This is a genomic window from Ferdinandcohnia sp. QZ13, assembly GCF_031324165.1.
Classification (GTDB): Bacteria; Bacillota; Bacilli; order Bacillales; family Bacillaceae_L; genus Ferdinandcohnia.
Genome location: NZ_JAVIVW010000015.1, coordinates 459,949 through 575,291, shown reverse-complemented (window position 1 = coordinate 575,291; position 115,343 = coordinate 459,949). Strand labels below are relative to the sequence as shown.

The following is a 115,343-nucleotide window of genomic DNA, read 5'->3' as shown; positions in this document are numbered from 1 at the left end:
GACTGAAAGGAGGAGTAGTTGATGTCATCTGAAAACTTACGATTTTCAGTAGAGGAATCAGTCTGGTTTCAAAAGGGACAGGAAGTCTCTGAGCTCATCTCAATATCACTTGACCCTGATATTGTCATTCAAGAGCATGACCAATATGTGTCCATTCGCGGTGCACTACAGCTAACAGGTGAATATCGAATAGATGAAAACAATGCGGAAGAGGGAGAACGTGACTTTGCCTCAGTTCGACTGGTAAACGAGGTTATTACTCGTGAGGATGGGATTAGTGAACTAAACCATCGCTTCCCTGTCGACATTACCATTCCACAAGACCGTGTTCAAAGCTTAGATGATGTGTATGTTTTAATTGAGACATTTGACTATGAAATTCCAAAGCGTGGTTGTTTACAGATCGTTGCTGATTTAGCCATAAGTGGTATCCAAGGGGTTACTCAAGCATCTAAAGAGGAAGCTTCCCTCGAGGCGATCATCCACGAAGAACAAACTCCTGTTGCGGTTGAACAACCCGCTGAAGAAGAGTTAGAGTTTGTTAGAAGTAGTTTATTTGATGATGAAGAAGAAACTCAAGTCGTTGCAGAAATAAACGACGAGGACGAAGAAGTTCATGTGGCTGCTAAGGTAACAAATGAAGCGCAGGAAGAGGTAGTGCTACAAAACGAAAAGGAAGTAGTGCTACATAGTGAGGTAGAGGAACAGGATGTTATTGTTACAAGGGAACAGCAGGAAGATGAAGCGGAAGCTGACCTTTTTGTTCCTTTTGAGGTAGAAGCCAGAAAAGAAGTTTATCAGGAACAACACGAGGAACTTGATGTTGTTGAAGCAATCGAAGAAGAAGAGATTCAAGCCGTATTAACACCTACAATCGAAGTGAAAGCTAGACATGATAATCAATTAAGCTTTGGTTCTGATCAACCGAATAAGAAAAGCTCCACAGCCGTCCAGGAAAAAGAAGTAGTTCAAGAGCATAGAGAGGGCAAAACAGAAGAAAATGTAAAACGAAGTGAAAATGATTTATTATTAACCAAAATATTTGGTAGAGATGAAGTGGATGACCATACGACGATGAAAATCTGTATTGTTCAGCATGGAGATTCATTGGAAAAAATTGCTCAGCGTTATGAAATAAGTGTGCAACAATTAGTCCGGGTGAATTCACTAAATACTGATTCCGTTTCTGAAGGACAGTTATTATATATCCCTGTCCAGGCGAATACGTAAAGATGATAGGGTGGGGAGAAAAACCTCGCCCTGTTTTCTTGATATGTGGACTTTATAATATTGCTAGGAAAGAGAGTGGTTGGCCCAATGAATAAAAACGATATAAGTAGTATCGGGCCCATCGTAAATAAATATAATTTAAAGCCCTTATCCCTTGAACAATTCGGGAAAGTCACAAGAGTCGTTACAGACAAGGGCATTTATGCTCTTAAATCTATTTCACACAAAATCAATCCAACCTTCCCCACTTTCCTTCAACAATTATTTCAACAGGGTTACACAAGGGCTGTCCCCATTTACCCTACCGTCGAAGGAAAATACCTTGTATATCATAACCAAAAATTCCATTACCTGATGCCATGGTTGAAAAGCCAAACACTCGAGCACCGTGATGATCATTACCTTGCCTTTTTTAAAGAAATTGCAAGGATTCATCTAACAACGGTAAGTAAACAACCAATTAATGATGAAAATGAGATTACAGGACACTATGAAACAATCATCAAAAAGTGGGAAGAGCGAAACCAATTTCTTGAAAGGTTTGTTGTAGAAGCAGAGGCAAAATGGTACATGTCCCCCTTTGAACTACAATTCTGTACGTATTTTTATGAAACAAGTCTTGCTTCATCATTTGCAAGGACCCAACTCGGAAAATGGCAGGAATTAATGAAAGAGAGGAAGTCATTTCGTAACGCGTTAACGCTAAATAATCTTTCAGAATCCCATTTTTTATATGATGATAGCGGAAAAGGGTATCTATCAAATTTTGAAAAGGCTGGCTATGCTAGTCCAACAAATGATTTAGTGTGTCTCTATTACCGCATCTTAAAAACATATCCAATATTATGTACGGATTGTCTAGAGTGGTTTGAAGCCTATCAAAGCCGGTTTCCTTTACGGGAAGAGGAATTTTATCTTTTTTTAAGTCATTTAACATATCCAGAACCGATTTATCGATGTGTGCGCAATTATACGGATCATAAACAAAAGAGATCCGAGCGGGAGCATGTCCAAGTTTTACAAAGAGCTTATTGGCTCACGAAAAACATTGAATTCGTTTCCGTGAAACTTCTTGAGGCAGAACAAAAAAGAAAAGAGCAGGGAGAAGAAGAATCCCATACGGAATAATGTATGGGATTTTCTAAACCCAATCTAACTGAATGCATACTACAAGGAAAATTAAGATGGCTAAAAAAAATACATCTATCGTGGTTGGAATAAAAATCGTCCGAACAGCTTGAACAACTGTAATCGGAATTATAAATTGTGCACAAAAATCCCTAGTTTGACGCAACCAATGAGGATACGAATATTTTCTAAAACGACGTCCTTTCATGCTGATCTCTCCCTTCAAATATCCTATAATTAAACTATGCTTGGATAAACAGAATAGTTCCAATCAGACAAATTTGTAACAAAAAGCAACAAAGTGAATAAAGTATAAAAATCTTGGCTACCCTTATTGACAATACCTATTGAAATTCACGAATATTAGTAGTAGAATCTTAAGGTAACTAAAATAAAAGTTTTAAAGTCGACGAATCAGAAACGAGAAGGTCAAGGAAGGATAGTCTTGAGGACCGGAGCGTATGTATTTAATACGCGAGGACCGGAGAGACCGAGTGACGCAGAGATTCGAAGTTTATCATTTGGCGACTTTTAAACATCATTATTGCTTACATACGATGAGAGGGAAGAGTACATCGGATACCCCTTCAGAGAGAGAAATCAGTAGCTGTGAGATTTCTTAGGAACGTTACGATGGAAGGTCGCCCTTAAGTAGCTTTTATGAAATATGAGTAGTAAAAGCCGGTGAAAAGCCGTTATCTTTTCTTGAGAGCATAGATACGTTGCCTTTATACAAAGAATAAAGGCAAAGCCTCCGGCGGATGCCTTGATTTTCTAAAGGAAACTTTTCGAGCAAGCTCGAAAAAAATCGGGCACAAATATGCCAAGGCGCATTTGATAGTATCTATGAAAAAAGGTGGTACCGCGAATACACTCCATTCGTCCTTTTATGAGGATGAGTGGAGTTTTTTATTTATTCAGCTAAAGCTGAATAAATAAGCCTCCGGCGGATGCCACAGATTTTTAAATGAAACTTTTCGAGCAAGCTCGAAAAAATCTGGGCGGCAAATACGCCAAGGCGCATTTGATTGAATTTGTAAATTGTTTAAGGAGGAACTTCTTATGGAAGGTAATGAAAAAACATTGTCAACAAAGTATGACCCGCAATCAATTGAAGCGGGACGCTATCAATATTGGTTGGATGGTAAATTTTTTGAAGCAAAAGATGATGCTTCGAAAAAACCATATACAATTGTCATTCCACCACCGAACGTTACAGGGAAGTTACACCTGGGGCATGCGTGGGATACAACCCTACAGGATATACTTACACGCATAAAAAGAATGCAAGGCTATGATGTTTTATGGCTACCTGGAATGGACCATGCAGGTATCGCGACTCAAGCTAAAGTGGAAGCCAAGCTACGTGAGGAAGGGAAAACTCGCTATGATTTAGGGCGAGAAAAATTCGTAGAGGAAACGTGGAAGTGGAAGGAAGAATATGCGAGTCATATACGTGAACAATGGTCTAAGCTAGGACTTGGTTTAGACTACTCAAGAGAACGATTTACCCTTGATGAAGGACTATCAAAAGCAGTTCGTGAAGTGTTCGTTACCTTGTATAAAAAAGGTCTTATTTATCGTGGTGAATACATTATCAACTGGGACCCTGCAACAAAAACGGCCCTATCTGATATCGAGGTTATTTATAAAGATGTTCAAGGTGCATTTTACCACATGCGCTATCCTTTAGCAGATGGTAGCGGATCGATTGAAATTGCAACAACACGCCCTGAAACCATGCTTGGCGATACTGCCATTGCGGTTCATCCAGAGGATGAGCGCTTTAAACATCTGATCGGCAAAACTGTTATTCTTCCAATCGTAGGAAGGGAAATTCCGATTGTTGGTGATGATTATGTTGATATGGAATTTGGCTCTGGTGCGGTAAAAATCACACCTGCCCATGACCCAAATGACTTCGAAGTTGGCAATCGTCACAATCTCGAACGCGTTCTTGTCATGAATGAAGACGGAACGATGAATGCGAATGCTGGTAAATACCAAGGTATGGACCGCTTTGAATGCAGAAAGCAAATTGTGAAGGACCTTCAAGAAGAAGGGGTACTCTTCAAAATTGAAGACCATCTTCATTCAGTAGGACATAGTGAGCGAAGTGGGGCAGTGGTTGAACCGTATTTGTCCACACAATGGTTTGTAAAAATGCAGCCATTAGCGGATGAAGCGATAAAGCTTCAAAGTCAGGAAGATAAGGTCCACTTTGTTCCAGAACGTTTTGAAAAGACGTATCTCCACTGGATGGAGAATATTCGTGATTGGTGTATTTCGCGTCAATTATGGTGGGGGCATAGAATCCCTGCTTGGTACCATAAAGAAACAGGTGAAGTATATGTTGATCATGAACCGCCAGCAGATATCGACAACTGGGAACAGGACAAAGACGTATTAGACACATGGTTTAGTTCTGCATTATGGCCATTTTCAACAATGGGCTGGCCAGATGAGGATGCAGCAGATTTTAAACGTTACTACCCAACTGCTGCTCTTGTAACGGGATACGATATCATATTCTTCTGGGTATCAAGAATGATATTCCAAGGTCTTGAGTTTACAGGAAAACGTCCATTTAAGGATGTTCTGATTCACGGTCTAGTACGTGATGCAGAAGGTCGAAAAATGAGTAAGTCACTAGGAAATGGTGTTGACCCAATGGATGTCATTGCTAAATACGGTGCCGATTCATTACGATATTTCTTATCAACTGGAAGTTCACCGGGGCAAGACTTACGCTTTAGCATGGAAAAAGTTGAAGCCACTTGGAACTTTGCGAATAAGATTTGGAATGCATCACGTTTTGCATTAATGAACATGGGTGATTTAAAGTTTGAAGACATCGACTTTAGCGGTGAAAAATCAGTTGCCGATAAGTGGATTTTAACTCGCCTAAACGAAACAATCGCATCCGTAACAAATCTTGCTGATAAATACGAATTCGGTGAAGTAGGAAGAGTGTTATACAACTTCATTTGGGATGACTTCTGTGATTGGTATATTGAAATGGCAAAGCTTCCTTTATACGGTGAAGATGAGCAATCAAAGAAGACAACAAGATCAATTCTTGCATACGTATTAGACAATACAATGAGATTGCTACATCCATTCATGCCGTTTATTACCGAGGAAATATGGCAGAATCTGCCGCATAATGGCGAATCCATTACTGTTTCAAAATGGCCAGAAGTTAACGAGCAACTATCAGATGATCAAGCAGCGCAGGAAATGCGACTATTAGTAGATATTATCCGCTCTGTTCGTAACATCCGTGCAGAGGTGAATACACCAATGAGCAAGCAGATCAAGTTACACATTAAAGCAAAGGATGAAACTGTTCTATCTCAACTAGAAAAGAATCGTTCATATCTAGAGAGATTCTGTAATCCTAGTGAACTTGTACTTGCAACCGACATTACTTCACCTGAAAAGTCAATGACGTCTGTTGTCACTGGTGCGGAATTATTCCTTCCACTTGAAGGACTTATCAACATCGATGAAGAAATAAAGCGACTAGAGAAAGAACTAGATAAGCTTGATAAAGAGGTTGAACGCGTTCAGAAAAAACTCGGCAATGAAGGTTTTGTAAAGAAAGCACCTCAAAAAGTAATCGATGAAGAACGAGCAAAAGAAAAAGACTATCTCGAAAAACGCGAAACAGTTCGTGAGCGCATTGCAGAATTAAGAGGCTAAATGAATAAAAGGCGAATCTGTCATAGATTCGTCTTTCCTTCATTTTAACTATATTTGGAGGAACGTATATGATACAGACATATGACGAAGCCCTATCTTGGATTCACGGGAGATTAAGACTCGGCATGAAGCCTGGCCTATCCAGAATGGAATGGATGATGGAACGACTTGGTCATCCGCAAGAAAAAATCAAGGCCATTCATGTAGCGGGAACGAACGGGAAGGGATCCACAGTTAGCTACATCCGAAACATGTTACAAGAAGCAGGATATAAAATTGGAACCTTCACTTCTCCTTATATTGAGACCTTTAATGAACGAATCAGTGTAAATGGACAACCTATTTCAGATGATGAAATTGTCTCTCTATTACAGGTGATAAAACCATTAGCGGAAGAGTTGGAGGAGACAGAACTTGGTGGTCCTACTGAATTTGAAGTGATCACGGCAATGGCTCTTTATTATTTTGGGGAAGCTTCCAATATCGACTTTGTGATTATGGAGGTTGGATTAGGAGGGAGACTTGATTCAACAAATGTCATTCATCCTCTAATATCGATTATCACAAGTATCGGCTTTGATCACATGAACATTCTGGGAGACACAATTGAAGAAATTGCAGGCGAAAAAGCGGGAATCATTAAACAACATGTACCTGTTATAACGGCTATTGAACAACCGGAAGCGATTGAAGTAATAAATATTAAAGCAAAAGAAAAAAATAGCCCATTTTATCAACTTGGTCATGATTTCTTTATCCTAGGTCACCAATCAAACGATGGCGAATCTTTTACTGTAAAAACACAGAATAAAACCTTTCAAAATCTGCATATTTCGATGAAAGGTGCTCACCAGGTGAGAAATGCAAGCTTAGCTGTATTGGCAGTTCATATGTTACAAGATAGTGGTGTTGTACAAATAGAAGATCGTCAACTTGTGGCAGGCTTAGAAAAAACGAAATGGATTGGTCGATTTGAAGAAATATCAAAGAATCCACTTGTAATTCTAGATGGTGCCCATAATCCAGAAGGCGTTAACAGTCTTGTTGATACGGTAGAAGCTCATTTGAAAGGGAAAGACATCCACATTATATTTAGTGCTTTAAGCGATAAAAAATTAGACACGATGATTAGGCAACTTGAAAGAATCGCAAAATCCTTAACTTTTACAAGCTTTGACTACCCAAGAGCTGCAACCACAGGAGAACTATTTGAAAATTCATCAGCAGGAGAATCAATAAATACTGTGGATAATTGGCGGGAGGCAGTGGAAGCAGGAGTAGAGCGAGTATCATCGGTAGAAAATGCAGCCCTAATTATTACAGGTTCCCTATATTTTATTTCAGAGGTTAGGGGATATTTATTAAACTGAATAGAGACAAGGCCTATGTGAAATAGATAAGAAGGACTTTCTTATCTATTTTTTTATGAAAAAGACAACATATGACATGGATTTATGTTTTTTTCTTTTCTAAATTATGTATTCAGCCTATAATGGTGCTAAAGAACTATTCGAGAAGGGGGAGTGGAGGATGAAGATAAAGAATCAAAGTGGAATCACCTTAATAGAAGTTCTTGCCTCCATTGTCATACTTTCTTTAATCATTGTTTCAATTGTACCGATGTTCATTCAATCATCTAAAGCAAACAATCTTTCTAAGAGTATTACTGAATCCACGTATCTTGCCGAATCAGAGTTGGAAGAAATAATTCAATTAAATACGAAGTCTGCTTCACCATCCCTAAATGAATTATCAAATCAAATGATAAATAAAGGATACAGCAACGATCCTTCATGTAGCCATTGTTATGGAATGATGAAAGATGAGCGCTATGTATTTGTACAAATAAAGGATAGTTCAACTGACCTAGGGAAGGTTGTTTTAAAAGTATATAGAAATTCGAGTAAACAAAAGCTCGAGTCCCAGATGGAAACAATCTTAACTTGGGAAAAGAGTAGGTGATTTAGATGGAAAAATGTGAGAAGGGTGTAACATTAGTTGAACTTTTAGCTGCCATATCACTTCTGTCAATTATTCTTCTGCTTGCGAGTTCTGTTCACTTATTTGGGCAAAAACAGATGAATACCCAAAAGAATGAAGTACAAATCCAATCACAAGAAAGACTCGCTTCAAGTCTAATTACAAAAGAAATAAGAAAAGCAGCGACGGTTGAAATCAACAACCCCAATGAATTAACCATTAATGGCACGGATGTATACAAACATGAGGGAACTATAATTACGAAAAATAATGAGGAGATTATAACGAATATAAATGGTTTTAAAGTTTCTATGAACGGGAATCAAGTGATTTTAAAAATAGGTGAACTGCCAGAAACCACTATTTATATCCGAGAATAGGCGTGATACTGTGAAAAAACAAACTTCATTTATCCAAAATGAAAAAGGTATTGCTCTTGTCATGGTACTCTTAATTCTAACAGTCATGACAATTTTAGGACTAGCCTTAATGGGACTCACATTAAACAATATGAAAATGAGCTCGGGTGAAAGAACCTACCAATCTACCTATTATATAGCTGAATCTGGCATAACCTATACATTGGATATAGTAAATGACAGTATTGTAAATATCTATAATGGCTCTACCACTAAAGGCGCTTTTTTTGCAGAAATTGATAATATGATTACGGACATAAATAATGAACTACCCTACCGTGATTTTGAAGAAGCTTTTGGCCATATACCAGAGGCGAAAGTAACGATTGAAAAGATTGGGATTAACAATGTGAATGACAGCCATCGAGATTATAAAATTACTTCGATTGGAACAATCGATAATCGGTCCCGGACAGTGGAGAAACAAATCCGCATCTCTTGGGTAGATAAATCAAATATTGAAATTCCAGATACGGCAGTGTTTGTGAAGGAGAAGATTAATTTGTCTGGTGGAGCAAACATTACGGGAGATGTCGGAACCAATTCATCTGCCCCAAGGTCAGTCGTTCTTGAAGGGGGATCCAGTATTTCAGGAACAGTGTATGTTGGTCCAAGTGCTAGAAATGATGTGATAGATACAAATAATAAGGATGTAAATATTCAAGTAGTAAAACTACCCTATGTTAAAATATTCGATTTACCTCAATTTCCTGCTTTTCCGAGCAATTCAATACCAAATAATGTAAGAATTAATAAAGATAACAATAGCCATGATGTCATTTATAACGGATCATTACGCATTAATAGTTGGATTGCCAATAACTATACACTAAAGATGAATAAGGATTTACAATTCAATGAGATTTATCTTACTTCAAATAATACGTTAAATATTGATTTAGGAAGTGCTGATCGAAACATCGTTGTAAATCATTTAAATGTTCCAAATGGAAAAATAAATATAATCGGCACAGGAAAGCTTACCCTTTATGTTACGAATCAGATAACAATGGGGGCTGGTAGTGTTATTAATACAACAAATGATATTGAAAATAATAAAGTGAATGAAGAAGCAAAGCCGGAACTTCTCAAGGGACAAATAAATCAGCTTGATATTTTTTATAAAGGAACTAGTTTAGATATGTCCGGAAACCAAAGAATTTACGGTTCTTTATACGCGCAAAATGCAAATATCACAATGACTGGAGGTTCTGGTTTTCAAGGACATATTATTACGGGTGGTGGAAAAATAGATATTAGTGGAGGAGCTAATGCTATAACACAAGTATTTTATGCGCCAAATTCAAATGTGAATATTACTGGTGGTGGAACTATTAAAGGGAATATCATTTCAAAGACACTTACTATTTCAGGGGGAGGTTCGGTAACTTATATGAACGTTTCAGGTGAGGATGTACCACCCATTTTCGGTGGTGCAACAGAAACCATTTCACCAAAGGATCTTCTTTCGGCGGAACCTACTCGTGAAAAATAAGTTGATGAAATGCATAGAGGGGCGAATCGCTCCTTTTTTTCTGCCAAAAAAAGTGATTTGAGTAAAAAAGTGACGAATTCTAACAAAATAATTGTTTTTATTACAAATTGGCCGTTAATTATCTTTAGTATTTTCCTATTTTCATATAAAATGATAGGAAAAGAATAGGTATATTTTACTATCGAATTTTGAGTGTTTATAAGGTCTTTTTTAAAATCATGTAATTGAATCTAGGAGACAATACAAACGAATCACTTTTAAATAAGGCTCATTTCTAAAAAATTGTTGTTATTAAAACATAGGTGATTTCAGCTCCTGGTACTCGCTTTCCGCGGGCGATCCGCAAGCCTCCTCGTTTCACTGCGGGGTCTCGCTTGGCTCGCTATTCCCGCAGGACGTTGAGTTTGCTTCCTTGAATCTACACCGCACGAAGAAAATGCCTGCATTTTCGAGGATCTCGTACCTTCCGCTGAAATCACAGGGCGCCAATAATTACTATTCCCTTCGCAAGATCATATACAATAACAACAAAATTTACGAAAACAGCCTTAGATAGAGAAGTCAAAAAGAGTTGAAAGGAGCACAACGATGCAGAAATTACATACAGTTAAAATTTTCAGCTTGCTTTTACTTTGTGTTTTACTCCTATCCCTTTTTTCGACTTTTGGAACGAAAACATACCATGCCTTCTTTTCCGGCGATTCATTCAAAGAAGGAACAATGATTGGACCAGTTGATGTATCGGGTCTTAGTGAAGAGAATGCAAGAGCAGCCTTACTATCAGAGATTGAGACCTGGTATGGAATGGGAGACATAACGCTAGTTTCGGGTGATATGAAAAATGCAGTAAATAAACGAGAAATGTTTAGTTTCGATATCCTTGAAAGTGTAAATACAGCAGTTCATGGTACTCAAAACCCTTTGTTAACAGGGGTAAAGGATGAAACGTTAGAAAAAGTTCTTAACGAATTTAGCTCAAAAGATATTAACACAGTTGAGCTTGAAAATGAGATGCTCCTTCTTGCTTCAACTTTACATCCCGGTGCAATTGAGATTAATCTTGTGCAATTTGGCAAAGTTGATGAAAAAAATGTCGTATCTCAAACCGTGATTCGCAATCTTAACGATGAAAGTGAAATCGTAAAATGGGTGAAAGAATTTGGTGTTATACATTTGCCTGCTAACAAGCCATTTTCTTTGCTCTCATTTTTATCGGAAAGCGGAACAACATCTACCTTTTCAAATGAAGCATTAAGTGTGATTGCTACTGGAATATATTCATCTGTTTTATCAACCAATTTTGAAATTGTTGAAAGACATATTAGTGCTCAATTGCCTTATTATGCAACATTCGGTAATGAAGCGATGATTGAAAAAGAAATAAAGGATTTAATGATTTATAATGTTAATCCTTTCGAATATAGACTACTGTTTTCATTAAAAGATCGTGAATTCACGGTGCAGCTTATTGGTCCAGAAATGCAGTCTTCGATACATGTGAAAATCGAAGATGAAGAATCCCTCGAACCTAAGATTATTAAGCAGTATGATAGTACTCTTCCAAAAGGCGAAATGGTCGTCAAACAAAAAGGGACTGCAGGTCAATTTGGTAAAATCTATCGCATCATTCAAAAAGTTGGTGAGGTTGATGAAAAGGTGAAGGTAGCTGAAGACTATTATCCACCTGTTCACACAATCGAAGTCCATAGTATTTTATTTCCGGAACCCCCTCAACCTGAAAAAGATGTAACGGATTTAGACGGAAATCCTGAAACAAACAATGGTTCAAACCGAGAAGAAAATAATCAGGGATCTGGAAATGAAACGGATGAAGATATCGAAAAGGAAAAGATAGATTTATGGGAGGATCCTGATCCATTGCATTTACAAAAATCTTAGGGAGGGGAAAATCTATGCTCAGAGGTCGTAAGCGATTAGGTGATTTGCTTATTGAGGCAGGTCTTTTAACAGAGCAACAATTAAAACAAGCCCTTGAAGATCAATCAGAATCACAAAAACTGGGGGATATTCTTCTTCAAAAAGGGTTTATTACGGAGCAACAATTAATCGAGGTTCTTGAGTTCCAATTAGGTATCCCACATGTGAGTCTATTTCGATACCCAATCGACACATCGTTAACAACACTGATACCAAAAGAAATGGCGAGAAGACACCATTTAATTGCCCTCCGCAAAGATGGGGACAAGCTATTTGTCGCGATGGCAGACCCAATGGATTATTACGCAATTGAAGATTTACGCCTAACGACTGGGTTTCAGATCGAACCCGTCATAGCTTCTAAGGATGAGATATTACGGGCAATCAATAAGTTTTATGATTTAGATGAAGGCGTAAAGGAGCTTTTTGCAGAAGCCCCAACGGAGATTGAAGAAGAAAGAATTACCAATGAGGATTCCCCAGTTGTTAAGTTAGTAAATCAGATCCTACAAAATGCTGTTCAACAGCGTGCCAGTGATATTCATGTCGACCCGCATGAAACAAAGGTTTTACTTCGTTATCGAGTGGACGGTGTGCTCCGTACGGAACGGTCATTACCAAAGAGTATGCAAGGTGTCCTAACAGCACGAATTAAAATTATGGCCAATCTAGATATTACCGAAAGCCGCATCCCGCAGGATGGCCGAATAAAAATAAATCTTGAAGCACATCATATTGACTTACGTGTTTCCACCTTACCGACTGTATTTGGTGAAAAAATTGTAATGAGGGTTCTAGATTTAGGGAGTGCATTAAATAATCTTTCACAATTAGGATTTAATAATGTGAACCTGAAACGATTTAAAAAACTGATACATAACCCAACTGGCATTGTATTAATTACTGGTCCTACCGGATCGGGAAAATCTTCAACTCTTTATGCCGCACTAAATCAGCTTAATTCTGAAGATGTAAATATCATTACAATTGAGGATCCTGTTGAATACCAGTTAGAAGGTATCAATCAAATACAAGTAAATCCAAATGTCGGAATGACATTTGCCAAAGGGCTTCGGGCCATTTTACGACAAGATCCTAATATCATCATGGTTGGAGAGATTCGTGACCAGGAAACAGCAGATGTAGCCGTTCGAGCATCATTAACAGGTCATCTAGTCTTAAGTACTCTCCATACGAACGATTCACTTGGTACAATCACACGCTTAATTGATATGGGCGTTGAACCATTCCTTGTTGCCTCATCGCTTTCAGGCGTGGTTTCACAGCGATTGGTTCGTCGTGTATGTCGAGATTGTGGTCGTTTGCAGGAACCGACTGTTCGTGAGCTTGAAATTTTCGCCAAACGTGGAATTACCATTGAAAAGGTGAACCGAGGTAAAGGCTGCGGAACCTGTAATATGACAGGGTATAAAGGTAGAGTTGCTATCCATGAGTTATTGGTGATTAATGATGACATGAAACGGGCAATTATGAATCGAGAGTCTTACACAACTCTCCGTGAACTAGCTATTAAAAACGGAACCATCTTTTTAATAGACGATGGACTATTAAAAGTCAAACAAGGATTAACAACTACAGAGGAAATATTAAGAGTAACAACTGCTGAATAGGTGGGACGCGTAAATGAAGGATAAAATTAATCAAATATTACATTCAGCACATGAGCATAAAGCTTCTGATATTCATATTACAGCTGGTGTTCCTCCAATCTTTCGTATAAATGGGGATATAAAAAGATACGGAAAAGACATCTTAAAACCACCAGTCATCGAGGAAATAGCGAAAGCGATAGTGCCAGAAGAAATGTGGGACCGTTTTAAACAAAAAGGAGAGTTCGATTTTTCGTATGGCATATCAGGTGTGTCACGATTTCGTGTCAATATCTATATGCAAAGGGGATGTCCGGCTATTGCATTTCGAGTGATACCTACTTCTATTCCGACAATTGAGGATCTTGCACTACCAGAGGTGTTAAAAAAGATTAGTCAAAAGCCACAGGGCTTAATCCTTGTAACAGGTCCAACGGGTAGCGGGAAGTCTACAACTCTTGCTGCGATGATTCAGTACATTAATCAAACGATGAGCAAGCATGTTGTGACATTAGAGGATCCAATCGAATATCTGCATAAGCATGGGATGAGTATTATTGAGCAACGAGAGGTTGGGAGTGATACACAAAATTTTGCAAATGGACTAAGAGCAGCCTTACGACAAGACCCGGACGTCATCCTTGTCGGAGAAATGCGGGACTTAGAAACGACGCAAACGGCTATCACAGCAGCGGAAACCGGTCACCTTGTATTAGGAACCTTACATACAGTGAATGCACCTTCTACCATTGACCGTATCATTGATATGTTTCCATATGCTCAGCAGCCACAAATCAGAATCCAGCTTGCAAATGTGCTAGTAAGTGTCATTTCCCAGAGGTTATTCCCAACTGTCGATAAAAAAGGACGTAAAGCTGCCACTGAGATTTTACTCAATAATTCGGCAGTCGCGAACTTAATTCGAAATGAAAAAAATCACCAGATAAAGAATGTGATGCAAACAAGCCGTTCAGAAGGAATGCATACATTGGAAACTAATCTTTTAGACTTAGTTCGTGCCGGAGTGATTTCAAGAGAAATTGCACAACCTTTTTTACAGGAGTTAAATACAAATGCCTAGATTCAAATACGAAGGTAGAGATAAATTTGGTAAGAAATCCGGTACGATTTCAGGGACCTCTAAGCAAGACGCAGTTAGATCCCTTCACGAAAAAGGAATTCGGGTTATTACGATTAATGAAGTACCAGAAACCTTTTTGACAAAGGATATATCGATTGGACAGCCGGTTAAGCTAAGGGAGTTTGTCATTTTTTTACGACAATTTGCAACTCTCATTAAAGCAGGTGTAACAATTGTAGATTCGATAAATATCTTGGCGCATCAAACGAGCAGTAAGCCACTTCAGAAAGCTCTACTAGAGGTAGGAATAGATTTAAGAGCGGGGATCCCTTTATCTGCTGCAACAGCCAAGCATAAGAGGATTTTCACAACACTTTTTACGAATATGATTCGCGTAGGCGAAGTTGGTGGAAATCTTGATGATACCTTAGAAAATCTTGCCGTTTATTATGAAAAACAGAATAAAACTAGACAAAAGGTGAAGTCAGCAATGGCGTATCCAGCAGTTGTTGGAATTATTGCTGTCGTGGTGGTCATTTTTCTATTAGTTTCAGTTGTTCCAACTTTTGTAGACATGTTTGCGGATTTTGGTGCGGAACTACCCGGTATTACTAAATTTGTTTTAAATTCAAGTGTGTTTATGCAAAAGTTTTGGTGGCTTGTCATCCTTATTGCCCTGTTTATTTATTTGTTTTTTGTCTTCCTTAAGCAAAAACAAGAAACAAGATTATATCTTGATTATGCACTATTAAAAATGCCGATTTTTGGGAAGCTAATACAAAAGGCTGTTCTTGCTCGAATGACAAGAACATTAAGCTCGATGTTGAATAGTTCAGTTCCTATCTTACAAGCTTTAGCAGTAGTTGAAACAATTGTGGAAAATGAAGTGATTGCAAAAGTGGTAAAACAATCTAGGCAGGCTCTTGAACAAGGGAAGTCAATGACGGAGCCGATGAAAAAACATTGGGCATTTCCACCGCTAATTACCCATATGATTGCAATTGGAGAAAGCACAGGCTCATTAGATGAAATGCTTGGTAAGGTGGCTAATTTTTATGAAGACGAAGTAGATAATGCAACAGATCAGTTGAAATCATTGATCGAACCATTAATGATTGTTTTCTTAAGTGGTATTGTTGGGACTATAGTTACAGCTATTTTAGTGCCAATGTTCGATATCTTCAACCAAATTCAATAAAAAGTAAAATAATCCATCATTTTGTAAAGAATTGTTTAAAACTATGTCATTTCAAACAAAATTCTAGTGTTTTCAACAGCATTTGCTATTATAATAAGTAGTATAAATGGACTAGTTCCTATGAAGGAGAGGAAATGAATGCTGAAAAAGTATTTGAAGAATCAAAAAGGATTAACATTAGTTGAATTATTAGCGGTAATTGTTATTTTAGGGATTATTGCAGCGATTGCGGTGCCGACGATAGGGAATGTAATTGAGAAAACTAGATTTGATGCAGTAAGAGCTGATGCTATGCAAGTATTAGATGCTGCTAAACTTAAAGCAGCTAGTGAAGGTGTAAGTGATGCACCTTTTAATAGTACAGAATTAAATACTTATATTAAGGATGTATCAAATTTAACAACATATGAGGTACAGGTTGTATCTGATGCCAGTTATACAATTTCATTTACAACTAAGGAAATTGGTGGAGTAATATATAAAACAAAGAAAAATTTAACTATCAGTGAATTAGATAGTAATGATATATTTCCAAAGGATAAAAAAACAGCTACTAATGCAATAGAGGTTGTAACTAAATAAAAATGCATTATTTTAAGTGTAGCCTAATTTTAGGCTACACTTAATAAAAGGATTGATTAACCTTGAAATACATATTATATCCATATTTGATCATTATAGGATCTACTCTTGGCTCTTTCTTCAACGTCGTAGGCCTTCGCATCCCAGCTGGCGAATCAATCGTTCGTCCTCGTTCAGCATGTCCGACTTGTAAGCACCAGCTTACGGCGATTGAGCTAATTCCTGTATTTTCTTATCTTATTCAAGGGGGAAAGTGCAGAAATTGTAAAACACGCATATCACCGATTTATGCTTCAATTGAGCTTGCCACTGCAATTCTTTTCACGATTTCACCAATGCTGGTGGGATGGTCAAAAGAATTGATCATCGCATGGACCTTGATATCTTTATTAGTCATTATATTTGTTTCCGATCTTACCTACATGATCATCCCAGACAAGGTTTTACTATTCTTTGCTCCAGTATTTCTTGTTGAACGCATTTTCGTTCCACTCAACCCATGGTGGGATATGGTTGTTGGAAGTATCGTTGGATTCCTCCTTCTTTATCTGATTGCGATCGTTAGCAAAGGTGGAATGGGCGGAGGAGATATCAAGCTATATGCTGTACTAGGGATTGCATTAGGTTGGAAGCTAGTGCTTCTTTCATTTTTCCTTGCCACTCTCATTGGGACAGTCCTAGGATTAATTGGGATTGTCATTGGAAAAGTAAAAAAAGGAAAACCAATGCCATTTGGTCCTTCCATTGTCATTGGTACGCTTATCGCTTATTTTTTCGGCCATGAGCTTATCACTTTGTATATCGATTTAATTGGATAGGGGATACATAATGGTTTTGACTCTATTTTCACCAAGTAAAATTGCAAATATTATAATAAAAGATCACGTTATTCGATATGTGGGTGTGAAATGGTCTAACCCTATTACTGTACAAAAGTTTCGTGAAAAGTATTTACCTCCGGGTATTATTCAAGATGGGAGAATTCTTGAAAGAGACACATTGCACTTAATACTAGAAGAATGTGTAACTGAATGGGGGATAAAAAACGCACAAGTTCAGTTCGTTATTCCAGATCCGTTTGTTGTGATCCGAAAAATTTCTATTCCAAATGAAGTAAAGGATGATGAGATTTTAGGATATATTTATTTGGAAATGGGGACAACCATACATCTCCCATTTGATGAGCCTGTGCTCGATTTCAAAGTACTTTCAGAAGATGAAAAGGTAAAAGAGGTTCTTATCTTTGCGGCTCCTGAGGAGGTTGCATTAGAATATTCGTCCATACTGGAAGATGCTTCTTTAAAACCGATCGCAGCCGATATTACACCACTTTGTTTGTATCGACTCTTTCATTTTTGTCAAAAAACAAATGAAGAGGCGCATTTTTTATTACTACAATTTGATTTACAATCTGCCAACTTGAGCATTTTTCATCAGCATATTCCTTTGTTCATGAGACATCTTAATCTGGATACATCGATGGAGGATTGGGACATCAAAGAAAATTCCTCTCATACTCTAGCGGATATAAAATGGAATAGTCATCGTAGTAAATTAGAGGTTCTCATTGATGAAATCATGAAAGAGATTGAACATGTCATGAATTTTTACAGCTTTAATATGACACAGGGGAAAGAACGAATTACAAACATTCTTGTTAGCGGGGATCATCCAAATCTTCCGGACATCTCGTCTACACTTATTGAAAGATATGAAATTCCGGTACATAAAATTGATACATTTGATAAACTGCCTAGACAATATTTTCTACCATTAGGATTAGCTCTTAAAGAGGTGTAAGTATGCTTGTAAATATTAATTTACTTCCAAGAAAAGAATTTATAAACCGAGCAAAATTATTACTCCTCATCATGATGATTAGTGTAGTTTTAATTGGCTGTTTATTATTATTGATTCAGTACAAGAGAGCAACCACACTCGAAGAACAGCTAACAAAGCAAATTAATACTTTACAAGAAACTCGAGAAGCTGAAGAGCAAAAAATTGATTCAGCCAATCAGTCTAATAATTTGATTAACTTAGAAAAAATAGTTGAATGGGCAGACAGTTATTTTGTTGAGACAGTACCGATTTTAAATCATCTAACAACATTGTTACCTGAGCGAGGCTTTGTTCAAAACTTTTCATATACGGAGGATGGAATTGTTACTTTAGAGGTTCAATTTGATACTAATACTGAGAATGCCCATTATTTAGCGTTACTTACTGATTCTCCACTGATCAAATCAGCTCAACTGTTAACCGTTTCGACTACCCCAATCACCGACACTGATGAAGGGACAGATACTTCTACTGAGGTAACTGAGACAAACAATAATGCTAAAGAAAATGAGGCTACAACCGATAATAAAATAGAAACCGAGCAAAATAATAACATATTACCAAGGTACTATGCTCAATATGAAATTATTTTTGACAAGAGTGCCATAAAGTCAATGCAGGAGGGGAAATAGACATGACTCTCCATTTTTCACGTAAACAAATCACTTATTTAGTGCTAGCTATTGTCTTTATAGTAGGAGTTTTTTATTTGACTTATCTCCTTCTAGTAAAACCCGTAAAGCTAAACATTTCGCAATTAGAGAATAGTCTCGAAACAGAACAAAGATTATTAGATGTCATTTCCAATAAACGGCCAAATGAAGTACCAGTAATCAGTTCCACTGAAATTCAAAAGAGAATACCAGTAATTCCGTTAGTGGAACAAATTGTTATGGATGTGCAACGTGCTGAAACATTATCAGAAAGCCGAGTGCTCAGAATGTCCTATAGTGAGAGTGAGTTTACGTTAATCGATGAAACACAACCTGAAGGGCAACAAGAGGCAGCGAATCCTGACAATTCGACGGAAACCAAACAAGAAACAAATGATAATGGTACAGATAAACAGACTGAGGAACGGGAAACAATAGATCCAGAGTTAATTGATGGACTCAACCAAATAACAGTCACGTTACATGTTCAATCACCAAATTTTGAAGAATTGGAAAAATTCCTATCAGCTCTCGAACATCAAACACGCATAACTAGTGTGAATTCATTACGTTTTACAGGTACTCCAGAGCTTGTGTCAGTGGATCAAGTAGTTGAACAGCTTGTGTACGATGTAACCATTTCAACATTTTATATGCCCAAATATACGGAACTTGCTAAAGAGGCACCAAAACTAACCGTTCCACCTCCTAGCAATAAAAAGAATCCATTAGCTCCAGGACTGGAAAAGAAAGACGAGAATAATCAGTAATACAATAGAAAGAGGTGAGAACAGCTTGGAATCCTTTGTAATTGCACTTATATCTCTTTTACTTGTTCTACCTATTATTTATTTTTTACCACTGGGTTTTACTCGGAAGGGAAAATTACTTATTCTTTTTTGTGCATTTATCGTTTTTGTCATTGGAATCATAGGGAAGACGGTGATGAACGTATGGCAAATAGGGTTAGTGTTAATACTGCTAGCAATAGGGTTTTCATATTTAATCGGTAAAAGATTTGGACCACAATTGTTTCTTCATCCAGAAAATGCATCAGGAATAGAAGAAAAGGTCATCAAATTTGAAATTGAAGATGAAGTTGAAGAAGAACTACGTAGTCAAATAAAGATTGAAGAAAACAAGGGTTCAGTAGCTGAGCACAAAGAGGATTCTCCTCCAATGCAAAAGGTTGAGGAGGAAATAGTTGAGGATATTGAAACAACGGACCATCAAAATGAAGATGATGATGATCTTGCATTAGAAAATGTATACGTAGAAACTGAAGAACTTGAAAATACATATGAGATCGATAAAAATGATGAACATCCCGAATCTGCTTTTGATTATTTACTTAAAGAAATCGAAATGGAATTAAATGATAAAAACAGTGAAATTCAAGATCATGCTGAAATGGTTGAGGCTACAGAGGAAACGGAAGAAATACAGCCGATGGAACTAGCTGAACTGGAAGATGAAGACGTAAATATAGCCCCACCAACACTTGAAGATAATCAATTTGATAGTTTACAAGTAACGAATGATGAGGAATCTGATGAGGAACCGAATGAACAAAGTGAAATAGAAGAAATTCCAATGATTACATCAATCGATTATGAAGTAGAAGAGATTGAGGTTGACTCAACGGAAGAAGATGACTTTACGAATGAACAACAAATACATAAAGAACTCGAAAATCAAATAGAAGGCATTACCGAATTAGAAGAGATAGAGGACAGTGAGTCAGACACATCAGAGAACGAACAAAACAACGATTTAGATATTGAAGATGTAAGTACTAATGGTGATGTAAGTACTAATGTAGTGGTTGAAGAGACCGATATTCTAGAAGAACGTGACAATCCAAACGATTTAAGGCAACAGCTTTTTACAACCATGATTTCTCAGATCAAACTATCTAGGAACAAACTAACAACTACTCAATATGAAAAATTGATAGTGGGCCACCTTCATCCGAAATTATCTGATCATGATTATTATACTTTTGTAAGCTTATTAATTGACCATTATATAAAGACTGAGCAATATGACGAATTGTTTACATTAATTTCTCAAAATAAGAGCAGATTTAAGAAATACCCGGTTATTTTACAGGAAATTAACTTTTTATTAGAAGAATATTGCAAAATATGACGAAAAATAGCGGAAAGCATGGTAAAATGAATGGAAAAAGCCGTTGTTTTAAAAATAAATAGGTGTGGTGAATGATTTATGAAAAAAAGTGTTGAGATAGTTGGTTTACCAATCATTAGTATTATAGATGGAATAGAAGTTGGAAAAGTAAAATCATTAGTTATTAACCCTGAAAAGGGCTCAGTTGATTTTCTTACAATTGAACATGAAGATTGGCAGGTAAGTGTTAAAGCGATTCCTTTTAAAAGGGTAGTCGGAATCGGAGAGTACGCTGTTACCATTGAAAGTGAAAGCTCAGTCATTGACCTTAATGAAATTCCAATTGCAAATTCACTAGTAAATAAAAAAATTAAAATAACAAATACAAAAGTAATGACTCGAAAAGGTCAGTTATTAGGAGAAGTCCTTGAATATTATGTTGATGACGAAACAGGAAATTTATTAGGAACATTATTAAATGTTTCTGGTAAAGAAGTTGTCTTAGCATCAGAATTTGTTCTTACATATGGAAAAGACATTATCATTGTTGGAGAGGATGCTTCTTCTAAATTCCTTGATTCAGTAGAGTCGTTAGAAAATCCACAAATAGAGTCTACTGAACACCAACATGATGTCGACATTGAAGAATTACTACCTGAATCAACAGAAACACAAAGTCCATTTGATGAAATTAATGCTTCCATTGATCAACATGAAGAATCTGAAGCAAAGGCATTGCGCTTAAAACAAGTTGATCTTCTTTATGGTAAAGTTGTCACGAAAGATATCCTGGATAGTGAAGGAAATGTAATCATTCCAGCAGGAACTCATTTATCTGTTGACGACATTATTAAAGCTCAAGAAGAAGGTCCAAGTGTATTCGTAGAATTATCCATGAATGTTGAAGAATAGAACCCACAATTAAGTGGGTTTTTTCTTTTGGCTCTATTCTAATAGATTGTTGATTTCAGATATAAAGTGCAAACCTAGTTGATTGGAGCGTAAGGTGGCGACTCCTCGAAAATGCACTCGCATTTTCTTCGTGCGTGGGTTATTTCAAGAAAGAAATTCAAAGTCCTGCGGGAAAAGCGTGAGACTTGAGACCCGCAGAAGCGACAAGTAGAACGAAGCCTAAAAGCGCCACGTCCTGTGGCAACGGCTTCGTGACCTACATCGTGTAGGCCTGAGGAGGCTCAAGCCACGCCCGCGGAAAGCGTCCACCTGAAGCGTAAATCAATGATTAAAACAACAAAGTTTACGAAAACAGCCTTTCTGTTTTATAGAAGTTCCAAAGACACCCTATGTTTTTTATTGTAAGAATTTGACGATAACCTTTAGCAACAAGACGACAAATGTCTTGTTCTTTTTTTTTCTAGGTATGATAGGATTGACAAAAAAGTAGAGCGTTTCAATCAAATACGCTTTGGCGTATTTGCGGCCAGATTTTTTCGAGTATGCTCGAAAATTTCCTTTGAAAATCTGTGGCATCCGCCGGAGGCTTTAACATTATTCAGTCAAAGTTTAATTCGACTGAATTGTTAACCTTTGGCATTCATTCCCCACTTATTTAAAAAGGGGACTACTGCTGAATAATGTTAATAGGTGGTGAAAATATGGACAAGCATAATCGGATTTCGATTAAAATTAATGGTAAGGAGTCAACGATTCAAAAAGAAGAGAAAGAAACAACTGATTTTGTCGAATCTGAAAAACCTCTAATTATCGTAGAAAATGATGAGGTTGCAGCGGCACAAGAGAAAGAGGAGGATGATTTTAGCTGGGTTCTACCTGATGAAAATTTGAAAAATCATTCCTCAAAGGAAAAAGAGATTCCAGTCATTCCAATTGAAGATTTACGACACGGAAAAGGTCCTAGCAAAATGGAGTATATACCGAAAAAGAAAAAAGGGTTTCAGTTATTTTCACTTAAGCAATTCTCCATTTCTATTGTTTTGGCAATTGTCCTTGGCGTCGGATTTGGAATCATGATTTTAAAAATAGTGGAAGATGTCAATGCGGGACCTGTACAAAGTGAGTCCCCATCTCAGCCAACTAATGAAACTCCTCCAACTTCGGGGAAACAGGAGGATACTCCGGATACGCCTGCGAGTAAGCCAGTTGCAATTGATTTAGAGAAGCTATCTATGGGTATCATTCAAGGTGGGAAATTTTCAACTGCTGACTCTGCGAAGACAACTGTGAATGAAATTAAGGACAAGGGCTTTGCGGCGATTGCTGTTGAAATGGAAGGTGCGTATTATGTTATTGCCGGTATTGGAGCTGAACAAAGTTCTGTAAGTGGGATGAAGACGGTATACAAAGAAGCATTTCCTGAATTTTTCCCAAAGACTTATGAAGTCCCTGGTGGGTCCTATGCAAATGCAGGAAAAGTAGACTCTGAGGCAATCAAAGTAGACCTGCCCGTGTTTAAGGAATTAGCATCTCTATCCTCCCAGGCTTTCGGAACGGTAGCAATAGATAATGGACAATGGGAAAATCTTGAGAAACAAATCGTGGGGTTAAAAGAAATCAAGACGGACAACCTACATGAACAACTTCAAAAATTTCATTCAGACATACAGTCTGCCTTTACACAACTGCAGGAATATAAAAATGGTGGCGACCAAAAATCATTATGGCAAACACAGCAATCATTACTAAATGCTTATCAAGCTTATACCGTTTGGATTTCTGAGTTAAGCTAGACAAAATTCAATTTTTTAGTGAAAATGGAAAGGGGATATCTTCTCCTTTTCTTTTTTATGGCTTGATAATTAAAGTTTTTACATAAAAAGGAAGGTTTTCTCAAACAATAGACCATCTGGAAAATTCAATTTTACATAATTGTAGACGGCTGATTTGTTTGTTACGATAAACAGGTATCTTCCATTCTGAAAAAAATAAAAAAGGGTGAAATCAACATGCAACACCTCGTTTTAGCCTCAGGTTCTCCACGACGAAAAGAACTTCTTAGAAATGTGAAACTTTCCTTCGATGTTTCCGTCAGTAATATTGATGAATCCATTGACGAAACTCTCACTCCTGAAGAAAAGGTCATGACGATTGCCTCTAAAAAAGCAAAGGCAATTGCCAAACAATTTCCGGATTCCTATATTCTTGCAGCAGATACAGCTGTTGTGTTTCAAAACCAATTTTTAGGTAAACCTAAAAACGAACAGGAATCTATACATGTTTTAAAAACTTTATCAAATCAAACACATGAAGTCGTAACAGGAGTTGCGATTCTTTTTAAGGACACTCAAAAATTGTTCTTTGAAAGAACAGAAGTGACGTTCTGGGATCTTACAGATGAGGAAATTCAAGCATATGTTGCTTCAGGCGAACCAAAGGATAAAGCAGGTTCATATGGAATTCAAGGACTAGGATCTGCACTCGTAAAACATATTAAAGGTGACTATTTTTCTGTAGTGGGATTGCCTGTATCACGAACCCTTCGTGAACTTAGAGATCTAGGGTTCCATGGCTAAAAATTATCAATACATGAAGTAACAATGCAACTCTTTCACTGTGCTAAAAAGTAGGCTAAATACCATAGTAATTAGTGACTTTACAACCGAGTGGGATCCGAGTATCTAGTACAATGGATAGGAGGAACCTATTTGAAATCATCAGCACTCATGATTCGAGATTATCCACAAGACGAAAGACCGCGAGAACGATTGGTATCTGACGGTGCAGATAGCCTTTCCAACCATGAGCTCTTAGCGATTCTTCTTCGAACAGGTTCAAAGGAAGAATCGGTTATTCAATTATCAAACCGCTTACTGCATCATTTTGAAGGACTTCGATTATTAAAGGATGCATCTGTTGAAGAAATAACCTCCATTAAAGGAATCGGAAAAGCAAAAGCTGTACAAATCATGGCGGCAATAGAACTTGGCCGAAGAATTGGCAAACTTCAATACGAAGATCGGTATGTGATTCGATCTCCGGAGGATGGTGCTAAATATGTGATGGAGGATATGCGATTTTTAACTCAAGAACATTTTGTTTGTCTTTATCTGAATACGAAAAATCAGGTAATTCATCGTCAAACCATTTTTATCGGAAGTTTGAATGCCTCAATTGTGCATCCTAGGGAGGTCTATAAAGAGGCATTTCGAAGATCAGCAGCATCCATCATCTGCATTCATAATCACCCTTCAGGTGACCCGGCGCCAAGTCGGGAAGATATCGAAGTTACAAAGCGGCTTGTTGAATGTGGTAGGATAATCGGCATAGAACTATTGGACCATTTAATCATAGGTGAACACAAATACGTCAGTCTCAAAGAAAAAGGTTATGTGTGACTATTAATTTTTAATTTTGTACGATATAATATTGGTTATGAGTTTTTCGCATGCTAACCCATTTTATTCGCGTATCAGAAAGGAAGATACATATTATGTTTGGAATAGGTACAAGAGACCTTGGTATAGATTTAGGTACAGCAAATACACTTGTTTTTATTAAAGGAAAAGGCATTGCAGTAAGAGAGCCTTCTGTTGTTGCGATGCAAACAGATACAAAACAGATAGTTGCAGTAGGGAATGACGCAAAAAACATGATCGGGCGTACACCAGGTAATGTTGTTGCACTTCGTCCGATGAAAGACGGTGTCATTGCGGACTACGAAACAACTGCGACAATGATGAAATATTACATTAATCAAGCAGTTAAAACGAAGAGCTTCTTCTCAAGAAAACCATATATTATGGTGTGTGTACCATCTGGTATAACAGCTGTAGAACAGCGTGCAGTAATTGATGCTACTAGGCAGGCTGGTGCAAGAGATGCTTATCCTATTGAAGAACCATTTGCAGCTGCTATTGGAGCAAATCTTCCTGTTTGGGAACCAACGGGCAGTATGATTGTTGATATCGGTGGTGGAACAACAGAAGTCGCAATCATCTCTTTAGGTGGTATTGTAACAAGCCAGTCCATACGCATTGCTGGAGATGAAATGGATGATGCCATTATTCAATATATTCGTAAAACCTATAACCTCATGATCGGTGATCGTACAGCTGAAGCAATCAAGGTAGAGATTGGCTCTGCCGGTGCTCCTGAGGGTGTAGAAAACATGGAAATTCGCGGAAGAGATTTATTAACGGGATTACCAAAAACCATTGAAATTACGGCCGAAGAAATCTCTCGTGCCCTTCATGACACTGTGTATGCGATTGTTGATGCAGTGAAAAATACTCTTGAAAAGACACCACCTGAGCTAGCGGCAGATATTATGGATCGCGGGATTGTTTTAGCAGGTGGAGGAGCCCTATTACGAAATTTGGATAAAGTGATAAGTGAAGAGACGAGCATGCCAGTTCTTATTGCTGAGAATCCATTAGATTGTGTAGCGATTGGTACAGGTAAGGCCCTTGACCATATTCATTTATTTAAAGGAAAACAAAGGATTTAAGATAAGAATCTAATATAGTGGGGAATTTTCGTTTCCCTACTATATGTGTTGAAATTTAAAGTTTAGTTAGAGGGTGTAACACATGCCACAATTTTTACTGAATAAGCGATTAATTATTTTACTAGTTTGTATCATCGTTCTAGTGGCATTGATTGGATTTTCCTTAAAAGAGCGTGAAAAATTATCGTGGCCGGAACAGTTTTTAAAAGATTCGGTTGGATGGGTACAAAGTATCTTTCATCAACCTTCTCAGGCTATTGCTGGATTATTTGATAATGTCAATCATATTCAAAACACATTTGAAGAGAACAAACTCTTAAAGGAAAAGCTAGATTCCTATGGGAAATTAGAAGCAACAGTACAAGAATTAGAAAAAGAAAATGAAAAATTGCGCGATGTTTTGAAAAAAACGGAATCACTCGATCAATTTAATAAAATACAGGCAACGGTTATTGGACGTAACCCTGATCAGTGGCATGAAATTATCACGGTTAACAGAGGAACCAGGCATGGGGTTAAAGTTGACATGGCTGTAATCACCTCAAAAGGCTTAATTGGAAAAGTTAAACATGCAAATTCATTTACATCCACCATCCAGTTATTAAGCTCCCCAAATCGCATCAATCGGATTTCAGCATATATTCAAGGGGATAACAAGATTATGGGACTAATCGAAGGGTATGACCAAGAAAAAGAAGCTCTTTTATTTAAAATCAATACACCAGACTCGAAAATCGAAAAGGACCAAAAAGTACTTACTTCCGGACTTGGTGGGATTTTCCCAAGTGAGCTTTACATTGGGGAGGTCATGGACGTTGTCCCTGATGATTACGGATTAACAAAAACAGCATATATTAAGCCTGCAGCTGATTTTTATGAAATTGATCATGTTATAATTGTTGAAAGAACGATGATTGTTCCAAATGAAGAGGAGGAAGAATCGTGAAGCGTTTCGTTCTTCCTTTTATTTTGTCCTTCGTTTTTTTATTTGAAAGCAGCTTTGTAGATTTAGTACCGGCAGACATATTTCATAAAGATAATGTGTATGTACCTCGGTTTTTGTTTGTCTTGATTGCTTTTATAACCGTTTATTTTAATAAACCGATGGGGCTTGTTTATGGTGCCATTTTTGGTCTTCTATACGATATTGTATACACTGAAATACTAGGGGTTTATTTATTTCTATACACACTTATTGCCTATCTTATTTCCTGGGCAAGTCGAATTCTTCAGACAAATATTATAGTTATCTCACTTTTAAGTCTGATTGGGATAATAGCTTTGGAATTTTGTGTGTTTGGAGTAAACAAGGCAATCGGAACAGCTTCTCTTTCAATAGAACAATTTCTTCAAATCCGAATTGTACCAACACTTCTTTTAAATAGTATATTTTTACTAGTATTTGCTTACCCATTTAAGAAATTACTAGCAAAGTTACATATAGAAGAGTAAATAAAGTTAAAAATTTTTAAGAATTAACAGGAAAAAAGGAGTCTTTTGTTGAAGTATATTATCGTTGAGGTGAACGGCGTGAAAGGACAAAAACAACAGTATGTTACTATAAAAGGGACAAAAGACGGACTAACGTTACATCTCGATGATTCTTGTTCATTTAAAGAACTGATCTCTGACTTAGAGATTAAGCTTTCGTTGAATCAGAAACGGAATGATGATGTTCCGTTTGTTCCTGTTAAAGTGAAAATTGGTAATCGTTTTTTAACTCAAGATCAAGAAGAAGAAATACGCTCTATCATTCGAAATAAAAAACATTTAGTTGTAGATGTAATTGACAGTAATGTGATTACAAAGCAAGAAGCCGAAGAGATGAAAAAAAAGCATGAGATCGTCTCTGTTACAAAGGTAGTTCGTTCTGGACAAGTCCTAAAAGTAGATGGTGACCTTTTGCTTGTCGGAGATGTAAATCCTGGAGCAACTGTTATTGCAGGTGGTAATATTTTTGTTTTAGGTTCGTTACGTGGAATTGCACATGCTGGTTTCTATGGTAGAAAGGATGCCATCATTGCGGCGTCAGTAATGAAACCTACACAACTACGAATTGGTGATATAATGAATAGAGCACCAGACTCTATTCAAACAGAAACAAATATAATGGAATGTGCATATGTGGACGATAATGAGACAATTGTAGTAGATAGATTGCAACAGTTAACTCATTTAAGACCTAACTTAACAAGGTTAGAAGGGGGAATCTAGCTGTGGGAGAGGCTATAGTTATTACATCAGGAAAAGGTGGAGTCGGTAAGACGACTACGTCTGCTAATGTAGGCACTTCCTTGGCTGTGCTAGGGAAACGTGTGTGTTTAATAGATACAGATATTGGCCTTCGAAATCTAGATGTAGTCATGGGATTAGAGAATCGTATCATCTATGATTTAGTTGACGTTGTACAAGGTCGTTGTAAGCTGAAACAAGCTTTAGTAAAGGATAAACGATTCGATGACCATCTCTATTTACTGCCGGCTGCCCAAACTAGTGATAAAACTGCAGTAGAGCCTAGCCAAATGAAGACATTGGTCGAAGAGTTAAAACAAGATTTTGATTATATTATTATCGATTGTCCTGCAGGTATAGAACAAGGTTTTCAAAATGCTGTAGCTGGAGCAGACAAAGCGCTTGTTGTAACAACGCCTGAAATATCAGCAGTTCGTGATGCTGACCGAATTATTGGTTTACTAGAAAAAGAGGAAGTGGAGCCACCACGCCTCATCGTAAATCGTATACGAAATCATATGATGAAAACTGGCGAAATGCTTGATCTTGATGAAATTGTTACACATCTTTCAATTGATTTAATTGGGATTGTGGCAGATGATGATGAAGTCATTAAAGCTTCCAATAGCGGTGAACCCATCGCATTAAATTCAAACAGTAAAACAGCAATTTCATATCGAAATATCGCACGAAGAATTTTAGGTGAATCAATTCCACTACAGTCTCTTGAAAACGACCAAAAGGGTATGTTTACAAAGATTAAGAAATTCTTTGGCGTCCGTTAAACCACCATTATCATTGGTGGTTTTTCTTATGTAGTCGAGAATAAAAAAACAAGATTTTAGAAAACCACTTACTATTTATAAGGATTAGGTCCTGTTTATTCTCTAAATGAGTTTTTTGCTAGGTGGCATTGCCTATTATGAAAACAAAAAAAGAGAGAATAAGTTACCAACTAATGTCTATTCTGCTTATTCGTAAAATTAAAGTAAGGAAAATATAATCATTTTTTAATCATAAAACATCCCTCTGTAACAAATATGTCATTCTACCTATCATGTTAGTTATGAGTAAAGTAATTGTAAATATATTGTAAAAACACATTTTATTGGTAATACCCCTATAAAAACACATTTTTTTCGAATATATATTTCTTCGTTCAAAACTCCTAATTTGTCTATGACAAAATAAGCAAAAAATACCAATTTCTCAATATTCAAAATATTATATCACCATTCGACACTTTTTCCCATAAAAACAGGCTACAGTTAACGTATACCTGTACTTCTACATAATGCGGTTTCTACTGAAAATCGCGTTTCCAACTAGAGAGAAATGGGGAGATTCCCAAAGCATTTGGAGTACAGGAATTCAAAAGAAGGAGGTTAATTAGTCAATCTCTAAAAAAATTAAAAGGGAGGAAGTTTTATGAGGAGGAACGGAAAACGTAGGTTAACGAAGGTTGCAACTGCATTCATGTGTGCGCTTTTACTTGTTCCAGGTGTAACGTCACAGGCATCTGCACAAACAAAAGATTCTTCAATTTCCTATTTAGAAAGTAAAAAAGAAGTAACTTCAAGTAAAATTTCGAAGAGCTTACAAGACCAATTTGCGAACGACAAAATGGTTACATTTTTAATCAAGTTCAAGGATCAGGTTGATTCTAAGAAAATAGCAAACGAGGCTACTAAAAAGGCAAGTTTACAAAAAGCCACTGTCGCACAAACAAAGTCCATAAAGCGAAATGCTGTTGTATCAGAACTTCGAACAACTGCAATTGAATCACAAGGCAATGTAAAGGAGTTTTTGAAAAAAGAAGAAGCTGCTGGTAACGCAAAGGATATTAAATCCTTCTTCATTGTAAATGGAATGGGATTAACTGCTACTAAGGAAGTTATGGAAAAAATCGCATCATTCCCTGAGGTTGAGAAGGTGTTACCAAATGAAATACGCCAATTGCATACTCCAGCTAAAGTGGAGACATCGGTTGCAGTTGAATCAAAAGCAAGCCCTCAAAACATTGAGTGGAATATTGATCGTGTAGGTGCTCCGCAAGTTTGGGAAATGGGAATTGATGGATCAGGTACAGTTGTGGCTAGTATTGATACGGGTGTTCAATGGAATCATCCGGCACTAATGGAAAAGTACCGTGGATATAATCCAGCCAATCCAAACAATCCGAATCATCAATACAGCTGGTTTGATGCAACCGCTGGTCGGTCTGCTCCATATGATGACATCGGTCACGGAACACACGTTACAGGTACAATGGTTGGAGCTGAGCCAAATGGTGCAAATCAAATTGGGGTTGCTCCAGGTGCAAAGTGGATTGCTGTAAAGGCATTTACATCTGCTGGTGGATCAGATTTTGACCTATTAGAAGCTGGGGACTGGATTATTGCTCCAGGTGGCAATCCGGATATGGCTCCAGATGTAGTAAATAACTCGTGGGGTGGAGGACGAGGATTAGATGAATGGTATCGTCCAATGGTTCAAAACTGGAGAGCAGCGGAAATTTTCCCAGAGTTCTCTGCAGGTAATACAACATTATCGAACCCGGGTGGCCCTGGATCGATTGCAAATCCAGCAAACTACCCTGAATCATTTGCGACAGGAGCTACAGATATCAATAATCGTTTAGCTAGCTTCTCGTTACAAGGTCCATCACCATATCCAGGAGATATGAAACCTGATATTTCAGCTCCAGGAGTGAACATTCGCTCTTCGGTACCAGGGAGTGGTTATGAGGGTGGATGGAATGGAACATCAATGGCTGGACCACATATTTCTGCTGTAGTAGCCTTATTAAAACAAGCAAATGCGTCATTAACGGTTGAACAAATCGAAGAAATTATCACAACAACTGCAACTCCTTTAACTGACGGTACTTTCCCAAGCTCTCCAAACTTTGGTTACGGCTATGGATTAGTTAATGCATATTTAGCTGTATCCTCCGTTGCTACTGGGCTAGGGAAAATTAAAGGTCAGGTTGCAAAAGACGGTGTAGATGAAGTAGCTCCAACTTTTGAGCATACAGCGCCGAGCGAAATGTATGCTGGTATGGATTTACCACTTTCTATTTCTGTTCAAGACAATGTAAGCATCTCATCTGTTGTTCTTCAATATGAAAATCAAGCTGGTGAATGGGTGAGTGTAGCAGCTACTCAAACATCAGGTACTTACAAAGAAGGAACATACGAGGCAGTTATTCCAGGGGAAGAAATTGCAGTGCCATCTGTTTCATATCGTTGGCAGGTTGTTGATTTTGGCCAAAATGATGTAACAACAGACGTTTATGAAGTATCAGTAAAACCAGGAATTTCAGTCGGATATTTCCAAGACTTTGAATCTAATCCTGTAGGCTGGTTCTCATATGGAGCTGAAAATTCTTGGCAATGGGGTACTCCTACGAGTGGACCAAATAGTGCTTATTCAGGTGAGAAGGTTTATGCTACAAATCTATCTGGAACGTATGCTAGTCGTGCTAATATGACTCTTGTAATGCCTCCAATAGACTTGCCAGCAGAAGGTCCTACGTACCTACAATACATGAACTGGTACAATCTTGAACGTAACTGGGATTTCGGTCATGTATTTGTCTCAACTGATATGGAAAACTGGACACAACTAAGACGTATCACAGATATTTCTTCAGGCTGGCAGTCTGCAGAAGTTGATTTATCTGCGTATGCAGGTCAAAGAATATATATTGGCTTTAACGTAACAACCGATGGAAGTGTAGTTCGAGATGGATGGTACATTGATGATGTGCGTCTATCGAATGAGCAACTTACAGCAGGAAATACAACTCAATTAGGAGTTATGCCTACTAAAGGTGAAAGCTCTGTTGACTCTAAAGAAGGGGAAAAAGTCAATCCTGCAAAAATTAAGCCAGAAGGTTCCCACATTGACATGAAGGAAGTTGATGTTGATAAAGTTAACCCACAGGCATTACCAATATATGCTCAAGTGAGTATTGTGGAATCAGGGAGATCCGTTACAACTAACCCTGCAACTGGAGCATATGAATTAATTCACGGAACAGGAGATTTTACAGTAGTTGCTGAAAGCTATGGATATCATCCAGCACAACAAACTGTTACTGTTGAGGCTGATGGAGAGGCAGTAGCTAACTTTGTGTTAGAAGAAAAAGCAAAAGGAACAGTTTCCGGTACAGTTACAAATTCGGCAACTGGTGAACCAGTTTCAGGTGCCACTTTATTACTTGTAGAAGATGCAAATGTAACTCCTGTTGAGACAAATGAAAATGGTCAATATTCACTTACAGCTTATGAAGGTACGTATACTGTTCGGGTAATGGCTCCTTCTTATTACAGTGATTCATTTGAAGTTGTCCTTGAAGGAGATGGAGCGTTAGAACAAAACGTTGAGTTAAGACCATTCATCGGATTTCCTGGGGAAATTGGTTATGATGATGGTACTGCGGAAAATGCTCGTGCTTTCTATGATGCAGGAAATGGCTGGGCTGTGAAAATGTCCTTAGAAGAGGGTCATGATACTGCTCTTGTAATAGGAGGACTATTCCGTTTCTGGGATACCTCATGGCCAACTCCAGGAGGTACTGATTTCAAAGTAGAAGTTTGGGATGCAAGCGGAACAGATGGATCTCCAGGTAAAAAACTAGCTGGACCAATAGATGCTACAGCGCTTCGGACCGGTGGGTGGACAAATGTTGACCTAGCTGATGAAGGTATCATTGTAGAAGGAGACTTCTATATGGTGTACATCCAGACAAAACCCAATCCTAATGCTCCTGGACTTGCAACTGACGAAGACGGTGAATATTCAGGCCGTAGCTGGCAATTTGTTGGTGGTGGTTGGTCATTATCACCAGAAGCAGAAGGTAACTATATGATTCGTGCTACAGTTAATTATGAAGTAACAGCACCAACTATTACTTCACCAGTAACAGGATCATTTACAAATAATCCGAACGTAACAGTTGAAGGTAAGGCTGCTCCGACAACAACGGTTCATGTATTTAATAATGGTGAAGAGGTTGCGACAACGGATACAACCGCGGAAGGTACGTTCTCTGTAGATGTTGATTTACAAGTTGGTGAGAATTCTTTAACAGCTAAGGCATCAACTGATACTGGTATTACGGACCCATCAGAAGCTGTTGTGGTAGTACTTGATCAAACAGCGCCTGAACTAGCCATCACTAGTCCAGAAGATGGCTTAAAGACAAATAAAGAAGCTGTAACGGTTACAGGTACTGTTCAAGATGAGAATATCGATACTGTCACAGTGAATGGTGAGAGTGCGACGATTAAAGATGGAAGCTTTTCAAAGCGTATCCTAGTAGATAATGGTGAAAATAAAATTGAAGTAGTTGCAACTGACAAAGCGGGTAATTCAACTAATAATCAAGTGACTGTATTTGCCAAATTTGGTGAATTAACAATAGCAGATCTGAAACCTACAGAGGATGTACAGTTACAATCTGGTGAGAGTGTGAAGATTGAATTCACTAGTGAGCCAGGACTTACTGCCTCCTACGCTATTCGTTTACCGTTAACAAATACAGCAGGTCTTAGCGACGTTACGGAACTACCTCTCCAAGAAGTCTCACCTGGTGTCTATGAAGGATACTGGACAGCAGTTTCTAGTGTAGTTGCTGAAGGTGCTGAAATTGAGGTAATTGTTAGAGATGAGTTTGGTAACGAAGCTCGACAATTAGCAACAGGTAAATTAATTATCAATGTTCAAGAAGATGATGGAAAACCTGGAAAAGGTAAACCGGGAAAACCAGGCAAACCGGGAAAACCAGGTAAACCGGATAAGCCAGGAAAGAAATAAATTTGAAGCATTAGTAGAAAGAAGGATGTGGAGAAAAACCACACCCTTCTTTTTTTATGGCTGTTTTCGCAAATTTTGTTGTTTTTGATATAGCCATTAATAAGTATTATTAGACACATAAGTGCACCCTCTAGTGATTGGAGCGTATGGCGCGAGATCCTCGAAAATGCAGGCATTTTCTTCGTGCGGTGTAGTTTCAAGGAAGCAAGGTCAACGTCCTGCGGGAATAGCGAGCCAAGCGAGACCCCGCAGTGAGGCATTAATGTTCGAAGCCTAAGAGCGCCACGTCCTGTGGCAACGGCTTCGTGACCTACATCGTGTAGGCCTGAGGAGGCTTGCGGATCGCCCGCGGAAAGCGAGTGCCAGAAGCGGAAATCACCCTAGTTCCACCAATAAACTTTATGTTAATAACAACAATCCTTTAGAATAGAGCCTTTTTTATAGATAGTTTTTCGGTTGTTACTAATATCAAGTTTGTCTTTCTTAGTTATCAATCATCAAATTTAATCGATAAAAAACTTCATGCTGTCATATCTAAAGCCCTTCAGTCATAGACTTGTACAAATAATATGGACAAGGAATGATGTGGAAATATGAGTAATCGAGCGAACGAAATTAGAAGGCGGATTGAAAAAAGAAAGCGTGCGAGATACTCCACCTCTGTTACTCCCCAAAAAGCAGCTCCTCCCTTTTTGGCAAGTGATGAGGAGCGATATGGAGGCAGTACATACTCATCTTTCGATGGTGGACCAGGAGAAAGCGGGCATCCACTGTTTCGTAAGGAAGTTTTTCTTTTTAAAGTATTACTTTCAGCAATCCTTGTATTATCGATCGGCATTATATTTAAAAACCAGTCTCCAACATTTGAGAATGTTAGGCATTTTGTAACAAGTACAATGGAGACTGAATTTCAATTTGCAGCTGTTACTGAATGGTATAAAGATACTTTTGGTAGTCCACTTGCATTGATCCCAATCAATCAAAATAAAGAAGAAAGTAACACCGCTACTCCAGGTAAATACGCGATTCCTGCAGCAGGAAAAGTGACTGAATCCTTTGAAGCGAATGGCCAAGGCGTTATTGTTGAAACAGATAGCAAAGTTGTTGAATCTATGAACTCAGGTTATGTAAAAGAGGTTTCTGTTAAGGGAGAACTAGGAAAAACAGTGGTCATCAAGCATAGTGATGGATCTGAAACGTGGTATGGAAATTTAGGTTCGGTTGATGTGAAACTTTATGATTATGTGGAAAAAGGGCAGGAAGTTGGTAAGGTTAAAGAACCAGAGAGTGATAGCAAAGGAACCTATTATTTCGCAATTAAGCAAGGTGAAACATTTATTGATCCGATACAGGTGATAAAATTTGAATAAATATGTAAAGCTCCTCAGAAAAATTGAAATACATCCATTGCTTTGGCTCATCGTTGGAGTGGCAGTCATTACTGCACATTTCAGGGAGCTATTGATGTTATTTTTTATCATATTGGTCCATGAAATGGGACATGCTGCATGTGCCCATTTTTTTTCATGGAGAATTAAAAAGATACAGCTCCTTCCATTTGGTGGTGTGGCGGAGATGGATGAGCACGGTAATCGTCCCCTGAAAGAGGAGCTTCTTGTTATAGTAGCAGGACCTCTTCAGCATATATGGATGGTGGCACTTGCTTATTTTTTAACAGTTGGGTCTGTTATTTCCGAAAAGACTTTTGACCTCTTTTTTTATCATAATGTGGTTATCTTTTTCTTTAATCTCCTTCCAATATGGCCATTAGATGGAGGGAAACTTTTATATTTATTTTTCTCATATAGACATTCTTTTTTTGAAGCGCATAAACGAATGCTTTTTGTATCAAGCATGGTTGCGGTAATCATTTTACTGGGGATGGTCGTCTATAGTCCTACTAATCTTAATCTCTGGGTCATCCTATCCTTCCTTTTCTTTTCGATTGTAATGGAGTGGCGGAAACGGCACTACGTGTTTATGAGATTCTTGCTGGAGCGTTATTATGGAAAGCAGGACACCTTTACGAAATTAAAGCCATTGGTCGTAGATGAATCAGAGATGGTATATACCGTTCTATCTATGTTTCAACGGGGATGCAAGCATCCGATTGTGATCCAAAAGGATGGAGAAAATCAACAGCCTCTTGATGAAAATGAGCTTTTACATGCCTATTTTAATGATAAAAAGATTACCCAACCGGTTGGTGAGCTTCTCTACTTGTATTGACGTTACTAGTTAGGGTACATTAAAAAAGAAAGTGTAACGTTAAAGCGAGGATTAAAGGTTTGAAAACAATTATCATTAATGTAAAAACAAGTGAAAAACGTGTCGCAGTGCTAGAGGAAAATAAAGTTTTAGAAATAAATATCCAACAGCCCAAACATAAAGAAATCGTCGGAAATGTTTATAAGGGGCGTGTAATTGATGTTCTTCCGGGAATGCAGGCTGCTTTTGTTGATATTGGCTTAGGCCGAAACGGTTATATTGGTCGAGAGCAGCTTGTGTCTTATCATCTAGCACCCCCTAATGAAAAAGAAAAAAGTATATCCCAATTTGTTAGACAAGGTGAGGAAATTATTGTCCAGATAACGAAAGAAGGGGCAGATAGGAAAGGCCCTAAATTAACTGGTCTTATTGAATTTCCTAGTACTTCCCTTGTCTATTTGCCGTTTGGAAATTATGTAGCTGTCTCTAGGAAAATGAAAGAGGAAGAAGAAAGGGATAGATGGCGCAGATTTGGAAAAGCCTATCTTCAAAACGAAGAGGGGCTAATTGTTCGAACAGCATGTGAAAATCAAGATGAAGTGAAAATTTTGAAGGAGCTCGAATTTGGACGAAGTCGTTACCAATCTTTGCAAAAACAACAAAAACAATTGAAAGCGCCAAGTCTATTATTTGATGCGAATAATCTTGTAGATAAAATTTTACTCGAGCATCGGCTCGAAACGATTAAAGAAATTGTGATAGATGATGCGCAAATGTATCGACAATTAAAGGAACAGCTAGGTGAAGAAAAAGTCTCTTATTATCGTGGGAAAGAAAATATTTTTTCTTTCTATGGGATCGAGAAAGAAATTGAACGAGGTCTCAAATCGATTGTGTGGCTTGACAATGGTGCCTATTTGTTAATTGAGCAAACGGAAGCATTAACAATTATTGACGTAAACACCGGTAAATTTCAAGGGAAAGAAAATTTACGAGACACCGTGTTTAGAGTGAATTTAGCTGCAGCAAAAGAAATAGCATATCAGCTAATGCTACGTGATATTAGTGGAATCATCTTAATTGATTTTATTGATATGAAGATAAATGATGAACGTCAAAAAGTAATTCAAGCTATACGCTCTGTATCACAGAAAGACCGAAATCGGGTGACAATTCATGGCTTTACTTCACTTGGTATTTTAGAAATCACTCGTAAAAAAACAAGAAATGATCTTTCCGCTATTTTACAGACGAACTGTCCAACTTGTTCTGGTACTGGTCGGATTGATTCTCCTGAAACTGTTGTTTTTAAGCTTGAGAGAGAACTATGGGAGCAACAAGGAATGGACCATGAAGCTATCTGGATTGAAGCAACTGAAGAAGTGAAACATGTTTTTCTTGGAGAGCATAATGAACATAAGAAACGATTAGAAGAAGCATTGTCTATTAATATTTACATAACAGAACTTGTTTCATCACGACATGATTATAATATTAGACAAATAGGTAGTAATGACGAAATAAGGGCAAGACTACATCCCTTATCCTGATTCAACATTGATATTTAATATTGACTCCACCTTGGCTTTGTGATAATATTTTCATGTTATTGTTTGTAGCACCCATTGCTACAACCGCACATTCCAGGTATTTAAGTTTCCTTAAATGGAGCGCCTGTGTAGTGGCGAGTCTTAGTCCAAACTATTAGGAGGTGCAAGTATGTACGCAATTATTGAAACTGGCGGTAAGCAAATTAAAGTTCAAGAAGGCCAAGAAATCTATGTTGAGAAGCTTGACGTAGAACAAGGTGGAACAGTTACATTTGACAAGGTTTTATTCGTAGGTGGCGAAAACGTGAAAGTTGGTAGCCCAACTGTTGAAGGTGCAACTGTTACAGCTAAAGTTGAAAAGCAAGGTCGCGCTAAGAAGATCATTGTTTTCAAATATAAGGCTAAAAAGAACTACCGTAAAAAACAAGGTCATCGTCAACCTTACACTAAAGTTGTAATCGAAAAAATCAACGCATAAGGCTTTCTATCATGATAAAGGTAACTATTAATCGTAATAGTACTGGTAGAATAGATTCATTCACAATGAGTGGACATGCCGAATATGATGTTCCTGGTAAGGATATCGTTTGTGCAGGTGCCTCAGCGGTTGCTTTCGGTACCATTAATTCCATATATGCTTTATGTAAAGTAGAGCCGATATTGGAGCAAGAAAAAAATGGTTTCCTCCGCTGTCAGATTCCTTCTCTTAAGGATGAGACAATTGAGGAAAAAGTACAACTTCTTCTAGAAGGAATGCTTGTATCCCTACAAACGATTGAACTTGATTATGGACAATATATGAAAATTCAATCATAAAAACTTCATTTACAGGAGGTGGAACAAATGTTCGTAAGATTAGACCTTCAATTCTTCGCTTCTAAAAAAGGGGTAGGTAGTACAAAGAACGGTCGTGATTCAATCGCGAAACGTCTTGGTGCAAAACGTGCTGATGGTCAATTCGTTACTGGTGGATCTATTTTATACCGTCAACGCGGTACTAAAATTTACCCAGGAGTAAACGTTGGCCGTGGTGGTGACGACACTCTATTCGCAAAAGTTGACGGAGTTGTTAAATTTGAGCGTTTAGGCCGTGACCGCAAACAAGTAAGTGTATACCCAGCTGCGCAAGAAGCGTAATCGTTGCACATAAAACTCTAACCACATGGTTAGAGTTTTTATTTTTATGAACAATTGTACGTTTAGAATGTAGTGTTATTTTTCAAGGTTTGATATAATTTTTAGACAAGATTCGAAATCAAAAATGTTGTTTTTAACGACATTTGACTTTTAGGGGAAATGACATGAATAAAAATTGGAGTACGATTGATGTTTTAAAACATACACGTCACGATTGGTTAAATAAAATACAATTGATTAAAGGAAATATCTCACTAAATAAACTTGAACGGGTTAAAACGATTATTGAAGAGATTGTAATCGATGCTCAAAATGAAACGCATCTAACAAATTTACAAATTCCATCCTTTGCTGCACTTATCATGACCTTTAATTGGGAACCACATAAATATCAATTAGACTATGATCTAGTCGGTGACATTCGAAACCTATCAAACCACGATAAGAATTTAGCTGAATGGTCCACACAATTTTTTACCATACTTGAAGAAGCAGTAGACGATCGGGGAGAAAATCATTTATCGCTCACGATAGACTGTTCGACTGAGGAAACTCGATTCTTTTTCGATTTTAGTGGAATACTAAAAAATAAGGAAAATCTAACAAATTGGCTAACAACAATGAGCCAATCAGAAAAATTCCCGAAACTAACGGAATACAAAGTACATAATGAAGAAGTAAGTCTAACAATACATATTGCATAAAGTTTAAAGTGCATAAATAAGCGGAGGTAAGACATGTTTGTAGATCAAGTCAAAGTGTATGTAAAAGGTGGTGACGGTGGCAACGGAATGGTTGCATATCGTCGTGAAAAGTATGTTCCAATGGGTGGACCAGCAGGTGGAGATGGCGGAAAAGGTGCTGACGTCATATTTGAGGTAGAGGAAGGACTTAGAACCTTGATGGATTTCCGTTACCAACGGCATTTTAAGGCAAAGCGTGGAGAACACGGAATGTCTAAAAATCAGCATGGTAAAAATGCGGAGCCGATGGTTGTAAAAGTACCACCTGGAACCGTCGTAACAGATGATGATACAGGTGTAGTCATTGCGGATTTAACTCAGCATGGTCAAAGAGCAGTGATTGCGAAAGGTGGTCGTGGTGGAAGAGGTAACTCTCGATTTGCGACACCTGCCAATCCAGCTCCGGAAATCGCTGAAAATGGTGAACCTGGGCAGGAGCGATATGTAAGACTTGAACTAAAAGTGTTGGCTGATGTTGGTCTTGTTGGATTTCCAAGTGTTGGAAAATCGACCCTATTATCCGTTGTGTCAGCAGCCAAACCAAAAATTGCTGAATACCATTTTACTACGATTGTTCCAAACCTTGGAGTTGTGGAAACCGAAGATGGACGTAGCTTTGTGATGGCCGATCTTCCAGGTCTAATTGAAGGTGCACATCAAGGTGTGGGCCTTGGACATCAATTTTTACGGCATATTGAGCGAACAAGAGTGATTGTTCATGTCATTGATATGTCTGCGATGGAAGGTCGAGATCCTTACGAAGACTATTGCACAATCAATCAGGAATTAAAGGAATACAATCTTCGCTTAACTGAACGTCCGCAAATTATTGTGGCAAATAAAATGGATATTCCTGAGGCGGAAGAGAATTTAAAAGTATTTAAAGAAAAACTTCAGGATGATGTGAAAATTTTTCCGATTTCAGCAATTACGAGAAAAGGTCTTCGTGATCTTCTATTTACCATTGCTGACTTACTTGAAAACACTCCAGAATTTCCGCTTGAGGTGGAGGAAGATACAAGTACTCATCGCGTAATGTACCGTCACGAAAAAGAAGAAGTTGATTTTGTGATCACACGTGAAAGCGATGGCTCATTTGTGATTACTGGGGAACGAATTGAAAAACTCTTTAAAATGACTGATTTTACAAGGGATGAGTCAGTAAAACGATTTGCCCGCCAATTAAGGGGAATGGGAATCGACGACGCCCTTCGTGAAAAAGGTGCAAAACACGGGGATATCGTAAAATTACTCGACTATGAATTTGAATTTATAGAATAAAATAACGCGTGTTCAAAAAGGGGGATGAATAGGACTCTTTCGGCATTTAGTCGAAGTTCCTATATCACTTTTACCGCATTTTTGAACTTCATTAAAAAAGAAGGTAGTAGGGGGAGTAGCTTACATGGATGGCAAATTCTATCTGGTTCGTGAAGATGTTCTTCCAGAAGCGGTTCGAAAAACCCTGGATGCAAAGGAACTATTAGACAGTGGGCAAGCACAGTCAATTGCTGAAGCTACACAAAAAGTAGACTTGAGTAGAAGTGCCTATTATAAATACAAAGACACTGTCTTTCCTTTTCACACAACGGTTAAAGAAAAAATTATTTCTTTGTTTTTTCATTTGGAAGATCGATCTGGTACACTTTCACAATTACTAAGAACAGTAGCAGACACCGGTTGTAATGTATTAACAATCCACCAAACAATTCCGCTAAGAGGAAAGGCGAATGTAACACTCTCGTTAAATACATCAGGCATGCATGGTGAAGTAACTGACCTCCTTGCTAAACTTCGCAAGCTCGAATTCGTTGATAAAGTTGAAATTCTTGGAACAGGGGCATAGGGGGAGACACACGATGACAATAACGAACGTGGGATTTTTAGGTCCCAACGCTACATTTACAGCACAAGCGGTTTCTGCATTATTTCCTGGTAAGAATAACAAACCATACCGTACAATTCCTGCATGTATTGATGCAGTAGAAAATGGGGAAGTCGATGTAGCTGTTGTTCCGATTGAAAATACGATTGAAGGAACTGTTAATTTAACAATTGACTACTTGATTCACGAAAAACAATTGAAAATTGTGGGTGAAGTGATCATCCCAATAAAGCAACATTTAATGGTGCACCCGGAGAATACAAACGATTGGGAAAGAGTCGAGGGCATATATTCACATCCACATGCAATCGCACAATGTCATAAATTTTTATACAATAGCTTTCCGAATATACAGCCGATTGAAGCAAGTTCAACAGGTGCAGCAGCAAAGTTTGTCAGTGAACATCCAGACCAAAAACTAGCTGCAATTGCAAACTCATTTGCAGCCAAGGAATATGGTTTAACGATTGTTAGACATGATATCCATGATTTTAATAACAATCATACGCGGTTTGTTGTCCTACATAAAGAGATGCTAGACTTAGATATTAAAAGAGACGGTACAGGAAATAAAACCACGTTAATGGTTACATTGCCATCAGACCAAGCTGGAGCATTGCATCAAGTATTATCTGTATTTGCATGGAGAAAATTAAATTTATCAAAAATTGAATCAAGACCTATGAAAACAGGGCTTGGTAATTACTTCTTTTTAATTGATATTGAACAAAAGATGGATGAAATTCTAATCCCTAGCGCGATTGCTGAATTAGAGGCTTTGGGAAGTGGTGTCACCGTATTAGGAAGCTATCCATATTATCGAATGTAAGACTTGACCATTGGTTAAGTCTTTATTTTTTTACGCATGGCCATCATGTTTGCTGTACATAATTTGTGAAGCCTACGCATAAGTTGTGATGAGAAATAGTGGCAATTTGCCTAATTTGTCATAGTATGTATTGACTTATGTATAGGAGGGGAAAATCGCGTGAAGATCCATATCGTTCAAAAAGGCGACACCTTATGGGAAATTGCGAAAAAATATGGTGTCGACTTTCAAGAACTAAAAGCTGTAAATACCCAGTTAAGCAATCCGGATATGATTATGCCAGGTATGAAAATTAAAGTGCCTACCGGAACTGTACATGTAAAAAAAGAAGCACAAATTGGTGGAGTTAAACAAAAGGAAGCTCAAATTCATGTAGCACCAAAAAAGGAAGCACAAATTCAGCATCCGTTTGCTATTATTGCTCCACAGCCATTTCCAGTGATGGAAATAGAGGAAGAAGAAGAGGAGGTAAAAGGAGTGGAAACTGGACCGTATATTCCTCAGATGCCACAGATGCCGGTAATGCCACAAATGCCAGCAGCGCCGCCACAAATGCCTGTTATGCCACAGATGCCGCAATATCAGCCACTAGAAATTGATATCAATAATTATAATGTGATGCAACAACAAATGTTGCCAACACCACCACAGAATGTTTTACCAGGGATGTTCGCACCTGAAGAAGAGGAACTAGAGGAAGATTTTGAATCACAAATGCCTATAATGCCACAGATGCCGTTACAACATCCTGCAATGTTTAATAATTGCGTGCCTATGACACCGGTAATGCCTGGTTATGGTTTTAATTACGTTCCAGGATATCAGGGAGGATTTCCTCCACAGGGGCCTTTTAACCCAATGGGTGGATTCGGTGGATTCCCACGAACTGAAGGGGTAAAAGAGGAAGTTAAAGAAATGGCACCAATACAAATGCCACCTGTTCAAATGCCGCAACCGCATCCATTCGAAATTGATATTAACAATTTCAATGTCATGCAGACGCAAATGCAAATGCCACAAATGGTGGCAGGTGTAGAGGGAGAAATGGAAGAAATACCAGAAATGCCAATGGTGGCTCCGATGCAAGCTCCACCAATGCCGATGGGACCTTGTGTACCAATTTCGCCAGTAATGCCAGGTTCTGGCTTTAATTTTGTACCGGGGTTTCAGGGAGGATTTCCGTCACAGGTTCCATTTAGTCCAATGGGGGGATTTCCACGAACAGAAGGTGTAAAAGAACAAATGGTACCTATTCAAATGCCACAGCAACATCCATTCGAAATTGATATTAACAATTTAAATGTGATGCAGACGCAAATGCAAATGCCACAAATGGTGGCAGGTGTAGAGGAGGAAATGGGCGAAGTACCTGTAATGCCACAAATGGGTCCGATGCAAGCACCACCAATGCCGATGGGCCCATGTGCACCTATTTCACCGGTAATGCCAGGTTCTGGCTTTAATCCAGGATTTCCGGGACCGGGACCAATGCCATATGGATCCGGTTGGCCTATGCAAGCTACACCACAAGCTGTAGGTCCAGCAATGGGTTATAATCCATTTGGAACTCAAGCACCAGGTTTTGCGGGACCAATGAATCCTCAAATGATGCCAGCACAATTCTATAATCAAAGAGATTGTGGATGTGGCGGTCCAAAGCAAATATTAGCTGGGCAATTACCACAACAAGGATTCCCAGGATATCAAGGTGCACCATTTGGCATGAATCCAAATCAACAAATGGCATTTAACCCAATGTTTAACATGCCTGATGTCGATGATGACTTAGACGATTAAAAATATAAATAACTTTGCAAGGGCGAATAAAAAGTTCGTCCTTTTATTTTTTGTCATTATCATCAAAAAATGTTTGAGAATAAATAGAAATACATCAAAAATTTTTGCCCAAAATCTTTATATCCTGCAAATAAGTAACAGAAATAATCCCCCTTTGATAAGCCAAGCTAAAAGATGAACATAAAATTATGTTCAAAAGGTCAAAGGGGGTTATTGTATTGAGGAAAATACTCTATTCAGTTTCAACTGCAGCATTATTGCTTGGGGGCCTAACGGCTTGTAATACTAACCAAGGGGCTGCACCGAATAAGGATTATAATGATAACGCAAGACCAATTGGGTATTACTCAAACGAAAATGATCGTGACCGGAATGGAAATGGCCGTATACGCGACAACGATGGTCCATTAACAGAGATTATGGATCGTAATGGCAACAATTTCAACGGTAACAATCGTACTGGGGTAATGAACAACAGAAATTACAGAAATAACAAAACCGGAACCATGAACAACCGAACAGGCGGTAATAACGGAATGGGTGTTTTAAACAACGACAAAACGATGAAAAACCGTCCTGGAATTATGAACTATCGCGATGAACAGCGCCGAAACGGCATCATGAATCATCGTGATGGACGTACAATAAACCCTTTTAATGACGGCAACCCAAATACAATTGGTTATAATAAACATGGATATGCTGACCGCAACTATAGCAGCCATCTTAATGACAATAACCATAAAGTACAAACTTATGGATATTACAATGACAAAGGAAATTTAGTCCGTAAGATTTCCGACCGTGCTGCTAAGGTTAAAAATGTCAAAGATGCTCGTGTAATCGTGACAGACGATAATGTATTGGTTGCAGTTAATACAAATGATAATAACAACCGCAATAATGTCCAAAATGCGGTGGAAAAAGCTGTTGCACCACTTGCTGGTAATCGAAATGTTAATGTTGTAACAGATGAAGGTACTTTTACTCGAGTTCGTGATATCGATAATGATATTCGAAATGGAAACAGACGCGAAACAATCGATGCTGACATAAAAGACCTTTTTAACAACATTGGCAATACCATTAAAGCACCATTCACAAATGATAATAGGGGTTAAGCTTAGTGTGGTATATGGGGTGTCCTTTTGGGCATCCTTTTTTAATGAATAAGAAAAGGTGAAAATTTATTGGATAAACCTGTTAATTTTGGTCACACTAATGGGTGTAGGGCAGTCATTGCATTTCTAAATGGTAAAGTTGTTGGCAACTAATTGTAAGAGGTGATGCCAAAATGAGAACGATAGCAAAAGTGATCGTTTGTCTAGCGGTTGTATTCATATTGCCAAGCTTTTCAGGGAACGGAGCCGAATTAAACGAGGAAAATAATGATCCAGTTCAAGAGGTGGATGGTCCGTTAGAAGTCACGGTTATTCTTGAACGCGTTTATTTGGATGGAGAGGTAAGCGAAGAAATATTGAAAGAAACAATCCTATCAATGGAAGATTTTTGGGCTCAATACGAGGATTGGAGTTTAGTTCATCAGGATGAGGATCAAGTTGTTTTCCAACAGCGTATAGATGATATTTCGCCATTACTTAAAACAAATGGCTATTTTGGTTTAACAGAAGATGGGATTTTATCTATTTTTAATGGGAAACCTGATGAATCTGATAAAGTCATTCAATCATTCTTTCAAATCGATGTTGAAAAGCTTGAAAGTTACCAACATGATTTACTAAAAAAAGGCATTAAAATTGGTACAAAGGATGAATATATTAATGTAATTGAAACGTATAAAACATATACATCCTCCCCTTAATAATAAAACATTTGAGAGACTAGGAAAGCTGCTAGTCTCTCTTTTATTTTATTTTGAGTTCAAAGAGGAGGATGAAAAGGACCACGCCGGCTAAAAACGCCACGTCCTGTGGCGTCGCCGGCACTAGCACATCCTGTGCGTCGAAAGTTCGATGCGGCGCAGTTTTGAGTAGCGGAGCGTATGTATTTGATACATGAGCAACGGAAAAACAAGCCAACGAGCTTCCACAGGATGTGGTGACTTCGACGTTCGACACAGGACGTGTCGGTAGTTAGTCGAAGTTCCTCTACTGAAGTGTCATTTTCACCGGACTTTTTGAACATCCTTTTTAGTCTTTTTTTGATGAATATGATAAAATGATGTACAGCAAAGTAGGGGAGAGAAGACGTTTGATTGAATTTATTAAAGGGACGGTTGATTCTATCAATCCTGAATACATTGTAGTTGAAAACAACGGAGTTGGATATCTCATTTATACACCTAATCCATTTGTTTTTAAAAGGGAGAGTCAGGAAACCGTTTATACATATCAGCACGTTAGAGAGGATATTTTGGCTCTCTATGGCTTTAAGACACGTGAAGAACGTGCTTTATTTTTGAAATTGTTAAATGTTACAGGGATTGGTCCAAAAGGTGGGCTAGCGATTCTTGCCTCTGGTGAACCGGAACAGGTTATTAGAGCAATTGAAAATGAGGATGAAAAATATCTAGTAAAATTCCCGGGGGTCGGGAAAAAGACAGCTCGCCAAATTATTTTAGATTTAAAAGGAAAACTTCATGACTTGATGCCTTCATTACATCCAGATCTATTTTCAGAAGATCATGAACTTGAGGCAGATATGAGCCATACAGAACTTGATGAAGCTGTGGAAGCTTTGAAAGTATTAGGATATGCTGAAAGAGAAATCAATAAAGTATTGCCAGAATTAAGAAAAGAAAAACTTTCAACAGATTTATATATTAAAAAGGCTTTACAAAAGCTATTAAAATAAGGGGGTTGCTTGAATGGAGGACAGAATCGTTTCAGGTAGTACTAATTACGAAGAGTCAGCAATCGAGCAAAGCCTTAGACCACAAACATTATCCCAATACATTGGACAAGAAAAGGTAAAATCGAATTTATCGATTTTTATTGAAGCTGCAAAAATGAGGCAGGAAACATTGGACCATGTATTATTATATGGACCCCCAGGGCTAGGGAAAACAACGCTTGCTACCATTATTGCAAATGAAATGGGCGTAAATATTCGTACAACCTCAGGACCAGCGATTGAAAGACCTGGAGATTTAGCAGCCATTTTAACAGCCCTTGAACCAGGTGATGTTCTATTTATTGATGAAATTCATCGCCTACAACGCTCAATCGAGGAAGTATTATATCCAGCAATGGAGGATTTTTGTTTGGATATTGTGATCGGAAAGGGAGCAGGGGCACGTTCGGTCCGGCTTGATTTGCCACCATTTACACTAGTTGGAGCAACAACAAGAGCTGGTTCTTTATCTGCACCACTTCGGGATCGATTCGGTGTCCTTAGTCGACTTGAATATTACAATGAAAATCAACTTGCTGATATCGTAACAAGGACAGCGGAACTATTAGAGGTTGAAATCGAAGACCAGGCATCACATGAAATTGCCAGGAGGTCAAGAGGAACACCTCGTATAGCCAATCGATTGCTAAGGCGGGTTAGAGATTTTGCACAGGTACGTGGAGACGGTACAATTACAACTAAAATGGCAAGTAAAGCATTAGAATTACTTCAGGTTGACCGTTTAGGACTTGACCATATTGACCATAAATTACTTAAAGGAATCATTGAAAAGTTTCGCGGTGGTCCAGTTGGGTTGGAGACGATTTCAGCGACGATTGGAGAAGAGCCTCATACGATAGAAGATGTTTATGAGCCTTACCTTCTTCAAATTGGCTTCTTGCAGAGAACCCCACGTGGTCGTGTCGTAACAGAGCTTGTTTATCGACATTTTCAAATTGAGGTTCCAAAGGAGTAAATGAAACATGGGCAAAATGCTAATGATAATGGGGATTATACTATTGGCTGTTGGGTTTTTTATGCACTTTATTGGGAAGATGCCAGGGGATATTGTTGTGAAAAAAGGAAACACAACCTTTTACTTTCCAATTGTTACATCTATTGTAATTAGCATTATATTATCATTGATTTTTTACGTGTTTGGTCGATTTCGTTAGAAAGCTATTAGGAATAAGGTGAAAACATGAAAGTAGATTTATTTGATTTTGATTTACCAGAGGAATTAATTGCACAAACCCCACTTGAAAATCGTGAGGCATCAAGGCTAATGGTAGTCGACAAGGAGACGGGTGAAATTACTCATAGTCATTTTCGCTCTATCCTTTCATACCTCAATAAAGGGGATTGCTTGGTCTTAAACGATACACGTGTGCTTCCAGCAAGACTTTACGGCGTAAAAGAGGATACAGGCGCTAAAGTGGAGGTGCTGCTATTAAAACAAAGAGATGGCGACACATGGGAAACTCTAGTTAAGCCTGCAAAACGGGTGAAGGAAGGAACCGTGTTAACCTTTGGTGATGGCCGATTAACAGCAACTTGCACAGACATCGGTGATCATGGAGGTAGAATGCTTGAATTCCACTATGAAGGCATCTTTTACGAGGTTTTGGATGCATTAGGTGAAATGCCGCTGCCACCATATATACATGAACAATTAGATGATAAAGAAAGATATCAAACTGTGTATGCGAAGCATCGTGGTTCTGCTGCTGCACCCACTGCTGGACTTCATTTTACAGAAGAACTACTTCAGGAAATACGTGACAAGGGTGTGCACACAGCATTTATAACCTTACATGTTGGTTTAGGAACCTTCCGTCCGGTAAGTTCGGATACAATTGAAGATCATGATATGCATTCGGAATTTTATCAAATGAATGAAGAAACCGCTAAACTATTAAATGATGTGAAGACAAATGGTGGAAAAATTATTTCTGTGGGAACTACCTCTACAAGAACACTTGAAACCATTGTGAAAAATCATGGGAAATTTGTAGAATCAAGTGGTTGGACAAGTATATTCATTTATCCTGGATATCAATATGAGGCAATTGATGGACTTATCACAAATTTCCATCTTCCAAAGTCCACACTCATCATGCTCGTTAGCGCGTTAGCAGGGCGCGAGAATATCCTTCATGCCTATAACGAAGCAGTAAAAGAACGCTACCGATTCTTTAGTTTCGGAGACGCAATGCTTATTAAGTAATTTAGAATTTCGGGTGGTGACATACCACTACCTTTGATAAAGGAGACAGTTATCAGTGACAGCAATAAGATACGAACATATTAAGACTTGTAAGCAAACGGGTGCAAGGCTTGGAATAGTGCATACACCACATGGTTCTTTTGAAACACCTGCCTTTATGCCAGTTGGAACTCTTGCAACGGTAAAAACAATGTCACCTGAAGACCTAAAAGAGATGGGCTCTGGAATTATTTTAAGTAATACCTATCATTTATGGTTAAGACCAGGCCATGACATTATTAAGGAAGCTGGTGGCTTACATAAATTCATGAATTGGGATAGAGCGATCCTTACTGATTCCGGTGGTTTCCAAGTCTTTAGTTTAAGTGAATTTCGTGAAATTAAGGAAGAAGGCGTTCATTTTCGAAATCACTTAAATGGTGATAAGTTATTTTTATCTCCTGAAAAAGCGATGGAAATTCAAAATGCACTAGGATCCGATATTATGATGGCATTTGATGAATGTCCTCCATATCCAGCTACCTTCGAATACATGAAAAAATCTGTTGAGCGGACAAGCCGTTGGGCTGAAAGATGTTTAAAAGCTCATAGTCGCCCTCATGACCAAGGACTTTTTGGAATTGTTCAGGGGGGAGAATATGAAGAACTTCGTAAGCAAAGTGCAAGAGATTTAGTATCCTTAGATTTTCCTGGCTATGCAGTCGGTGGTTTATCTGTTGGTGAGCCTAAAGACGTGATGAATAGAGTTCTTGAATTTACAACACCACATTTACCGTCTGATAAACCGAGATATTTAATGGGTGTAGGTTCACCGGATTCTCTTATTGATGGAGCTATCCGTGGAATTGATATGTTTGACTGTGTTCTTCCGACGAGAATTGCTCGTAATGGAACTCTTATGACAAGTGAAGGTCGATTAGTTGTAAAGAATGCAGAATATGCCCGTGATTTTAGGCCACTTGATGAAAATTGTGATTGCTATACTTGTAAAAATTACAGTCGTGCCTACATTCGACATTTAATAAAGACAAGTGAAACATTTGGAATTCGACTTACTACTTATCATAATCTTCATTTTCTGTTAAAATTAATGGAGCAAGTCAGACAAGCGATTCGAGAAGATCGTCTTGGAGACTTCCGTGAAGAATTTTTTGAGCGATATGGTTTCAACAAACCAAACGCGAAAAACTTCTAATAAAATACAATGAAAAAAAGAAATACATGGGAGGTGAAATAAATGGAAGGTATTTTAGGAACAGTTGGTCCTTTAATTCTAATGTTTGCGATTTTCTATTTCTTGTTAATTCGTCCACAACAAAAGCGTCAAAAGGCTACAGTTCAAATGCAGTCTAACCTTGCGAAGGGCGATAAAGTAGTTACTGTTGGTGGTTTACATGGAATTATTGATTCAATTGATGAAAATAAGGTAGTCATTAAATCAGGTAATGCGAATCTTACATACGACAAGCAAGCAGTTCGTGATGTGATTAGGGACTAATTGAAATCAAAAAAAGAGCGTCTTTGGCGCTCTTTTTTTAGTTCCACCTATTAAGCCTCTCTTCTTGATGGGGTAGTCATGTTTACCCCGAAGATGCCACCGATGACAGCTGCCGCTAAAAAGCCAACATGGTACATCGTTTGCTCTGCTGTAAAAGTAGTATCATAGCCTAAGAATTGAACAATAAACACAATGATGGAATATAAAATCCCTGTTCCCCCACCTATTAGCCAACCTTTTTCCTTCCCTTTTCCTCCTGATACAAAACCTCCAGCAAAAAGTGCAAGGAAGGAAGCACCTAAAATCACCCAAGACATAGATGATTCTTGAAGTGAAGTAAATCGCAGTAATAGTGAAATAAGTAAACTAGATAGGATAACAATTACAAAAATTGCCACTACTCCATAAACCATTGCAACACCCATTTTTCTCATTCCGTTTCTCTCCCCCTCTTTTTCATACAGAATTCCCTTAGTACGAGCATATTCATGTCCATTATGAATTAGAATAAAAAGTACAAACTTTTCTTGTCCACTAAAGCGGACTGGAAAAACTTATGAAAAAACTTTTTCTTCAATTTGTGCAAACTAAAATGTACTATGTTTTCTAATCATTTCTCATAGGAGAGGAGGGTTTCACTTGGAGGAATACCTCGTCATTATGGGGAGGACTGTTTTACTTTATGTCATTATTCTTTTGATTTTTCGATTGATGGGTAAGCGTGAAATTGGTGAACTTAGTCTTTTGGATTTAATTGTATCTATGATGATTGCCGAAATGGCTGTTATCGCAATAGAATCTCCAAAAGATCCAATTTTGCATTCCGTCATACCGATGGGATTACTAATGGTGATCCAATACTCTCTTGCCCTCCTTTCATTAAAAAGTAAGAGAGTAAGGGAAATCATTGATGGTAAACCAACCGTAATTATTAATAGAGGAAAAATCGATGAAGATGCCATGAGAAAGCAACGATATAATCTTGATGATCTCCTGATGCAGCTAAGAGAAAAAGATGTGAAAAACTTAGCAGATGTAGAGTTTGCCATATTAGAATCTTCAGGTGACTTATCTGTTTTAACAAAGAATCAAAACCAAGCATCTCAATCAACTGATTATTCAATTGATTTACCACTCATCCTTGATGGTCAAATCCAGGATGAACATTTAAATCAAATCAATAAAACAGAATTTTGGCTGCGTTCTGAAATGAAGAAGTTGGGGCATACCGATATTAAAAAAATATCCTATTGTAGCTATCATCATGGGAAACTTCATGTAGATATCAAGGACGAAAAAAGGTAACCAATTCGGCTACCTTTTCGTCATTTATAGAAGCATTGCAAGTTTTGGCCCAATGAACGGTATTCGTTTCACTTCTTCTTTTGTTAACAGCTTAAAAACAAACAGGAATACAATATAAATGAATGATGTTACGGTGATTGCTACAAGCGTTCGGGTGGCAAGGGAACTATCTGGAAGAAATAGTTGATAAAAGTAGTGACCACCAACTCCAGCCAAAACCATTGTGATACCACTCTTAAGATAATCTCGAATATAGAAGCTATAAGAGATCACTTTCACAATCGTTGAAAAATGAAGTAAGGTTACAAGCATCATTCCGATGACAATGGCAAGTGCAGCGCCCATAATCCCAAGGGAAGGTCTTGTTGCAAGAACAAAGATAGCAGCAGTTTTGATGATATTACCGATAAAACTATTAATCATCGCAGCCTTTGCTAAATCAAGCGCCTGCAGTGTTGCTTGAAGAGGTCCTTGAAAATAATAAAAGATAAAAAATGGTGCCATTACCTTAATATAAATCGCCGAATTACTATTCCCATACATAAGCTCCATAACAGGGGAGGCAAACACATATAATACAACGATGGCCAACCCACCTGACACTAGTGATAAACGTAATGCCTGTTTTAGACGATATTCAATTAATAATGTTTGTTTTTTTGCTGCAGCTTCGCTAATTGAAGGAACAAGTGCTGTTGACAAGGAAGTTGTGATAAAAGATGGAAGCATGAGCAGTGGTAACGCAAATCCTGTTAACTCTCCATATTGCCTTGTTGCGAGGTGAGTAACCACACCAGCTATCGCTAAACTTTGTGCCACAACAATCGGTTCAAAAAACCACGAGATGGACCCAATTAATCTGCTTCCCAATGTGGGGACTGCGATTCGTGTTAAATCATGAAAGGTTTCTTTCCCGTGTTTAGCCGATTTGAAAAAGTTCTTTCGGATTCGAATTCGTTTTTTTAATTTAAACATAAAGAATAAATAGATTAATGACATTAATTCTCCAATAACAGCCGAAAGCATTGCACCTGCTGCGGCGTATTCAATTCCCATCGGTAAAAATGCTTTCGTGAATACATACACTAACGTAATCCTTACGACTTGTTCGATGACTTGTGAATAGGCAGGAGGCTTCATATTTTGACGACCTTGGAAATAGCCACGGAGAACAGACGAAATTGCCACAATTGGAACAATTGGTGAAATAGCTAATAAAGGATAATAGGTCCTTTGATCTGTAAGTAAAGTCTCGGATAAAAGCGGTGCAAGAAAAATCATCAATGGTGTAAAGATAATACTTAGAGTACCTGTTATTAAAAGAGAGACCACTAGGATTTTCTTAATTTTTCTCTTATCACCCTGTGCCTCGGCTTCCGCTACTAACTTCGAAATGGCTACTGGAAGTCCCATCTGGGTTAAGGTAATGGTGAGTACAAATGTGGGGATTGCCATCATATAAAGCCCCACACCTTCTTCACCAATTAATCGAGCGACAACAATTCTATTTACAAATCCTAATATTCTTGTAATGAGTCCTGCGATAATTAAAATTAATGTTCCTTTAAGGAATGTTTGCTTTGACAATTCATTTTCCCTACCTTCTCAAAAAAGGTGATATCATTTACAATTAACTATATGCACGGTATGTGGCCAAGCATGACAAGTATTCGTTAACTTTATTTAGTAGAAGCTCTCACTTCTACTAAATAAAGTTGAGCCTCCGGCGGATGCCTCAGATTTTTAATGGAAACTTTTCGAGAGTAAGTTCAAAGACTAAGAATGCCACTTCCTGTGGCAACGTCTTTGTGACCCACCTCGTGTGGGCCTAAAAAATCTGGGCGCAAATACGCCGAGGTGTATTTGATTATTGGGAGAGATGACGAGTGAATCAAGCTGAGACTCACATGTATGACAAGTTTCGAGAAACGGTTCGTCCAGTTTTAAAAAGTAAATTGGAGGAATTTGAACTGTACGGATATGACAGTGTCAAAGAGGACGAACTTTGGGAGTTCTTGAAAAATAAAACATGGAGAAAAGAGAAAGAAGAGAAGCTTTTATATCAAATTGTGAACGATATTTTATCTGTTAAAGTTGGAGATTATATGAATTATGCAACCGTAGAGGCTTTTAAAGCGCCAAATTGGTTTGAAGGTGAAGGAAGAGACGTACTAGAAAAGTTACTTTAATCTGTTATATCAAAAAAATATTTTTAGTGTGGCGGGGTATTTACAGAAAGCTGTAATTGACATGAAAAAAGCATTGTTTCATAATTGTGATGGAGGGCTTAAAGGACAGGCTCTAAATGTCTAGGCTAAAATGATAAAATTTCGTACGTAGTTTTAGATGTCTAGCTCCAGGCGCCATCGGCTCGAGGTCATAAGCCAATCGTTTCTCAAGGCAAATAATGCCTTCTTTCAGCGATCTTCTTATGCTTGTCGACGATAGACGGTCGCCTTGCGCTTTTCTAATTAAAGGAGGATTTACATACATATGGTTAAAAAAGGCCGCATCGTGGTGTTTTTCGTATTAGTGCTTCTCTTTGGTGCCTTAATCGGCGTAACTGGTATAGATACCGCAAAAAACATTAAATTGGGACTCGATCTTCAAGGTGGTTTTGAAATCCTTTATGAGGTATTGCCTGCTAAGGAAGGCGATGTCATTGATAAGGAAGCTCTAGTAAGTACGGTAAACGCCTTAAATAACCGTGTTGACGTGCTAGGGGTAAACGAGCCAAATATTCAAATTGAAGGTAAAGACCGTGTCCGTGTGCAATTAGCGGGTGTTGAAAATCAGGATAAAATTCGTGAAATTCTATCAACCCAAGCGAAGCTTACCTTTAGGGATGTACATGATAATGTATTACTTGATGGTTCTCAATTAGCTCAAAATGGTGCTAAACAATCATTTGATGAAATGGGCAGACCATCTGTTGCCTTAACAGTTAAAAATTCTGACGATCTGAAAAATGCAACCCAAAAGGTTCTGGATTATGGTCCACCCAATAACCTTATGGTGATTTGGTTAGACTTTGAAGAAGGTGTAGATTCCTTTGAGGCTGAAAGTAATAAACCAAATCCAAAGTATCTTTCTGCCGCATCAGTTGGTGAAGTATTTAACACAAAAACAGTTTCAATCACGGGTGGGAATTTTACTGTTGAATCTGCAAATGAACTTGCTTCATTGCTAAACGCTGGGGCACTACCTGTTGATCTGAAAGAAATCTATTCAACATCAGTAGGTGCTAAATTTGGTGAGCAAGCATTAAATAAAACGGTTTTTGCAGGGGCAATTGGAATTTTCTTAGTGCTATTATTTATGCTTGTATTTTACCGTTTCCCTGGTTTAATTGCTGCCGTAACTTTAAGTATTTTTGTTTATTTAAACCTACTTGTTTTTGACTGGATGAATGCAGTACTTACACTTCCAGGTATTGCAGCCTTAATCCTCGGGGTAGGTATGGCGGTCGATGCCAATATTATTACCTACGAGAGAATTAAGGAAGAGATAAGGTCTGGGAAATCAATCTTATCTGCGTACCGTACAGGTAATAAAAACTCATTCTTAACCATCTTTGATGCAAATATAACAACTATTTTGGCTGGTGTCGTATTATTTATTTTTGGTACAAGTGCTGTAAAAGGTTTTGCAACGATGTTAATCGTTAGTATTTTATTAAGCTTTTTAACCGCAGTATATGGAAGTAGACTTTTACTCGGACTTTGGGTAAATAGTAAATTCTTAAATAAGAGACCTAGCTGGTTTGGTGTAAAACAAAGTCAGATTCGAAATCTAGCTGATGCAGATGAAGAAGGAAATTACCCAACTAAATTTGATCGCTTTGATTTTGCAAAGCATAAGAATAAATTCTTTGTTGCATCGGGTCTAATGGTTGTAGTGGGGATTATAGTATTAATCATTTTTAGACTTAATCTTGGAATTGATTTTGTTGCTGGTACCCGTATGGATGTACTTGCTGATCATTCGATTTCCCAAGAGGAACTTACGGATGAGCTTAGTAAGCTAAATCTAGAAGCTAAGGAAATCATTATTTCCGGGGATAATAATGAAATTGGAGTAGCTAGATTCGCTGACGAGCTATCAAAAGATGAAGTGGCTCAAGTGAAGGCACATTTCCATGATCTTTATGGGGCTGATCCTAACGTAAGTACAGTTTCTCCAACTGTCGGAAAAGAATTAGCACGTAACGCATTTTATGCTAGCATAATTGCGATGCTTGGTATTATTATCTATGTTGCATTCCGTTTTGAATGGCTAATGGGATTGGCAGCCATTGTCGCACTTGTCCATGATGCATTCTTTATGATTGTTCTTTTTAGTGTTACTCGTCTTGAGGTGGATGTTACATTTATCGCGGCCGTTTTAACGATTATTGGTTACTCAATCAATGATACAATTGTAACCTTTGATAGAATTCGTGAACTATTGAAGAAGAAAAAGCGTGTTAAAACCTATGAAGATCTTGCAAGCGTCGTAAATAGTGGATTAAGACAAACATTAGGACGCTCGGTTAATACCGCAATCACGGTAATCTTTACAAGTGTTGCGTTATTACTTTTAGGTGGACAAGCAATCACAAACTTCTCATTTGCTTTAACAATTGGTTTAGTTGCTGGAATGTATTCATCTATCTTCATTGCAGCACAGCTTTGGTTAGTTTGGAAAGCAAAGCAAATCACAAAAAATCGTCCTGTGAAAACAGAGACAGATCCACAAGTCTAAACAGTAAAAGCCGTGAATTTTTCACGGCTTTTTATTTTCTATTTTAGACTTGATGAGTTAATCAGCTTTTGGTTACACTAAAAAGCATGTGTCGTATTCTCAAACTTATATGGGGAGGATGAGGATTTTTGAAAGAGAATGATCGCTTTAAACAAGCAGAAAAAGCCATCATTATTGGTGTTGTGGGGAATATCATCCTAGCTATCATTAAATGGGTTATTGGGGTTCAATCCAATAGCCGGGCGCTTATTGCTGATGCTGTTCACTCAGCATCAGATGTAGCAGGTTCAGTGGCTGTATTCATCGGGGTGAGAGCTGCTAAAAGACCTCCAGACGAAGATCATCCATATGGACATGGGAAAGCTGAGTCAGTTTCTGCTATTATTGTTGCGGTACTGCTTGCACTCGTTGGTTTTGAAATCGGGAAAGGCTCCATTGGGGCATTTTTTAAGCCTATTGAGGTCCCTAAGACAATGGCTATTTATGCCGTCCTTTTTTCAATCATTATTAAAGAAATCATGTTTCGGTATAAATACAATCTTGGAAAAAAGATTAAGAGTGATGCGCTTATTATCAATGCATATGATGATCGTTCCGATGTATTTGCATCAATTGCAACCCTAATAGGGATTGTGGGGGCCATTCTAGGTGGCTATTTAGGGATAGATTGGCTTGTTTATGCCGACCCTGTTGCAGGACTTGTTGTCGCTGTTCTCATTATCAAAATGGCATGGGAATTTGGAACGGAAGCCATACATAATACGTTAGATCATGTATTACATGATGAAGATACTACGGAATTTAGAAAGCTGGTTATGTCTGTTCCAGAGGTAATGAAAATTACCGAACTTCATGCACGTGAACATGGGCATTACGTGATTGTTGATTTAAAAATTTCTGTTGACCCTTATATGACGGTGGAAGAAGGTCATAAAGTCGGTAAAAAAGTAAAAGAAAAGCTAATGGAATATGCACAAGTACAAAATGTGTTTGTCCATATTAATCCATACTCAGACGATGATTAACGCAACTTATGGAAAATGTCAATCATTGTAACGCACCTTAACCTCCTGTATAATAGTGTGGTTAAGGGGTGAAGCTTTTGTTACAATCTAAAACTCGTTGGAAGGTAAATGAATACAACCAGATATATACAAATCTACTAGTTAAAGAACTACAGGTTACACCTCTAGTAGCATCCCTACTTGTGAATAGAGGGCTTACAACCGTCGAATCAGCACGTGAATTTTTAGAACCAGAACATCTTGAGTTCCATGACCCATTTTTACTTGATCAAATGGATATTGCGATCGAGAGGATTATGAAAGCCATTGAAAATGACGAACGAATTTTGGTGTTTGGTGATTATGATGCCGATGGTGTTAGCAGTACGACCGTTATGGTTACTGCCTTAAAAGAAAAAGGTGCACATGTTGATTTTTATATTCCAAATCGATTCACAGAAGGCTATGGACCGAATGAAACAGCTTTTCGATGGGCAAAATCAGAAGGATTTTCGCTAATTATTACTGTAGATACAGGAATTTCAGCTCTGCATGAAGCGGAGGTTGCAAAAGAATTAGGAATTGATTTAATTATTACAGATCACCATGAAGTTGGTCCTGAACTACCAGTTGCAATGGCAATTATTCACCCGAAAAAACCTAATAGTCAGTATCCGTTTAAAGAATTGGCAGGGGTTGGGGTTGCTTTTAAAGTTGCACATGCTTTACGTGGTGAAGTCCCTACTGATTTATTAGATGTGGCTGTAATTGGGACAATTGCAGACTTAGTTCCTTTACATGGAGAAAATCGTCTCCTAGCCAAAAAGGGAATAAGAGCCTTACAAAATACTGGTCGACCAGGGTTAAAGGCATTATTAAAAAAAGCAAAAATCGAAAACAATGATATTTCTGAGGAAACAGTTGGATTTGCAATTGGACCAAGGATTAATGCAGTTGGTCGTCTGCAATCAGCTGATCCCGCAGTTGATTTATTAATGACAACTGATCCCGAGGAAGCCTCATATATTGCCGATGAAATTGATGAACTAAATAAAGAAAGACAGCAATTGGTTAATCAAATGACACAAGAAGCCATTCAAGAGGTTGAAGAAAATTTTCCACCTTCTTCAAATTCCGTGTTGGTCATAGCAAAAGAAGGTTGGAACTCCGGTGTTATTGGAATTGTTGCTTCAAGATTAGTTGATCGTTTCTATCGGCCTACGATTGTCTTAAGCATTGATTCTGAAAAAGGATTGGCAAAGGGCTCTGCAAGAAGTATTGCAGGCTTTAACCTTTATGAGAGTCTATCGACATGTCGTGATATTTTACCGCATTTTGGTGGACATCCAATGGCTGCCGGAATGACCCTTAAAGTGGACGATGTAAATGACCTTAGGAATCGTCTGAATGTGATTGCGAATGAAGTATTAACACCAGAAGATTTTCAACCAGTTACATCCGTTGATGCGATTTGTAGTATTGATGATATTTCAATTGAATCTATTATTGAAATGAACAAATTAGCACCATATGGAATGGGAAATCCAAAACCAATCGTGCAAATTAATGATGTTGGGGTCAATACAATTCGCCGAATTGGTGCAGATCAGAGCCATTTAAAAATCGTTCTTCAGGATGAACCACATACACTTGATGGAGTTGGTTTTGGTTTAGGACATACCTGTGATGGAATTTCACCATTATCAAAGGTGTCGGTAATTGGAGAGCTATCCATAAATGAATGGAACAATAGCCGAAAGCCGCAAATTATGCTTCAGGATATAGCTGTTAATGAATGGCAATTATTTGATATACGGGGCATGCGTGATTTTTCCTCCTATATAGAAAAATTACGGGATGACAAACTCCATTTAATTGCATTCTCGGAATTGACAATAGATAAGCTTCAATTATCAAATCTTGAATTTAGTATTGTTTCATCGCTTGAAGAAGCAACTGAGATTCAATTAGATTCAAAACATGTTGTTCTTCTAGATTTACCTGAGGAAGCTGAATGGATCAAGGTCTTATTTGAGAAAAGCTTTCCAAATCGCATTTATACTTTATTTTTCCATGAGCAGGATCATTTTTTCAGCACAATCCCAACACGAGAGCATTTTAAATGGTTTTATGCATTTCTTGCAAAAAAAGGTCCGTTTGATATGAATCGCTATGCCCATGATTTAGCAAAATATAGAGGATGGTCAACTGAAACAATTGATTTTATGTCACAGGTGTTTTTTGATTTAGATTTTGTTAAAATAAACAATGGATTTATATCTTTATCAAATCAAGCTCAGAAAAGGGATTTGACTGAATCAAGAACATATCAATTGAAAGCAAAGAGAATTGAATTAGAAAAGCAATTATTGTATTCATCATATCAACAATTAAAGCATTGGTTTGATGCGATAAATCAAGGTTCGCATTCGCTTGAGGAGGCAATTAAATAATGGATTTAGAAAAATTTATCGAGATTGTGGATGACTATCCAAAGCCAGGAATTAAATTTAAGGATATTACACCTTTAATGAATGACGGTGAAGCATATAAATATGCTACAGATCAAATTGTAAAATATGCTAGAGAAAAAGAAATTGATCTTGTCGTTGGACCAGAAGCACGTGGCTTCATTATTGGTTGTCCTGTCGCATACTCACATGGTGTCGGCTTTGCTCCCGTTAGAAAAGAAGGCAAGCTACCTAGAGACGTCATTAAAGTAGAATACGGGCTAGAGTACGGAAAAGATGTTCTGACCATTCATAAAGATGCGATTAAACCAGGTCAACGTGTATTAATCACAGATGATCTGTTAGCAACTGGTGGAACAATAGAAGCAACCATAAATTTAGTTGAACAACTTGGTGGCATTGTAGCGGGGATTGCATTCCTAATCGAACTAACTTACTTAGATGGACGTAAAAAGTTAGATGGCTATGATGTTTTAACTCTCATGCAGTATTAATTTTTATTAAAAAGCGCTCACTTTTGAGTGCTTTTTTTAGTAGAGTTTTTAGTTTTTACTCGTAAAATAAGAATTTTTAAGCTCTATATGCAATATTTCTGTTATTTCCCTTTACAACTTTCGAGATTTTCAAGATAATAGTAACAATAACCTAAATTATATGTAAAAAATGATTCAAAGAATTCTTTCTTTGAATCTTTAATTTCTAAAAAGGTGATAAAATCTATGGCAAACGAACAGGTCCTAACTCCTGAGCAAGTGATAGAAAAGGCAAAAGTATATTTGAACGATAATGATATCGAGTTTATTAAACGTGCTTATAAATTTGCAGAGGAAGCTCATAAAGAGCAATTTCGTAAATCAGGTGAACCCTACATCATCCACCCAGTACAAGTAGCGGGTATATTAGTGGATCTTGAAATGGACCCTTATACAATTGCTGGCGGCTTTTTACACGATGTTGTGGAGGATACGAATGTCACTCTTCAAGAAATTAGTGATGAGTTTACTCCTGAGGTAGCTATGCTCGTTGATGGAGTCACAAAACTGGGGAAAATTAAATACAAGTCGCAGGAAGAGCAACAGGCTGAAAATCATCGAAAAATGTTCGTAGCTATGGCTCAGGACATTCGGGTGATTTTAATCAAGCTAGCAGACCGTTTGCACAACATGCGAACGCTTAAGCATCTCCCACCAGAAAAGCAACGCCGTATTTCTAATGAGACGCTTGAAATTTTTGCTCCATTGGCACACCGACTAGGTATTTCAACGATTAAATGGGAGCTTGAAGATACAGCCTTACGTTATTTAAACCCTCAGCAGTATTATCGTATCGTCAACCTGATGAAAAAGAAACGTGCAGAACGTGAGGAGTATCTTGACGAAGTTATTAGAGAAGTTAAGCAACATGTCGAAGAGGTTTCAATAAAAGCAGAAATTTCCGGGCGACCAAAGCATATTTACAGTATATATCGAAAAATGGTTCTTCAAAATAAGCAATTTAATGAAATCTATGATCTGCTTGCAGTTCGAATTGTCGTAAATAGTATAAAGGACTGTTATGCGGTTCTAGGAATCATTCATACTTGCTGGAAGCCAATGCCAGGTCGATTCAAAGACTATATTGCAATGCCGAAGCCCAATATGTATCAGTCTCTTCACACAACTGTAATCGGTCCGAAGGGGGACCCACTTGAGGTACAAATACGAACAGTTGAGATGCATCAGATTGCAGAATATGGGATTGCAGCGCATTGGGCATATAAAGAAGGCAAACAAGTAAATCAACAATCTTCTTTTGAAGAAAAATTAACATGGTTCCGTGAAATTTTGGAATGGCAAAACGATGCATCAAATGCAGAAGAATTCATGGAGTCTTTAAAAATTGATTTGTTTTCCGATATGGTCTTCGTCTTTACACCGAAGGGAGACGTTATGGAGCTTCCATCCGGCTCTGTTCCTATTGATTTTGCCTACCGAATTCACTCTGAAATTGGAAATAAAACAATTGGTGCCAAAGTAAATGGAAAAATGGTAACCTTGGATTATAAACTAAAAACAGGGGATATCATAGAGATCTTAACATCGAAGCATTCCTATGGTCCAAGTCAGGACTGGATTAAACTGGCTCAAACATCCCAGGCAAAAAACAAAATTCGTCAGTTCTTTAAAAAGCAACGTCGTGAAGAAAATATTGAAAAAGGTAAAGAACTTGTTGAAAAAGAGATCCGCAATCTTGAATTTGAAGTGAAAGAAATTTTAACACCTGAAAATATCAAAAGGGTTGCTGAGAAATTCAATTTTACAAACGAAGAAGACATGTATGCCGCAATCGGATATAACGGAATTACTGCTGCCCAAATCGCCAATCGTTTAACCGATAAACTTCGGAAGCAACGAGACCTTGAACAAGTGGCTGAAACAATATCAGAGGTAAAGCAAATACCTAATCGTTCAAAAAGACGTGATTCTGGTGTACAAGTTCAAGGAATTGACAATTTATTAATCCGCTTATCGAAATGCTGTAACCCGGTTCCAGGAGATGAAATTGTCGGTTTTATTACAAAAGGCAGAGGTGTTTCCGTTCATCGTGCAGATTGCCAAAATGTCCATACAAAGGATGCTCAACAGCGCTTAATTGAGGTTGAATGGGAAAGTAATCTAAATGATCGTAAAGAGTTTAATGTGGAAATTGAAATAAACGGATTTGATCGTCGAGGTTTATTGAATGAAGTGCTTCAAGCAGTAAATGAGACAAAGACAAACATTTCGGCTGTGTCAGGAAGATCGGACCGTAATAAAATGGCAACAATAAATATGTCCATTTCTATTCAAAATGTCAGTCATCTTCATAAAGTTGTGGAGCGGATTAAACAAATTCGGGACATATATTCTGTTCGCCGTGTAATGAGTTAAGAAAGGGATTTGTCATGAAAGTCATCGTACAGCGTGCAAGGGATGCACGTGTAATCGTTCAAAATGAAGAAGTGGGTTCCATCAAAAATGGGTTAATGCTTTTGGTCGGAATCACACATACAGATACAATCGAGGATATAAAATATGTGGCAGACAAGGTGGTCAATCTTCGCATTTTTGAGGATGATAAAGGGAAAATGAATTTATCACTACTAGATGTAAAAGGAGATATTCTTTCCGTCTCACAATTTACATTATACGGGGATTGCCGAAAAGGACGACGTCCCAATTTTATGGATGCCGCAAAACCTGAATACGCCGAAAAGATGTACAATCTTTTTAATGCGGAGCTTCGTGAAAAATGTATAAATGTCGAAACAGGTTCATTCGGTGCGATGATGGACGTCCAATTTACAAATGTTGGACCAGTCACATTAATTATTGAGAGTAAAAAAAATTAGCGCAAGGCGCTTGTGCTGGATAATAAAAATGGTTCTAAGTCAAATGTTGGGGTTTTAGGCTACCGCGCTTCGCTTGGTGGCCTCAATAAAAAATGATGGATGGTACCATTCATCATTTTTTATTGAGGAGAATGCCCCCAACTTGGTTAACCAATATGTACCCCTATTCTTTTATACTTGTGTGTTAATAAAATTTTAGCCCTAAAGCGTTCAAACACTCTAAATCCATAAGCATTTCGCTTTAAAACTTTGGTGGAATTATTAATTCCCTCTAGAAATCCATTTGAATATTCATAGGCAAAGCTATTTAATACTTCAACTTGCCAATTTTGTATGGTCTTTATGGCTTTAATCATCTCAGGTATCTTTGAATCCTCAATAAACTTATATAATTCTTCTAATTCTTTTTTAACCAAACTAATCTGGCTTTTTCCATTTACTTTGGCCCGTAAAAACCAAGAACGATAAGCCTCTTTGATTTCATATGCTCTTCTGAGTTCATTAGACATTTCCAAGTATCGCTCTAAATGCCAACGTTCATCCTTAGTTAAGCGCTGGCTATCTTTATGAAATACATGTTTCATACGTTTACACTTTTTTCGGTCGTATCCATGAAACTCATTTTGTATTCGGCGTCTTACTCCATCAAGCCCCCAATAAATGTAACGACAAAAATGAAACCTATCAGCTACAATAACGGGTTTACCCAATGCCTCTTGAACGGCTGCTTTAAAGGAATGATTCATATCCATTATGACTATTTGAACCCCAGATCCATGCTTTCTCAAGTAGTCCTTAATCGTACGTTTATAGCGATTTGGTAAAATATCAATCGGTTCTTTTGTAATCCCATCCGCAATGATTAACTGATATTTCCCTTCCCGGGTATCACCTTTGTATTCATCAATGGCTATAACATTTGGTAGCTCTTCCACAGGACGAATTTCGCTTCGGGATATTTGATCGAATCTACGTATGATGGTTGAAGGAGAACATCCATAGATCTCGGCCGTTTCCTTGAACGTTTTTCCTTTAATCGCTTTTATCGATATTGCTTGATTCCACTCTATTGAAGTACGCTGATAACGCATGACAAAAGGGTTTTTCTCCGAAAAACGTTTTCCACACTCACAGACATAACGTCTACGCTTATAAAAGATTTGAGTTTTTCTTTCAAACCACTTTAAGTGTTGAATTTTTTGTACACGATAGTCATGAACCTTATTCGTTCTTTGATTACATTTGGGGCACCGGTTTACTTTTCGTTCCATTTCAACATACAGTCGCACTACTTCACCGACTTCTTCAACATTGGTTAGGATAGACCCTTTTAATCCAGGAATAATCATGGTAAAATCCATATTGCACGCAACTCCATTCTTTACACTTGTTTCTAGTCAATTCAAGTATAAAAGAATGAAGAGTTTGCGTGTTTTTTTATGCACACAAATTTTTTCTAAACCCCAACAAATATTATAGAGCCATAAAAATGCCTCAAAAGCTATTTGCTTTGAGGCATTTTTATGTGGAAATCTACTTTCCTTTAAAGTATTGAGCAAGTCCATAATAAATTCCATTTGAAACATTTTCTTGGAAAGTATTTGTACTTACGGTATATTCTTCTGTCGGATTACTAATAAACCCTAATTCCAATAAGACTGATGGATTTCGGTTTTCCCGTAAAACTTGATAATTGCCTTGACGATGCTGTCTATTTTTGAAACCAGTATTCTTAACTATTTCTGATTGGAGTGTTGAAGCAAGTCCAACATCAATATTTTTATAATAATAGGATGTTACTCCCCGTACATTACGGTCATAAGTACTATCATAGTGGATGCTCACAAAGGCATCAGCATTCCGATAATGAGAGATACTGACCCTCGAACGTAAGCTAACATAATTATCACTGTTACGTGTCATTACGACATTTGCACCAGAAGCATTTAGTTTATCAACAACCATTCTTGCAGTACGCAAGTTTAACGTTTTCTCATAGGTGCCACTTACTCCAATAGCGCCACTATCATTACCACCATGACCAGGATCGATGACGATTGTTTTTCCTTTTAAATATTGATTGACACCTGGTCGTTCTACAATGTCTTCTGTTCCATTCACTGAAACAAGCCAACCAGCGACATAGCCAATTTTATTTCCGGGGAGATTTATTTTATACCAATCCCCTTCCTTAGCCACCATCGCAAAAGAATCGCCTTCGTTCCCCCGAGCAACTACTGAATGTGAAGTAGATGAACCTGAACGAATATTTGTGCCATTATAAAGGATCTTTACAGCGGTTTTTCCTGAGCTTGGTTTTTCGGTAGTTGGTGTATCTAACTGAATGTCTAAATACCAGCTGGCAACCCAACCATTCGTACCGTTTGATAATGTAATATGGCTCCAATTATTTACTTCCTCTTCAATTGTTACCTTATTCCCTTGCTTTAGGCTACCGATAACTTTACCTGAAAGGGAACCACTGTCTCGAACATTTAAGCTAGATGCTGTAACAACTCCAATTTTACCCTGGTTTGTTGGAGTTTGTGGTGCAGCTGGTTGAGAGGGTTTTTCCTCTGTTGAAGAAATACCTGCAACGAAATCCCTATGTATCCAAGCAGAGCTTCCTCCAAATACAATTTCTAACCATACTTCTCTCTCATTGGTAATCGTAACATTAGCATTTTGTTTTAACTTTCCAATGATTCTACCTTGCAAATTAGGTTGATCCCGAACATTTAAGATAGAAGCAGTAATTGTTCCGGTTTTTTTAGAGGTAGTTGAATTTGAACTTGAGTTTGAATTCGAATTCGTTGAACCAGATGACTGCTTTGCAGTGATAAATTGGGAGGAAACCCAACCATTATGTCCATTAAATGAAATTTTAGACCAATTCTCATTTGCCTCAAGAAACTTGGCCTCGTTTCCTTTATTTAACGAGCCAATTACTTGGAAACTTGTTCCTGGACCACTTCGAAATCTAAGTCCGTCTACGGTTGATACAACGGTTGATGATGAAGTGGTTGGTGATGAGGTTGATTGGTTTTCTTTTATGAGCCATGATGCAACCCAGCCTGTTTTTCCAGAAGAAAGCTGTAGTTTAACCCATTCATTGTTCCTATCAATGATTGTATACTTTTCTCCTTGTTTGACCTGAGCTGCTCTTCCGTAGGAAAGACCAGGACCTTCTCTTACATTCAAAACAGGAGTATTAATGACTGCGATAGTTTCAGCCTTTGTGAGTTTGCCAGGGGTTGTTGTAACTGAAAAAATAATCGCGAGTAGGAACGCTAGTCCCAATTTTAAAATCTTGTGTAACACTTAAAAGCCTCCTTGAGTAAAAAAACATAGCTTTATAAGAATTCGCCATAAATAAAAATATTCCTGTTTTTTTAGAAAGAAAATCTAAAAAAAGGGAAAGATATAACTTATCAAGTATAAGGGGCGAATAGGATGAGATTTAGCGAAAAAAGCAATAACATTCAAAATACAGGTGGAAATGTATTCGGAGTGGATTTTCACGATTTTATTCAAAAAGAGCAGTCATCAACGTATGTTGAATTAGCGAGTGAATTTGGGGTTTCGGTTAGAGATGTTAGAAACCTAAAAAAACAATTACATCGTTCTTGATATAAATTATTATTTTTAAAAAAATGATCGCTAAAACTTGACATGAACCGAGTTCATACGTATGATTATATAAAATTCTACAAAAATGAATAAACTAGAACCAGTGATGGGGAAAAGTAGATAAGACTACACATGAATAGAGAGGGAATGTCATAGGCTGAGAGCATTCCTACATGATGACTTATTGAATGAACACCTCGTAGGTTTCTCTCTGAAAAAGCAAATGCTCTAGTAGGAGTTGAACGTTTCAGGCGTTAACTGACAGAGTGAAGACTAGACAATCGTCTCTAAATAAGTAGAGAATAATTAGTCTTAACTAGGGTGGCACCACGGGAATCCAAGCTCTCGTCCCTACAAGAAATTGTAGGGATGGGAGCTTTTTTATTTTATTCAGTTATAACTTAATAAAATAAAAGCCTCCGGTGGATGCCACAGATTTTCAAAGGAAACTTTTCGAGCACTAGACCAAAGACTAAGGATGCCACTTCCTGTGGCAACGTCTTTGTGATCCACCTCGTGTGGGCTTAAAAAATCTGGGCGTAAATACGTCAAGGCGTATTTGATTTTGTTAAAAGTAAGGAGGAGTAATAAATGGTTAATATTCCTAGGGGAACGCAAGACATTCTTCCAGGTAATGTGGAGAAATGGCAATATATCGAGGAAAAAGCTCGTGATATTTGCAAAAGATTTAATTACAAAGAAATCCGGACACCGATCTTTGAACATACAGAACTATTTTTACGAAGTGTTGGTGAAACAACAGACATCGTGACAAAAGAAATGTACACCTTTGAAGATCGTGGTGAACGTAGCTTAACACTTCGACCAGAGGGCACTGCAGCTGTTGTTCGCTCATATGTGGAAAATAAAATGTATGGGAACCCAGCACAGCCAACAAAGCTATATTATTGTGGACCAATGTTCCGTTATGAACGACCACAAGCTGGACGTTTCCGTCAATTCGTTCAATTTGGTGTCGAGGCATTAGGAAGCAATGACCCTGCTATTGATGCGGAAGTCATCGCACTCGCAATGGAAATCTACAAATCACTTGGATTGAAAAAACTAAAACTTGTAATAAACAGCTTAGGAGATGTATCTAGTAGAAGGGCTCATCGTGATGCACTAATCGCACATTTTTCTCCTAGAATAGATGAATTTTGTTCAGACTGTAAATCAAGACTTGAGAAAAATCCAATGCGTATCCTTGATTGCAAAAAGGACCGTGACCACGAATTAATGCAGTCTGCACCATCTATTCTCGAATACTTAAACGAGGACTCAAGTGTGTATTTCGATAAAGTAAAATCCTACTTAACAGAATTACAGATTGATTTTGAAGTGGATTCAGGTCTAGTAAGGGGATTGGATTACTATAACCATACAGCATTTGAAATTATGAGTGATGCAGAAGGATTTGGAGCAATTACGACTCTATGTGGTGGGGGACGCTACAATGGATTAGTAGAAGGACTTGGCGGACCTGAAACACCAGGTATTGGATTTGCTTTAAGTATTGAAAGACTTTTAGCAGCCTTACAAGCAGAAGGAATCGAATTACCAATTGAAGAGCAAGTGGACTGCTATATTGCTGCAATCGGGGATGCAGCGTCTGCAAAATCTGTTTTATTAGTAAATGAACTTAGAAAAGCTGGCTTAGTTGCTGAGAAAGACTATTTATATAAAAAAGTAAAAGGTCAATTTAAAGCAGCTGATAGATTACAGGCTAAGTTTGTTGCCATTTTAGGCGATGAAGAATTAGAAAGAAACGTGATTAACGTGAAAAACATGGAAACTGGAAATCAAGAAGAAGTCCAAATTGAACAATTTATTGCATATATAGTTGAAAAAAGTCACTAGGAGTGGGAAACATGTTTGGAAGAACATATTATTGCGGTGAAGTCACCGAGCAAGCCATTGGCGAAAAAGTATCATTAAAAGGTTGGGTTCAACGAAGAAGAGACCTAGGTGGGCTCATTTTTATAGACCTACGAGACAGAACTGGAATTGTCCAAATTGTATTTAATCCTGAAGAATCAAAAGAAGCGTTAGAAATTGCTGAGACTGTAAGAAGTGAATATGTCTTGCATGTCGAAGGAACTGTAGTGGCTCGTGATGAAGCAACAATAAACAACAATATTACAACTGGAAAAATCGAAATAAAAGCGACTGATGTCAAAATCATAAACGAAGCAAAAACTCCTCCATTTATGATTGAAGACCGCACAGAAGTTTCAGAGGATTTACGTTTAAAATACCGTTATTTAGATCTTCGCAGACCGGCTATGTTTGAAACGTTTAAAATGCGTCATAATGTCACAAAATCAATTCGTGAATATCTTGACGGTGAAGGGTTCCTAGATATCGAAACACCCATTTTAACAAAAAGCACACCTGAGGGAGCTCGTGACTATCTTGTACCAAGCCGTGTACATCCAGGTGAGTTTTACGCACTGCCACAATCACCACAAATTTTTAAACAACTCTTGATGGTGAGTGGATTTGACCGCTATTACCAAATTGCACGCTGTTTTAGAGATGAGGACCTACGTGCTGACAGACAACCAGAATTCACACAAATCGATATTGAAACGTCATTCATGAGTCAGGAAGACATCATAGCCATGGCAGAGCAAATGATGAAAAAGCTTATGAAGGATGTAAAAGGAATGGACATCGAGCTTCCATTATCACGATTAACATATGAAGATGCAATGAACCGTTATGGTTCTGATAAACCTGATACTCGTTTTGAAATGGAATTAATCAACCTCTCCGAAGTTGTCAAAGACAGTGGATTTAAAGTATTCAGCAATGCTGTGGCAACCGGTGGACAAGTAAAAGCAATCAATGCAAAGGGTGCTGCTGATAAATACACGCGTAAAGACATCGATGGTCTCACAGAATATGTGAATCGATACGGCGCTAAAGGTCTTGCATGGTTAAAGGTTGAAGAGAATGAATTAAAAGGTCCGATCGCTAAGTTCTTTGATGTAGAAGAGCAAAAGGCTTTAAGAGCAGTTTTAGATGCTTCAGCGGGAGACCTACTCTTCTTTGTAGCGGATAAACCAAAGGTTGTAGCAGATGCATTAGGAGCACTCAGATTAAAACTTGGAAAAGAGCTTGAGTTAATTGCTGAGTCTAAGTTTAATTTCCTATGGGTGACTGATTGGCCACTGTTTGAGTTTGATGAGGAAGATGGACGTTATTATGCTGCTCACCACCCGTTTACAATGCCAGCTAGAGAAGATATCGAGCAATTAGAGAGCAAGCCTTGGGAAGTAAAGGCACAAGCATATGACCTTGTATTAAATGGTTATGAGTTAGGTGGAGGCTCGCTTCGTATTTTTGAACGTGACATCCAAGAGAAGATGTTCAAAGTTTTAGGATTTACAGAAGAGGAAGCAAACGAGCAATTTGGATTCTTATTAGAAGCTTTTGAATATGGAACACCACCACATGGTGGTATTGCCTTAGGACTAGACAGACTTGTGATGCTTTTAGCAGGAAGAACCAATCTTCGTGACACGATTGCTTTCCCTAAAACAGCTAGTGCAAGTGATCTCTTAACAGATGCGCCAAGCGAAGTTAGTAAAGCACAATTGAACGACTTGTATTTGTCGTTAAATGTTCGAAAATAGCGAACAAAACCCTTTTTGGTCAACTTGTAAACACGAATTTCGTGTGTTAATATTGTGACATAAAGTTAGTGTTCAAAAAGGAGGATGGAAAGGACCGCGTCGACAAAAACGCCACATCCTGTGGCATTGTCGACACTAGCACGTCCTGTGCGTCGAAAGTTCGAGGCGGCGCGGCTTTGAGTACCGGAACGTATGTAGTTAATACGTGAGGAACGGAAAAGCAAGCCAACGAAGAAATTCGATGTGTCATTTTCACCGGACTTTTTGAACATCCTCTAAGTTAGAAGTCCTGATGTGTTTGTCGTATAACCTATTGTTTTGACCGAACAATAGTTTATACGGGAGCCCGGAGTTTTCGTACGTGCGTAAATGCCTCATCTTTCGCTAAAAGAGGACTTACAAAAGTCGAAACAGGGTGCCCACCTGCGGAGAGCGGGTTCAAAACTAAGGCATCGACGGCACGATTGGGACTTCTACAGATTTACCTCATAAATAAACGAATCCCTGTTTACTTATTTGTAAACAGGGTTTTTTTAACTTTTTTAGGAAAATTCATTTAAAAAAATACTTAATTTCATATAGAAATTCTTGAATTTAGGCGGAGTATGTTATATTCTTATTCTGGTTAAAATACAGGAAACTTTTATTTTTTGATACCCGATGGAGTTGAAGAGATGTTACACCAATTTTCAAGAAATGAATTAGCAATAGGAAAAACTGGCGTAGAGATCCTTAAGAATAGTACAGTGGCTATTCTTGGAGTAGGTGGGGTTGGTTCCTTCTCAGTCGAGGCGCTTGCGCGTTCAGGAGTAGGACGCTTGATACTTGTTGATAAGGACAATGTTGATATCACAAATATTAATCGACAATTACCTGCTTTACTTTCTACAGTTGGTCAGTCAAAAGTAGACATTATGAAAGAACGAATTGCTGACATAAACCCTGATTGTGAAGTAATTGCACTTAAAATGTTTTATACAGAAGAAACATATGAGGAATTTTTTAGCTATGACTTAGACTTTGTCATTGATGCTTCAGACACAATTATGTATAAAATTCATCTTATGAAAGAATGCCTAAAACGAAATATTCCAATCATCTCAAGTATGGGTGCTGCAAATAAAATGGATCCAACACGTTTTATGATTACGGATATTTCCAAAACACATACCGATCCAATCGCAAAGGTGATTCGTACGAAATTACGAAAAGAAGGAATTCGCAAAGGAATCCCTGTCGTATTTTCTGATGAAAGTCCAATTGTGATTCGGGAAGATATTCGTCAAGAAATCACGGATGAAAATGCTAAAATTCGAAAGGCGAAAATGCCGCCATCTTCAAATGCATTTGTACCATCTGCTTGTGGACTGATTATGGCAAGTTATGTTGTTCGCGAATTGCTAAAAGACATTAAGATCAAAAGAGTAAAGGACGAATAAAAAAACGTGGCCAGGAGGCCACGTTTTTATTTTGCCAATTGCTCCAGGTTTCCGTTTTTGTCCATCCGAAAAGCTGGAGAGTTACGGTCTTCTGAATCTTCGAACATGACTAGGCGTCTTGCACGATCCATAATTTGCACAAGTGCTTGGTAGTCTTCTTGAATGATAGTCTGTTGGTCAGATAATTTTTCAAGCTTCTTTTCAAGCTCTTTTGTTTGCTGCTTTAAAGATTCATTTTCTCGACGTAGACGATTATTCTCCATCTCCAATTGATTTGAAAGAAGATCATGACTGCGTACGGAAGACAAGAAAGAAATACAATCATCAAGTGTAATGGAGTTTGACGATGGGATTAACTCGGCCGAAATCTCTTCCACGTATTGTGGTGCAGGTGTTTCCTCTTTAAATGTTTCTGTCATTACTGGTTTTTCAATTGCTTGTTCATTATCTTTGTTCATTCTTTCAAGTGCACGTTTTCTTTCTTTTCTTTGCTTTTTCGCAATTGCAATGGCTTGCTCATAATTATTGCGAACTTCTGCATTCCATCGGAACCCACATGCTGCTGATGTACGATTTAATTTATCACCGACTTCATCGAATGCGGCTAATTGTGTCCCACCTTCACGAATGTAGCGTAAAACTGTTTCTGCTAATAAGAGATCATCCTCATGTGACCATGCATCTTGTCTCACTTTCATAATACCAACTCCCTATTAAATTTAAATGATAGATTTTTTCTTTATATCTAGCATGACCACGTTAAATTTGTTTTATACATTAATAGTTTTGAGAAAATAAAATTACAGCTAAAGGCGTATTATGACTGTGATTTGCAATGTAAAGAGTATGTGAAGTTTTCTCATAACCTAAAAAAATGGGAACTTTTTCATTTATAATACGTAGGTAGTAATATCGCATAATCCAGAAGATGTGAATGAGATTTAAGTAAATTCAAATCTCACAAACTGTAAGGAGGAGAAAATGTGCAACCAGTTTTACAATTGAAAAATGTTAAAAAGACAATTGGTAGAAAAGATATTATTAAGGGAATCACCTTTGATGTATATCCAGGAGAAGTTTTTGGCTTTTTAGGACCAAATGGTGCCGGAAAAACCACTACTATTCGAATGCTAGTTGGACTCATGTCTATTACAGATGGCGAAGTCATAATAAAAGGGACAAATATTGCAAAGAATTTTGAACAAGCTGTACAGCATATCGGAGGTATTGTTGAAAACCCGGAAATGTATAAGTTTTTAACAGGCTATCAAAACCTTCTTCATTATGCTCGGATGGTAAAAGGGGTGACAAAAGAAAGAATTCTTGAGGTAACAAAATTAGTTGGGCTGGAAAAAAGAATTCATGATAAGGTGAAAACATATTCACTAGGAATGAGACAGCGCTTAGGAGTTGCGCAAGCACTCTTGCATAGCCCGTCCATTTTGATTTTGGATGAACCAACAAATGGGTTGGACCCTGCAGGTATTCGAGAGGTTCGAGATTATGTCAGGAAGCTTGCGAGAGAAGAAGGACTTGCTGTTATTGTATCCAGTCACTTACTTTCTGAAATGGAAATGATGTGTGACCGTATTGGAATCATTCAAAATGGTAGCTTAGTGGGTGTCCAGAAGGTTACGGAATTCGTGAGCGAAGAAGCAAGTATTCGGGTTCAATTTCAAGTGGATGATGTAGAAAAAGCATTATCAATTCTATCAACTGAATACCCAGCGCTTGAAGTAATACAAACAGAAAAAGGAATCGAGATTCTAACGGATCAGGAAATGATTCCAAAGATAAATGCTAGTCTTGTAAAAAATGAGATTCAGGTCTATGGAATTATGCAGCTTTCGAAATCACTAGAAGATCGATTCTTAGAGGTAACAGGGGGTAGTGGAATTGGGTAATATCTTCAAACTTATTCAAAATGAAAATATGAAAATTTACCGTCGAGTTTCAACATGGATCATGTTAATAATTCTGATTGGAGCAGCACTAGTTGTCGGCATTTTCACGAACGCAACAGCTCCAGATTCTGTAGATGAAAATTGGAAACAGAGTGTACAACAAGACAGCGAAATGTTGAAAGCAAATATTGAGAATGAAGATTATCCAAAGTTAGCAAGGGATACCTTTGAAAAAGAACTTGCTATTAATGAATATCGCCTTGAACATGAAATAGCTCCAACCACCAATTCTAAGTCGATTTGGACCTATATGGGATATGCTGCGGAAATTGTTTCGTTAATCACCTTATTTACAATTGTTGTCGGTGCAAGCAGTGTTGCATCTGAATTTACATGGGGAACGATTAAATTATTGTTAATCCGACCTGTATCAAGATCAAAGATTCTTCTATCAAAATATTTGGCAACTATCTTATTTGCGTTATTCTCCTTGGTTCTACTTTTTGTTACATCATTTTTAATAGGAAGTATATTCTTTGGGTTTGACGGTTCAACTCCTCATCTTGTTTATAGAGATGGTGCAGTACAAGAGGTTCATATGGTTTCTCATATTTTAGGGATCTTTGGATTAAAATCGATAAACTTAATCATGATGTCAACATTTGCTTTTATGATTTCCACCATTTTTAGGAATAGTGGACTTGCCATTGGATTAGCGATCTTCCTAATGTTTGCAGGTGTAAATGCAACAGCTCTCCTGGCTATGAAGTTCGATTGGGCAAAATATATCCTATTTGCGAATACAGATTTATCTCAATACCTCACTGGATATGTATTAGTTGAGGGAATGACAATGCAATTTTCGATCATCATGTTAATCATCTATTTTGTCATTTTTAATGCACTTACGTGGTTTGTCTTTACGAAACGTGATGTAGCTGCATAAAACAAAAGGGGGAAGAAATAGTAAAGTCTACTTCTCCCCCTCTTTTTGGAGTTGTTCAAGCCGGTCATATACTTTTGAAAAATATTTTTCTTGTCCATTTTCTTTTGGTTTAAAGTATTTTCTGTTTTTCAAAAGGTCTGGTAAGTACTGCTGCTTTACCCAGCCATTCGGGTAATCGTGTGGGTAAAGATATCCTATCCCATGTCCAAGCACTTTCGCTCCACTATAATGCGCATCACGGAGGTGATCAGGGATCTCTCCGATATTTCCTTTTCGAATATCTTCAATCGCCTTATCAAGAGATTTATACGCACTGTTTGTTTTTGGTGACAAACACTGTTCAATCACGACGTTTGCCAGTGGGATTCGTGCTTCAGGCAAGCCTAGTCGCTCAACCGCCTGACAAGCCGCTACCGTATGCACTCCAACTTCAGGTGCAGCAATTGAAATATCTTCATAGGCAATAACGGTTAATCTTCTACAAATCGATACTAAATCTCCACCTTCAATCAATCTTGCTAAATAATGCAGAGCAGCGTTAACATCGCTACCCCGGATGCTCTTTTGAAGGCAGGATAATAATGAATAGTGAAGATCCCCGTCTTTGTCGTGGGAGAAACCCTTATTTTCTACACATTCCTTTACGAGCTCTATATCTACTTCAACCTCGTCACTATCTCTGGTTTTAGAAGCTAACACGACATCTTCTAGAACATTCATCGCAGACCTTGCATCACCCTTTGTAGAAGATGAAATTAGGTCAATTGCTTCCTCGCTAATTGAAATTTGCAAATGCCCAAGACCACGTTCTGAATCTTTAAGTGCACGTTGAATTAATTCCTTTATATCCTCTTTTGTTAAAGGACGAAGCTCTTTAATTTGTCCACATCTACTGCGAATCGCTGGGTTTACATCATGAAATGGATTTTCAGTTGTCGCCCCAATTAACGAAACGAGACCTCGCTCCACATGTGGAAGTAGATAATCCTGTTGTGCTTTGTTAAAACGATGGACCTCATCGATAAACAAAATCAATTTCCCTTCCGCCTTAGCAGTCGAAACAGCATCCTCGATATCCTTTTTTCCTGCTGTTGTGGCGTTAATTGAGATAAAGGGCATATCAACAGTTCCGGCAATTGCAGTTGCGATCGATGTTTTTCCAATACCGGGTTCCCCATAGAGTAAGATCGAGGGAACATGTCCATTCATAATCATTTTATATAAAGCCGTGTCTTTACCGATAATATGCTTTTGTCCAAGAATTTCTTCAATATGTCTCGGGCGCATTCGATACGATAAAGGTGCTTCGATAAGTGATTCAAAAAGCAAATGATTCATCCCCTTATCTAAACAGTCAGAGTCGATACTCCAACTTTATCATACGTTTTGCGATTGATAAATTCAAATACAATGCAATTTATGATATAATGTCGTGAGTTTAGAGTAATTAGAGAGATATATACAGCAAGTAGCGACACGAGAGACGGAGTGAGAGAATGCGAGTTCAGACTAGCTTAGACCACCCAATGTTGAAATGGTCAACTTTTTTTATCGGCTTGTTAATTATGTCATTGGGGATTGTCATGATTATCAAAGCAGATCTTGGGGCATCCCCTTGGGACGTTTTGCATATCGGACTTTATAAACAAATTGGTCTTACCATTGGTACCTGGTCGATCATTGTCGGCTTTTTTATTTTGTTTCTTTCCTCATTTTTATTAAAGCGACTGCCTCAAATCGGTGCTTTTTTAAATATGATATCGGTGGGTATTTTTATAGATATGTTCATGATGGTTCCGTTCCTCGTTACACCTGAAACCTTTACCGGGAAAATTATGATGTTGCTGTTAGGGCTCCTTATTAATGGCTACGGAATGGGAATTTATATTTCCGCAAAGGTAGGTGCAGGCCCAAGGGATAGTTTGATGTTAGCATTAACTGAAATTTCTAAGTGGAAAGTGCAATATATTCGTTTAGGAATGGAAATTACTGTATTAACAATTGGTTGGTTGTTAGGTGGTCCTGTTTTCGTAGGAACCTTAGTATATTGTGTAGGAATTGGGTACATCGCAGGTTTTGCATTGCCACAATGTCAGAAAATGCATGATGGATTAAAACGCAAACTGGATAAAGCACCAGTGATTGAAGCGAATCATTTTAGTAATTAGGGGTGTAAATGTAATGAAAATATCAACAAAAGGCAGATATGGTCTGACAATCATGATTGAACTTGCAAAGAATCATGGAAAAGGACCGATCTCATTAAAATCGATTGCAGCAAAACATGAGCTATCTGAGCATTATTTAGAACAATTAATTTCTCCTTTACGCAATGCAGGCCTGGTAAAAAGCATTCGCGGAGCTTATGGAGGCTACGTTCTTGGGGACGAACCAACCAAAATTACAGCGGGTGACGTTATTCTCGTCCTTGAGGGACCTATTAGCCCGGTAGAGGTTTTAGAGGATGAAGAGCCAGCTAAAAGGGAATTATGGATAAGAATAAGAGACGCTGTTAAAGAAGTGTTAGACAGTACAACACTTGAAGACCTCGCAAGCTATAGCGATGGCAATGATGCATATATGTTTTATATTTAATAAAAACATGGCATAATCATAGGTACTTTTTAAAAAAAGGAGGGCGCATTGATGCAACATATTTATTTAGATCATGCAGCTACATCCCCCATGCACCCTGATGTTGTGGAGAGTATGCTTCCATACATGACTGAGATTTTTGGCAATCCATCAAGCATTCATTATTTCGGTCGAAAAGGTCGACATGCCGTTGATGAAGCAAGACAATCAATTGCCGAAAGCATCCATGCAAAGCCAAATGAGATTGTTTTTACAAGTGGTGGTACCGAAGCCGATAATTTAGCGATAATGGGAACGGCCTTTGCGATGCAAGGAAAAGGCAAACATATTATTACGTCTGCTATTGAACATCACGCTGTCCTTCATACTTGTGAACATCTCGAAAAACAAGGCTATACTGTAACGTATTTGCCGGTTAATGAGGCTGGACTTATTTCTGTTAGTGATGTTGAAGCAGCCCTAACTCCAGAAACCATTCTTGTAACAATTATGTTTGGCAACAATGAAGTTGGTGCACTTCAACCGATTAAGGAAATTGGCGAACTTCTTCAAGACCATCAGGCAGTATTTCATACAGATGCCGTCCAAGCATATGGACTGGTTGATATAGATGTAAATGAGTACAAAATTGACCTTCTCTCCGTTTCAGCTCATAAAATCAACGGTCCGAAAGGAACCGGATTTTTATTTATGAGGGAAGGTAATAAAGTGGCGCCATTATTATTTGGGGGCGAACAAGAAAAGAAACGTCGTGCTGGAACGGAAAATGTTGCAGGAATCACCGGCTTACAAACTGCTGTTCAATTAGCAAAACGAACGATGAGTGAAAAAAAATCGTTATATCAGGAATTTAAACAGACTTTTGTTTCTGTCTTAAAGGAACAAGATGTAAGTTTTGAAGTTAATGGCGATTTATCAAAGTCATTGCCACATGTATTAAATATTTATTTTCCTGGAACGAATGTTGAGTCCATGCTGGTCAACCTTGATTTGGCAGGAATTGCCGCATCAAGCGGGTCTGCTTGTACGGCGGGTTCGATTGACCCATCACATGTACTTGTAGCCATGTTCGGAAAGGATTCTGATCGAATCACTTCTTCAATTCGTTTTAGCTTCGGTCTCGGAAACACCATTGAGGACATAAGAACGGCTGCATTAGAAACAGCAAAAATTGTCAAACGATTAACTCTTTAGAGGAGGTGGAAACATGAAAGATCCAAAAGATACCCGTGTAGTAGTTGGGATGTCTGGTGGAGTAGACTCATCTGTTGCAGCACTTTTATTAAAGGAGCAGGGCTATGATGTCATCGGGATTTTTATGAAAAACTGGGACGATACCGATGAAAATGGCGTATGTACAGCAACTGAAGACTATGAGGATGTAATCCGAGTCTGCAATCAAATCGGTATTCCTTATTATGCGGTCAATTTTGAAAAGCAATATTGGGATAAAGTGTTCACCTACTTTTTAGACGAATATAAAGCAGGCAGAACACCAAATCCAGATGTCATGTGTAACAAAGAAATCAAATTCAAAGCCTTTTTAGAGCATGCCTTAACACTTGGTGCGGATTATTTAGCGACTGGGCATTATGCTCGTGTTGAATATAGAGACGGAGAATATAAAATGCTCCGTGGAGTCGATGAAAATAAGGATCAAACCTATTTTTTAAATCAACTAACCCAGGAACAGCTTTCAAAAGTAATGTTTCCAATTGGAAATATTGAAAAGCCAAAAGTACGAGAACTAGCGAAAAAAGCAAACTTAGCCACCGCTACAAAAAAAGATAGTACGGGAATTTGCTTTATCGGTGAACGTAATTTTAAAGAATTCTTAGGGAATTACTTGCCGGCTCAACCGGGTGATATGGTGACCTTTTCAGGAGAAGTTAAGGGAAAACATGATGGTTTAATGTATTATACAATTGGACAACGTCATGGCTTAGGCATTGGCGGAAGCGGTGAACCATGGTTTGCCATTGGTAAAGACCTTAAGAAGAATATTCTTTATGTTGACCAAGGCTTCCATAATGAATATCTCTATTCTGATTCCATCTTAGCTACCAATGTCAGCTGGGTATCAGATAACAAACCTGAGCAAGATGTTAAATGTACAGCGAAATTCCGTTATCGCCAACAGGATAATGCCGTAACAGTACAAAAGGTCGACGAAAATACAGTAAAAGTAATTTTCGACGAGCCGATTCGAGCGGTTACACCTGGACAAGCTGTTGTCTTTTATAATGGGGACGAATGCCTTGGTGGTGCAACGATTGATAAAGTCTTTAAAAATGGCGAACGTCTAACATATGTTGGATAAAGTTAAACTTCATTCAAACCTCAACTCTATATTTAGGGTTGGGGTTTTCCTGTGTTATAATATGAACTGCACAAAAGTTAATTGGAGTTGAATATCATTGGATTTAAATAAACAAGGTATTGAATATATGCAAGAGGGAAAATACGAGGAAGCAGCAAAATGCTTTGCACAAGCTATTGAGGAAAATCCGAAAGAGCCCATTTACTATATAAATTTCGGTAACCTTTTATCAGCAGTTGGAGATCCCGAAAGAGCTATTGCTTTTTTTACCAAAGCACTAGAGCTTAATGAGGGAATGGGAACTGCTTATTACGGAATTGGTAGCCTTCTTTACAACCAGGATGATTTTATCAAGGCAAAGGATATGTTCGAAAAAGCTCTAAAAGCGGGAGTCGACAATAGTGATACCTATTTTATGCTCGGTATGACTTTGAATCAGTTAGGTCAACCAAAGCTTGCATTGCCTTATATGAAACGAGCAGTTGAGCTTAACGAAAATGACGTAGATGCTTTATTCCAATACGGACTTTGCTTAGCGGGAGAATCTGTAATTGATGAAGCTATTAAAACATTTAATCGTGTCATCGAACTAGAGCCAGAACATTCAGATGCTTATTATAACTTAGGAGTGGCTTATGCTGGCTTTAAAAATGATTATGAAAAAGCACTCAACATGTTTGAAAAAGCATTGGAAATTCAACCAGACCATATGTTGGCTGCAAATGGAAAGAAAATTGTTAGTGAAGCATTAAGCGAATAAATGATAGGGAGGGAATACTTGTGGAACAACAGGAATCTTTAGATTTATTTAATGAACAACGTAAATACATGAAGGGTACTCATTTAGTTACCATATTTCATAATGAGCAAAATTTATATTCTGTTGTTCGTATCAGGCTTCAAGAGACAAATGAAGATTATCATGAAAAAGAAGCAGTTGTTACGGGGTATTTCCCTCGCATTCATGAAAATGAAACCTACATCTTTTTTGGCCGCTTAAAAGAGCATCCACGATTTGGGATCCAGTTTCACGTTGACCAATTCCAAAAAGAAATTCCCCACACAAAACAAGGCATCGTCCAGTATCTTTCAAGTGATCTTTTTAAAGGAATCGGGAAAAAGACGGCGGAAAAAATTGTTGAAACTCTTGGAGAAGGAGCAATATCAAAAATTATTGCGAATCCAGCCATCTTGCAGGAGGTTGATAAGCTCTCAGCGGACAAAGCGAAGGAGATATACGATACCCTTCAAGAACACCAAGGTCTTGAACAAATTATGATTGGCCTTTCCCAATATGGATTTGGTCCTCAGCTTTCGATGAAAATTTACCAAATGTATAAAGAGCAGACCCTTGAAATTCTTCAACATAGTCCCTATAAATTAGTCGAGGATATAGAAGGAGTCGGGTTTGGAAGAGCCGATGAACTAGGACGTCAGTTAGGAATCTCCGGAAACCACCCGGATCGAATTAAAGCGGGTTGTTTATACATACTTGAACAAGATTCATTGCAAGATGGACACGTCTATCTGACAGTCGAAGATTTAATCACGCGTGTCCAACAATTATTAGAGCAAAATTCCCGAGAAGAAGTCATTGCGACCGATATTTCAAAGGAAATGATTAACTTAACCGAAGAAAGCAAACTTGTCATAGAAGAGGACAAGGTCTACCTTCCGTCCCTTTATTTTTCAGAAAAAGGACTCGTCACCAATATTAAGCGGATTATGGAACAAACCGAATACGAGGATATTTTTCCAGAGTCAGAATTTTTATTAGCACTAGGTGCACTTGAAGAAAGAATTAAAGTCCAATATGCACCTTCACAAAAAGATGCCATTCAAAAAGCCTTAATGTCGCCAATGCTACTGCTAACAGGAGGTCCAGGTACAGGAAAAACAACCGTCATTAAAGGAATTGTTGAATTATACGGGGAGTTGCATGGATGCTCATTGGACCCGAAGGATTATAATTCTGAAAATCCTTTTCCTGTTGTTTTAGTTGCACCAACTGGTCGAGCGGCAAAAAGAATGAGTGAATCAACCGGACTTCCAGCTGTCACCATTCACAGGTTGTTAGGATGGAACGGAGTTGAAGGTTTTAGCCATGATGAAGACAACCCCATTAATGGTAAATTGTTGATCGTCGATGAAGTTTCAATGGTGGATATTTGGTTAGCCAATCAGTTATTTAAATCACTACCAGAGCATGTTCAAGTCATTTTAGTAGGGGATGAAGACCAGTTGCCATCGGTCGGTCCTGGACAAGTTCTAAAGGATTTATTGGCTTCAGACGTTTTACCAACAGTACGTTTGACAGATATTTATCGACAATCTGAAGGCTCTTCGATAATCGAATTAGCTCACGAAATTAAAAAAGGCAATCTGCCACAGGATATTTCAGCGCCTAAAAAAGACCGGTCCTTTATAAAATGTTATCAAAATCAGGTTCTCGAGGTTGTCAGACAGGTTTCTGACAATGCGAAAAAGAAGGGTTACTCTGTCAGGGACATTCAAGTTTTGGCACCCATGTATCGTGGTGCTGCTGGGATCGACAGTTTAAATGTCATGCTGCAAGAGCTTTTCAATCCACCAGTACATGGGAAGCGGGAATTAAAATACGGAGATATTACTTACCGCAGGGGCGATAAGGTTCTCCAATTAGTTAACCAGCCTGAAAATAATGTGTTTAATGGAGATATCGGTGAAATTGAATCAATTTTTTATGCAAAAGAAAATACAGAAAAACAGGACATGGTTGTAGTCAATTTTGAAGGAAATGAAGTTACCTATACAAAACAAGACTTGAATCAAATCACACATGCTTATTGTTGTTCGATCCATAAATCACAAGGTAGTGAATTTCCAATCGTTATCTTACCGATTGTTAAAGGGTATTATCGAATGTTACGCCGAAATTTGATCTACACAGCCATTACAAGAGCTAAAAACTTTTTAATTCTTTGTGGTGAAGATGATGCCTTACGCCAAGGTGTTCAACGTGCGAATGATACAAACCGCCAAACCACCTTATGCGAAAAATTAAAAGCAACCTTTGGTATCATGGAAGGTGGCACAGAGTCTGTTTCAGAGCCTAAAGAGGCTTTGTCCTATTATGATATGCTTTTTCAAACAGATCCGAATATCGGAATGGCGGGCATATCGCCTTATGATTTTTTGGAGGCTGAATAAAAGTCGGGAGAACCCCGGCTTTTTTCTTTTGGTAACTCTTGTGCAGTATGACTAAATGCCTGAAAGTAAATGATAAGTAATGTTCGGAAGGTGGCGATTATCTTTGCGGACATTCTCACTTCTCAAGAATTTACCGATTTATGATGAAAATTCTGCCGAGGTAATCGGTCGAGTTGCTGATCTTTGTATCACATCAGATGGTAAGGTAAATGCCTTGATTATGAAAGGAAAAGGACTATTTGAACGAGATCGAGTAGTCCCCATCCAAAGCATCTCTGCCATAGGAGATGATGGTATCATGGTTTCGGATGTGCAGATGCTTGAGCATCTAGATCACGAGGCCGATACACCGACTTATTTTTTACACACCCATCATGGATTATTCCGAAAGCCATTATTGTCTGCTGAAGGACAAAAATTAGGCTTACTTGAAGATGTATATTTTTCAGAAGAAGTGGGCACGATTATAGGGTATGAAGTAACGGATGGCTTTTTTGCTGATATTACTGAAGGAAAAAAGGTTGTTAAAACCGAGAAACCTTTAAAAATTGGCGAAGATGTCATCGTCGTTGATGTTTAACTTAGGAATTCCATGATGTGAGGTGTACCCTGTGAAGTGCCCAAATTGTAAAAGTAAAGATATCGGTAAAATTGGTGTTAACCAATATTACTGCTGGGGATGTTTTATCGAGTTATCTATAAACAAAGGACAAATATTCACACATCAGGTAGAGGAAGATGGCACACTCAGCTCGTTGGATGATCTGTTTGCTGACGACGATAGAAGGATCAGTATGTAATCCTAAACAAGGAGTGAAGAGGTTATGAATAAAGCTATGACTTCCCTAATCACGATGGGTCTAGGTGCTGCGGCATACGGAATTATGCAAAGAACAGATGTAATGTCTGCCCGCAACATGAAAAAAATGCGTAAACGCATTACGAAAATGTTTTAATATGAAAAACCCCACGGATGTGGGGTTTTTTGGTTTACAAATACAAAAATAAGGTTTTCGGTATATCCAACGTTTCCGAATTTATGTACGTATATCGTAAAAAAGAGTTTATCGGTATAGTGGGTGCCCCCAAGTAAAAGTTGTTTAAAATGAGGCATTCATTTAGAAGGCCAAGTAAAATTGTTTTCGTCCTCTACATCTAATTTTTCGCGGACCTTTAAGATCGAAATAGTTCTCGTTCAACGTTTTTATCACGTGACTTAATAATCAATCTATCACATCCTTTCGGGTATCATTTCACAAAAAAATCAGTATTTTTACAATGCAATCTGCCAACAGCTCGTCTGTATAAAACCATTTAGAATCCAAAAACTACTAGTGAGGGAGTGAGAACAGTTGAATGAAAATCGAGTCAAATGGATTTTTAGAATATCACTATTATTAATAGCGTTTTTGACAATTTATATTTTTTTAAAATTGGCTCCGATCTGGCTCCCGATTGTGTCACTCTTAAAAACATTTTTAATTCCTTTTATCATCTCTGTTTTTATCACCTATTTGCTTCATCCGATTATAGACAAACTCAACCATCGAGGGCTTCCGAAATCACTTGCTATCTTGCTTATCTATTTCCTTTTTTTCGGAGGAATTGGAATCGGAATATATAAAGGAATACCGGTGATTCTTGGGCAGCTTAGGGATCTTGCCGAAAGTTTTCCTGAATTCAGTAAAACGTACAGGGGGTGGTTAAAAGAAATCGAATCAGGAACATCACAGCTTCCAGCTTTTGTTCACGGGCAGCTTGATGATTTGCTAAATTCAGTTGAAAACTATGTAGATTATCTGCTTTCGCGGACGATTTACTTTTTAAAAGCTCTTCTCAATTCCATTTTTATAATTGCAATCATTCCGTTCATTGTTTTTTATTTGTTAAAGGACCATGACCAAATGATAAAAGCGCTTTGGTACATGACTCCAAGAAAACTTAGAAAAGCGGGGCAACTTTTTTTTCGAGATGTTGATGAGTCATTGGGGAATTATATAAGAGGGCAGCTCTTCGTATGTCTGCTTGTAGGTGCAACAGCGACCTTGGCTTTTTGGATATCTGGAATGAAGTATCCGTTGTTATTTGGAAGTATTGTTGGGGTTACAAACATTATCCCTTACTTTGGACCGATTATTGGTGCCATTCCTGCAGTCATAATTGCCGCTACAATATCAATGAAGATGGTGATTATTGTAATCATTGTCGTTTTCGGACTTCAATTTATTGAAGGAAACCTGCTGTCGCCCATTATCGTAGGAAAAAGCCTACGACTACATCCCATTGTAATTATTGCGGCACTTTTATTAGGTGGAGAAATAGGTGGGGTTGTAGGACTCATCGTCGCCGTTCCGGTTGTGGCTATTTTAAAGGTATTTATCATCCATGCCAAGCAGCATTTTACTGTTATTAATAAGGAATAGCACCAGGATTGACAAACATTTTTGACTTGAATATAATTGACAAGAAATGATGTATTACAAACGAAAACAATGAAGGAATCAGTATGTTACAGGACCATCGAACCAGAGAGGAATTTCCATGGCTGAGAGGAATTTCGGATGAAGGGTAACAGAACGCTACTCCTGAGTGTAGGAAAACCTACCGGTGAATACCGTTATCAATATACGAAGGTGATGGACGTTTCTTATTTTTTGACGTCCATAATCAGGGTGGTACCGCGAGCATACTCTCGTCCCTGTTTTTTAGGGATTAGAGTATTTTTTTATGTCTAAAATGATATTGGAGGTTATGAAATGAAACAATTAACATCAGCTCAAGTACGACAAATGTTTTTAGATTTTTTTAAATCAAAGGGGCATGCTGTTGAACCAAGTGCTTCTTTAGTTCCACATGAAGATCCATCTTTACTTTGGATCAATAGTGGTGTAGCTACATTAAAAAAATACTTCGATGGACGTGTTATTCCCGCAAACCCTAGGATTTGTAATGCACAGAAATCCATTCGTACAAATGATATTGAAAATGTAGGGAAAACAGCAAGACATCACACTTTCTTTGAAATGCTTGGAAACTTTTCAATTGGTGATTATTTCAAAGAAGAAGCAATTGAGTGGGCATGGGAATTCTTAACAAGCAAAGACTGGATTGGATTCGATCCTGAGAAACTTTCCGTTACAATCCATCCAGAAGATGATGAGGCACATAAAATTTGGAATGAAAAAATTGGAATTCCTGAAGAGCGCATTATTCGTTTAGAAGGAAACTTCTGGGATATTGGTGAAGGTCCAAGTGGTCCGAACACAGAAATATTCTTTGACCGCGGTGACGAATTTGGGAATGACCCGAATGATCCTGAATTATATCCAGGGGGAGAAAATGAACGTTATTTAGAAATCTGGAATCTTGTGTTCTCACAATTTAACCATAACCCAGACGGTACATATACTCCACTCCCTAAGAAAAATATTGATACTGGTATGGGTCTTGAAAGAATGTGCTCTGTTATTCAAAATGTGCCTACCAATTTTGACACAGACCTATTCATGCCAATTATTGAGGCAACAGAGTCCATTTCTGGTGAAAAATATGGTCAAGAAAACGAAAAAGATGAGGCATTCAAGGTTATTGCTGACCACATCCGTACAGTTACATTTGCGGTAGGTGACGGAGCACTTCCATCCAATGAAGGAAGAGGCTATGTCATTCGAAGATTATTAAGACGTGCCGTTCGTTACGCAAAAAAGATATCAATTAATCGCCCGTTTATGTATGAGCTTGTTCCTGTTGTAGGCGAAATCATGGTTGATTTTTATCCGGAAGTCAAAGAAAAAACAGAATTTATCCAAAAAGTTGTGAAAACAGAAGAGGAACGCTTCCATGAAACATTACATGATGGACTAGCTATTTTATCTACTGTTATTCAAAAGGAAAAAGCAAAAGGTAGTGACACCATTGCAGGTGTTGATGTTTTCCGTTTGTATGATACGTATGGTTTCCCTGTAGAACTTACAGAGGAATATGCTGAAGAAGAAGGCATGAAGGTGGATCACGATGGATTCGAACGCGAAATGGAAAACCAACGTGATAGAGCTAGATCTGCTCGTCAAGATGTCGATTCCATGCAAGTCCAAAGTGGTGTTCTTGGGGAAATAAAAGTAGAAAGTACGTTTGTTGGTTATGATGAACTTGAAGCACAATCAACCGTTCTTGTAATCGTAAAAGATGGAGAAGTAGTTGAGAAGGCAAATGAGGGTGAAGAAATTCAACTTATTTTAGACAAAACACCTTTCTATGCCGAGAGTGGTGGACAAATCGCTGATGAAGGTACCATTGAAAATGTAAAAACAAGGCTGATTGTGAAAGACGTTCAGAAAGCACCAAATGGTCAAAATCTTCACCGTGTTGTGATTGAAAAAGGAAGTCTAGCCAAAGGAGACCAACTACATTCCAAGGTTGACCAAGAAAACCGAGGTGGGGTTATTAAAAACCACACGGCAACACATCTTTTACATCAAGCATTAAAGGATGTCCTTGGAGTTCATGTAAACCAAGCGGGTTCACTCGTAACTTCCAATCGTTTACGCTTTGACTTCTCACATTTCGGTCAAATTAAGCCTGAAGAGCTTGAGCAAATTGAATCAATTGTGAATGAAAAAATTTGGAGCAGCATCCCTGTAAATATAGATTATAAATCCCTAACGGAAGCAAAAGCGATGGGGGCTATGGCACTATTTGGTGAGAAATATGGTGAAATTGTACGTGTCGTTCAGGTTGGCGACTATAGCTTGGAACTTTGTGGTGGTTGCCATGTACCAAACACTTCAACAATTGGGTTATTCAAGATTGTTTCTGAATCAGGTATTGGGGCAGGAACACGCCGTATCGAAGCTGTAACTGGTAAAGCAGCATACCATGTTATCAATGACCAAGTTAAAATGCTTCACGAAGCGGCGAATCTTTTAAAGACAAAGCCGGCTGAAGTTTCAAGCAGAATTGAAGCATTACAGCATGAAATTCGAAATTTACATCGTGAAAATGAATCACTTTCAGCGAAGCTTGGCAATATTGAAGCAGGTAGCCTTGTCGACAAAGCAAAAGAAATTAATGGTGCAACTGTTTTATATAGTAAGGTAAATGCCCAAGATATGAATAATCTTCGTGCAATGGTTGATGATTTAAAACAAAAGCTTGGTTCAGCAGTAATTGTTTTAGGTTCTGTAAACGATGATAAAGTAAACATAACGGCAGGAGTAACAAAGGACTTGATTGAAAAAGGCTTCCATGCTGGAAAACTAATTAAGGAAGTTGCAACTCGATGTGGCGGTGGTGGCGGTGGCCGCCCGGATATGGCCCAAGCAGGTGGTAAAAATCCAGACCAGCTTGAATCAGCATTGCAATTTGTAGAAGAATGGGTAAAAAATATCTAAAAATCAACAAATTTGTATCATCCTAGGTGTAAGGATGATACAAATTGTCACTTCTTGTTTCTATTTAGTTGTGATTAGTGTACAATGAATGGTAAGATTTACATGCCCGGATTCAAACATCAGAATCTAAAGAGTGAGGTGCAGAACTTGAGCTCATTTGATAAAACAATGAAATTCAACTTTCCAGAGGAACCAGTTGAAACAAATGTAAATGAAGTATTATTCAATGTCTATGATGCTCTTCAAGAAAAAGGATATAATCCAATCAATCAAATTGTTGGATATTTATTATCTGGAGACCCTGCATATATTCCACGTCATAATGACGCGAGGAATATTATCCGCAAGCTTGAACGAGATGAAATAATTGAGGAGCTAGTTAAATCATACTTAAAGATCCATCGTGAGGGGTAAAACGAATGAGGATTCTCGGTTTAGACGTCGGCTCAAAAACAGTCGGTGTCGCCGTCAGTGATGAAATGGGCTGGACTGCTCAAGGCATTGAAACAATTAAGATCAATGAAGAACGTCAGCAGTTTGGTTTAGAACGCCTTGGCGAAATCATCAAGGATTATGAGGTAGAATCGGTTGTTATCGGTTTACCGAAAAATATGAATGGGACAATTGGACCTCGTGGCGAGGCCAGTCAGCATTTTGCTAATATGGTTAATGAGAAATTTGGATTGCCGGTTGTTTTATGGGACGAGCGTCTTTCAACAGTAGCAGCCGAACGAGTCTTATTATCCGCAGATGTAAGTCGAAAAAAGAGAAAGCAAGTAATCGATAAAATGGCCGCGGTCATGATTCTTCAGGGGTATCTAGATAGTAAAAATTAATGAGGTGGATTTACATGGAACATGGTGAAAAGCAAATAACGGTAATTGATGAACAAGGAAATGAAATTCTTTGTGAAGTATTATTTACATTCGAGTCAGAAGAATTTGGAAAGTCTTATGTCCTATATTATCCAGTTAGTGATGAAAATGAGGATGAAGAAGATATCGAGATTCACGCATCAAGCTTTAGCCCATCTGAGGATGGAGAAGATGGAGAACTTCAACCTATTGAAACAGAAGAAGAATGGGATCTAGTTGAAGAAATGTTAAATACATTCCTTGATGAAGAAGGAGAAGAATAAAACAGCCGCGCGCTGTTTTTTCTTTTTCCCAAAAACATCTCCCCATATAGCCCTCAACTACTTAAAAACAACTAGATTTTTTAGAAAAAACTACAAAATTCTAGTGAATTCTTTCCTAAAATTGACGAATTAGATAAAAAAATGTAGTATAATAATTCGAGTGAGGGGAGGATTTACAATAGATGTCAGATAACGATTCGAAAAAAGAGTTATACAAAAAGAATCTGCAAGAACGGCATAGTGAAGCCAAAACAATCCGTAAGATCGTATTCATCATTTTTATCATATTACTAGTAGCTATATCTGGAATAATCGGCGGAGGCTATTTATATATAAAATCAGCACTTGAGCCAGTAGACCCTACAAACAAAGAACCTGTCGAGGTTACTATCCCAATCGGTTCATCACCATCAGCAATCGCCCGTATTCTTGAGGAACATGAAGTTGTAAAAAATGCAAAGGTATTTCGTTACTACACAAAGTTTAAAAATGAATCTGGTTTTCAGGCTGGGGAATATACACTTAATCAATCTATGAACTTTGATGAAATTATTGAAAGTTTGAAATCCGGAATTTTCATGGGTGAACCTGTTTTTAAAATGGTAATCCCAGAAGGAAAACAGCTTGAGGAAATTGCAACAATTATTGCTGAACAAACAGGCTATACAAAAGAGGAAGTCATCAATAAAATGGATGATACTGAGTATGTTCGTAATCTAATCAGTAAATATCCAAGCATCTTAACGGAAGAAATATTAAACGAGGATATTAAGCATCCCCTTGAAGGATATTTATTCCCTGCTACCTATCCGTTTTTCGAGAAAAAGCCGTCAATTGAATCAATTGTCGAAACAATGCTAGATCAAACGGAAAAAATTCTCGTAAAATATGTAGGGCTTATGGAAGGAAATAAGTATATTGATTCAACTCATAAACTATTAACCATGGCTTCATTAATAGAGGAAGAAGCGACAGCACAAACAGATCGTGAGACAATTTCTAGCGTGTTTTATAATCGTTTAGATACTGATATGCCACTTCAAACAGACCCGACTGTTCTTTATGCATTAGGAGAGCATAAGAAGCGCGTACTATACGATCATCTTGAAGTGAATTCACCGTTTAACACGTATAAAATTAAAGGTTTAACACCAGGTCCGATTGCCAATGCCGGAGAATCATCTTTATCAGCGGCACTAAACCCTGCTGAAACAGATTTTCTATACTTCCTAGCAGCCCCAACAGGGGAAGTATATTACTCGAAGACATTGGAAGAACATAATGCAAAAAAAGCACAATATATTACGAATCAACAAGAGTAACGTTTCCAGGGAACGCAATATGGCGTTCCCTTTTCTTTTATGATAAAATAAACTTTGCAAAATTATTATCATACAAAAACAAAAAAACTATATTATATCCGACACCACCATATTGAAATGGAGGTTTTTTTCTTGTTATCAAGTAAAATAACCCAATATTTAGAAGCCCTGCTTCCAAAAAGGAACGAAATCGTTGAAGAAATTGAACATTATGCTAAAGAAAATAATGTACCAATTATGGAACTAGTAGGCATTGAAACAATGCTTCAAATACTGCGAATATCTCAACCAAAGCAAATTCTCGAGATTGGTACTGCGATTGGTTATTCTGCAATACGGATGGCACAGGCACTACCTGGAACTAAAATCGTATCTCTTGAGAGGGACGCAGAACGATATGAAAAAGCCGTTGAAAACATTGAACGGACTGGTACAAGCTCCCAAATAGAAGTGATTTTTGGAGATGCTCTAGAAGTTGCAGACGAAATAAAAAAACATGGTGAATTTGATTGTATTTTTATTGATGCAGCAAAAGGCCAATATCGACATTTTTTTGACATCTATGAAAAATGTCTTTCAAAGGATGGCTTAATTGTCACTGATAATGTACTATTTAAAGGGCTTGTGGCGGAGGAAGAAATCGAGAATAAAAGAATTCGAAATCTCGTAACAAAGATTAAATCGTATAACGAGTGGCTCCTCGCACACCCAGATTATCAAACGACCATCTTACCCGTAGGGGATGGGGTTGCATTAAGTAAAAGAAGAGGTGTTAAGGAATGAAGAAACCAGAACTTCTGGTCACGCCTATATGTGTAGAAGATATTGAACCATTGATACAGGCTGGGGCAACAGCGTTTATAATAGGTGAACAACGATATGGGTTACGTCTTGCAGGGGAATTTAATCGAGAGAAAATCGTTCAAGCGGTTGAAATTGCCCATGCTCACGATGCAAAAATCTATGTTGCGATGAATGCCATTTACCATAATGAAAAAGTGGATGAGTTAGCAGACTATATCGCATTCTTACGGGATAGTAAAATAGATGCAATTGTGTTTGGGGACCCAGCAGTACTAATGACTGTCCGTGAGGTTGCACCGGAAATGAAGCTTCACTGGAATACTGAAACGACTGCGACAAACTGGTATACATGTAATTACTGGGGAAGAAAAGGTGCAAAGCGTGCCGTGCTTGCTCGTGAATTAAATATGGATGCAATTGTTGAAATAAAAGAAAATGCCGAGGTTGAAATTGAGGTTCAAGTACATGGCATGATGTGTATGTTCCAATCAAAGCGATCACTAGTTGGAAACTATTTTGAATATCAAGGCAATGTGATGGAAATCGAAAACCGCAAAAAAGAAAAAGATATGTTCTTATTTGACAAAGAGCGTAACAATAAATACCCGGTTTTTGAAGATGAAAATGGTACACATATTATGAGCCCGAATGATGTTTGTATTATCGACGAATTGGAAGAAATGATTGATGCTGGCGTTGACAGCTTTAAGATCGAAGGAATTTTAAAATCGTCTGAATATCTCCTTGAAGTAACCAAAATTTATCGAAAAGCAATAGACTTATGTGTAGAAAATCGGGATGAATATGAGGACATCAAGGATGATCTATTAGCGCAACTTGAAGTACTTCAACCAATCAATCGGCCACTAGACACAGGTTTCTACTTTAAAGAAACGGTCTACTGATTAGACAAAGAGGAGGAAAATGCATGTCAACAGCAGTTGAAAGAGAACCAATTTCAAAAATAGTAGACGGCAAACGTGTAATTATCAAGAAGCCAGAATTGCTTGCACCTGCAGGTAACCTGGAAAAATTAAAAATTGCTGTTCACTATGGTGCAGATGCTGTTTTTATTGGTGGTCAAGAATATGGACTACGTTCCAACGCTGATAATTTTACACTAGAAGAAATCGCAGAAGGTGTAGAATTCGCTAACAAATATGGTGCCAAAATCTATGTGACTACAAATATATATGCCCATAACGAAAACATGGATGGAATAGATGAATATCTAATGGGGCTTGAAAAAGCTGGAGTTTCAGGTATCATCGTAGCAGACCCTCTTATTATTGAAACATGTAAACGAGTCGCTCCAAAAATGGAAGTACATCTAAGCACACAGCAATCCCTCTCCAACTGGAAGGCTGTTCAATTTTGGAAGGAAGAAGGGTTAGAACGTGTCGTACTAGCACGTGAAACGAGTGCTGAAGAGATTAAAGAAATGAAGGAAAAAGTCGATATCGAAATCGAAACATTCGTACATGGTGCTATGTGTATTGCTTATTCTGGTCGTTGTACATTAAGTAATCATATGACAGCTCGCGATTCCAACCGTGGTGGCTGCTGCCAGTCATGCAGATGGGATTACGATTTATTCAAACTAGATGAAAATGAAAATGAAGTAGCCCTATTTGATGAGAAGGACGCCCCTTTTGCGATGAGTCCAAAAGACTTAAAGCTTATTGAATCAATTCCACGAATGATTGAATTGGGAATTGACAGTTTGAAAATTGAAGGACGAATGAAATCGATTCACTATATCGCAACGGTAGTAAGTGTTTATCGAAAAGTGATTGATGCATATAGTGCCGACCCTGACAATTTTGTCATCAATAAAGAGTGGCTTAAAGAGCTTGATAAATGTGCGAATCGTGAGACTGCGCCTGCCTTCTTTGAAGGAGTTCCTGGTGTAAAAGAACAAATGTATGGCACTCATAGTAAAAAAACAACTTATGATTTTGCTGGTCTGGTGTTAGACTATGATAAGGAATCAGGGATTGTAACGTTACAGCAGCGAAATTACTTTAAAAAAGGAGACCAGGTTGAGTTTTTCGGCCCTGAAATTGATAACTTTACACAAACAGTTGAGGCGATTTGGGATGAGGACGGAAACGAGATTGATGCTGCAAAACATCCATTGCAAATTGTTTCGTTTAAAGTAGACAAGCCTGTATATCCGAAAAACATGATGCGAAAGGGGAAGTAAGATGAGCAAGAAGCCAATTGTCATTGGCATTGCTGGAGGCTCAGGATCTGGAAAAACAAGTGTATCAAAAGCCATATTTGAGCATTTTACGGGTCACTCAATCTTAATGATCGAGCAAGATTCATATTATAAAGATCAAAGCCATATGCCTTTTCAAGAAAGATTAAATACAAATTATGACCATCCGTTAGCTTTTGATAATGATTTACTCATTGAACATATTAAAAATCTTCTTGATTACAAAGGTATAAGTAAGCCGGTTTATGACTATAAATTTCATACAAGGTCTTCTGAAGTCATTCACGTTGAACCAAAGGATGTTATTATTTTAGAGGGAATTCTCGTTCTTGAAGATGAGCGACTACGAGATTTAATGGATATAAAGCTATTCGTTGACACAGATGCCGATATCCGTATTATCCGGAGAATGCTACGGGATATTAAAGATCGTGGTCGAACGTTGGAATCTGTTATTGAGCAATATGAAACGGTGGTCCGTCCAATGCATAATCAATTCTGTGAACCAACGAAGCGATATGCTGACATCATCATCCCTGAAGGTGGGCAAAATCACGTTGCAATTGACTTAATGGTAACAAAAATTCAAACTATTCTTGAACAAAATGTCATTTTGTAATAACATAACAGAGAAAACGATGTTATGATAGTACAAATTATAAGGAAAGGAATGGTAGAAATTCCCTGCCATTCCTTTCCTTACTATACTAAAAAGAAAACAATTCGTACTACATATGTAAAGCAATCACAGGGGGATTGTAACGACTACAAGGAGTGAAGGGATTATGGTAGAGAAAGTATTTCCAATGACATTAGAAGGAAAACAAAAATTAGAGCAGGAATTAGAACATTTAAAAACAGTAAAGCGTAAAGAAGTTGTAGAGCGTATTAAAATAGCAAGAAGTTTTGGAGATCTTTCTGAGAACTCAGAGTATGATTCAGCGAAGGATGAACAAGCATTTGTTGAAGGACGTATTACAACAATTGAAAATATGATTCGAAATGCAAAAATTATTGAAGAAGATGCTGACAGCGCTGGTAAGGTTTCATTAGGAAAAACAGTAACCTTTATTGAGCTTCCGGATGGGGAAGAAGAAACCTACACGATTGTGGGAAGTGCCGAAGCCGATCCGTTTGAAGGTAAAATTTCAAATGACTCTCCAATCGCAAAAAGCCTACTTGGAAAACATGTTGGAGAGAAAGTAACGGTTCAAACTCCAGGTGGAGATATGCTTGTTGAAATCACAAAAATTGACTAATATTGTCACTTTTACATGGATTTTGAACAATCTCTATAGGTATAAATAGTATGACACCTCGTCGAAACTGTAGACGAGGTGTTTTTCTATGGTAATTAAAAAACGTGCAATTATCATCATAATCGTTATCCTTTTAACTTTAACAGGGTTAATCGGCAGACTTATGCAATTGCAACTCGTGAGTACTGAATCCTTTACGAATCATGATATAAATTTAATTGAAGCGAGTGTATCGCAGCGAACACAAGAACTTGTAATAGACCAAGGCCGTGGGCGATTTATCGACCGCAATAAAAAAGCATTAACCCATGAGTATTATCCAACACTTGTATTGTTTCCTTTTTTAAAAAACATTGAATGGCCAGCAGAGCAAGTCGCAGAAATCGTAAATGTTTCCGCAACTACCTTAAAAAAAGAAATTGAGGATGCAAAAAAACCGGTAATCGTTGGTGGAGACAAGCCCATAGAATTAACTGAAACGCAAATGAACAAAATTAACAATCTCCAAATTCCAGGTGTCTTTGCGGTCCATCGTCAATATGAACTTGATCATGATATTGCAGAACATTTAATTGGGCTAATAAGAGAGAATAAGGATTTATTCCAAAAGCGTTATCCTGAGAAAACCTATTTACCTCAGAATACAAAACTAGGAATTACTGGTTTGCAATCTACGTTTGATGAATTCCTTTTGCCGGAAGGAGAGGCGAAACTTTTATATCATGTGGCAGGGGACGGTGGACCTTTATTTGGCATTGATGTTAAATACACAGCGCCAGCAAATCCATATTACCCGGTCGCCATTCAAACAACCTTGGATAAAGATTTACAACTTTTGGCGGAAGAAATTCTTGATAAGAATGGTTTGAAAAAAGGCGGAATTGTCCTGCTTGATGTAGAATCCAATGATCTACTTGCCATGGTTAGTAAACCAGATATTAATTCGTCTAATCCGTTTGAGGATGGCAGTGCCCAAAATCAAATGATCATGCCACAATTCCCTGGTTCTGTCTTTAAGACGGTAATTGCTGCAGCTGCAATCGAACAACAGCAAATCTCAAATGATAGAATGTTTAATTGCGACAAAGATTTGTATGGGGAAGGGCAAGCCGAATATCCACATGGGATGCTAAATTTCCATAACAGCTTTGCAAAAAGCTGTAATTACACATTTGCTACCCTGGCGCAAGAGATGTTACAGAAGGACCAAGATGTAATTGAACAGTATTCCGAAATGCTGGGCTTACTTGGACCAGTTGGCTGGAATGGCGATGTGTTTCGTTTTCAGGATTTCAAGCAGATTCCAAATGAATATAATGGTCGAATTTGGACGGATGAAAAGGATAAAAATGTTCAGAAGGCGATTGCCCAGACTGCGATTGGGCAAAAGGATGTGAGGGTCACACCATTAGGTATCGCGAATATGATGGCAACCATTGCACGGGGAGGTTCAAAAAAAGAAGTTCGAACTGTTAGTGATGTGTTATATAAAAACGGTACAACCTTATTTTCTTTTTCAAAACAGGACATGGAAGGACCGAAGATTGCTCCCTATACAGCTAGCAGACTCCAGGAATTGCTTCGTGGAGTGGTTACATCTGGAACTGGACAACGGTTTTCCGACCTCCCTTATCAAGTGGCCGGTAAATCAGGAACAGCTGAAACAGGAAAAAAACAAGGAGAAGTTGGCCTTGTTAACAGTTGGTTTGCCGGATATTTTCCGTTTGAAAGTCCTAAATACGCACTTGTAGTAGTCGATTTGGAGCAGGCAGGCTCTCAGTCTGTGGCCAATTCAATCTTTTATGAAATTGTCAAAGGAATATATCAAATTGAACAGGAAAAAGGTACCAAATCGAACGACTAATAAAGAAATCTCTTCAACCTTTCGTTCACACATGCTAGAATAAGAAGATAGTTGAATGAGTAAGTCGTTTTTAGGAGGTACTGTAAAATGGGGTATGATTTAGACAAACTATATGAAGGGCCTCGATCAGAAAGAAGAGCGAAACGAAAAAAGGTAAATCGGATTTTAAATATTTTAATTGTCCTTGTTGTGGTTTTGATTGTCTTTTTTGGTGGAAAGCTCATTTTTGGAGACAAAAATGTAGATGAATCGGTGTCTTCAAATCAAACGAACCAACCCGCAGACAATGAGGGAAAAGCGGCCTCGGATGATTCACAGGACAAAGAGCAAGAAAAAGAACAAACAACTGACAAACCGGATGATCAAACATCAAAGGAAAAATCCACTGAGGAAACGAACAATGAGCAAAAAGAACCAGAATCTGATGATGCTGTTGTTGAAACAGAGGGTGACCCGGAATCAAATATCTTGAAATCAATTGTTAATTCAGCGTGGAAACCAATTGGTACTACACAGGCGGAGCCTCATAGTATTGATTATACGAAAGACTCGGTTGACCGAAATGAAATGGAGATGGCCGCAAGTTATGCAACTGGTTTTGATCGTTCAGATATGGTCGTTTGGTGGTTAGGAAGAAATGGAGAAAATTCCATTACTGCAACTGTCTCTTCAAAAACTACAAAACAAGTTCAAAAAGTTTACTTAGATTGGATTCCGAATGAAGGATGGAAACCAACAAAAATTGAAGAATTAAAGGAAAATGACACTCCGACATACAAAGACTATAAAAAATCAGAACCTGATGAAAATGAAGATAATGATTAATTAAAACGTAGGTAATCCTGCGTTTTTTTTTGCCTTTTTTTAAAGAAGATGAATTGAAAAAATAAGATGAATATGGTAAATTGAGAACAGTTCTTTTTTAAATTCATAGTATACTGATAGGAATAATATATTATGGTGGAGAGTGAGAAAAATGGGGCGAGAGTTTTTAGAGGTTTTTGAAGGTTGGGCAAACTCATATGATCACACAGTAACTGGAAATGATGTGGAATATCAGGAAGTATTTTTACGATATGACGATATTCTAAATGATGTTGTACAAAAATCTGGTCACACCGTTTTGGAGTTTGGAGTGGGTACTGGCAACCTTACTCAAAAACTACTTGATGAGAATAAGAAAGTATATGGTATTGAACCCTCCGTACCCATGCGAGAAATTGCGAAGGAAAAGCTTCAAAACTATTCTCTAACAATTGAAGATGGGGATTTTATCGATTTTAAAAAACCTAATGATAGTATTGATACAATCGTTAGTACGTACGCCTTCCACCACTTAAATGATAGCGAGAAAAACCAGGCTTTTTCCCAATATAGAAACATCCTTGGAAAAGGTGGTAAAATAGTGTTTGCGGATACGATGTTCGAAAATAAACAAGAATATACAATGACGATTGAGTCCGCAACACAAAAAGGCTTCTTGAATCTAGCAAATGATTTAGAAACGGAATATTACACAACTATTCCTGTTTTAAAAGAAATTGCAAAACAAAATGGTTTTATCGTTGAATTTACACGTTTTAATCATTTTGTATGGGTGATGGAGGCGACAAAACAGTAAAAAAAATGAAAGGTGATACGTACTTATGAAAGTAGCAATTATCGGAGCAATGGATGAAGAAGTAACCATTTTACGGGAGAAAATTGAAAATAAACAGGAAACTACAATTGCTGGAAGTGTGTTCTACACTGGAACCCTCAATGGCTATGATGTGATTTTACTTAAGTCTGGGATCGGTAAAGTGAATGCCGCAATTTCAACAACGATTTTATTATCACAATTCAAACCAGATTATGTGGTGAATACCGGTTCAGCAGGTGGGCACTTAAAAACTCTTAATGTAGGTGACATTGTAATTTCATCAGAGGTTAGACATCATGATGTAGATGTTACTGCTTTTGATTATGAATATGGGCAAGTACCAGGGTTGCCTGCTGCCTTTAAAGCGGATCAAAAACTAATTGAGTTAGCCGAAAAAAGTGGTGAAGGAATCACAGATGTACAGGTTGTAACTGGATTAATTGCAACAGGTGATTCCTTTATGAATGACCCTGAACGTGTTTCGTTTGTTAGTCAAAAATTTGGTGATTTATATGCAGTGGAAATGGAAGCAGCGGCGGTGGCACAGGTATGTCATCAATTTGATGTGCCATTTGTTGTCATTCGTGCCTTATCTGATATTGCAGGTAAAGAATCAGATGTGTCGTTTGAACAGTTCCTGCAAACCGCTGCAGTAAATTCTTCTAAAGTTGTAGAACGAATGGTAGAGGAAATAAATAGATCAAAGTAACGGAGGATTTGTCATGCAAGTGTATCGAAATGTCCATGAGCTAATCGGAAATACTCCGATAGTAGAAATTACGAAATTTCCATTACGAAATGGGGTTCGTCTTTTTGCAAAGCTTGAATTCTTTAATCCCGGCGGAAGTATCAAGGATCGATTAGGAGTCGAACTTCTTCAACATGCTTTTGCAACAGGTCAGTTAACCGAAGGAGGAACAGTCATTGAACCTACTGCTGGGAATACTGGGATTGGACTTGCACTTGCAGCAATCAACCGCAATGTTAAAGTGATTCTTTGTGTACCAGAGAAGTTTTCCACTGAAAAACAAGAATTGATGAAGGCATTAGGGGCAACCGTCATCAATACGCCAACAGAGGCCGGGATGACGGGTGCGATTGAGAAGGCTAACGAGCTTCTTAATGAAATACCAAATTCCTATTGTCCACAGCAATTTGCAAACCCAGCAAATCCAGATACGTATTATAAAACGATTGGACCTGAAATTTGGCAGCAGCTTGAGGGACAAATTGATATGTTTGTAGCTGGTGCCGGGACAGGTGGGACGTTTATGGGGACAGCGAAGTATCTAAAAGAAATGAATCACTCCATAAAAACAGTGATTGTTGAGCCCGTTGGATCCATTTTAAATGGTGGTGAATCTGGACCACATAAAACGGAAGGGATTGGCATGGAATTTCTTCCAGGCTATATGGATACGTCCTATTTCGATTCCATTCACACCATTTCGGATGAGGATGCTTTTAACCGGGTGAAGGAAATGGCACGTTTGGAAGGATTGCTTGTTGGTAGTTCATCCGGTGCTGCCCTTCATGCGGCATTAATAGAAGCAGAACAAGCAAAGCCTGGATCACACATCCTTGTGATCTTTCCGGATAGCAGTGAGCGTTATTTAAGCAAAAAAATATATGAAGGTGGGATATAGGAATGAAACGTAAAACGTTACTTATCCACGGTGGAGTAGGCGAGGATCCACAGACTGGTGCAGTTAATACACCAATTTACCAAGTTAGTACGTATAAACAAGAAGGAATCGGCGGTCATAAGGGGTTTGAATACTCACGAACTGGAAATCCAACTAGACATGCCCTGGAAGAATTGATAAAGGATATAGAAGGTGGAGAAAGAGGATTTGCTTTTGGCTCTGGTATGGCTGCAATCACGGCTGTAATGATGTTGTTTAACAGCGGTGACCATGTCATTTTAACGGATGATGTATACGGTGGAACATATCGAGTGATGACAAAAGTTCTTAACCGCTTAGGCATTGATTCAACTTTTGTTGATACAAGCAACCTTGAAAATATTGAAGGTGAAATTCGTGAAAATACGAGAGCAATTTATATCGAATCACCAACAAATCCGTTATTAAAAATTACAGATATTAAGGGTGCTGCTGAAATTGCCAAAAAGCAAAATCTTTTAACCATTGTAGATAACACCTTTAGCACTCCATATTGGCAAAATCCAATTGCACTTGGTGCCGATATCGTACTACACAGTGCAACTAAATATATTGGTGGGCACAGCGATGTAGTCGCAGGTCTTGTTGTTGTAAATTCAGCAAAATTAGGTGAGGACTTACACTTTGTTCAAAACTCAACAGGTGGGGTACTTGGTCCTCAGGATTCTTGGTTATTGATTCGTGGGATACGCACACTGGGAGTCCGGATGGAGGAGCATGAAGAAAACACACGAAAAATTGTGGATTTCCTACAAAACCATCCTGCGGTTAAAAAGGTGTTCTATCCGGGTATAGAGACACATCCAAATCATGCAATCGCTAAGGCTCAAGCAAAAGGGTTTGGTGGAATGGTTTCCTTTGATGTTGGGAGTGCTGAGAATGCTGATAAGCTACTAAGTAAGGTTAAATACTTTACTTTGGCAGAAAGCCTTGGGGCTGTTGAAAGCTTAATCTCTGTTCCAGCAAAAATGACACATGCTTCTATTCCAAAAGATCGTAGAGAAGAACTAGGTATAGGTGATGGACTTGTCCGTATATCAGTAGGTTTAGAAGATGCCGAAGACCTAATTGAAGATCTTGAACAAAGCTTACAATAATAAAGTGCTGCCTCTAGCCTAAATCCAGGTTGGAGGTTTATTTTTGTTGAATGATACTGCTAAAATTTACATTCTGCTCGCACTTTCAATGTATGTTATCATAGGATGGAAGTTTACTAGTTAGGTAGGTGTGATTCAAGATGGATCGAGATAAACAATATAAAAACCTGCGTAATAAAATTAAAGATTTCACCAATTACGGTTACATCCTTCTTGTGCTAAGTGTATTTTTATATATCGGTGTTCTCATACCGGAGGAACGTTCTCCGTATCAAATTTATATAATGATGGGTTCAACATTCATTCTTTTATGCTTGGCGTTTACCTTTTTCTTATTAGTTACTAAATATAAAAAACAATTCGAAGAACAATAGTCCTTCACCTAAATTTAAGGTGAAGGATTTTTTTTACAAAAAAAGTGTTTACATAAGCAGCAATATTGGTTATAATTACCACAGTAGGAAAAAATTAATTCTAAAAGGAGGTCGAATAAAATGATGAAAGTATCTATTGACATGACAAACACAAAAACTTTATATGTAACAATCTATTCGACCATACCGGTGATTAATTTTTAATTTTAAAGATACGTTAATCATGCCACAGGTGGAATAGTTCGCCTGTGGCTTTATTATGCCATTTAACGCCACAGGACTAGTATGCCTGTGGCCTTTTTATGTCTTTTTTCCTACAGAGATTTACCCGATTTATTAATTAAGGAGGTGAAAAATAATGACCATCAATTTATTCTTTTTAACGATCTCCATATCAAAGCGTGAAAAATCAATTGAAGAGTATCAACGTGAGGAAAGAGTCAATAAGCTTATGGAAGAAATGAAGGAACGTCAATATTCAATGATGCGCTTATTCTAATCAACAAAAAATAAAAGGAAGAGAGGAGAATGAAAATGTTAATGAAAATCTGTCCGATTGTAGCTTGGTTATCTGTGGAGAAGGATTCCACCTAACGAATTTGAATGATAGGAGGAGTTACGAATGCTATCGGTTCATGTACTGATTTTTACTATTTTATTTACAAAGCATAATAAATAGTCAGCAATAGGGGCGCCAACTAGGGCGCCCTTTTGCTTTGTATGAATGCCTTAATTTTGTCAAATTTCTTTAACACAATGTTCAAAAGTGGATAACGTTTACACAGTATGTAAGTGGTAAAGTAAAAGTAAGAAGTACATCTCTTTGATGGAGGATGATAAAGATGTTTATGATCGTTATGGGGATTGTGATCACGTCTGTTATTGCAATAATTATTGGAACTGAAGTAAGTGTTGATTTATAAAATAAAGTAAACAGTGGATTGCAAATAAATGTGCAATCCACCGTTTTTTATAAGATTAGAAAGTATAAAATTTTTACGTAGTTTTCGATGTCTAGCTCCAGGCGCCATCGGCTCTTTGGTCTAAGACAATCGCTTTGGAAGGCAAAATGCGCCTTCTGTCAGCGCTCGTCTTATGCTTGTCGCCGATAGGCGGGCGCGCTTAGCGCTTTTCTTATGATCTTCTTTTTTCTTTCTCGGCCCGATAAAACTCATGGAACATTTTCATCAAGGCACGCTTTTCAATGCGTGATACATAGCTTCTTGAGATGCCCAACTCTTTTGCAATCTCACGTTGTGTTTTTTCCTTTGATAAATCAAGTCCAAACCTACCCACAATGACCTCTTTTTCTCTGTCATCAAGAACATCAATATATTCTTTGATTTTCTCAAGCTCCATATTTAATTGGATTGTTTCAATCACATCTTCTGTTTCTGATTTCAGAACATCAATTAAACTAATTTCATTGCCTTCTTTATCCTGACCAATCGGATCATGCAGAGAAACATCCTTTTTCGTCTTCTTTAAAGCTCTTAGGTGCATCAGGATTTCGTTTTCTATACAGCGTGCAGCATACGTAGCTAATTTTGTTCCTTTACCTTGAGAATAGCTTTCGATTGCCTTAATTAACCCTATGGTTCCAATTGAAATCAGATCCTCTGTGTCCTCACCGGTGTTTTCGAATTTTTTAACTATATGAGCGACCAACCTTAAATTATGTTCAATCAACACATTCCGAGCATGTTCATTCCCCTCGGCCAATAATTGTAAGTATTTCTTCTCATCAGAAGATGATAACGGTTGAGGAAAAGCATTATTTTTCACATAGGATACTAAAAATAATAATTCTTTTACAAAATAGCCTAATGCTGCTAACAGTCCAGACATTCGCTCACCTCCACATAAATCGTAGTGTATGTATGTTTATTACACTACATGCTCTAGGCATTTGCCCATTACTTAATGTTATGAGGAAAGGTGCTTGCTTGTGTCTGTCCGATAGAAAAAAGCTGATGATAGTAAAAAAGACCATTTTCCACTACACCATCAGCCTTAATTTATAGAATTATTCTATTTTAAAATCGTAAAAAAAGGTGCAACAGCTACAACCAAAGCTAATCCAAAAACAACGATTGAACCGGGTTTGTTCTTATCCTTCCAGAGGGAAATGGAGAACCCGGTCGTATAGGCAAAAAGGATTGTCATCATCAGGTAAATAAATAAATTCATCGCTTAATCTCTTATCCTTTCATAACTAGGTAATTTCGATTGTCGCCCAAATTCGTCAAATCTAATATCGACTATTACGCTAATATCTGCAGTGGGGTATGCTTTCATCCAATCATAGCTTTCCCACTGTGGAACGGTTAAGAAATGCTTCCTTGCAAATAGTGAAAAGCCAAAGAGATCGGCTTTAAATTCTTCTTGAGTTCGTTTAATTAAATCATATATTCGTTTTTCAAAGTCACTGGATATATGCTTCTTTAATTCTTCTCTTTTATCCTCCTCATCTGCATAATTGACCATGCTGTGGTCTGTTAAAATTGCAACTTCAATTGGAAGGTTAACAATGATTTTTGGTGCCGGTTTCGAAACATCCACCGTGATCTTTGGAGGTTTTATTTGTGTGAAACGTGCCGTTATCCAGTAATTTTTCATAAATGGATCGGGAAGTGTGACTAAAAAGCTAGGTTTTAACATCCATTTATTTAACATTTGGGTTATTCGAGTTTCTTGTACTGAAAGAATTCCAATCATTTGTCCCTCTTTAAAGACTGCAGAACCAAGAAACTGAGCAGGGTTTGTTTTTCCAGTTACCTTCATTTTACCTGCGATTAAATCAGCATCCTCATTTCTCTTTGCTGTACTCTTGTCCTGTTCAGTCGTGGCATAGGCAGAAATATAAAGATCAGCGTCTGCTTCTGTAATTCTGAAAAAATTGTTGATTTCAGAATTTGGTATAAAGCCGATTTTAGTTGCATTGTTAAAAATTGTTTCAAAATACTCATGTCTTCTTGTTTCAAGCTTAGGTTGATTTCGTTCGATAAATGTACTTGCCTCTTCCTTTGTAACAATAAGTTTTGAATCGCGTCTAACATCACGGTCCTTAGTTCCATCATAGATATATCGAATAAAATCCTTATCCCTTGCAAGTTCTTCTGAGACTACAAAGAAGTCTAATATATCATATGTAATCGACTTCGCGATTACGGCATTTGCTAAGTTTTCCGATTGAATAAAACTTGAGGCATTCAACGTGATAATCTCATGTGAGGGTTCATTGCTTCCGCCACCTTGTTGTGTGGATCCGGCCTCTGGATTTGATATTAAATACGTGATTTTTAAAAATCCTTTAACATCGGATTTATCTAGACCTATGCCAAGCACATACGCTCTTTCATCAATTTCCTGTTTATTCCAACAGCCAACCGAAATGAATAGTATTGTAAAAAGGAAGGAAAATTTAATTATTTTGGCTTGTTTTTTCATGTTTCAAATCCCCTCTGATTTTTGCTATCAACCACATAAGGAAAGGAAAAAAAAGAAACATTGGACTTAGGATGTGTAATAAAGTCTCTCGTATTTTAAAGACTGTAAATGTAGGAGCTTCAGGACCTAACCCCAAAATAACGATAATCGTGGCAATTGTAGGGGGTAAGTATTCAAAGTTTTTGATATTACAAATCCCTCCCAAAAATACGCAAACCAAATATAAATAAACAGTAAACCGAATAAATGCAGCTATAATCCAAAATGGAAAGAAAAACGTTTCAATATTTGTTAAAAATCCGACTCTAATCAAGCGGATTAACTCCTGGTAAGGATAATCAAGCATTTTTAAACCTTCAAAATCAAATACAAATAAATAAATAAGAAATGCTAAGGTCATTTCAATGACAATTATGACGAATGCAATCCAAGTCCCTTTTTTAAACGCCTTAGCGGATACAAGATAGGGTGCAATTAATCCCATAAAAAAAAACTCTACAAACAGGGATACATGTGTAGTGCTCTTTTTTATTACCTCTAAGGAGCCAGGACCTAAAATTGGGAAAATAAAGGCAAGGCTACTTTCTTTCAGTGCTAAAAGTAGGGCGATGATCAAGGAAAGTTTTATATAGAACAGCACTAACCACGAAATAGTACCGATATGTTCAATCCCTTTCTTGGCGCAATATGCACAAACAAACATTAACACAGTATAAATAATCAAATACGGGGTTTGAGTAAAATACATAGTACCGATGATATCCACATAAATGGCTGAATCATAAGTAAAACTGATAAAAGAAGTAACTAATAGAATACATGATAAGATTGTGCCAATATATTTACCAAATAGGTGACGGATGACATCATGCAAATTTTTATTCTTATAAGCTGTAATGACTTTGATTGTCAAATAGATTGGAATAATCGACTCTATTCCCATTAGAAGAGGAGCCATCCAATATGCGTTGTCTAGGTAGTCCACTAAAATGGATGGTGTGTCATCTGAAAGTTTCACACCAACCACTAATATGACCATAGCTACGTATTCTCTTATTCCAATTTTTCCTCTTGATTGCTCCATAGCTTATTCCTCTGCCTTTTTGATGACGTCCTTTGGTTTTAAATAACCAGGACGAATTCTTTCACTTTTGAGCATTTTTCTAATGATTGTATCGTTAGAAGAAATATACTTCGGTGACATTGGTGATAAGTAAGGAACGCCAAAAGATTTTATTGACACCATATATGTGATTCCTACCGTAAACAAAGCTGTCATGCCATAAATACCAAATAAACCAGCCGCGAGTATAAAAGCAAATCGAATAATTCTAATGGCAAAATTCATGCTCACATCACTTAGTGTAAATGAACATAGTCCCCCTAATGCCACGACAATGACCACAATTGGACTAACAATATTTGCCTGAACCGCTGCTTGTCCTAAAATTAATGCTCCGACAATCCCGATTGTTGGTCCAATTGGATTAGGAACTCGGAGTCCCGCTTCCCTTATTAGCTCAAAGGCAATTTCCATCATTAATATTTCAATAAGGGAAGGGAAAGGAACTTTTTCACGGGTTGCCGAAATGGCTAATAAGAGATCAGTCGGAACCATTTCAGAATGGTAGTTGGTAATGGAAACATAAATAGCAGATCCAAATACTGTTATAAACAATGCACATACTCGTAGAATTCGAATGAAATTTCCATATATAAAACGCAAATAGTGGTCCTCAGGGTTATGTATAAAGGACCAAAAAGTAGCGGGTAGTATTAAAGCAGCTGGTGAGTTATTCATTAGTAAAACAACATATCCATCCTCTAAAAATGAAGAAGCCCGATCAGGTCTTTCGGTATATAAAGTACTAGGAAAGATTGATTTCGGTCTTTCTTCTATGTATTGTTCTAAAAGAGAAAGATTTTGAATGGCGTCAGCATCTAATGAACTAACTCTTTCTTTAATGTTTTTTATCATTTTTTCATTGGTAAGATCCTTTATATAAAGGATAAAAAGTTCATTATTTGAGCGTTTTGAAATCGTTGTGCTTTCGACAATTAAATTTTCACTTCTGATTTTTTTTCGAATTAATGAAATGTTCGTATCCGCTTTTTCGTTAAAAGCTTCTTTTGGACCTTTAACGACAACCTCATTTTCTGCTTTTTCAACGGATCTACTTTGGAAATTAGCCGTTCCTATCGCAAATGCTTTTGTTTGACCATCAATTAGTAATATTGTGTTTCCTTGATTAGCACTATTTACAATATCTTTTATTAATTGAACTTGAGTAAATGATTGAACCTGAATGATATTTTGAACGTCTTTTTCTGGATCTTCATTACGTAACAATGGTTCAATAATATGCTCACTAATCATGTCAACATCGGTAATCGTTGAAATAAACAAAACGGCTGCTTTTTTATTCATTCCATTTATAATGAAATTATGGATTTTCACATCATTGTTGTCAGGAAGTGAATAAAGCTTTTCTAATGTTGATATGTTCATTTGAAGATCTAAATTAATTTCTTGACTCTTTATTTTAATATCCTTTTCAGCTGATTTTTCAGGATATTGTTCGGGATCCAATTTAGAACTTTTAAATTTGTCAAGATAATTTTGAATAGGATGCTTTTTCATAACAGACAGCTCCGAGCTTTTTCCTAAGTTTGCCACTAAAAGTGGAATTTAATGCAAATAAAGAAAAAAGACGAGAATTCGTTTTTGAAATATCTAAAATGATAGAAGTTTTTTAAAAATCCCTTTATAATGAATGGTGTGAATTATTTAGTGGGTCTAAATAATTAAGAAGGGGGAAATAAATGTGAGCACACGTACATATGAGCAACAATGGGATTTAGATGTATTTTTTGAAGGTGGAAGCAGTTCTCCAGCTTTTGATTCCTTTTTGGAGGCATTACAGAAGGAGCTAACTGAATTTAATGCATTAGTAGACCAATTTCAAGTTCCTACAAATGTAAAGGATAAAGAAGGTTTAGTGCACATATTGAATGCATTTCAATCCGCTTTTAAAAAGCTTCGTCAGGCTGGAGCGTTTGTAAGTTGTTTAACCGCTCAGGATACTTCTGACCGTGGTGCTAGCCTGTTACAAGGAAAAACAACGCAGTTAAGTAGCGAGCTTCAATCCATTTTAACCGCCTTTGATCAAAAACTCGTCGCTATCGAGCAACCGGTATGGGATGAACTTTTATCAGAAGAGCCTTTAAATGAATTATCATATGTTTTAGAGGAAAGAAGAACAAGAGCAAAAGAAAAACTTTCTCTAGAACAGGAAAGCTTAATAAATGCTTTAGGTGTTGATGGATACCATTCATGGGGGCAGCTTTATAATATGGTCGTTGGTAATATCAAGATACCGTTTGAAGAAAATGGTGAAACAAAACAGCTGTCAGTCGGCCAAGCATTTAACAAGTTTTCAAGCTCTGATCGCAATGTCCGTAAATCAATGTTTGTGGAATGGGAAAAAGCATGGGAGAAGCATTCAGATTATATTGGTGAAGCTTTAAATCATCTTGGTGGGTTCCGTCTAAATGTATATAAAGCACGTGGATGGGAAAACGTTCTCGGAGAGCCGCTTGATATTAACAGAATGTCTAAAGAAACGCTCAACACGATGTGGACTGTTATTACTGAAAATAAAGCTCCGTTCGTGGACTATTTAAACCGCAAAGCAGAGTTATTAGGTCTTGAAGGACTAAGCTGGTACGACCTTGATGCACCTGTAGGCCAAACGGAAAGCAAGGTAACTTATCAAGAAGGTGCTGAATTTATTTTGGAACAATTTGGTAAGTTTGGTCCTAAGCTTACTTCATTTACACAAAAAGCGTTTGAAGATAGCTGGATTGAAGCTGAAGATCGACCTGGAAAACGTCCTGGCGGTTTTTGCACAAGCTTTCCTGAAAGTGATCAATCAAGAATCTTTATGACCTTCTCTGGAACACCTTCAAATGTGTCGACTCTTGCTCATGAGCTTGGCCATGCATTCCATCAGCATGCAATGGCTGGTGTTCATACATTAAACCGCAGCTATGCCATGAACGTAGCAGAGACTGCATCGACTTTTGCAGAAATGATTGTCGCGGATGCTTCCGTAAAAAATGCGAAGTCCAAAGAAGAAAAAATTGCTTTATTAGAGGATAAAATTCAAAGAAGTGTTGCCTTTTATATGAATATTCACGCTCGCTTCCTATTTGAGACAAGATTTTATGAGGAGCGCAAGCAAGGCATTGTAAGTGCAGAACGTCTCAATGAACTAATGCTCGAAGCACAGAAGGAAGCCTATTGTGGGGCATTAAATGAATATCATCCTCAATTTTGGGCATCCAAGATGCATTTCTATATTACAGGTGTACCTTTTTATAACTTCCCATATACGTTTGGATATTTATTCTCTCTCGGAATTTATGAAAAGGCGTTAGAAGAGGGTACAGACTATGAAGAGAAGTACATCGCACTCCTAAAGGATACAGCAAGCATGAAGGTGGAAGACCTCGCTGCCAAACATTTAGGCGTTGATTTAGCAAAACGTGATTTCTGGGAAAAGGCTGTAAAGCTTTCTGTTAAAGATGTAGAAGAATTTTTAGAGTTAACGAAATGAGAAAAAAACCTATCCACATGAAAAAGAGTGGATAGGTTTTTTTTATACTTTCTTTAATTTAAATGTTCCAACCATAAGGAAAGAAAGAATGATGATGAGGTAAATGAAAAATTGTGGAGATACATAAGGGATTGCTAGGAAGCTTAACGTTAATAGACAGCCAGCAGCTGTTATTGGTAAGCCTACAAAGAAGCCTTTATTTTCACTAATGTTGAATTTTGCTAAACGAAAAGCTCCACATCCGATATAGAAAACGGTGAAAAACATCCCTGGAGCACCGAACTCATAGATGATCCCTTGGTATAAAAGAAGCGCAGGTGCAACTCCGAATGATATAATATCACACATCGAGTCCAGTTGTTTTCCGAGCTCTGATTCGATTTGAAACTTTCTTGCAACCATTCCATCAAAACGATCGGCAAGGGCAGCTAAAAAGATAAGTAATAAGCTTAAGTTTAATTCATTCTTTAAAACAAATAATATGGAAAAACCACCTAAGCTAAGGTTGATTAATGTAAGTATATTGGCGGTTTGTGTTTTAAGCTTTTTTAGGGTTGAATCTATATAATCTAATAAAAACATTTCTTCACTCCTTTCTTTAGAGGATTTTTAAAAAGTCTTTGTAATAGTTAATAAAAATCAATAAAATAAGATAGTATTGCTTTAATAATCTTATTTTATTCGTTCAAATGTGTATAGTCAAAGAGAAATTGTATTTTTTAGGGGGAATTAGATTTGCAGAAGTGGCTCTACCGTTTCTTTATAGAATTAACGAACCATCGCCTTTCTTCGGCGCTTTTAAGAAAATTTTCACAATCAAGAGTTAGTGCTATACTTATTCCGAGTTATGCGAAAATATACAATATTAACCAAGCAGAAATGGAAAAAAACTTATCGGATTTTGTAACCCTTCATGACCTTTTTGTTAGACAGCTGAAAATAGACAGCAGACGCATAGATTCAAACGAAAATACAGTTATCAGCCCTGTCGATGCTGTTATTGAAGAGACCGGTATGATTACCACAAATAAGGAAATGATTGTAAAAAATAAACATTATTCCATTCAAGAAATGCTTGGAGATGAAGATTCACTCGCTAAATATATAGGTGGTACCTTTGTTATTCTATATTTAAGTCCAAGCCATTATCATCGAATTCATAGTCCAATTTCTGGAGTCATCAAAAAGCAATGGGAATTGGGATTGAAATCGTATCCGGTCAATCGTCTCGGGTTAAAATATGGAAAAGATCCTTTATCCAAAAATTATCGGAAAATAACAGAAATACGTGCAAATAACTCATATGTTGCTGTGGTCAAGGTGGGAGCAATGTTTGTCAATAGTATAGAAACAACCCATAGAAGTGACATTGTGAAAAAAGGGGAGGAAATCGCGTATTTCTCATTTGGTTCAACCGTTATTCTTTTATTTGAAAAAGATCGTTTTACGATTAGCCCTGAAATTAGTTCATCTATTAATATTAAAATGGGTGAAGTCTTAGGTACACTTAACTAAGAAAGGTGCTTGGAGTTAGGCATTAAGAAAAAAAGAGCCTCTATCGGCTCTTTTACAAATATCATACATTATGATATATTTCTAATCCTATGTCCTAATGATCTTCGTTTAATTTCAGTTTCAATAAGGTGAATAAAATCAGAACTTAACTTTAATTTTATAGCTTTAAAATAAGATTCAATTAACAAGTCATCTGATAATTTTTTCATAGTATTGAGCCAAAAGTTGGCTATTCACCTCCTAAAAATTTATAAGCGTAATTCGTTCTTTTTCATCTTTTGTTGTCATATACTAATACGTTATTCTTAGTTGGTAAGATAACTCTATCACGAAAAAAATAATAGAACAACCGTTCTGTTATCCACAGGGAATAGTGGATAACTTGTGAGTATTTTGTTTATAATTTTTGGAAATCTATGTATATCAATGTGTAAAATGTGTATAAGTTTATCCACAACTGTTGAAATTTACTGACTTTTGTCGAAAACTTTTTTTATTTTATAAAAACTGCAAAATCTATGACGAAATTTGACGTATTAGATTTTGTGAAAATAGCTTTATTCCGTTATGATAGGATAGGTATAGAAAAGGAAGAAATCCGGTGAGGTGTAAACATATTGTTAAAGAAATTTTTACCAAATGAACATGTGAAATCCGTTTTTGAGATTTCTCCAAGTAAGCTTAAGGAATTAGGAATAAAAGGGGTAATAACTGATTTAGATAATACATTAGTTGAATGGGACCGTCCAAGTGCAACACCTAAGCTTGTAGAATGGTTTAATGACCTTAAGAAAAATGGCATAACTGTTACAATTGTCTCAAATAATCATGAGCCAAGAGTAAAAGAATTTGCTGATCCGTTAGGAATTCCGTATATTTATCAGGCCAGAAAACCTTTGATACGAGCTTTTGAACGTGCAATAAGGGAAATGAATTTACATAAGGATGAGGTTGTTGTGATTGGTGACCAGCTCCTTACTGATGTATTAGGTGGTAACCGCTGTGGCCTACATACCATTCTAGTTGTTCCTGTTGCGCAAACAGATGGATTTTTCACAAAGTTTAATCGCTTTGTAGAAAGAAGAATACTGAGTTGGATGAAGCGTCGCGGGATGCTTTATTGGGAGGATAAATAGAGTGGAACAAGAAAAGATTAGCTGTATTGGCTGTGGAGTTGAAATCCAAACGGCAGACAAAACAAAATTAGGATATGCACCACCTTCTTCTTTAGAGAAGGATAAAGTCATTTGTCAACGATGTTTTAAATTAAAACATTATAATGAAGTACAAGATGTTTCGTTAACGGATGATGACTTTTTAAAAATCCTACACGGAATTGGTTCTACCGATGCATTAATCGTGAAAATTGTTGATATATTTGATTTTAATGGTAGTTGGTTACCTGGTCTTCATCGTTTTGTAGGCAACAACAATATATTATTAGTGGGTAATAAAGTCGACTTGCTACCGAAATCAGTGAAGCCTAAGAAACTCATTAACTGGATGAAAGAATCATCCCGCGAATTGGGACTGAAACCTGTTGATGTCTTTTTAATTAGTGCAGAAAAAGGCACTGGAATTGAAGAGGTTGCAGATGCGATTGAGCATTATCGCGAGGGAAAAGATGTGTATGTAGTTGGTTGTACAAATGTTGGGAAATCAACTTTTATAAACCGCTTAATTAAGGAATTCAGTGGGGAGAAGGAAGACATCATTACGACTTCACACTTTCCTGGAACAACATTAGATATCATTGATATTCCACTTGATGATGAACACTCTCTATTTGATACTCCAGGTATCATTAATCACCATCAAATGGCACATTTTGTTTCAAAACAAGACTTAAAGGTAATCACGCCGAAAAAAGAAATTAAACCAAAAGTCTTTCAATTAAATGAACGACAGACCTTGTTTTTTGGTGGATTAGCCCGATTTGATTTTGTAAGTGGGGACAGGCAGTCATTTGTTTGTCATTTCTCTAATTTGTTGAATATCCATCGAACCAAGCTTGAAAATGCGGATGAATTATATGATAACCATAAAGGTGAGTTATTACAGCCACCAGGAAAGAATGAACTAGATGAATTCCCACCTCTAGTTGCCCATGAATATATGATCAAAGAAGCGAAAACAGACGTTGTTTTCTCTGGCTTGGGCTGGGTAACGATTAACGTACCCAATACGAAGGTTGTCGCTCATGTTCCAAAGGGTGTTGGAGTAATTGTAAGAAAGTCGTTAATCTAGTATGACGAATAGAAAAAAATGATGTTTACGGGTGAGGAAATGGAAAAGGTTTATGGGGTAATCGGGAGTCCAATCTCACATTCAATGTCACCAATGATGCATAATGATCTTTTTGAACATTATAAGCTTAAGGCAAGATACCATGCATTCCATGTACCGCAAGATGGAGTAAATGCCGCAATTGAAGGAATAAAAGCACTTGGAATAGCAGGTATTAATGTCACAATTCCGCATAAGATTGATGTCATTGAATATTTAGATGAAGTTGAAGAGGTTGCGGCAAATATTGGCGCGGTTAATACGATTGTCAACGAGAATGGAAAATTAATTGGATATAATACAGATGGAACTGGATTTATCCGTTCGTTAAATCGAGTGATTAGTAATAAAGAATTATGTTCTGCTAAGGTATTGATAATCGGTGCTGGTGGTGCAGCGAGAGGGATCTTTATTTCATTAGCTGCAATGGGTGTGAAAAATATCGATATTGTAAATCGTACGGTTGAGCGAGCGAAATCAATTAAAGATGATTGTAAGTTCCCAGTTGATTCGCATGCATTGGGATTTGCAGAAGCAGAAGCGGATTTAGGAAAATATCAAGTGATCGTCAATACGACTTCTGTGGGAATGCATCCCAATGTTGATGAGATACCTCTTTCACTTGAAAATATCACTCCAAAAACGATTGTTAGTGATATTATTTATAATCCATTTGACACAAAGCTTCTACAGGAAGCCGCTAAACGTGGAGCAATTACTCAAAATGGAATTGGAATGTTTGTTTATCAAGGTGCCCTAGCATTTGAAAAATGGACAGGACTTTTTCCGGACACAGATAGAATGGAAAGACTTGTAACAAAGCTATTAGGAGGAAAAACATGCTAACAGGAAAACAAAAACGATTCTTGCGCTCAAAAGCTCATCATTTAGACCCGATTTTTCAGGTAGGAAAAGGCGGGGT

General features: G+C 37.6%; 107 protein-coding genes, 1 other RNA gene, 1 pseudogene and 4 other annotated features (1 of these 113 running past the window's edge). Of the genes and pseudogenes, 95 read left to right on the top strand and 14 right to left on the bottom strand.

The window, feature by feature from the left end:
- The first annotated feature begins 21 nt into the window (after positions 1–21).
- Together spoVID and ysxE are read left to right on the top strand one after the other, a co-directional pair.
- Complete coding sequence (gene spoVID / locus RGU12_RS16565; RefSeq protein WP_309537043.1) at positions 22–1,230, top strand: stage VI sporulation protein D; 1,209 nt, start codon at positions 22–24, stop codon at positions 1,228–1,230.
- Positions 1,231–1,317: 87 nt separating this feature from the next.
- Positions 1,318–2,358, top strand: coding sequence for a spore coat protein YsxE (ysxE, locus tag RGU12_RS16560; RefSeq protein WP_309537042.1), 1,041 nt, complete (start codon positions 1,318–1,320; stop codon positions 2,356–2,358).
- Positions 2,359–2,371: 13 nt separating this feature from the next.
- Here the strand turns inward: ysxE and RGU12_RS16555 are convergent, their stop codons facing one another.
- A complete protein-coding gene (locus tag RGU12_RS16555; RefSeq protein WP_116351656.1) occupies positions 2,372–2,566 on the bottom strand; it encodes a YszA family small membrane protein in 195 nt (64 codons plus the stop codon).
- Between the two features lie 340 nt (positions 2,567–2,906).
- Positions 2,907–3,248: a binding site (T-box leader), on the top strand.
- A gap of 172 nt (positions 3,249–3,420) precedes the next feature.
- Between RGU12_RS16555 and RGU12_RS16550 the strand changes: the two genes are divergently transcribed.
- From RGU12_RS16550 to yajC, 44 genes and pseudogenes are all read left to right on the top strand, one after another.
- Entirely contained in the window at positions 3,421–6,063 is a 2,643-nt protein-coding gene (locus tag RGU12_RS16550; RefSeq protein ID WP_309537041.1) for a valine--tRNA ligase, read from the top strand.
- Between the two features lie 68 nt (positions 6,064–6,131).
- Positions 6,132–7,433: a bifunctional folylpolyglutamate synthase/dihydrofolate synthase gene (locus RGU12_RS16545; RefSeq protein WP_309537040.1), complete on the top strand. Its 1,302-nt coding sequence runs from the start codon at positions 6,132–6,134 to the stop codon at positions 7,431–7,433.
- A gap of 160 nt (positions 7,434–7,593) precedes the next feature.
- Positions 7,594–8,025 (top strand): type IV pilus modification PilV family protein, encoded by a 432-nt coding sequence (locus RGU12_RS16540; RefSeq protein ID WP_309537039.1) that lies wholly within the window; start codon positions 7,594–7,596, stop codon positions 8,023–8,025.
- A 5-nt stretch (positions 8,026–8,030) separates the two neighbouring features.
- Positions 8,031–8,423, top strand: a complete 393-nt coding sequence (locus RGU12_RS16535) for a prepilin-type N-terminal cleavage/methylation domain-containing protein (protein ID WP_309537038.1) — start codon at positions 8,031–8,033, stop codon at positions 8,421–8,423.
- A 10-nt stretch (positions 8,424–8,433) separates the two neighbouring features.
- A complete protein-coding gene (locus RGU12_RS16530; RefSeq protein ID WP_309537037.1) occupies positions 8,434–9,957 on the top strand; it encodes a PilX N-terminal domain-containing pilus assembly protein in 1,524 nt (507 codons plus the stop codon).
- A gap of 588 nt (positions 9,958–10,545) precedes the next feature.
- On the top strand, positions 10,546–11,856 hold the full coding sequence (locus RGU12_RS16525; protein WP_309537036.1) for a G5 domain-containing protein: 1,311 nt from the start codon (positions 10,546–10,548) through the stop codon (positions 11,854–11,856).
- 14 nt (positions 11,857–11,870) lie between these two features.
- A complete protein-coding gene (locus RGU12_RS16520) occupies positions 11,871–13,526 on the top strand; it encodes a GspE/PulE family protein (RefSeq protein WP_309537035.1) in 1,656 nt (551 codons plus the stop codon).
- A 13-nt stretch (positions 13,527–13,539) separates the two neighbouring features.
- Positions 13,540–14,586, top strand: a complete 1,047-nt coding sequence (locus tag RGU12_RS16515; protein ID WP_309537034.1) for a type IV pilus twitching motility protein PilT — start codon at positions 13,540–13,542, stop codon at positions 14,584–14,586.
- On the top strand, positions 14,579–15,784 hold the full coding sequence (locus tag RGU12_RS16510; RefSeq protein WP_309537033.1) for a type II secretion system F family protein: 1,206 nt from the start codon (positions 14,579–14,581) through the stop codon (positions 15,782–15,784). Before RGU12_RS16515 ends, RGU12_RS16510 begins: the two co-directional genes overlap by 8 nt.
- Positions 15,785–15,922: 138 nt before the next feature.
- Positions 15,923–16,366, top strand: a complete 444-nt coding sequence (locus RGU12_RS16505) for a type IV pilin protein (protein WP_309537032.1) — start codon at positions 15,923–15,925, stop codon at positions 16,364–16,366.
- 62 nt (positions 16,367–16,428) lie between these two features.
- The gene (locus tag RGU12_RS16500) at positions 16,429–17,184 is read left to right on the top strand and encodes a prepilin peptidase (protein WP_309537031.1); all 756 of its coding nucleotides are present in this window, start codon (positions 16,429–16,431) and stop codon (positions 17,182–17,184) included.
- A gap of 10 nt (positions 17,185–17,194) precedes the next feature.
- Positions 17,195–18,166 (top strand): type IV pilus biogenesis protein PilM, encoded by a 972-nt coding sequence (pilM, locus tag RGU12_RS16495; protein ID WP_309537030.1) that lies wholly within the window; start codon positions 17,195–17,197, stop codon positions 18,164–18,166.
- Between the two features lie 2 nt (positions 18,167–18,168).
- Positions 18,169–18,840 (top strand): PilN domain-containing protein, encoded by a 672-nt coding sequence (locus tag RGU12_RS16490; protein ID WP_309537029.1) that lies wholly within the window; start codon positions 18,169–18,171, stop codon positions 18,838–18,840.
- A 2-nt stretch (positions 18,841–18,842) separates the two neighbouring features.
- Positions 18,843–19,631: a hypothetical protein gene (locus tag RGU12_RS16485; RefSeq protein WP_309537028.1), complete on the top strand. Its 789-nt coding sequence runs from the start codon at positions 18,843–18,845 to the stop codon at positions 19,629–19,631.
- A gap of 25 nt (positions 19,632–19,656) precedes the next feature.
- Positions 19,657–21,012 (top strand): hypothetical protein, encoded by a 1,356-nt coding sequence (locus RGU12_RS16480; RefSeq protein WP_309537027.1) that lies wholly within the window; start codon positions 19,657–19,659, stop codon positions 21,010–21,012.
- A 78-nt stretch (positions 21,013–21,090) separates the two neighbouring features.
- Positions 21,091–21,903: a PRC-barrel domain-containing protein gene (locus RGU12_RS16475; RefSeq protein ID WP_309537026.1), complete on the top strand. Its 813-nt coding sequence runs from the start codon at positions 21,091–21,093 to the stop codon at positions 21,901–21,903.
- Between the two features lie 701 nt (positions 21,904–22,604).
- On the top strand, positions 22,605–23,696 hold the full coding sequence (locus RGU12_RS16470; protein WP_309537025.1) for a hypothetical protein: 1,092 nt from the start codon (positions 22,605–22,607) through the stop codon (positions 23,694–23,696).
- Between the two features lie 216 nt (positions 23,697–23,912).
- On the top strand, positions 23,913–24,479 hold the full coding sequence (locus tag RGU12_RS16465; RefSeq protein WP_309537024.1) for a Maf family protein: 567 nt from the start codon (positions 23,913–23,915) through the stop codon (positions 24,477–24,479).
- Positions 24,480–24,629: 150 nt separating this feature from the next.
- Positions 24,630–25,301 (top strand): RadC family protein, encoded by a 672-nt coding sequence (radC, locus tag RGU12_RS16460; protein ID WP_396232404.1) that lies wholly within the window; start codon positions 24,630–24,632, stop codon positions 25,299–25,301.
- A 95-nt stretch (positions 25,302–25,396) separates the two neighbouring features.
- Positions 25,397–26,413: a rod shape-determining protein gene (locus RGU12_RS16455; protein ID WP_116351635.1), complete on the top strand. Its 1,017-nt coding sequence runs from the start codon at positions 25,397–25,399 to the stop codon at positions 26,411–26,413.
- Positions 26,414–26,495: 82 nt separating this feature from the next.
- Entirely contained in the window at positions 26,496–27,359 is an 864-nt protein-coding gene (mreC, locus tag RGU12_RS16450; RefSeq protein WP_309537022.1) for a rod shape-determining protein MreC, read from the top strand.
- Positions 27,356–27,865: a rod shape-determining protein MreD gene (gene mreD / locus RGU12_RS16445; protein ID WP_309537021.1), complete on the top strand. Its 510-nt coding sequence runs from the start codon at positions 27,356–27,358 to the stop codon at positions 27,863–27,865. Before mreC ends, mreD begins: the two co-directional genes overlap by 4 nt.
- 69 nt (positions 27,866–27,934) lie before the next feature.
- A complete protein-coding gene (gene minC, locus RGU12_RS16440) occupies positions 27,935–28,627 on the top strand; it encodes a septum site-determining protein MinC (protein ID WP_116351867.1) in 693 nt (230 codons plus the stop codon).
- Positions 28,628–28,629: 2 nt separating this feature from the next.
- Positions 28,630–29,430, top strand: a complete 801-nt coding sequence (gene minD, locus RGU12_RS16435) for a septum site-determining protein MinD (protein WP_309537020.1) — start codon at positions 28,630–28,632, stop codon at positions 29,428–29,430.
- A gap of 643 nt (positions 29,431–30,073) precedes the next feature.
- Positions 30,074–34,468 (top strand): S8 family serine peptidase, encoded by a 4,395-nt coding sequence (locus RGU12_RS16430; protein ID WP_309537019.1) that lies wholly within the window; start codon positions 30,074–30,076, stop codon positions 34,466–34,468.
- Positions 34,469–35,061: 593 nt separating this feature from the next.
- Positions 35,062–35,838 carry a peptidoglycan DD-metalloendopeptidase family protein gene (locus RGU12_RS16425; RefSeq protein ID WP_309537018.1) on the top strand — a complete coding sequence of 259 codons (777 nt, stop codon included), beginning with the start codon at positions 35,062–35,064 and terminating at the stop codon, positions 35,836–35,838.
- Positions 35,831–36,697, top strand: a complete 867-nt coding sequence (locus tag RGU12_RS16420; protein ID WP_309537017.1) for a M50 family metallopeptidase — start codon at positions 35,831–35,833, stop codon at positions 36,695–36,697. The genes RGU12_RS16425 and RGU12_RS16420 overlap by 8 nt, the downstream gene beginning before the upstream one ends.
- Positions 36,698–36,756: 59 nt before the next feature.
- Entirely contained in the window at positions 36,757–38,226 is a 1,470-nt protein-coding gene (locus tag RGU12_RS16415; RefSeq protein WP_309537016.1) for an Rne/Rng family ribonuclease, read from the top strand.
- 72 nt (positions 38,227–38,298) lie between these two features.
- Positions 38,299–38,378, top strand: a sequence feature (ribosomal protein L21 leader region).
- A 17-nt stretch (positions 38,379–38,395) separates the two neighbouring features.
- Complete coding sequence (gene rplU, locus RGU12_RS16410; RefSeq protein ID WP_116351627.1) at positions 38,396–38,704, top strand: 50S ribosomal protein L21; 309 nt, start codon at positions 38,396–38,398, stop codon at positions 38,702–38,704.
- 11 nt (positions 38,705–38,715) lie between these two features.
- Complete coding sequence (locus RGU12_RS16405) at positions 38,716–39,042, top strand: ribosomal-processing cysteine protease Prp (RefSeq protein ID WP_116351626.1); 327 nt, start codon at positions 38,716–38,718, stop codon at positions 39,040–39,042.
- A 27-nt stretch (positions 39,043–39,069) separates the two neighbouring features.
- Positions 39,070–39,363 carry a 50S ribosomal protein L27 gene (rpmA, locus tag RGU12_RS16400; RefSeq protein ID WP_010678277.1) on the top strand — a complete coding sequence of 98 codons (294 nt, stop codon included), beginning with the start codon at positions 39,070–39,072 and terminating at the stop codon, positions 39,361–39,363.
- 164 nt (positions 39,364–39,527) lie between these two features.
- Complete coding sequence (locus RGU12_RS16395) at positions 39,528–40,067, top strand: Spo0B C-terminal domain-containing protein (RefSeq protein WP_309537015.1); 540 nt, start codon at positions 39,528–39,530, stop codon at positions 40,065–40,067.
- A 33-nt stretch (positions 40,068–40,100) separates the two neighbouring features.
- Positions 40,101–41,387 carry a GTPase ObgE gene (obgE, locus tag RGU12_RS16390; RefSeq protein ID WP_309537014.1) on the top strand — a complete coding sequence of 429 codons (1,287 nt, stop codon included), beginning with the start codon at positions 40,101–40,103 and terminating at the stop codon, positions 41,385–41,387.
- A gap of 124 nt (positions 41,388–41,511) precedes the next feature.
- Entirely contained in the window at positions 41,512–41,952 is a 441-nt protein-coding gene (gene thrR, locus RGU12_RS16385) for a transcriptional regulator ThrR (RefSeq protein ID WP_116351623.1), read from the top strand.
- A gap of 13 nt (positions 41,953–41,965) precedes the next feature.
- Positions 41,966–42,820 (top strand): prephenate dehydratase, encoded by an 855-nt coding sequence (pheA, locus tag RGU12_RS16380; protein ID WP_309537013.1) that lies wholly within the window; start codon positions 41,966–41,968, stop codon positions 42,818–42,820.
- A 159-nt stretch (positions 42,821–42,979) separates the two neighbouring features.
- Positions 42,980–43,157: pseudogene (safA, locus tag RGU12_RS23840) on the top strand (SafA/ExsA family spore coat assembly protein); the annotation flags it as partial.
- 1,678 nt (positions 43,158–44,835) lie between these two features.
- Positions 44,836–45,738: a YhcN/YlaJ family sporulation lipoprotein gene (locus tag RGU12_RS16370; protein WP_309537011.1), complete on the top strand. Its 903-nt coding sequence runs from the start codon at positions 44,836–44,838 to the stop codon at positions 45,736–45,738.
- A gap of 173 nt (positions 45,739–45,911) precedes the next feature.
- Complete coding sequence (locus RGU12_RS16365; RefSeq protein WP_309537010.1) at positions 45,912–46,439, top strand: BofC C-terminal domain-containing protein; 528 nt, start codon at positions 45,912–45,914, stop codon at positions 46,437–46,439.
- Between the two features lie 389 nt (positions 46,440–46,828).
- Positions 46,829–47,431, top strand: coding sequence for a Holliday junction branch migration protein RuvA (gene ruvA / locus RGU12_RS16360; RefSeq protein WP_309537009.1), 603 nt, complete (start codon positions 46,829–46,831; stop codon positions 47,429–47,431).
- A 13-nt stretch (positions 47,432–47,444) separates the two neighbouring features.
- Positions 47,445–48,446, top strand: coding sequence for a Holliday junction branch migration DNA helicase RuvB (ruvB, locus tag RGU12_RS16355; protein ID WP_309537008.1), 1,002 nt, complete (start codon positions 47,445–47,447; stop codon positions 48,444–48,446).
- 7 nt (positions 48,447–48,453) lie between these two features.
- The gene (locus RGU12_RS16350; RefSeq protein WP_116351617.1) at positions 48,454–48,645 is read left to right on the top strand and encodes a DUF2905 domain-containing protein; all 192 of its coding nucleotides are present in this window, start codon (positions 48,454–48,456) and stop codon (positions 48,643–48,645) included.
- Positions 48,646–48,671: 26 nt separating this feature from the next.
- Positions 48,672–49,697, top strand: coding sequence for a tRNA preQ1(34) S-adenosylmethionine ribosyltransferase-isomerase QueA (queA, locus tag RGU12_RS16345; protein ID WP_309537007.1), 1,026 nt, complete (start codon positions 48,672–48,674; stop codon positions 49,695–49,697).
- A 55-nt stretch (positions 49,698–49,752) separates the two neighbouring features.
- Entirely contained in the window at positions 49,753–50,892 is a 1,140-nt protein-coding gene (gene tgt, locus RGU12_RS16340) for a tRNA guanosine(34) transglycosylase Tgt (RefSeq protein WP_309537006.1), read from the top strand.
- Positions 50,893–50,934: 42 nt separating this feature from the next.
- A complete protein-coding gene (gene yajC / locus RGU12_RS16335) occupies positions 50,935–51,195 on the top strand; it encodes a preprotein translocase subunit YajC (RefSeq protein WP_136377654.1) in 261 nt (86 codons plus the stop codon).
- A 50-nt stretch (positions 51,196–51,245) separates the two neighbouring features.
- Here yajC and RGU12_RS16330 read toward each other — a convergent pair whose 3' ends face one another.
- On the bottom strand, positions 51,246–51,629 hold the full coding sequence (locus tag RGU12_RS16330) for a TIGR04086 family membrane protein (protein ID WP_309537005.1): 384 nt from the start codon (positions 51,627–51,629) through the stop codon (positions 51,246–51,248).
- 205 nt (positions 51,630–51,834) lie between these two features.
- Between RGU12_RS16330 and RGU12_RS16325 the strand changes: the two genes are divergently transcribed.
- Positions 51,835–52,500: a DUF421 domain-containing protein gene (locus RGU12_RS16325; RefSeq protein WP_309537004.1), complete on the top strand. Its 666-nt coding sequence runs from the start codon at positions 51,835–51,837 to the stop codon at positions 52,498–52,500.
- A 24-nt stretch (positions 52,501–52,524) separates the two neighbouring features.
- Here RGU12_RS16325 and spoVB read toward each other — a convergent pair whose 3' ends face one another.
- Positions 52,525–54,087: a stage V sporulation protein B gene (gene spoVB, locus RGU12_RS16320; RefSeq protein ID WP_309537003.1), complete on the bottom strand. Its 1,563-nt coding sequence runs from the start codon at positions 54,085–54,087 to the stop codon at positions 52,525–52,527.
- A gap of 320 nt (positions 54,088–54,407) precedes the next feature.
- Here spoVB and RGU12_RS16315 point away from each other — a divergent pair, with 320 nt between their 5' ends.
- The 7 genes from RGU12_RS16315 to dtd all read left to right on the top strand — a co-directional run bounded on the left by RGU12_RS16315 (position 54,408) and on the right by dtd (position 64,088).
- Positions 54,408–54,689: a post-transcriptional regulator gene (locus tag RGU12_RS16315; protein ID WP_309538270.1), complete on the top strand. Its 282-nt coding sequence runs from the start codon at positions 54,408–54,410 to the stop codon at positions 54,687–54,689.
- 304 nt (positions 54,690–54,993) lie between these two features.
- Entirely contained in the window at positions 54,994–57,243 is a 2,250-nt protein-coding gene (secDF, locus tag RGU12_RS16310) for a protein translocase subunit SecDF (protein WP_309537002.1), read from the top strand.
- Between the two features lie 128 nt (positions 57,244–57,371).
- Positions 57,372–58,268 (top strand): cation diffusion facilitator family transporter, encoded by an 897-nt coding sequence (locus RGU12_RS16305; RefSeq protein ID WP_309537001.1) that lies wholly within the window; start codon positions 57,372–57,374, stop codon positions 58,266–58,268.
- 77 nt (positions 58,269–58,345) lie between these two features.
- Complete coding sequence (gene recJ, locus RGU12_RS16300; protein WP_309537000.1) at positions 58,346–60,700, top strand: single-stranded-DNA-specific exonuclease RecJ; 2,355 nt, start codon at positions 58,346–58,348, stop codon at positions 60,698–60,700.
- Positions 60,700–61,212 carry an adenine phosphoribosyltransferase gene (locus RGU12_RS16295; protein ID WP_309536999.1) on the top strand — a complete coding sequence of 171 codons (513 nt, stop codon included), beginning with the start codon at positions 60,700–60,702 and terminating at the stop codon, positions 61,210–61,212. The genes recJ and RGU12_RS16295 overlap by 1 nt, the downstream gene beginning before the upstream one ends.
- 225 nt (positions 61,213–61,437) lie before the next feature.
- Positions 61,438–63,627 carry a RelA/SpoT family protein gene (locus RGU12_RS16290; RefSeq protein ID WP_309536998.1) on the top strand — a complete coding sequence of 730 codons (2,190 nt, stop codon included), beginning with the start codon at positions 61,438–61,440 and terminating at the stop codon, positions 63,625–63,627.
- A 14-nt stretch (positions 63,628–63,641) separates the two neighbouring features.
- On the top strand, positions 63,642–64,088 hold the full coding sequence (dtd, locus tag RGU12_RS16285) for a D-aminoacyl-tRNA deacylase (protein ID WP_309536997.1): 447 nt from the start codon (positions 63,642–63,644) through the stop codon (positions 64,086–64,088).
- Positions 64,089–64,234: 146 nt separating this feature from the next.
- Here the strand turns inward: dtd and RGU12_RS16280 are convergent, their stop codons facing one another.
- Entirely contained in the window at positions 64,235–65,449 is a 1,215-nt protein-coding gene (locus RGU12_RS16280; protein ID WP_309536996.1) for an ISL3 family transposase, read from the bottom strand.
- 172 nt (positions 65,450–65,621) lie between these two features.
- The gene (locus RGU12_RS16275) at positions 65,622–67,409 is read right to left on the bottom strand and encodes an N-acetylmuramoyl-L-alanine amidase family protein (RefSeq protein WP_309536995.1); all 1,788 of its coding nucleotides are present in this window, start codon (positions 67,407–67,409) and stop codon (positions 65,622–65,624) included.
- Between the two features lie 132 nt (positions 67,410–67,541).
- Here RGU12_RS16275 and RGU12_RS16270 point away from each other — a divergent pair, with 132 nt between their 5' ends.
- From RGU12_RS16270 to RGU12_RS16250, 5 genes are all read left to right on the top strand, one after another.
- Positions 67,542–67,718 carry a hypothetical protein gene (locus RGU12_RS16270; protein WP_189655176.1) on the top strand — a complete coding sequence of 59 codons (177 nt, stop codon included), beginning with the start codon at positions 67,542–67,544 and terminating at the stop codon, positions 67,716–67,718.
- A 94-nt stretch (positions 67,719–67,812) separates the two neighbouring features.
- Positions 67,813–68,074 (top strand) — a binding site (T-box leader).
- Between the two features lie 235 nt (positions 68,075–68,309).
- Complete coding sequence (gene hisS, locus RGU12_RS16265) at positions 68,310–69,578, top strand: histidine--tRNA ligase (protein WP_309536994.1); 1,269 nt, start codon at positions 68,310–68,312, stop codon at positions 69,576–69,578.
- An 11-nt stretch (positions 69,579–69,589) separates the two neighbouring features.
- Positions 69,590–71,359 (top strand): aspartate--tRNA ligase, encoded by a 1,770-nt coding sequence (aspS, locus tag RGU12_RS16260; RefSeq protein WP_309536993.1) that lies wholly within the window; start codon positions 69,590–69,592, stop codon positions 71,357–71,359.
- 283 nt (positions 71,360–71,642) lie between these two features.
- A non-coding RNA gene (gene ssrS, locus RGU12_RS16255) (6S RNA) lies at positions 71,643–71,834 on the top strand.
- Between the two features lie 199 nt (positions 71,835–72,033).
- Positions 72,034–72,798 carry a tRNA threonylcarbamoyladenosine dehydratase gene (locus RGU12_RS16250; RefSeq protein ID WP_309536992.1) on the top strand — a complete coding sequence of 255 codons (765 nt, stop codon included), beginning with the start codon at positions 72,034–72,036 and terminating at the stop codon, positions 72,796–72,798.
- A 26-nt stretch (positions 72,799–72,824) separates the two neighbouring features.
- On the opposite strand, the gene RGU12_RS16245 is transcribed toward RGU12_RS16250, so the two are convergent.
- A complete protein-coding gene (locus RGU12_RS16245; protein WP_309536991.1) occupies positions 72,825–73,496 on the bottom strand; it encodes an RsfA family transcriptional regulator in 672 nt (223 codons plus the stop codon).
- A 285-nt stretch (positions 73,497–73,781) separates the two neighbouring features.
- Between RGU12_RS16245 and RGU12_RS16240 the strand changes: the two genes are divergently transcribed.
- The gene (locus RGU12_RS16240) at positions 73,782–74,702 is read left to right on the top strand and encodes an ABC transporter ATP-binding protein (protein WP_309536990.1); all 921 of its coding nucleotides are present in this window, start codon (positions 73,782–73,784) and stop codon (positions 74,700–74,702) included.
- A 1-nt stretch (position 74,703) separates the two neighbouring features.
- Positions 74,704–75,648: an ABC transporter permease gene (locus RGU12_RS16235; protein ID WP_396232403.1), complete on the top strand. Its 945-nt coding sequence runs from the start codon at positions 74,704–74,706 to the stop codon at positions 75,646–75,648.
- Between the two features lie 27 nt (positions 75,649–75,675).
- On the opposite strand, the gene RGU12_RS16230 is transcribed toward RGU12_RS16235, so the two are convergent.
- Complete coding sequence (locus tag RGU12_RS16230; protein WP_396232373.1) at positions 75,676–76,977, bottom strand: replication-associated recombination protein A; 1,302 nt, start codon at positions 76,975–76,977, stop codon at positions 75,676–75,678.
- A gap of 167 nt (positions 76,978–77,144) precedes the next feature.
- On the opposite strand from RGU12_RS16230, the gene RGU12_RS16225 reads away from it, so the two are divergent.
- The 28 genes from RGU12_RS16225 to RGU12_RS16090 all read left to right on the top strand — a co-directional run bounded on the left by RGU12_RS16225 (position 77,145) and on the right by RGU12_RS16090 (position 103,050).
- On the top strand, positions 77,145–77,816 hold the full coding sequence (locus RGU12_RS16225; protein ID WP_309536988.1) for a YczE/YyaS/YitT family protein: 672 nt from the start codon (positions 77,145–77,147) through the stop codon (positions 77,814–77,816).
- A 13-nt stretch (positions 77,817–77,829) separates the two neighbouring features.
- Positions 77,830–78,243, top strand: a complete 414-nt coding sequence (cymR, locus tag RGU12_RS16220) for a cysteine metabolism transcriptional regulator CymR (RefSeq protein ID WP_136377673.1) — start codon at positions 77,830–77,832, stop codon at positions 78,241–78,243.
- Between the two features lie 51 nt (positions 78,244–78,294).
- Complete coding sequence (locus RGU12_RS16215) at positions 78,295–79,437, top strand: cysteine desulfurase family protein (RefSeq protein WP_309536987.1); 1,143 nt, start codon at positions 78,295–78,297, stop codon at positions 79,435–79,437.
- A gap of 13 nt (positions 79,438–79,450) precedes the next feature.
- Positions 79,451–80,563: a tRNA 2-thiouridine(34) synthase MnmA gene (gene mnmA / locus RGU12_RS16210; RefSeq protein WP_309536986.1), complete on the top strand. Its 1,113-nt coding sequence runs from the start codon at positions 79,451–79,453 to the stop codon at positions 80,561–80,563.
- A gap of 97 nt (positions 80,564–80,660) precedes the next feature.
- Complete coding sequence (locus RGU12_RS16205; RefSeq protein WP_309536985.1) at positions 80,661–81,323, top strand: tetratricopeptide repeat protein; 663 nt, start codon at positions 80,661–80,663, stop codon at positions 81,321–81,323.
- Positions 81,324–81,343: 20 nt separating this feature from the next.
- A complete protein-coding gene (gene recD2 / locus RGU12_RS16200) occupies positions 81,344–83,752 on the top strand; it encodes an SF1B family DNA helicase RecD2 (protein WP_309536984.1) in 2,409 nt (802 codons plus the stop codon).
- Between the two features lie 103 nt (positions 83,753–83,855).
- Complete coding sequence (locus tag RGU12_RS16195) at positions 83,856–84,332, top strand: PRC-barrel domain-containing protein (protein ID WP_116351589.1); 477 nt, start codon at positions 83,856–83,858, stop codon at positions 84,330–84,332.
- Positions 84,333–84,363: 31 nt separating this feature from the next.
- A complete protein-coding gene (locus RGU12_RS16190) occupies positions 84,364–84,552 on the top strand; it encodes a YrzR-like zinc ribbon domain (protein ID WP_116351588.1) in 189 nt (62 codons plus the stop codon).
- Positions 84,553–84,576: 24 nt separating this feature from the next.
- The gene (locus RGU12_RS16185) at positions 84,577–84,708 is read left to right on the top strand and encodes a YrzQ family protein (RefSeq protein WP_099352165.1); all 132 of its coding nucleotides are present in this window, start codon (positions 84,577–84,579) and stop codon (positions 84,706–84,708) included.
- A gap of 396 nt (positions 84,709–85,104) precedes the next feature.
- Positions 85,105–86,175 carry an AI-2E family transporter gene (locus tag RGU12_RS16180; RefSeq protein WP_309536983.1) on the top strand — a complete coding sequence of 357 codons (1,071 nt, stop codon included), beginning with the start codon at positions 85,105–85,107 and terminating at the stop codon, positions 86,173–86,175.
- A gap of 60 nt (positions 86,176–86,235) precedes the next feature.
- Positions 86,236–86,455, top strand: a binding site (T-box leader).
- Positions 86,456–86,508: 53 nt separating this feature from the next.
- Positions 86,509–89,142, top strand: a complete 2,634-nt coding sequence (gene alaS / locus RGU12_RS16175) for an alanine--tRNA ligase (protein WP_309536982.1) — start codon at positions 86,509–86,511, stop codon at positions 89,140–89,142.
- A 147-nt stretch (positions 89,143–89,289) separates the two neighbouring features.
- Positions 89,290–89,556, top strand: a complete 267-nt coding sequence (locus RGU12_RS16170; RefSeq protein ID WP_010678229.1) for an IreB family regulatory phosphoprotein — start codon at positions 89,290–89,292, stop codon at positions 89,554–89,556.
- 5 nt (positions 89,557–89,561) lie between these two features.
- Positions 89,562–89,978 (top strand): Holliday junction resolvase RuvX, encoded by a 417-nt coding sequence (gene ruvX / locus RGU12_RS16165; RefSeq protein WP_116351583.1) that lies wholly within the window; start codon positions 89,562–89,564, stop codon positions 89,976–89,978.
- Between the two features lie 14 nt (positions 89,979–89,992).
- Positions 89,993–90,280: a DUF1292 domain-containing protein gene (locus tag RGU12_RS16160; protein WP_116351582.1), complete on the top strand. Its 288-nt coding sequence runs from the start codon at positions 89,993–89,995 to the stop codon at positions 90,278–90,280.
- A 182-nt stretch (positions 90,281–90,462) separates the two neighbouring features.
- Positions 90,463–91,602, top strand: coding sequence for an endolytic transglycosylase MltG (gene mltG, locus RGU12_RS16155; protein WP_309536981.1), 1,140 nt, complete (start codon positions 90,463–90,465; stop codon positions 91,600–91,602).
- A gap of 132 nt (positions 91,603–91,734) precedes the next feature.
- On the top strand, positions 91,735–92,385 hold the full coding sequence (locus RGU12_RS16150) for an O-methyltransferase (RefSeq protein ID WP_309536980.1): 651 nt from the start codon (positions 91,735–91,737) through the stop codon (positions 92,383–92,385).
- Positions 92,382–93,311 (top strand): peptidase U32 family protein, encoded by a 930-nt coding sequence (locus RGU12_RS16145; protein ID WP_309536979.1) that lies wholly within the window; start codon positions 92,382–92,384, stop codon positions 93,309–93,311. The genes RGU12_RS16150 and RGU12_RS16145 overlap by 4 nt, the downstream gene beginning before the upstream one ends.
- Positions 93,312–93,334: 23 nt before the next feature.
- Positions 93,335–94,612: a peptidase U32 family protein gene (locus tag RGU12_RS16140; RefSeq protein WP_309536978.1), complete on the top strand. Its 1,278-nt coding sequence runs from the start codon at positions 93,335–93,337 to the stop codon at positions 94,610–94,612.
- A gap of 1 nt (position 94,613) precedes the next feature.
- Entirely contained in the window at positions 94,614–95,249 is a 636-nt protein-coding gene (udk, locus tag RGU12_RS16135; protein WP_116351577.1) for a uridine kinase, read from the top strand.
- A 163-nt stretch (positions 95,250–95,412) separates the two neighbouring features.
- Positions 95,413–95,889 carry a transcription elongation factor GreA gene (gene greA, locus RGU12_RS16130; RefSeq protein ID WP_116351576.1) on the top strand — a complete coding sequence of 159 codons (477 nt, stop codon included), beginning with the start codon at positions 95,413–95,415 and terminating at the stop codon, positions 95,887–95,889.
- 88 nt (positions 95,890–95,977) lie between these two features.
- On the top strand, positions 95,978–97,753 hold the full coding sequence (locus RGU12_RS16125; RefSeq protein ID WP_309536977.1) for a peptidoglycan D,D-transpeptidase FtsI family protein: 1,776 nt from the start codon (positions 95,978–95,980) through the stop codon (positions 97,751–97,753).
- 87 nt (positions 97,754–97,840) lie between these two features.
- Complete coding sequence (locus RGU12_RS16120; RefSeq protein WP_309536976.1) at positions 97,841–98,578, top strand: YrrS family protein; 738 nt, start codon at positions 97,841–97,843, stop codon at positions 98,576–98,578.
- Between the two features lie 151 nt (positions 98,579–98,729).
- Positions 98,730–99,374 (top strand): class I SAM-dependent methyltransferase, encoded by a 645-nt coding sequence (locus RGU12_RS16115; protein WP_309536975.1) that lies wholly within the window; start codon positions 98,730–98,732, stop codon positions 99,372–99,374.
- Between the two features lie 25 nt (positions 99,375–99,399).
- Positions 99,400–100,104 (top strand): 5'-methylthioadenosine/S-adenosylhomocysteine nucleosidase, encoded by a 705-nt coding sequence (gene mtnN, locus RGU12_RS16110; protein WP_309536974.1) that lies wholly within the window; start codon positions 99,400–99,402, stop codon positions 100,102–100,104.
- A gap of 13 nt (positions 100,105–100,117) precedes the next feature.
- On the top strand, positions 100,118–101,041 hold the full coding sequence (locus RGU12_RS16105; protein ID WP_309536973.1) for a PLP-dependent cysteine synthase family protein: 924 nt from the start codon (positions 100,118–100,120) through the stop codon (positions 101,039–101,041).
- A gap of 2 nt (positions 101,042–101,043) precedes the next feature.
- Complete coding sequence (locus RGU12_RS16100) at positions 101,044–102,177, top strand: bifunctional cystathionine gamma-lyase/homocysteine desulfhydrase (protein ID WP_309536972.1); 1,134 nt, start codon at positions 101,044–101,046, stop codon at positions 102,175–102,177.
- A 140-nt stretch (positions 102,178–102,317) separates the two neighbouring features.
- Positions 102,318–102,551: a YrhC family protein gene (locus RGU12_RS16095; protein WP_309536971.1), complete on the top strand. Its 234-nt coding sequence runs from the start codon at positions 102,318–102,320 to the stop codon at positions 102,549–102,551.
- A 358-nt stretch (positions 102,552–102,909) separates the two neighbouring features.
- Positions 102,910–103,050, top strand: coding sequence for a YrzI family small protein (locus RGU12_RS16090; protein ID WP_116351568.1), 141 nt, complete (start codon positions 102,910–102,912; stop codon positions 103,048–103,050).
- 635 nt (positions 103,051–103,685) lie between these two features.
- Here RGU12_RS16090 and sigK read toward each other — a convergent pair.
- The 5 genes from sigK to RGU12_RS16065 form a co-directional block, all read right to left on the bottom strand.
- Positions 103,686–104,399: an RNA polymerase sporulation sigma factor SigK gene (gene sigK / locus RGU12_RS16085; protein ID WP_309536970.1), complete on the bottom strand. Its 714-nt coding sequence runs from the start codon at positions 104,397–104,399 to the stop codon at positions 103,686–103,688.
- Between the two features lie 183 nt (positions 104,400–104,582).
- Positions 104,583–104,741: a hypothetical protein gene (locus tag RGU12_RS16080; RefSeq protein ID WP_309536969.1), complete on the bottom strand. Its 159-nt coding sequence runs from the start codon at positions 104,739–104,741 to the stop codon at positions 104,583–104,585.
- 3 nt (positions 104,742–104,744) lie between these two features.
- On the bottom strand, positions 104,745–106,001 hold the full coding sequence (locus tag RGU12_RS16075) for a Ger(x)C family spore germination protein (RefSeq protein WP_309536968.1): 1,257 nt from the start codon (positions 105,999–106,001) through the stop codon (positions 104,745–104,747).
- A complete protein-coding gene (locus RGU12_RS16070) occupies positions 105,976–107,085 on the bottom strand; it encodes a GerAB/ArcD/ProY family transporter (protein WP_309536967.1) in 1,110 nt (369 codons plus the stop codon). Before RGU12_RS16070 ends, RGU12_RS16075 begins: the two co-directional genes overlap by 26 nt.
- 3 nt (positions 107,086–107,088) lie before the next feature.
- Positions 107,089–108,642, bottom strand: coding sequence for a spore germination protein (locus tag RGU12_RS16065; RefSeq protein WP_309536966.1), 1,554 nt, complete (start codon positions 108,640–108,642; stop codon positions 107,089–107,091).
- 184 nt (positions 108,643–108,826) lie between these two features.
- On the opposite strand from RGU12_RS16065, the gene RGU12_RS16060 reads away from it, so the two are divergent.
- Positions 108,827–110,620 carry a M3 family oligoendopeptidase gene (locus tag RGU12_RS16060; protein WP_309536965.1) on the top strand — a complete coding sequence of 598 codons (1,794 nt, stop codon included), beginning with the start codon at positions 108,827–108,829 and terminating at the stop codon, positions 110,618–110,620.
- Positions 110,621–110,662: 42 nt separating this feature from the next.
- On the opposite strand, the gene pssA is transcribed toward RGU12_RS16060, so the two are convergent.
- Positions 110,663–111,202, bottom strand: coding sequence for a CDP-diacylglycerol--serine O-phosphatidyltransferase (gene pssA, locus RGU12_RS16055; RefSeq protein ID WP_309536964.1), 540 nt, complete (start codon positions 111,200–111,202; stop codon positions 110,663–110,665).
- A 153-nt stretch (positions 111,203–111,355) separates the two neighbouring features.
- Between pssA and RGU12_RS16050 the strand changes: the two genes are divergently transcribed.
- The gene (locus tag RGU12_RS16050) at positions 111,356–112,135 is read left to right on the top strand and encodes a phosphatidylserine decarboxylase (protein WP_309536963.1); all 780 of its coding nucleotides are present in this window, start codon (positions 111,356–111,358) and stop codon (positions 112,133–112,135) included.
- 68 nt (positions 112,136–112,203) lie between these two features.
- On the opposite strand, the gene RGU12_RS16045 is transcribed toward RGU12_RS16050, so the two are convergent.
- Positions 112,204–112,344 carry a sporulation histidine kinase inhibitor Sda gene (locus tag RGU12_RS16045; protein WP_116351556.1) on the bottom strand — a complete coding sequence of 47 codons (141 nt, stop codon included), beginning with the start codon at positions 112,342–112,344 and terminating at the stop codon, positions 112,204–112,206.
- Positions 112,345–112,752: 408 nt separating this feature from the next.
- On the opposite strand from RGU12_RS16045, the gene RGU12_RS16040 reads away from it, so the two are divergent.
- The 4 genes in view from RGU12_RS16040 to yhbY are tightly spaced (at most 39 nt apart) and all read left to right on the top strand, a layout consistent with a single transcriptional unit that may run on beyond the window.
- Complete coding sequence (locus RGU12_RS16040) at positions 112,753–113,271, top strand: YqeG family HAD IIIA-type phosphatase (RefSeq protein WP_309536962.1); 519 nt, start codon at positions 112,753–112,755, stop codon at positions 113,269–113,271.
- Position 113,272: 1 nt separating this feature from the next.
- Positions 113,273–114,382: a ribosome biogenesis GTPase YqeH gene (gene yqeH / locus RGU12_RS16035; RefSeq protein ID WP_309536961.1), complete on the top strand. Its 1,110-nt coding sequence runs from the start codon at positions 113,273–113,275 to the stop codon at positions 114,380–114,382.
- Between the two features lie 39 nt (positions 114,383–114,421).
- Positions 114,422–115,267: a shikimate dehydrogenase gene (gene aroE, locus RGU12_RS16030; protein WP_309536960.1), complete on the top strand. Its 846-nt coding sequence runs from the start codon at positions 114,422–114,424 to the stop codon at positions 115,265–115,267.
- Positions 115,261–115,343, top strand: partial view of a ribosome assembly RNA-binding protein YhbY gene (gene yhbY / locus RGU12_RS16025; protein ID WP_116351553.1) — the start only. It continues 217 nt past the right edge of the window; 83 of the gene's 300 nt are visible here — the first part of the coding sequence; the start codon lies at positions 115,261–115,263; its stop codon lies beyond the right edge, outside the window. The genes aroE and yhbY overlap by 7 nt, the downstream gene beginning before the upstream one ends.

Coding starts and splice junctions, on each gene's coding strand:
- spoVID (WP_309537043.1), top strand. CDS start 22: ATGTCATCTGAAAACTTACGATTTTCAGTAGAGGAATCAGTCTGGTTT.
- ysxE (WP_309537042.1), top strand. CDS start 1,318: ATGAATAAAAACGATATAAGTAGTATCGGGCCCATCGTAAATAAATAT.
- RGU12_RS16555 (WP_116351656.1), bottom strand. CDS start 2,566: ATGAAAGGACGTCGTTTTAGAAAATATTCGTATCCTCATTGGTTGCGT.
- RGU12_RS16550 (WP_309537041.1), top strand. CDS start 3,421: ATGGAAGGTAATGAAAAAACATTGTCAACAAAGTATGACCCGCAATCA.
- RGU12_RS16545 (WP_309537040.1), top strand. CDS start 6,132: ATGATACAGACATATGACGAAGCCCTATCTTGGATTCACGGGAGATTA.
- RGU12_RS16540 (WP_309537039.1), top strand. CDS start 7,594: ATGAAGATAAAGAATCAAAGTGGAATCACCTTAATAGAAGTTCTTGCC.
- RGU12_RS16535 (WP_309537038.1), top strand. CDS start 8,031: ATGGAAAAATGTGAGAAGGGTGTAACATTAGTTGAACTTTTAGCTGCC.
- RGU12_RS16525 (WP_309537036.1), top strand. CDS start 10,546: ATGCAGAAATTACATACAGTTAAAATTTTCAGCTTGCTTTTACTTTGT.
- RGU12_RS16520 (WP_309537035.1), top strand. CDS start 11,871: ATGCTCAGAGGTCGTAAGCGATTAGGTGATTTGCTTATTGAGGCAGGT.
- RGU12_RS16515 (WP_309537034.1), top strand. CDS start 13,540: ATGAAGGATAAAATTAATCAAATATTACATTCAGCACATGAGCATAAA.
- RGU12_RS16510 (WP_309537033.1), top strand. CDS start 14,579: ATGCCTAGATTCAAATACGAAGGTAGAGATAAATTTGGTAAGAAATCC.
- RGU12_RS16505 (WP_309537032.1), top strand. CDS start 15,923: ATGCTGAAAAAGTATTTGAAGAATCAAAAAGGATTAACATTAGTTGAA.
- pilM (WP_309537030.1), top strand. CDS start 17,195: ATGGTTTTGACTCTATTTTCACCAAGTAAAATTGCAAATATTATAATA.
- RGU12_RS16490 (WP_309537029.1), top strand. CDS start 18,169: ATGCTTGTAAATATTAATTTACTTCCAAGAAAAGAATTTATAAACCGA.
- RGU12_RS16485 (WP_309537028.1), top strand. CDS start 18,843: ATGACTCTCCATTTTTCACGTAAACAAATCACTTATTTAGTGCTAGCT.
- RGU12_RS16475 (WP_309537026.1), top strand. CDS start 21,091: ATGAAAAAAAGTGTTGAGATAGTTGGTTTACCAATCATTAGTATTATA.
- RGU12_RS16470 (WP_309537025.1), top strand. CDS start 22,605: ATGGACAAGCATAATCGGATTTCGATTAAAATTAATGGTAAGGAGTCA.
- RGU12_RS16465 (WP_309537024.1), top strand. CDS start 23,913: ATGCAACACCTCGTTTTAGCCTCAGGTTCTCCACGACGAAAAGAACTT.
- radC (WP_396232404.1), top strand. CDS start 24,630: ATGATTCGAGATTATCCACAAGACGAAAGACCGCGAGAACGATTGGTA.
- RGU12_RS16455 (WP_116351635.1), top strand. CDS start 25,397: ATGTTTGGAATAGGTACAAGAGACCTTGGTATAGATTTAGGTACAGCA.
- mreC (WP_309537022.1), top strand. CDS start 26,496: ATGCCACAATTTTTACTGAATAAGCGATTAATTATTTTACTAGTTTGT.
- RGU12_RS16430 (WP_309537019.1), top strand. CDS start 30,074: ATGAGGAGGAACGGAAAACGTAGGTTAACGAAGGTTGCAACTGCATTC.
- RGU12_RS16425 (WP_309537018.1), top strand. CDS start 35,062: ATGAGTAATCGAGCGAACGAAATTAGAAGGCGGATTGAAAAAAGAAAG.
- rplU (WP_116351627.1), top strand. CDS start 38,396: ATGTACGCAATTATTGAAACTGGCGGTAAGCAAATTAAAGTTCAAGAA.
- RGU12_RS16405 (WP_116351626.1), top strand. CDS start 38,716: ATGATAAAGGTAACTATTAATCGTAATAGTACTGGTAGAATAGATTCA.
- rpmA (WP_010678277.1), top strand. CDS start 39,070: ATGTTCGTAAGATTAGACCTTCAATTCTTCGCTTCTAAAAAAGGGGTA.
- RGU12_RS16395 (WP_309537015.1), top strand. CDS start 39,528: ATGAATAAAAATTGGAGTACGATTGATGTTTTAAAACATACACGTCAC.
- obgE (WP_309537014.1), top strand. CDS start 40,101: ATGTTTGTAGATCAAGTCAAAGTGTATGTAAAAGGTGGTGACGGTGGC.
- thrR (WP_116351623.1), top strand. CDS start 41,512: ATGGATGGCAAATTCTATCTGGTTCGTGAAGATGTTCTTCCAGAAGCG.
- pheA (WP_309537013.1), top strand. CDS start 41,966: ATGACAATAACGAACGTGGGATTTTTAGGTCCCAACGCTACATTTACA.
- RGU12_RS16365 (WP_309537010.1), top strand. CDS start 45,912: ATGAGAACGATAGCAAAAGTGATCGTTTGTCTAGCGGTTGTATTCATA.
- ruvB (WP_309537008.1), top strand. CDS start 47,445: ATGGAGGACAGAATCGTTTCAGGTAGTACTAATTACGAAGAGTCAGCA.
- RGU12_RS16350 (WP_116351617.1), top strand. CDS start 48,454: ATGGGCAAAATGCTAATGATAATGGGGATTATACTATTGGCTGTTGGG.
- queA (WP_309537007.1), top strand. CDS start 48,672: ATGAAAGTAGATTTATTTGATTTTGATTTACCAGAGGAATTAATTGCA.
- yajC (WP_136377654.1), top strand. CDS start 50,935: ATGGAAGGTATTTTAGGAACAGTTGGTCCTTTAATTCTAATGTTTGCG.
- RGU12_RS16330 (WP_309537005.1), bottom strand. CDS start 51,629: ATGAGAAAAATGGGTGTTGCAATGGTTTATGGAGTAGTGGCAATTTTT.
- RGU12_RS16315 (WP_309538270.1), top strand. CDS start 54,408: ATGTATGACAAGTTTCGAGAAACGGTTCGTCCAGTTTTAAAAAGTAAA.
- secDF (WP_309537002.1), top strand. CDS start 54,994: ATGGTTAAAAAAGGCCGCATCGTGGTGTTTTTCGTATTAGTGCTTCTC.
- RGU12_RS16295 (WP_309536999.1), top strand. CDS start 60,700: ATGGATTTAGAAAAATTTATCGAGATTGTGGATGACTATCCAAAGCCA.
- RGU12_RS16290 (WP_309536998.1), top strand. CDS start 61,438: ATGGCAAACGAACAGGTCCTAACTCCTGAGCAAGTGATAGAAAAGGCA.
- dtd (WP_309536997.1), top strand. CDS start 63,642: ATGAAAGTCATCGTACAGCGTGCAAGGGATGCACGTGTAATCGTTCAA.
- RGU12_RS16280 (WP_309536996.1), bottom strand. CDS start 65,449: ATGGATTTTACCATGATTATTCCTGGATTAAAAGGGTCTATCCTAACC.
- RGU12_RS16270 (WP_189655176.1), top strand. CDS start 67,542: ATGAGATTTAGCGAAAAAAGCAATAACATTCAAAATACAGGTGGAAAT.
- hisS (WP_309536994.1), top strand. CDS start 68,310: ATGGTTAATATTCCTAGGGGAACGCAAGACATTCTTCCAGGTAATGTG.
- aspS (WP_309536993.1), top strand. CDS start 69,590: ATGTTTGGAAGAACATATTATTGCGGTGAAGTCACCGAGCAAGCCATT.
- RGU12_RS16250 (WP_309536992.1), top strand. CDS start 72,034: ATGTTACACCAATTTTCAAGAAATGAATTAGCAATAGGAAAAACTGGC.
- RGU12_RS16245 (WP_309536991.1), bottom strand. CDS start 73,496: ATGAAAGTGAGACAAGATGCATGGTCACATGAGGATGATCTCTTATTA.
- RGU12_RS16225 (WP_309536988.1), top strand. CDS start 77,145: ATGCGAGTTCAGACTAGCTTAGACCACCCAATGTTGAAATGGTCAACT.
- cymR (WP_136377673.1), top strand. CDS start 77,830: ATGAAAATATCAACAAAAGGCAGATATGGTCTGACAATCATGATTGAA.
- RGU12_RS16215 (WP_309536987.1), top strand. CDS start 78,295: ATGCAACATATTTATTTAGATCATGCAGCTACATCCCCCATGCACCCT.
- mnmA (WP_309536986.1), top strand. CDS start 79,451: ATGAAAGATCCAAAAGATACCCGTGTAGTAGTTGGGATGTCTGGTGGA.
- RGU12_RS16185 (WP_099352165.1), top strand. CDS start 84,577: ATGAATAAAGCTATGACTTCCCTAATCACGATGGGTCTAGGTGCTGCG.
- alaS (WP_309536982.1), top strand. CDS start 86,509: ATGAAACAATTAACATCAGCTCAAGTACGACAAATGTTTTTAGATTTT.
- ruvX (WP_116351583.1), top strand. CDS start 89,562: ATGAGGATTCTCGGTTTAGACGTCGGCTCAAAAACAGTCGGTGTCGCC.
- RGU12_RS16160 (WP_116351582.1), top strand. CDS start 89,993: ATGGAACATGGTGAAAAGCAAATAACGGTAATTGATGAACAAGGAAAT.
- mltG (WP_309536981.1), top strand. CDS start 90,463: ATGTCAGATAACGATTCGAAAAAAGAGTTATACAAAAAGAATCTGCAA.
- RGU12_RS16145 (WP_309536979.1), top strand. CDS start 92,382: ATGAAGAAACCAGAACTTCTGGTCACGCCTATATGTGTAGAAGATATT.
- RGU12_RS16140 (WP_309536978.1), top strand. CDS start 93,335: ATGTCAACAGCAGTTGAAAGAGAACCAATTTCAAAAATAGTAGACGGC.
- udk (WP_116351577.1), top strand. CDS start 94,614: ATGAGCAAGAAGCCAATTGTCATTGGCATTGCTGGAGGCTCAGGATCT.
- RGU12_RS16125 (WP_309536977.1), top strand. CDS start 95,978: ATGGTAATTAAAAAACGTGCAATTATCATCATAATCGTTATCCTTTTA.
- RGU12_RS16120 (WP_309536976.1), top strand. CDS start 97,841: ATGGGGTATGATTTAGACAAACTATATGAAGGGCCTCGATCAGAAAGA.
- RGU12_RS16115 (WP_309536975.1), top strand. CDS start 98,730: ATGGGGCGAGAGTTTTTAGAGGTTTTTGAAGGTTGGGCAAACTCATAT.
- mtnN (WP_309536974.1), top strand. CDS start 99,400: ATGAAAGTAGCAATTATCGGAGCAATGGATGAAGAAGTAACCATTTTA.
- RGU12_RS16105 (WP_309536973.1), top strand. CDS start 100,118: ATGCAAGTGTATCGAAATGTCCATGAGCTAATCGGAAATACTCCGATA.
- RGU12_RS16100 (WP_309536972.1), top strand. CDS start 101,044: ATGAAACGTAAAACGTTACTTATCCACGGTGGAGTAGGCGAGGATCCA.
- RGU12_RS16095 (WP_309536971.1), top strand. CDS start 102,318: ATGGATCGAGATAAACAATATAAAAACCTGCGTAATAAAATTAAAGAT.
- RGU12_RS16090 (WP_116351568.1), top strand. CDS start 102,910: ATGACCATCAATTTATTCTTTTTAACGATCTCCATATCAAAGCGTGAA.
- sigK (WP_309536970.1), bottom strand. CDS start 104,399: ATGTCTGGACTGTTAGCAGCATTAGGCTATTTTGTAAAAGAATTATTA.
- RGU12_RS16080 (WP_309536969.1), bottom strand. CDS start 104,741: ATGAATTTATTTATTTACCTGATGATGACAATCCTTTTTGCCTATACG.
- RGU12_RS16075 (WP_309536968.1), bottom strand. CDS start 106,001: ATGAAAAAACAAGCCAAAATAATTAAATTTTCCTTCCTTTTTACAATA.
- RGU12_RS16070 (WP_309536967.1), bottom strand. CDS start 107,085: ATGGAGCAATCAAGAGGAAAAATTGGAATAAGAGAATACGTAGCTATG.
- RGU12_RS16065 (WP_309536966.1), bottom strand. CDS start 108,642: ATGAAAAAGCATCCTATTCAAAATTATCTTGACAAATTTAAAAGTTCT.
- pssA (WP_309536964.1), bottom strand. CDS start 111,202: ATGTTTTTATTAGATTATATAGATTCAACCCTAAAAAAGCTTAAAACA.
- RGU12_RS16045 (WP_116351556.1), bottom strand. CDS start 112,344: ATGAAAAAATTATCAGATGACTTGTTAATTGAATCTTATTTTAAAGCT.
- aroE (WP_309536960.1), top strand. CDS start 114,422: ATGGAAAAGGTTTATGGGGTAATCGGGAGTCCAATCTCACATTCAATG.